Source organism: Rhodococcus sp. NPDC004095 (genome assembly GCF_053604015.1).
On record NZ_JBSGGS010000005.1, the window covers coordinates 173,015 to 286,800 of the forward strand.

The 113,786-nt window shown below is 69.8% G+C and carries 105 protein-coding genes and 3 tRNA genes (1 of these 108 cut by a window edge); 67 read left to right on the forward strand and 41 right to left on the reverse strand.

The features are described 5' to 3' along the window. From ACWEPG_RS11475 to proB, 5 genes are all read left to right on the forward strand, one after another. A protein-coding gene (locus ACWEPG_RS11475; protein ID WP_452594408.1) for a translation initiation factor IF-2 N-terminal domain-containing protein crosses the window boundary here: on the forward strand, positions 1–944 show its 3' end. It extends 2,239 nt beyond the left edge of the window; only the last 944 of its 3,183 coding nucleotides appear in the window; the start codon falls outside the window, past its left edge; the stop codon is at positions 942–944. Positions 945–1,156: 212 nt separating this feature from the next. Next, on the forward strand, positions 1,157–1,468 hold the full coding sequence (gene rplU, locus ACWEPG_RS11480; protein WP_387470023.1) for a 50S ribosomal protein L21: 312 nt from the start codon (positions 1,157–1,159) through the stop codon (positions 1,466–1,468). Between the two features lie 43 nt (positions 1,469–1,511). Further along, on the forward strand, positions 1,512–1,775 hold the full coding sequence (gene rpmA, locus ACWEPG_RS11485) for a 50S ribosomal protein L27 (RefSeq protein ID WP_345343038.1): 264 nt from the start codon (positions 1,512–1,514) through the stop codon (positions 1,773–1,775). A 103-nt stretch (positions 1,776–1,878) separates the two neighbouring features. Continuing rightward, positions 1,879–3,339: a GTPase ObgE gene (obgE, locus tag ACWEPG_RS11490; protein ID WP_450112114.1), complete on the forward strand. Its 1,461-nt coding sequence runs from the start codon at positions 1,879–1,881 to the stop codon at positions 3,337–3,339. Positions 3,340–3,344: 5 nt separating this feature from the next. After that, the gene (gene proB, locus ACWEPG_RS11495; RefSeq protein ID WP_450112115.1) at positions 3,345–4,445 is read left to right on the forward strand and encodes a glutamate 5-kinase; all 1,101 of its coding nucleotides are present in this window, start codon (positions 3,345–3,347) and stop codon (positions 4,443–4,445) included. A gap of 34 nt (positions 4,446–4,479) precedes the next feature. Here the strand turns inward: proB and ACWEPG_RS11500 are convergent, their stop codons facing one another. Beyond that, a complete protein-coding gene (locus ACWEPG_RS11500; RefSeq protein ID WP_450112116.1) occupies positions 4,480–5,316 on the reverse strand; it encodes an NAD-dependent protein deacetylase in 837 nt (278 codons plus the stop codon). 68 nt (positions 5,317–5,384) lie between these two features. Between ACWEPG_RS11500 and ACWEPG_RS11505 the strand changes: the two genes are divergently transcribed. Next, complete coding sequence (locus ACWEPG_RS11505; RefSeq protein WP_450112117.1) at positions 5,385–5,846, forward strand: VOC family protein; 462 nt, start codon at positions 5,385–5,387, stop codon at positions 5,844–5,846. 29 nt (positions 5,847–5,875) lie between these two features. Here ACWEPG_RS11505 and ACWEPG_RS11510 read toward each other — a convergent pair whose 3' ends face one another. Beyond that, a complete protein-coding gene (locus ACWEPG_RS11510; RefSeq protein ID WP_450112118.1) occupies positions 5,876–6,040 on the reverse strand; it encodes a hypothetical protein in 165 nt (54 codons plus the stop codon). A gap of 161 nt (positions 6,041–6,201) precedes the next feature. On the opposite strand from ACWEPG_RS11510, the gene ACWEPG_RS11515 reads away from it, so the two are divergent. Next, positions 6,202–6,831, forward strand: a complete 630-nt coding sequence (locus ACWEPG_RS11515; RefSeq protein ID WP_450112119.1) for a TetR/AcrR family transcriptional regulator — start codon at positions 6,202–6,204, stop codon at positions 6,829–6,831. A 60-nt stretch (positions 6,832–6,891) separates the two neighbouring features. Here the strand turns inward: ACWEPG_RS11515 and ACWEPG_RS11520 are convergent, their stop codons facing one another. The 11 genes from ACWEPG_RS11520 to ACWEPG_RS11570 all read right to left on the reverse strand — a co-directional run bounded on the left by ACWEPG_RS11520 (position 6,892) and on the right by ACWEPG_RS11570 (position 18,371). Beyond that, positions 6,892–8,271 carry an ABC transporter substrate-binding protein gene (locus tag ACWEPG_RS11520; protein WP_450112120.1) on the reverse strand — a complete coding sequence of 460 codons (1,380 nt, stop codon included), beginning with the start codon at positions 8,269–8,271 and terminating at the stop codon, positions 6,892–6,894. Between the two features lie 20 nt (positions 8,272–8,291). After that, positions 8,292–9,005, reverse strand: coding sequence for an SDR family NAD(P)-dependent oxidoreductase (locus ACWEPG_RS11525; protein ID WP_452594409.1), 714 nt, complete (start codon positions 9,003–9,005; stop codon positions 8,292–8,294). Beyond that, positions 9,002–9,811: a TauD/TfdA dioxygenase family protein gene (locus tag ACWEPG_RS11530; RefSeq protein WP_452594410.1), complete on the reverse strand. Its 810-nt coding sequence runs from the start codon at positions 9,809–9,811 to the stop codon at positions 9,002–9,004. The genes ACWEPG_RS11525 and ACWEPG_RS11530 overlap by 4 nt, the downstream gene beginning before the upstream one ends. Positions 9,812–9,827: 16 nt before the next feature. Further along, positions 9,828–10,367 carry a hypothetical protein gene (locus tag ACWEPG_RS11535; protein ID WP_450112123.1) on the reverse strand — a complete coding sequence of 180 codons (540 nt, stop codon included), beginning with the start codon at positions 10,365–10,367 and terminating at the stop codon, positions 9,828–9,830. 49 nt (positions 10,368–10,416) lie between these two features. Further along, a complete protein-coding gene (locus ACWEPG_RS11540) occupies positions 10,417–10,887 on the reverse strand; it encodes a hypothetical protein (RefSeq protein WP_450112124.1) in 471 nt (156 codons plus the stop codon). A gap of 17 nt (positions 10,888–10,904) precedes the next feature. Then, a complete protein-coding gene (locus tag ACWEPG_RS11545) occupies positions 10,905–12,293 on the reverse strand; it encodes an aromatic ring-hydroxylating oxygenase subunit alpha (RefSeq protein WP_450112125.1) in 1,389 nt (462 codons plus the stop codon). 572 nt (positions 12,294–12,865) lie between these two features. Beyond that, positions 12,866–13,789, reverse strand: coding sequence for a D-isomer specific 2-hydroxyacid dehydrogenase family protein (locus tag ACWEPG_RS11550; RefSeq protein ID WP_450112126.1), 924 nt, complete (start codon positions 13,787–13,789; stop codon positions 12,866–12,868). A gap of 16 nt (positions 13,790–13,805) precedes the next feature. Continuing rightward, positions 13,806–14,204 (reverse strand): ectoine synthase, encoded by a 399-nt coding sequence (locus tag ACWEPG_RS11555; RefSeq protein WP_450112127.1) that lies wholly within the window; start codon positions 14,202–14,204, stop codon positions 13,806–13,808. Positions 14,205–14,218: 14 nt separating this feature from the next. Then, positions 14,219–15,481: a diaminobutyrate--2-oxoglutarate transaminase gene (gene ectB / locus ACWEPG_RS11560; RefSeq protein ID WP_450112128.1), complete on the reverse strand. Its 1,263-nt coding sequence runs from the start codon at positions 15,479–15,481 to the stop codon at positions 14,219–14,221. Further along, the gene (gene ectA, locus ACWEPG_RS11565) at positions 15,481–15,996 is read right to left on the reverse strand and encodes a diaminobutyrate acetyltransferase (RefSeq protein WP_452594411.1); all 516 of its coding nucleotides are present in this window, start codon (positions 15,994–15,996) and stop codon (positions 15,481–15,483) included. The genes ectB and ectA overlap by 1 nt, the downstream gene beginning before the upstream one ends. A gap of 278 nt (positions 15,997–16,274) precedes the next feature. Beyond that, a complete protein-coding gene (locus ACWEPG_RS11570) occupies positions 16,275–18,371 on the reverse strand; it encodes a DEAD/DEAH box helicase (RefSeq protein ID WP_452594412.1) in 2,097 nt (698 codons plus the stop codon). Positions 18,372–18,466: 95 nt separating this feature from the next. Here ACWEPG_RS11570 and ACWEPG_RS11575 point away from each other — a divergent pair, with 95 nt between their 5' ends. Next, complete coding sequence (locus ACWEPG_RS11575; RefSeq protein WP_450112131.1) at positions 18,467–19,687, forward strand: amidohydrolase; 1,221 nt, start codon at positions 18,467–18,469, stop codon at positions 19,685–19,687. 35 nt (positions 19,688–19,722) lie between these two features. On the opposite strand, the gene ACWEPG_RS11580 is transcribed toward ACWEPG_RS11575, so the two are convergent. The 3 genes from ACWEPG_RS11580 to ACWEPG_RS11590 all read right to left on the reverse strand — a co-directional run bounded on the left by ACWEPG_RS11580 (position 19,723) and on the right by ACWEPG_RS11590 (position 24,044). Next, entirely contained in the window at positions 19,723–21,513 is a 1,791-nt protein-coding gene (locus ACWEPG_RS11580) for an AMP-dependent synthetase/ligase (RefSeq protein ID WP_450112132.1), read from the reverse strand. Between the two features lie 75 nt (positions 21,514–21,588). After that, positions 21,589–22,479 (reverse strand): ribokinase, encoded by an 891-nt coding sequence (locus ACWEPG_RS11585; protein WP_450112133.1) that lies wholly within the window; start codon positions 22,477–22,479, stop codon positions 21,589–21,591. Positions 22,480–22,565: 86 nt separating this feature from the next. Further along, positions 22,566–24,044 (reverse strand): MFS transporter, encoded by a 1,479-nt coding sequence (locus ACWEPG_RS11590; protein WP_450112134.1) that lies wholly within the window; start codon positions 24,042–24,044, stop codon positions 22,566–22,568. Positions 24,045–24,416: 372 nt separating this feature from the next. Here ACWEPG_RS11590 and ACWEPG_RS11595 point away from each other — a divergent pair, with 372 nt between their 5' ends. The 11 genes from ACWEPG_RS11595 (at position 24,417) to holA (ending at position 35,878) form a co-directional block, all read left to right on the forward strand. Beyond that, positions 24,417–25,691 carry a glutamate-5-semialdehyde dehydrogenase gene (locus tag ACWEPG_RS11595; protein WP_452594413.1) on the forward strand — a complete coding sequence of 425 codons (1,275 nt, stop codon included), beginning with the start codon at positions 24,417–24,419 and terminating at the stop codon, positions 25,689–25,691. Between the two features lie 23 nt (positions 25,692–25,714). Further along, positions 25,715–26,596: an AAA family ATPase gene (locus ACWEPG_RS11600; RefSeq protein ID WP_452594414.1), complete on the forward strand. Its 882-nt coding sequence runs from the start codon at positions 25,715–25,717 to the stop codon at positions 26,594–26,596. Between the two features lie 29 nt (positions 26,597–26,625). Then, on the forward strand, positions 26,626–28,074 hold the full coding sequence (locus ACWEPG_RS11605) for a vWA domain-containing protein (RefSeq protein WP_450134329.1): 1,449 nt from the start codon (positions 26,626–26,628) through the stop codon (positions 28,072–28,074). Between the two features lie 45 nt (positions 28,075–28,119). Next, positions 28,120–28,821, forward strand: coding sequence for a nicotinate-nucleotide adenylyltransferase (gene nadD / locus ACWEPG_RS11610; protein ID WP_450112247.1), 702 nt, complete (start codon positions 28,120–28,122; stop codon positions 28,819–28,821). Next, positions 28,822–29,286 carry a ribosome silencing factor gene (gene rsfS / locus ACWEPG_RS11615; protein ID WP_450112138.1) on the forward strand — a complete coding sequence of 155 codons (465 nt, stop codon included), beginning with the start codon at positions 28,822–28,824 and terminating at the stop codon, positions 29,284–29,286. Between the two features lie 101 nt (positions 29,287–29,387). Further along, entirely contained in the window at positions 29,388–29,969 is a 582-nt protein-coding gene (locus ACWEPG_RS11620) for a histidine phosphatase family protein (protein WP_450112248.1), read from the forward strand. After that, positions 29,959–30,738 carry a diglucosylglycerate octanoyltransferase gene (gene octT / locus ACWEPG_RS11625; RefSeq protein WP_452594415.1) on the forward strand — a complete coding sequence of 260 codons (780 nt, stop codon included), beginning with the start codon at positions 29,959–29,961 and terminating at the stop codon, positions 30,736–30,738. The genes ACWEPG_RS11620 and octT overlap by 11 nt, the downstream gene beginning before the upstream one ends. Positions 30,739–30,743: 5 nt before the next feature. Beyond that, positions 30,744–31,631 carry a DegV family protein gene (locus ACWEPG_RS11630; protein ID WP_452594416.1) on the forward strand — a complete coding sequence of 296 codons (888 nt, stop codon included), beginning with the start codon at positions 30,744–30,746 and terminating at the stop codon, positions 31,629–31,631. Positions 31,632–31,718: 87 nt separating this feature from the next. Next, positions 31,719–32,555: a ComEA family DNA-binding protein gene (locus tag ACWEPG_RS11635; protein WP_452594417.1), complete on the forward strand. Its 837-nt coding sequence runs from the start codon at positions 31,719–31,721 to the stop codon at positions 32,553–32,555. Positions 32,556–32,605: 50 nt separating this feature from the next. Continuing rightward, positions 32,606–34,900, forward strand: coding sequence for a ComEC/Rec2 family competence protein (locus ACWEPG_RS11640; protein ID WP_452594540.1), 2,295 nt, complete (start codon positions 32,606–32,608; stop codon positions 34,898–34,900). 9 nt (positions 34,901–34,909) lie between these two features. Then, positions 34,910–35,878, forward strand: a complete 969-nt coding sequence (gene holA, locus ACWEPG_RS11645; RefSeq protein ID WP_452594418.1) for a DNA polymerase III subunit delta — start codon at positions 34,910–34,912, stop codon at positions 35,876–35,878. 89 nt (positions 35,879–35,967) lie between these two features. On the opposite strand, the gene rpsT is transcribed toward holA, so the two are convergent. Then, positions 35,968–36,228: a 30S ribosomal protein S20 gene (rpsT, locus tag ACWEPG_RS11650; protein WP_387469975.1), complete on the reverse strand. Its 261-nt coding sequence runs from the start codon at positions 36,226–36,228 to the stop codon at positions 35,968–35,970. A 217-nt stretch (positions 36,229–36,445) separates the two neighbouring features. On the opposite strand from rpsT, the gene ACWEPG_RS11655 reads away from it, so the two are divergent. From ACWEPG_RS11655 to ACWEPG_RS11670, 4 genes are read left to right on the forward strand one after another with little or no spacing between them, the layout of a single operon-like run. Then, entirely contained in the window at positions 36,446–38,116 is a 1,671-nt protein-coding gene (locus tag ACWEPG_RS11655) for a circularly permuted type 2 ATP-grasp protein (RefSeq protein ID WP_452594419.1), read from the forward strand. Next, the gene (locus ACWEPG_RS11660; protein WP_450112144.1) at positions 38,103–39,071 is read left to right on the forward strand and encodes an alpha-E domain-containing protein; all 969 of its coding nucleotides are present in this window, start codon (positions 38,103–38,105) and stop codon (positions 39,069–39,071) included. The genes ACWEPG_RS11655 and ACWEPG_RS11660 overlap by 14 nt, the downstream gene beginning before the upstream one ends. Continuing rightward, positions 39,068–39,910: a transglutaminase family protein gene (locus tag ACWEPG_RS11665; RefSeq protein WP_452594420.1), complete on the forward strand. Its 843-nt coding sequence runs from the start codon at positions 39,068–39,070 to the stop codon at positions 39,908–39,910. The genes ACWEPG_RS11660 and ACWEPG_RS11665 overlap by 4 nt, the downstream gene beginning before the upstream one ends. A 53-nt stretch (positions 39,911–39,963) precedes the next feature. Next, the gene (locus tag ACWEPG_RS11670; RefSeq protein ID WP_450112146.1) at positions 39,964–40,737 is read left to right on the forward strand and encodes an aquaporin; all 774 of its coding nucleotides are present in this window, start codon (positions 39,964–39,966) and stop codon (positions 40,735–40,737) included. A gap of 66 nt (positions 40,738–40,803) precedes the next feature. Here the strand turns inward: ACWEPG_RS11670 and ACWEPG_RS11675 are convergent, their stop codons facing one another. Beyond that, positions 40,804–41,355 carry a type II toxin-antitoxin system PemK/MazF family toxin gene (locus ACWEPG_RS11675; protein WP_450112147.1) on the reverse strand — a complete coding sequence of 184 codons (552 nt, stop codon included), beginning with the start codon at positions 41,353–41,355 and terminating at the stop codon, positions 40,804–40,806. A 140-nt stretch (positions 41,356–41,495) separates the two neighbouring features. On the opposite strand from ACWEPG_RS11675, the gene ACWEPG_RS11680 reads away from it, so the two are divergent. The 3 genes from ACWEPG_RS11680 to ACWEPG_RS11690 all read left to right on the forward strand — a co-directional run bounded on the left by ACWEPG_RS11680 (position 41,496) and on the right by ACWEPG_RS11690 (position 46,473). Continuing rightward, positions 41,496–43,385 carry an alkyl/aryl-sulfatase gene (locus ACWEPG_RS11680; RefSeq protein WP_452594421.1) on the forward strand — a complete coding sequence of 630 codons (1,890 nt, stop codon included), beginning with the start codon at positions 41,496–41,498 and terminating at the stop codon, positions 43,383–43,385. 199 nt (positions 43,386–43,584) lie between these two features. Then, complete coding sequence (gene lepA / locus ACWEPG_RS11685) at positions 43,585–45,459, forward strand: translation elongation factor 4 (RefSeq protein WP_450134340.1); 1,875 nt, start codon at positions 43,585–43,587, stop codon at positions 45,457–45,459. Between the two features lie 84 nt (positions 45,460–45,543). Next, complete coding sequence (locus ACWEPG_RS11690) at positions 45,544–46,473, forward strand: NAD(P)H-dependent flavin oxidoreductase (RefSeq protein ID WP_452594422.1); 930 nt, start codon at positions 45,544–45,546, stop codon at positions 46,471–46,473. A 111-nt stretch (positions 46,474–46,584) separates the two neighbouring features. On the opposite strand, the gene ACWEPG_RS11695 is transcribed toward ACWEPG_RS11690, so the two are convergent. Further along, a complete protein-coding gene (locus ACWEPG_RS11695; protein WP_450112151.1) occupies positions 46,585–48,582 on the reverse strand; it encodes a glycoside hydrolase family 15 protein in 1,998 nt (665 codons plus the stop codon). Between the two features lie 64 nt (positions 48,583–48,646). Here ACWEPG_RS11695 and ACWEPG_RS11700 point away from each other — a divergent pair, with 64 nt between their 5' ends. From ACWEPG_RS11700 to ACWEPG_RS11725, 6 genes are all read left to right on the forward strand, one after another. Continuing rightward, positions 48,647–48,859, forward strand: coding sequence for a hypothetical protein (locus ACWEPG_RS11700; RefSeq protein WP_450112152.1), 213 nt, complete (start codon positions 48,647–48,649; stop codon positions 48,857–48,859). A 137-nt stretch (positions 48,860–48,996) separates the two neighbouring features. Continuing rightward, positions 48,997–49,086, forward strand: coding sequence for an Ms4533A family Cys-rich leader peptide (locus ACWEPG_RS11705; RefSeq protein WP_354003507.1), 90 nt, complete (start codon positions 48,997–48,999; stop codon positions 49,084–49,086). Positions 49,087–49,253: 167 nt separating this feature from the next. Further along, the gene (locus ACWEPG_RS11710) at positions 49,254–50,300 is read left to right on the forward strand and encodes a sulfate ABC transporter substrate-binding protein (protein WP_450112153.1); all 1,047 of its coding nucleotides are present in this window, start codon (positions 49,254–49,256) and stop codon (positions 50,298–50,300) included. Positions 50,301–50,307: 7 nt separating this feature from the next. After that, positions 50,308–51,231, forward strand: coding sequence for a sulfate ABC transporter permease subunit CysT (gene cysT, locus ACWEPG_RS11715; protein ID WP_450112154.1), 924 nt, complete (start codon positions 50,308–50,310; stop codon positions 51,229–51,231). Then, a complete protein-coding gene (gene cysW, locus ACWEPG_RS11720; RefSeq protein ID WP_450112155.1) occupies positions 51,228–52,034 on the forward strand; it encodes a sulfate ABC transporter permease subunit CysW in 807 nt (268 codons plus the stop codon). The genes cysT and cysW overlap by 4 nt, the downstream gene beginning before the upstream one ends. Further along, the gene (locus ACWEPG_RS11725; protein ID WP_452594423.1) at positions 52,031–53,023 is read left to right on the forward strand and encodes a sulfate/molybdate ABC transporter ATP-binding protein; all 993 of its coding nucleotides are present in this window, start codon (positions 52,031–52,033) and stop codon (positions 53,021–53,023) included. Before cysW ends, ACWEPG_RS11725 begins: the two co-directional genes overlap by 4 nt. Positions 53,024–53,103: 80 nt before the next feature. Here ACWEPG_RS11725 and ACWEPG_RS11730 read toward each other — a convergent pair whose 3' ends face one another. After that, positions 53,104–54,405 (reverse strand): outer membrane protein assembly factor BamB family protein, encoded by a 1,302-nt coding sequence (locus ACWEPG_RS11730; protein WP_450112157.1) that lies wholly within the window; start codon positions 54,403–54,405, stop codon positions 53,104–53,106. Positions 54,406–54,676: 271 nt separating this feature from the next. Between ACWEPG_RS11730 and ACWEPG_RS11735 the strand changes: the two genes are divergently transcribed. Next, on the forward strand, positions 54,677–54,946 hold the full coding sequence (locus ACWEPG_RS11735) for a hypothetical protein (protein ID WP_450112158.1): 270 nt from the start codon (positions 54,677–54,679) through the stop codon (positions 54,944–54,946). A gap of 17 nt (positions 54,947–54,963) precedes the next feature. Then, complete coding sequence (locus tag ACWEPG_RS11740) at positions 54,964–55,707, forward strand: acyltransferase (RefSeq protein WP_450112159.1); 744 nt, start codon at positions 54,964–54,966, stop codon at positions 55,705–55,707. A 90-nt stretch (positions 55,708–55,797) separates the two neighbouring features. Here the strand turns inward: ACWEPG_RS11740 and ACWEPG_RS11745 are convergent, their stop codons facing one another. From ACWEPG_RS11745 to ACWEPG_RS11755, 3 genes are read right to left on the reverse strand one after another with little or no spacing between them, the layout of a single operon-like run. Beyond that, entirely contained in the window at positions 55,798–57,042 is a 1,245-nt protein-coding gene (locus tag ACWEPG_RS11745; RefSeq protein ID WP_452594424.1) for a glycosyltransferase family 4 protein, read from the reverse strand. Next, positions 57,039–58,595 carry a 1,4-alpha-glucan branching protein domain-containing protein gene (locus ACWEPG_RS11750; protein WP_450112161.1) on the reverse strand — a complete coding sequence of 519 codons (1,557 nt, stop codon included), beginning with the start codon at positions 58,593–58,595 and terminating at the stop codon, positions 57,039–57,041. Before ACWEPG_RS11750 ends, ACWEPG_RS11745 begins: the two co-directional genes overlap by 4 nt. Next, a complete protein-coding gene (locus ACWEPG_RS11755) occupies positions 58,592–59,416 on the reverse strand; it encodes a methyltransferase domain-containing protein (RefSeq protein WP_450112250.1) in 825 nt (274 codons plus the stop codon). The genes ACWEPG_RS11750 and ACWEPG_RS11755 overlap by 4 nt, the downstream gene beginning before the upstream one ends. A 255-nt stretch (positions 59,417–59,671) precedes the next feature. Between ACWEPG_RS11755 and ACWEPG_RS11760 the strand changes: the two genes are divergently transcribed. The 9 genes from ACWEPG_RS11760 to ligA all read left to right on the forward strand — a co-directional run bounded on the left by ACWEPG_RS11760 (position 59,672) and on the right by ligA (position 69,477). Then, on the forward strand, positions 59,672–60,457 hold the full coding sequence (locus ACWEPG_RS11760; RefSeq protein ID WP_450112162.1) for an electron transfer flavoprotein subunit beta/FixA family protein: 786 nt from the start codon (positions 59,672–59,674) through the stop codon (positions 60,455–60,457). Positions 60,458–60,502: 45 nt separating this feature from the next. Further along, positions 60,503–61,456, forward strand: a complete 954-nt coding sequence (locus tag ACWEPG_RS11765; RefSeq protein ID WP_450112163.1) for an electron transfer flavoprotein subunit alpha/FixB family protein — start codon at positions 60,503–60,505, stop codon at positions 61,454–61,456. A 198-nt stretch (positions 61,457–61,654) separates the two neighbouring features. Beyond that, entirely contained in the window at positions 61,655–62,449 is a 795-nt protein-coding gene (locus ACWEPG_RS11770) for a GNAT family N-acetyltransferase (RefSeq protein WP_450112164.1), read from the forward strand. A 41-nt stretch (positions 62,450–62,490) separates the two neighbouring features. Further along, positions 62,491–63,297 carry a lysophospholipid acyltransferase family protein gene (locus ACWEPG_RS11775; RefSeq protein ID WP_452594425.1) on the forward strand — a complete coding sequence of 269 codons (807 nt, stop codon included), beginning with the start codon at positions 62,491–62,493 and terminating at the stop codon, positions 63,295–63,297. A gap of 171 nt (positions 63,298–63,468) precedes the next feature. Continuing rightward, positions 63,469–64,755, forward strand: coding sequence for a cysteine desulfurase family protein (locus tag ACWEPG_RS11780; protein ID WP_452594426.1), 1,287 nt, complete (start codon positions 63,469–63,471; stop codon positions 64,753–64,755). After that, the gene (gene mnmA / locus ACWEPG_RS11785) at positions 64,755–65,870 is read left to right on the forward strand and encodes a tRNA 2-thiouridine(34) synthase MnmA (RefSeq protein ID WP_452594427.1); all 1,116 of its coding nucleotides are present in this window, start codon (positions 64,755–64,757) and stop codon (positions 65,868–65,870) included. Before ACWEPG_RS11780 ends, mnmA begins: the two co-directional genes overlap by 1 nt. Further along, positions 65,867–66,892, forward strand: coding sequence for a methionine synthase (locus tag ACWEPG_RS11790; RefSeq protein ID WP_450134352.1), 1,026 nt, complete (start codon positions 65,867–65,869; stop codon positions 66,890–66,892). The genes mnmA and ACWEPG_RS11790 overlap by 4 nt, the downstream gene beginning before the upstream one ends. Before the next feature lie 9 nt (positions 66,893–66,901). Continuing rightward, on the forward strand, positions 66,902–67,345 hold the full coding sequence (locus ACWEPG_RS11795) for a DUF1801 domain-containing protein (RefSeq protein ID WP_450112169.1): 444 nt from the start codon (positions 66,902–66,904) through the stop codon (positions 67,343–67,345). Between the two features lie 41 nt (positions 67,346–67,386). After that, positions 67,387–69,477: an NAD-dependent DNA ligase LigA gene (gene ligA / locus ACWEPG_RS11800; RefSeq protein WP_450112170.1), complete on the forward strand. Its 2,091-nt coding sequence runs from the start codon at positions 67,387–67,389 to the stop codon at positions 69,475–69,477. Between the two features lie 31 nt (positions 69,478–69,508). Here the strand turns inward: ligA and soxR are convergent, their stop codons facing one another. Continuing rightward, positions 69,509–69,982: a redox-sensitive transcriptional activator SoxR gene (gene soxR / locus ACWEPG_RS11805; protein ID WP_450112171.1), complete on the reverse strand. Its 474-nt coding sequence runs from the start codon at positions 69,980–69,982 to the stop codon at positions 69,509–69,511. 299 nt (positions 69,983–70,281) lie between these two features. Between soxR and ACWEPG_RS11810 the strand changes: the two genes are divergently transcribed. Then, positions 70,282–70,770: a GNAT family N-acetyltransferase gene (locus ACWEPG_RS11810; RefSeq protein ID WP_452594428.1), complete on the forward strand. Its 489-nt coding sequence runs from the start codon at positions 70,282–70,284 to the stop codon at positions 70,768–70,770. 49 nt (positions 70,771–70,819) lie between these two features. Here ACWEPG_RS11810 and ACWEPG_RS11815 read toward each other — a convergent pair whose 3' ends face one another. Further along, positions 70,820–71,470, reverse strand: coding sequence for an amino acid-binding protein (locus ACWEPG_RS11815; RefSeq protein WP_450112173.1), 651 nt, complete (start codon positions 71,468–71,470; stop codon positions 70,820–70,822). Between the two features lie 298 nt (positions 71,471–71,768). Between ACWEPG_RS11815 and gatC the strand changes: the two genes are divergently transcribed. Together gatC and gatA are read left to right on the forward strand one after the other, a co-directional pair. Continuing rightward, on the forward strand, positions 71,769–72,068 hold the full coding sequence (gatC, locus tag ACWEPG_RS11820; RefSeq protein WP_450112174.1) for an Asp-tRNA(Asn)/Glu-tRNA(Gln) amidotransferase subunit GatC: 300 nt from the start codon (positions 71,769–71,771) through the stop codon (positions 72,066–72,068). Further along, on the forward strand, positions 72,065–73,540 hold the full coding sequence (gene gatA / locus ACWEPG_RS11825; protein WP_450112175.1) for an Asp-tRNA(Asn)/Glu-tRNA(Gln) amidotransferase subunit GatA: 1,476 nt from the start codon (positions 72,065–72,067) through the stop codon (positions 73,538–73,540). The genes gatC and gatA overlap by 4 nt, the downstream gene beginning before the upstream one ends. Positions 73,541–73,661: 121 nt before the next feature. Here gatA and ACWEPG_RS11830 read toward each other — a convergent pair whose 3' ends face one another. The 4 genes from ACWEPG_RS11830 to ACWEPG_RS11845 form a co-directional block, all read right to left on the reverse strand. Then, positions 73,662–75,821 (reverse strand): molybdopterin-dependent oxidoreductase, encoded by a 2,160-nt coding sequence (locus ACWEPG_RS11830; protein ID WP_452594429.1) that lies wholly within the window; start codon positions 75,819–75,821, stop codon positions 73,662–73,664. A 102-nt stretch (positions 75,822–75,923) separates the two neighbouring features. Next, positions 75,924–77,060 carry an NAD(P)/FAD-dependent oxidoreductase gene (locus ACWEPG_RS11835; RefSeq protein WP_452594430.1) on the reverse strand — a complete coding sequence of 379 codons (1,137 nt, stop codon included), beginning with the start codon at positions 77,058–77,060 and terminating at the stop codon, positions 75,924–75,926. Between the two features lie 55 nt (positions 77,061–77,115). Continuing rightward, complete coding sequence (locus ACWEPG_RS11840) at positions 77,116–78,456, reverse strand: alpha/beta-hydrolase family protein (protein WP_452594431.1); 1,341 nt, start codon at positions 78,454–78,456, stop codon at positions 77,116–77,118. Further along, complete coding sequence (locus ACWEPG_RS11845) at positions 78,453–79,088, reverse strand: hypothetical protein (RefSeq protein ID WP_452594432.1); 636 nt, start codon at positions 79,086–79,088, stop codon at positions 78,453–78,455. The genes ACWEPG_RS11840 and ACWEPG_RS11845 overlap by 4 nt, the downstream gene beginning before the upstream one ends. 166 nt (positions 79,089–79,254) lie before the next feature. On the opposite strand from ACWEPG_RS11845, the gene ACWEPG_RS11850 reads away from it, so the two are divergent. Both ACWEPG_RS11850 and ACWEPG_RS11855 read left to right on the forward strand, forming a co-directional pair. Further along, positions 79,255–80,490, forward strand: a complete 1,236-nt coding sequence (locus ACWEPG_RS11850) for a sensor histidine kinase (RefSeq protein ID WP_452594433.1) — start codon at positions 79,255–79,257, stop codon at positions 80,488–80,490. Positions 80,491–80,499: 9 nt separating this feature from the next. Further along, positions 80,500–81,162 (forward strand): response regulator, encoded by a 663-nt coding sequence (locus ACWEPG_RS11855; RefSeq protein ID WP_450112181.1) that lies wholly within the window; start codon positions 80,500–80,502, stop codon positions 81,160–81,162. 59 nt (positions 81,163–81,221) lie between these two features. On the opposite strand, the gene ACWEPG_RS11860 is transcribed toward ACWEPG_RS11855, so the two are convergent. Then, complete coding sequence (locus tag ACWEPG_RS11860; RefSeq protein ID WP_452594434.1) at positions 81,222–82,190, reverse strand: quinone oxidoreductase family protein; 969 nt, start codon at positions 82,188–82,190, stop codon at positions 81,222–81,224. A gap of 87 nt (positions 82,191–82,277) precedes the next feature. Between ACWEPG_RS11860 and ACWEPG_RS11865 the strand changes: the two genes are divergently transcribed. After that, the gene (locus ACWEPG_RS11865) at positions 82,278–82,853 is read left to right on the forward strand and encodes a TetR/AcrR family transcriptional regulator (RefSeq protein ID WP_450112183.1); all 576 of its coding nucleotides are present in this window, start codon (positions 82,278–82,280) and stop codon (positions 82,851–82,853) included. A 24-nt stretch (positions 82,854–82,877) separates the two neighbouring features. Here ACWEPG_RS11865 and ACWEPG_RS11870 read toward each other — a convergent pair whose 3' ends face one another. Further along, positions 82,878–83,405, reverse strand: coding sequence for a mycothiol transferase (locus ACWEPG_RS11870; protein WP_452594435.1), 528 nt, complete (start codon positions 83,403–83,405; stop codon positions 82,878–82,880). 119 nt (positions 83,406–83,524) lie between these two features. On the opposite strand from ACWEPG_RS11870, the gene ACWEPG_RS11875 reads away from it, so the two are divergent. The 3 genes from ACWEPG_RS11875 (at position 83,525) to ACWEPG_RS11885 (ending at position 87,500) form a co-directional block, all read left to right on the forward strand. Continuing rightward, positions 83,525–84,556: an ATP-dependent 6-phosphofructokinase gene (locus tag ACWEPG_RS11875; protein WP_450112185.1), complete on the forward strand. Its 1,032-nt coding sequence runs from the start codon at positions 83,525–83,527 to the stop codon at positions 84,554–84,556. A 75-nt stretch (positions 84,557–84,631) separates the two neighbouring features. Beyond that, positions 84,632–86,143, forward strand: coding sequence for an Asp-tRNA(Asn)/Glu-tRNA(Gln) amidotransferase subunit GatB (gene gatB, locus ACWEPG_RS11880; protein WP_450112186.1), 1,512 nt, complete (start codon positions 84,632–84,634; stop codon positions 86,141–86,143). 133 nt (positions 86,144–86,276) lie between these two features. Continuing rightward, a complete protein-coding gene (locus ACWEPG_RS11885; RefSeq protein ID WP_450112187.1) occupies positions 86,277–87,500 on the forward strand; it encodes a cation:proton antiporter in 1,224 nt (407 codons plus the stop codon). 56 nt (positions 87,501–87,556) lie between these two features. Here ACWEPG_RS11885 and ACWEPG_RS11890 read toward each other — a convergent pair whose 3' ends face one another. Beyond that, a complete protein-coding gene (locus ACWEPG_RS11890; RefSeq protein ID WP_450112188.1) occupies positions 87,557–88,696 on the reverse strand; it encodes a PQQ-dependent sugar dehydrogenase in 1,140 nt (379 codons plus the stop codon). A 76-nt stretch (positions 88,697–88,772) separates the two neighbouring features. Between ACWEPG_RS11890 and ACWEPG_RS11895 the strand changes: the two genes are divergently transcribed. After that, a complete protein-coding gene (locus tag ACWEPG_RS11895) occupies positions 88,773–89,594 on the forward strand; it encodes a DoxX family protein (RefSeq protein WP_450112189.1) in 822 nt (273 codons plus the stop codon). 88 nt (positions 89,595–89,682) lie between these two features. Here ACWEPG_RS11895 and ilvD read toward each other — a convergent pair whose 3' ends face one another. Further along, the gene (gene ilvD / locus ACWEPG_RS11900) at positions 89,683–91,524 is read right to left on the reverse strand and encodes a dihydroxy-acid dehydratase (RefSeq protein ID WP_450112190.1); all 1,842 of its coding nucleotides are present in this window, start codon (positions 91,522–91,524) and stop codon (positions 89,683–89,685) included. 188 nt (positions 91,525–91,712) lie between these two features. After that, positions 91,713–92,255 carry a PH domain-containing protein gene (locus tag ACWEPG_RS11905; RefSeq protein ID WP_450112191.1) on the reverse strand — a complete coding sequence of 181 codons (543 nt, stop codon included), beginning with the start codon at positions 92,253–92,255 and terminating at the stop codon, positions 91,713–91,715. Positions 92,256–92,539: 284 nt separating this feature from the next. Between ACWEPG_RS11905 and ACWEPG_RS11910 the strand changes: the two genes are divergently transcribed. The 6 genes from ACWEPG_RS11910 to ACWEPG_RS11935 all read left to right on the forward strand — a co-directional run bounded on the left by ACWEPG_RS11910 (position 92,540) and on the right by ACWEPG_RS11935 (position 100,747). Further along, complete coding sequence (locus ACWEPG_RS11910; RefSeq protein WP_450112192.1) at positions 92,540–94,483, forward strand: acetolactate synthase large subunit; 1,944 nt, start codon at positions 92,540–92,542, stop codon at positions 94,481–94,483. Continuing rightward, complete coding sequence (ilvN, locus tag ACWEPG_RS11915) at positions 94,480–94,983, forward strand: acetolactate synthase small subunit (protein ID WP_387469874.1); 504 nt, start codon at positions 94,480–94,482, stop codon at positions 94,981–94,983. Before ACWEPG_RS11910 ends, ilvN begins: the two co-directional genes overlap by 4 nt. 63 nt (positions 94,984–95,046) lie before the next feature. After that, entirely contained in the window at positions 95,047–96,048 is a 1,002-nt protein-coding gene (gene ilvC / locus ACWEPG_RS11920; RefSeq protein ID WP_450112251.1) for a ketol-acid reductoisomerase, read from the forward strand. Between the two features lie 150 nt (positions 96,049–96,198). Then, the gene (locus ACWEPG_RS11925) at positions 96,199–97,887 is read left to right on the forward strand and encodes a SulP family inorganic anion transporter (RefSeq protein WP_450112193.1); all 1,689 of its coding nucleotides are present in this window, start codon (positions 96,199–96,201) and stop codon (positions 97,885–97,887) included. 156 nt (positions 97,888–98,043) lie between these two features. Then, positions 98,044–99,636: a phosphoglycerate dehydrogenase gene (gene serA / locus ACWEPG_RS11930; protein WP_450112194.1), complete on the forward strand. Its 1,593-nt coding sequence runs from the start codon at positions 98,044–98,046 to the stop codon at positions 99,634–99,636. A 97-nt stretch (positions 99,637–99,733) separates the two neighbouring features. After that, positions 99,734–100,747, forward strand: coding sequence for a 3-isopropylmalate dehydrogenase (locus ACWEPG_RS11935; RefSeq protein WP_450112195.1), 1,014 nt, complete (start codon positions 99,734–99,736; stop codon positions 100,745–100,747). Positions 100,748–100,853: 106 nt separating this feature from the next. Here the strand turns inward: ACWEPG_RS11935 and ACWEPG_RS11940 are convergent, their stop codons facing one another. Further along, on the reverse strand, positions 100,854–102,068 hold the full coding sequence (locus ACWEPG_RS11940) for an MFS transporter (protein WP_450112196.1): 1,215 nt from the start codon (positions 102,066–102,068) through the stop codon (positions 100,854–100,856). 75 nt (positions 102,069–102,143) lie between these two features. Between ACWEPG_RS11940 and ACWEPG_RS11945 the strand changes: the two genes are divergently transcribed. From ACWEPG_RS11945 to ACWEPG_RS11965, 5 genes are all read left to right on the forward strand, one after another. Continuing rightward, entirely contained in the window at positions 102,144–102,917 is a 774-nt protein-coding gene (locus tag ACWEPG_RS11945) for a fumarylacetoacetate hydrolase family protein (RefSeq protein WP_450112197.1), read from the forward strand. Positions 102,918–103,013: 96 nt separating this feature from the next. Beyond that, the gene (gene gltX, locus ACWEPG_RS11950; protein ID WP_450112198.1) at positions 103,014–104,489 is read left to right on the forward strand and encodes a glutamate--tRNA ligase; all 1,476 of its coding nucleotides are present in this window, start codon (positions 103,014–103,016) and stop codon (positions 104,487–104,489) included. A gap of 137 nt (positions 104,490–104,626) precedes the next feature. Beyond that, positions 104,627–104,698: transfer RNA gene (locus ACWEPG_RS11955), tRNA-Gln, on the forward strand. Positions 104,699–104,782: 84 nt separating this feature from the next. Further along, positions 104,783–104,858: transfer RNA gene (locus tag ACWEPG_RS11960), tRNA-Glu, on the forward strand. 28 nt (positions 104,859–104,886) lie between these two features. Next, positions 104,887–104,959, forward strand: a tRNA-Glu gene (locus ACWEPG_RS11965). A 65-nt stretch (positions 104,960–105,024) separates the two neighbouring features. On the opposite strand, the gene ACWEPG_RS11970 is transcribed toward ACWEPG_RS11965, so the two are convergent. The 3 genes from ACWEPG_RS11970 to ACWEPG_RS11980 form a co-directional block, all read right to left on the reverse strand. Beyond that, positions 105,025–105,192 carry a DUF5302 domain-containing protein gene (locus ACWEPG_RS11970; protein ID WP_450112199.1) on the reverse strand — a complete coding sequence of 56 codons (168 nt, stop codon included), beginning with the start codon at positions 105,190–105,192 and terminating at the stop codon, positions 105,025–105,027. An 80-nt stretch (positions 105,193–105,272) separates the two neighbouring features. After that, positions 105,273–105,776: a pyridoxamine 5'-phosphate oxidase family protein gene (locus ACWEPG_RS11975; RefSeq protein WP_450112200.1), complete on the reverse strand. Its 504-nt coding sequence runs from the start codon at positions 105,774–105,776 to the stop codon at positions 105,273–105,275. A gap of 93 nt (positions 105,777–105,869) precedes the next feature. Then, complete coding sequence (locus tag ACWEPG_RS11980; protein WP_450112201.1) at positions 105,870–106,589, reverse strand: IclR family transcriptional regulator; 720 nt, start codon at positions 106,587–106,589, stop codon at positions 105,870–105,872. A gap of 158 nt (positions 106,590–106,747) precedes the next feature. On the opposite strand from ACWEPG_RS11980, the gene leuC reads away from it, so the two are divergent. The 3 genes from leuC (at position 106,748) to ACWEPG_RS11995 (ending at position 109,676) form a co-directional block, all read left to right on the forward strand. Next, positions 106,748–108,181 (forward strand): 3-isopropylmalate dehydratase large subunit, encoded by a 1,434-nt coding sequence (leuC, locus tag ACWEPG_RS11985; protein WP_450112202.1) that lies wholly within the window; start codon positions 106,748–106,750, stop codon positions 108,179–108,181. A gap of 28 nt (positions 108,182–108,209) precedes the next feature. Then, entirely contained in the window at positions 108,210–108,824 is a 615-nt protein-coding gene (gene leuD / locus ACWEPG_RS11990; RefSeq protein ID WP_450112203.1) for a 3-isopropylmalate dehydratase small subunit, read from the forward strand. Between the two features lie 153 nt (positions 108,825–108,977). Further along, complete coding sequence (locus ACWEPG_RS11995; protein ID WP_450112204.1) at positions 108,978–109,676, forward strand: HU family DNA-binding protein; 699 nt, start codon at positions 108,978–108,980, stop codon at positions 109,674–109,676. A gap of 98 nt (positions 109,677–109,774) precedes the next feature. On the opposite strand, the gene ACWEPG_RS12000 is transcribed toward ACWEPG_RS11995, so the two are convergent. The 3 genes from ACWEPG_RS12000 to cofC all read right to left on the reverse strand — a co-directional run bounded on the left by ACWEPG_RS12000 (position 109,775) and on the right by cofC (position 113,698). After that, on the reverse strand, positions 109,775–110,713 hold the full coding sequence (locus ACWEPG_RS12000; protein WP_450112205.1) for an NUDIX hydrolase: 939 nt from the start codon (positions 110,711–110,713) through the stop codon (positions 109,775–109,777). 26 nt (positions 110,714–110,739) lie between these two features. Continuing rightward, positions 110,740–112,857, reverse strand: coding sequence for an RNA degradosome polyphosphate kinase (locus ACWEPG_RS12005; protein WP_452594541.1), 2,118 nt, complete (start codon positions 112,855–112,857; stop codon positions 110,740–110,742). A 160-nt stretch (positions 112,858–113,017) separates the two neighbouring features. After that, entirely contained in the window at positions 113,018–113,698 is a 681-nt protein-coding gene (gene cofC, locus ACWEPG_RS12010) for a 2-phospho-L-lactate guanylyltransferase (RefSeq protein WP_450112206.1), read from the reverse strand. Positions 113,699–113,786 lie beyond the last annotated feature (88 nt).

Below are 113,786 nucleotides of genomic sequence, written 5' to 3' on the forward strand. Positions count from 1 at the left end.
CCGAGGCGCTCGGCCGGGACCGCACCCGCCACCAGGTCTCCGAGGTCACCTCGCTGGGCCTGGTCCAGATGACCCGCAAGAAGCTGGGCACCGGCCTCGTCGAGGCGTTCTCCACCACGTGTGAGCACTGCCACGGACGCGGCATCATCGTGCACGCCGACCCCGTCGAGGTGCGCTCCGGTGACGACGGTGGCGCGCGGACTCAGGGCAAGGGCGAGTCGGGCGGTGGCCGTCGCAAGCGGGGCCGCGACAAGTCGGCCGCGCCCGCCGAACAGCCGGTGGTGGAGAAGAACGGACACACCCCCGAAGCGGACGCGACCGCCAAGCGCGCCCACCCGGTGGCACTCGCGATGGCCGCGCACCTGCACGACGAGGAGGCACCCGCAGAGCCCGCGGAGCCTTCGGGTGAGGTGAAGGCCGGCGAACCGGAGACCACCACGCAGGCGGAGCCCGGAGTCGTCGCAGTGGTCGAGCCGGCCGCTGCTGCGGAGGCGGAGCCCGAAGCAGTCGCCGAGGCGGAGCCGGAAGCTGTCGCAGCGGCGGAGCCCGAAGTTGTCGCGGTGGTCGAGCCGGCCGCTGTCGCCGAGGCGGAGCCGGAAGCTGTCACGGTGGCGGAGCCGGAAGCTGTCACGGTGGCGGAGCCGGAAGTAGTCACCGAGGTGATCGAGGCACCCGCCGCACCTGCGCGTGGGCGTCGCCGGGCACGACGTGCGTCCCGTGCGTCGGCCGCGCCGACGGCCACCGACATCCCGGAGTCGGGCACGGTGGTCACCATCGCGGCCCCCGAGCGGGTGGAGGAGCCGACCGCGGTCGTCGTCGAGGCGCCGGTCGCGGAGCCGGCGGTGTCCGGCGGTGACGGCACCGCGCCGGAACCCGTCGTGGCGAAGCGCCGGCCCCGCAGGCGCGCGGCCGGACGTCCCGCGGGACCGCCCGCGGAGGCGTGAGCGGCCGACCGGTCGAGGTCACGGGAATGGTGACGGGTGGGGCGGTTTGACCCTGCCTCTCGCCATCCCGTAATCTTGACCGGTCGCTACTCGGTGACACAGCTCTGCTGCGCCCGACAGGGTGCCGGGGGTGTCCGGGAAGCAAGTACACCAGACCAGTCGCGTGGCTACTGCCGCGCGAGCACGTTCGAACTAGCAAGGGGTAGCCGTCGATGGCAACGTATGCGATCGTCAAGACCGGCGGAAAGCAGTACAAGGTCGCTGTTGGTGACCTCGTCAAGGTCGAGAAGATCGAGGGTGAGCCCGGCGCTGCTGTCTCGCTGACCCCGGTTCTCGTCGTCGACGGATCCGAGCTGACCACCGACGCCGACAAGCTGGCCAAGGTCACTGTCACCGGTGAGGTCGTCGAGCACACCAAGGGCCCGAAGATCCGGATCCACAAGTTCAAGAACAAGACCGGTTACCACAAGCGTCAGGGCCACCGGCAGAAGCTGACGGTCCTCAAGGTCACCGGCATCAAGTAACTCGAACTTCCGAGACTTTTTCTAGAACCCAGGAGGGTCCGTCATGGCACATAAGAAGGGTGCATCCAGCTCGCGCAACGGTCGCGATTCGAATGCCCAGCGACTCGGCGTGAAGCGTTTCGGCGGTCAGTCCGTCAGCGCAGGCGAGATCCTGGTGCGTCAGCGCGGCACGCACTTCCACCCGGGCGTCAACGTCGGCCGTGGCGGCGACGACACCCTGTTCGCCCTCGCTGCCGGTGCCGTGGAGTTCGGCACCAAGCGTGGACGCAAGACCGTGAACATCGTTCCGGTCGAAGCACAGGCCTGAGTCTGCTGCTTCGAGCAACGCTTCCAGGAGGGGCGGGCCAGGGTCACACACCCGGCCCGCCCCTCTTGCTTTTCACCGACTGAAGGAAAGGGATCCGGCAGTCATGTCACGATTCATCGACCGCGTGGTGCTGCACGTCAGCGCAGGCAAGGGCGGCAACGGTTGCGCCTCCGTGCACCGCGAGAAGTTCAAGCCGCTCGGCGGCCCCGACGGCGGCAACGGCGGCCGGGGCGGTGACGTGGTCCTCGTCGTCGACTCCAACGTGCACACGCTGCTGGACTTCCACTTCCACCCGCGCGCCAAGGCCACCAACGGCAGGCAGGGCGAGGGCGGAAACCGGGAGGGCGGCAACGGTTCCGACCTGATCCTCAAGGTTCCGGACGGCACCGTCGTGCTGGACAAGGACGGCCGGATCCTCGCCGACATGATCGGCACCGGAACGCAGTTCATCGCCGCGCAGGGCGGTCGCGGTGGCCTCGGCAACGCGGCGCTGTCGTCGAAGGCACGCAAGGCGCCCGGCTTCGCCCTCCTCGGCGAGGAGGGTGTCGAGCGCGACCTGGTGCTGGAACTGAAGTCGGTCGCCGACGTCGGCCTGGTCGGTTTCCCGTCCGCGGGTAAATCGTCGCTGGTGTCCGTCCTGTCCGCCGCCAAGCCCAAGATCGCGGACTACCCGTTCACCACGCTGCAGCCGAACCTCGGTGTCGTCTCCAGCGGCGACACCACCTTCACCGTCGCGGACGTGCCCGGCCTGATCCCCGGCGCCAGCGACGGCCGCGGTCTCGGCCTGGACTTTCTGCGTCACCTCGAGCGGTGCGCGGTGCTGGCACACGTCGTCGACTGCGCCACTCTCGAACCGGGCCGCGACCCGGTGTCCGATGTCGACGCGCTCGAGGCGGAACTGGCGGCGTACAAGCCCGCCCTGTCCGGCGACGCGAGCCTCGGCGACCTGGCGGACCGGCCGCGCATCGTGATCCTCAACAAGGCCGACGTGCCGGACGCCGCGGAACTCGCCGAGATGGTGACTCCCGAATTCGAATCGCGCGGCTGGCCCGTGTTCACGATCTCCGCGGTGAGCAGGGAAGGCCTGCGGCCCTTGACCTTCGCGCTCGCGAAGATGGTCGAGGAGTACCGCATCGCGCATCCGCCGGCTGCGCCGAAGCGTCAGGTGATCCGGCCGATCGCCGCCGACGAGACCGGGTTCAGCATCATCGCCGACCCCGAGACCCCCGGTGGATTCATCGTCCGCGGCACCCGTCCCGAGCGCTGGATCCGGCAGACCGCATTCGACAACGACGAGGCCGTTGGCTACCTCGCAGACCGGCTGGCCCGGCTCGGTGTCGAGGACCAGCTCGTCAAGATGGGTGCCGAGCCGGGTTGCTCGGTCACCATCGGTGACGTCAGCTTCGACTGGGAGCCGCAGACTCCCGCCGGCGTCGATCTCACCCGTACCGGACGCGGCACCGACGCCCGACTCGACCAGGTCGATCGCATCGGTGCCGCCGAACGCAAGCACGCGCACCGGGTTCGGCGCGGCCTCGAGGCCGCGGACCCCGAAGACCAGTGACCGGGGTGTCGAGCACTCGCACCCAGATCGCGGGCGCACGCAGCGTCGTGGTGAAGATCGGCTCGTCCGCGTTGACGAGCCTCGAATCCGGTTTGGACCGACGCAAACTCGATGCCCTCGCGGACGCGATCGAGGCGCGGATGCAGGCCGGATCCGATGTGGTCGTCGTGTCGTCGGGCGCGGTCGGTGCGGGCATCGCCCCGCTCGGGTTGTCGAGGCGTCCCCGGGACCTCGCGACCAAGCAGGCCGCGGCCAGCGTGGGCCAGCTCCGGCTCGCACACGCCTGGGGCACGTCGTTCCACCGCTACGGCCGGGTGGTCGGACAGGTGCTGCTCACCGCCGACGACATCGCCCGCCGCACCCAGTACCGCAACGCGCAGCGGACCCTCGACCGGCTGCGGTCACTGCACGCGGTCGCGGTGGTCAACGAGAACGACACCGTCGCCACGGCGGAGCTGCGGTTCGGTGACAACGACCGGCTCGCGGCGATGGTCGCGCACCTGGTCAGCGCCGACGCGCTGGTCCTGCTGTCCGACGTCGACGGCCTCTACGACGGTGATCCCCGCAAGGGCGGTGCGACGCTGATCCCGGAGGTGACCAGCCCCGAGGACCTCGACGGCGTGGTCGCCGGCTCCGGGGGAGCACTCGGCACCGGCGGCATGGCGTCGAAGCTGTCCGCGGCCCGGCTCGCCGCCGACTCCGGGGTGCCGGTGCTGCTCGCCGCCGCGACCGACGCCGCGGAGGCACTGTCGACCGCGAGCGTCGGCACCGCGTTCGCGGCCCGGCCCACCCGGCTCTCGGCGCGCAAGTTCTGGGTCCGGCACGCCGCCGACACGCAGGGCGAACTGCACCTCGACGCCGGCGCGGTCCGCGCGGTCGTGGACAAGCGCCGATCGCTGCTGCCCGCGGGCATCACCGCCACGAGCGGCCGGTTCCTCGGTGGCGACGTGGTGTCGCTCGTCGGCCCCGAGGGTGCGCCCGTGGCGCGCGGGGTGGTCGCGTACGACGAAGCCGAACTCGAGGAGATGCTCGGCCGGTCGACGATGGAGCTGCCCTCCGACATGCAGCGCCCCGTCGTCCACGCCGACGACCTGGTCCGCCTCTGACCCATCCGCGGGGGAGGGTGAAGACCGGGAAGGGTCAGGTGGTGAGGGCGGCGAGGGTTTCGGAGCAGCCGGCGTCGAGCTTGAGGGTGGCGAACTCGTCGCCGCGGGTGGTGCCGCGGTTGACGATCGCGACGGGCATGCCGAGCTTCGCGGCGCGCCGGACGAACCGCAGGCCCGACATCACCGTCAGCGACGAGCCCAGCACCAGCAGCAGATCGGCCGACTCGACCATGGCGAACGCGGCGTCGACGCGGTCGCGGGGGACGGACTCGCCGAAGTACACGATGTCCGGCTTGAGGATGCCACCGCAGCGTTCGCAGTCGACGACGCGGAAGTGTGCGGTCTCCTCGATCACCGCATCGGCATCCGGCGCGATCTCGACGCCCGTTGCGGCGGCGACGGATTCGGCGAATCCGGGGTTCGCGGCGTCGAGGCGTTCGGCGAGGGCGATGCGCGAGATCCGGTGCTCGCAGCCCATGCATCGCACCTGCGCGTAGCTGCCGTGCAGGTCGATCACCGACCTGCTGCCCGCCTTGGTGTGGAGCAGGTCGACGTTCTGGGTGAGTACGCCGCGTACCACGCCGGCCCGTTCGAGCGCGGCCAGTGCGCGATGCCCCGCGTTGGGCCGGGTGCCGTCCATGTACCGCCAGCCGAGGTGGTTCCGCGCCCAGTAGTGCCGTCGGAACTCGGCATCGCCCATGAACTGCTGGTACGTCATCGGGTTGCGGGGAGGGGAGTCGGGCCCGCGGTAGTCGGGGATGCCGGAGTCCGTGGACATGCCCGCGCCGGTCAGCGCGACCACGGTCCGGCCCCGGATCAGCGTCACCAGGTTCGCGACATCCGTCGACGGCGGTACGGACGTGGCGGTCATGGAATCCAGGCTAACCCTGTCGTGAATCTTCAAGACCCTGAGCCTGCCGGTGGCGCAGGCTGGCTGTCATGACCACCGTTGATCCCATCCCCGCCGGATACCGCACCCTGACCCCGTTCCTCGCAGTGCCCGACGGCGCCGCCGCCCTCGACTTCTACCGACGCGGCCTCGGCGCCGAGATCGTCGATCGGATGGACGCCCCCGGCGGCGGCGTGATGCACGCCGAGATCCGGGTCGGCGACTCGATGCTGCAACTGTCCGACGAGATGCCCGACTACGGTCTGCGCGCGCCCGAGCCGGGGTGGGTGCACAGTTCGCTGGTCGTGTACGTCGAGGACTGCGACGCCTTCGTCGATCGTGCCGTCGGAGAGGGTGCGACCCTCGTGACAGAGGTGCAGGACACCTTCTCCGGTGACCGGCACGGCGTCTTCATCGACCCGTTCGGTCACCGCTGGGCCGTGTGCACCAAGGTCGAGGACGTCCCCTCCGAGGAGGTCGCACGCCGCGCCCGGGAACTGTTCTACGCGTAGGTGTTTCGGTTCACACGCCGTGGGCGCCGTCAGCGGTCCCTGTGTTTGCCCTCGTCGTCGATCACCGTCGGCGGGCCGTCGGGGTGCGGTGCGCCGCCCTCGTTGAGCCAGTCGGCGATTTCGGCGGCGTCCTCGGACGTGACGGGCCGACGCTTGCTGAACAGGGATTTGACCGTGTTGCCGATCTTCGACATGAGCTGATGCTATCGGCGCGGGCGCCGCGCGCCGACGAGCCCGGCGAATCCCCAGCTACCCGGGCGTGGCATGCGACCGCCCATCGGTGGTCGGACCCGGCCGGGTCGAGGCCGGGTGTGAGAAGGTTGGCGGAGAAGCTTCCGACCAATCAGGAGATGTCGTGTCGACCACCTCGCTGCCGCTGGGGCGACCCGTGGGGTCCAAGGGGGAGGAGACGCGGGAGCGCATCATCGCGGCGGCGATGCGTTGTGTGGCCGAACTCGGATACTCGCGTGCCACCATTCGCGAGATCGCGCGGACGGCCGGAATCACCAGCGGCAGTCTCTACCACTATTTCCCCAACAAGTCCGAGCTCGTCACCGCGACATTTCTCGAGCTCGCGGAGCTCTCGATTCCTCGGTTCACGGCCGCCGCGGACCGGGCGGACGGCGTCGTCGACAAGCTCATGGCGGTGTTCGACGAGGGTGGCCGGCTGATGCGCGACTACCCCTTCGCGGTTGCATTCGATCGGGCCATCCGGGTCGAGGCGGCCGAACATCTGCATCTCGGCGAGGACAGCGATTCGATCTTCGCGGCGCTGCGCGGTGTCGTGGTCGGTATCGTCGAGCAGGCGGACGCGGACGGTGCACTCGCTTCGGGCGTGGAGGTCGACAGCGCTGTGAACGTGATCCACGCGATTCTGCGCGGGCTCAACGAGCAGGCGGCGACGGCGACACCGGAGGAGTACCACGCGACGGTGCGTGCGTTGAAGTTGCTGCTCCAGGGCAGTCTGTTCCACATGACCGGATAGACGCATCACGCACCGCGGTGGCTCCGCGGTGCGTGATGCGCTGTTGGTCACGCCGTGCTGTCAGCGAAAGTCGCTCTGGCTCAGGCCGACATCGGCGAGGGTCATCGGCTGACCGAAATCGGCCGTGTACTTGCGAGGCGGAATGTCGCAGCGGTAGATGCCGTTGTCGGGATTGAAGTCCGCGGCGGTCCATCCACTGGACGTCGCGCGCTCGACGTTGAAACAGGGTTGCGGCGGAATCGGTTCGGCCAGGTTTGCCGCGGCGTGCAATCCGCCTCCGGTCCAGGCGGTCTCCTGCTGTGCCTGGTTGAACACACACGCGCGGGTGAGGTCGTCACCGCAGTGTGACGCCGCCTTGGCGAACAGCAACCAGGACGACCACGCCCGCATGGCGGGCAGTGTGATCTTCGCGTCCGGCGCGTACTTGTCGTACAGCGACCGGAGTTCGGCAACGGTGGGGTCGTCGCTCTCCAACGGGGTCATGCCGCTGAGGTCGACGACGTTGTTCTGGAAATCTGCGGACTTGCCCAGCAATTCGATGAACTGGGGGTTGTAGGCGTTGTTGTTCGCGTCGATCCAGTCGAGCTTGTAGTCCATGGCGGTGAGGACGTCCTCGAGCTTCGCGAGTTGCTCCCAGGTTCCCATGAAGATGAGACCCTTGACGCCCTTGCTCTTGATGGCCTGGGCGTATGGCGTCCAGTCCGACACCCCCATGGCCGGGTACAGCTCGTCGTAGACGACCGTCGCACCCATGGATGCGAGCGTCTCGGCGTTCATCTGACCGAGGACCTTGGTGACGGCCGAGTCGCCGTTGATCATGCCGACGGCCGCCTTGGAGTCCGGATACGCCTCGTTCAGCGTCCACGTGCGGAACCCGGCGTAGTTGTCGTATCCCGGGATCTTCGCCGGCGATGCACTTATCTCGAGGTCGGCGCCTGCGGACCGTTCCTGGACCACCTGGGCAGGAAAGCTCGGCAACAGGCAGCTGAGCCGTTCCTTGACGCCGAGGGCATCGAGGCCCGCGCCGCCGCCGACCAGTGCGAAGTCCTCCCGGCACGCTTCGATCATCCGCTGCCGCGGCTCCATCAGCTTCGCATCGCGGGTCTCCGCGACGATCTTGCGGCCGTTGATGCCGCCGGCGTCGTTGCACCACGACGTGAACACCTTTGCGGCGTCGACGAACTCGGAGTTCTTCGTGAATCCGATGTCGGAGAACACCCCGACCTGGATTGCGTCGGCGGTGACGCCCTGGGCGGACGCACTCGAGGCGTCTCCGGGCTGACAGATGTCCGTCAGATCACCGAAATCGGCGGAGGCCGCAGCCCCCGAGGGCGACTTCGCGGGCCCCGCATCGGATTCCACGCTACCGCTGCGGCCGCTGCATCCGGCGACCAGCACGGCCGTCGCCGCCAGCGCTACCACTACCTTGTGTCGTTTCAACGATGGCTCCTTCTCTCGGCCTAGGTGTTGCGCCCGCCGTTCACGCCGAGAATCTGGCCGGTGATGTAGCCGGCTTCCTCGGACGCGAGGAACGAGCACGCGGCGGCGATGTCCTCGGGCCGGCCCGCCCGGCGGACCGGGGTGCGTGCGATGTGCTCGTCCACGGTGCCGCCCAGCTGACCGCGGGACTCGGCCCGGCGCAGCATCGGGGTGTCGACGAACCCCGGAGGGACGGCGTTGACCGTGACACCCCGCGGGCCGTACTCCAGTGCGAGCGCCTTGGTCAGGCCGTTCACCCCGGACTTCGCGGCGACATACGAGGACATGAACGGCTGGCCCGAATGGGTACTGGACGAGGAGATGTTGACGATCCGGCCCCAGCCCGCTTCGACCATGTCGGGCAGCGTGGCCTGGGTGCAGTGGAAGACGCCGTGCAGGTTGACGTCGATCGTCGCCCGCCATTGCTCGAAGGTCAGCTTGCGGAACGGTCCGAACACCTCGTTCCCCGCCCCGTTGACCAGGATCGTCACCGGCCCGAACCGCTCGCGGACCTCGGCGAGGGCCTCCTCCACCCGGTCCCGGTCGGTGACGTCCACGACGTAGCCGTGCTCGTCGTCGGCCGGCGCCAGGTCGAACACCGCGACCCGGTGTCCGTCCAGCCGCAGCCGCTGTGCGACCGACTTCCCGATGCCGGACCCGCCTCCGGTGACCACCGCGGTCCGCGCTGTGCTCACGTCCACGGCTCGTCACCGACGACGGTGCTGCGCCGCATGAGACGTTCGGACGACGCGTCGTAGGGCAGGGCACGGTGCAGCATCCCGGTGTTGTCCCACACCACCATGTCCCCGGCCTCCCACTCGTGGGTGTGGCAGAAGCGTTCCTGCGTCGCCCACTCCTGCACCTCGTCGAGCAGGGCGCGGCTCTCGACCGGGTCCATCCCGACGACGTGGTCGGCGGTAGCACCGATCACGAGCGATCGGCGGCCGTCGCGGCGTTCCCAGATCAGCGACGACTCGTGGGTGGGCAGCGTCCGCCAGCCGGCGAGCTGTTCGTCCGTCGGATCGGGGCAGGCGGTGCGCTGCGCCGCCTCGAAACTGTGTAGCACCCGAAGTCCTTCGTACCGTTTGCGTTCCGCCTCCGGCAGTGCCTCGTAGGCCGCGTAGGTGCTGGCGAACTCCGTGCCACCGCCGGTCGCTGCGGGCTGCCGGCAGGTCAGCACCGTCACCTTCGCCGGTACGTCACTGCAGGTGTCGTCGATGTGCCAGTTCAGGGTGGCGTGGAGGTACTCGGCCGACCGGCTGACCGCGGGATCGAGGGAGACGGTCATCAGTTCCATGCCCGTCCGTGGTTGCACCACCTCGCCGAATCGCCGGCTGAAGGCGAGCTGTGCCTCGTCGTCGAGGTGCAGTCCCCGCACCACCAGGACGCCGCGCCACCGCAGGGCCTCGGTGAGACGCGCGACGACGGTGTCGTCGGTGAGATCGACGTTGCCGGTCACCTCGACACCGAAGGTGGCGGTCAGGGCTTTCGTCGCCATCATCGGATTCCCCTCCGGCTCACAGGGACACGCCGGCTCGGTCGAGGCAGCGGTGTACCGCCTCCATGTACGCGGTCTGGCCGTGGAACGGCCCGCTCACTCCGATCGCGACCTCGAGGAAGGGGCTGTACTCGTCGTTGACGTGGGTCTCCCAGCGGGTGATCTCGGCGTCGTCGTTGGTCTCGACGAAACTGTACGAGTAGAAGCCCATCGAGACGCCGTCGACCGTGGTGCCCTGCCAGCGGGTCTTCATGACGAAGCCGTTCTCGGCCGGCCAGTGCTTGAAGCTCACCGGCTTCCAGTCCGGGAAGGTCAGCGAGTACGCCTTGGCCTCCAGCGTGGAGGTCCGGGCCGTGTCCTCGGCGACCTCGCTCATGAGGATCACCTGCTCGCCGGTGAAGTAGGGCGAGGTGTAGATCGCGTCGGGCGCGAACTTCCACGCACCCGGGCCGTTTTCGTCGGTGTACTCCTCGCCGTCCTGCACACCTTGACGCAGGTATGCGTTGCCGTACCCCTCGGCCATGGCGCGATGGCGTGCGATGCGTTCTTCCAATTCCACTTTCGGTCTCCTCACTCGAATGTTGTGAATGCTGGGTGCAGGCAACCGGTCATCCCGAGATCTCGACGCCCTCGTAGCTCTCGAGCATCCCGTTCTCCGGCAGTGCCATCTGCAGGTAGACGTCGATGTGGCGGATCCTGTCCGAGTCGTCGAACTCGTACACCGACACCGAGTTGACGACGCTGCTGAAATCGCCGATGGTGCTGCGTTCTTCGAGTTCGAGGAACACCGCGTCCGGCGTCTCGGTGACGCGCTTGAACGAGCAGTCCCAGTCGGAGGATGTGGCCCAGTTGGTGAGGAACTCGACGTAGCCGGTCCAGTCCATCACTTCCTTGAAGTTCCCCACACGCTCGAACTCGTCGACTGCCACCAGGCGAGCCAGCGGCGCCCAGCTGTCGGTGGTGAAGCCGGGCTTCTTCGCCTCGTCGACGAGACGTTTGGTGGTGAGGCCGTACTCGAGGACGCGGCGTGCGCGCCCGGTGTGCTCGTCGAAGACGTCTTCGATTCGCTTTTCGGTCATGGGTTTCTGCTCCCGTCTCAGGACGTCGCGGCTGCCGCGAGGTAGCGGTCGACGACGGCGTGGTAGTGCGCGATGACGACTTCCTCCTTGACCAGGGTGAGGTGGTCGAGTGCGCGATTGCGCAGACCCCGTTGCTGTCGCGGCATCTGCTCGTAGTCCTGCTGGAGGGCGAGGAAGTACTTGAAGCTCCCCGGCTCGTCGACCTCGATCGGTTCGGCGCGGTAGGCGTCACGCAACTCCTGTGGCAGCCACATGTAGCTCGTGACGTGCCAGATGCAGCGGTTCGGGTCGCCGTCCGGATCGGGCAGAGCCATGATGACGGTGGCCTCGCCGGCCCGGATCGTCATGAAGAAGTTGGGGAATAGCACCCATCCGTGGTTGTCGCTCATCTGCGCATCGGTGAGCTCGCTGACGTCCAGGCCCATCGCGGTCAGGGTGTCCCGGGTCGCTTCCTGCAGAATCGTCCGGGCGGTCACTCCGTCCGGGAAGGTCAGCGGGCTGCCCTCGGTGCGGTGCGCGTCGACGAGTTCCTCGAATCGGGGCAGGATCGCGGTGAGAGAGGGGAAGGTTTCGGGGAGTTCGCGGATTCCTTCGACCTGTTCCTCGGGGCCGGCGTCACCGACCTGCGCGACCTCGAACGGCGCGCACGAGACGATGTGCTTGTCCAGGAAGCGGTAACGGCTCATCGTCGGGTCGATCGTGATCGCCCTGAGCAACTGGGGGTGGATTCCGGAGATGTGATAACCCTCGGAGAAGGCGTCGATGACCACCTTCCAGTTGCAGTCCAGTCCCTCGCGGACGTTCATGACCGTGACCATGTCCTCGAGGTGATACGGCTCGAGCATCGCGCGGACCTCGGGGCCGAGGAAGTCGGCCAGTGGTTCCGCGTCCGGGTCGGGATTGAGGAAGACGAACCCGGCGAAGGTGTCGACCGAGACCTCGAGCAGTGAGTTCTCGTCCTTGTCGATCGGTCCGAGCACCTTCTCGTGCAGGACGCCGCGCAGTGTGCCGTCGAGATCGTAGGACCACAGGTGGTACTGGCACAGGAATCGCTTCGAGTTTCCCCGGCCGGCGCACAGCGGGTTGCCCCGGTGTCGGCAGGCGTTGACGAAGCCCCTGATCCGCTCGTCCTTGCCGCGCACGAGGATGAAGGACTGGTCCAGAATCTGGTAGACCTTCCAGTCGCCGACCGCGGGCAGCTCGTCGACGCGACCGGCGATCTGCCAGATCTTCATCCAGACCGCTTCGCGTTCCCGGTCGGCGTATTCGCGGGAGGTGTAGCGGTCGGTGGGAACGCGCATGGTGAACTCGTCGGGTCCGATGTCGGCCAGGCCGCGACCGGTGTCCACCCAGTCGCCCGGACGCGGGGGCTGTGCCGAGTCGGGTGTCGTTGATACGGACTGCATCGAAATCGCTCCTCTTGGTGGTGAGCACCCCGGTGTCGGGGGAGGGCTGTGTGTTCACCGGCACCCGTACGCCGGGTGTCGGTGAAGGAACTGTCTGTGGCGCAGATGGTTACGAGACAGGTGTGGACACGTCGAGGCATGCCCCTACGGCACGAGCGCGCGATGGCTGGTGCCGGGGACCGCTGACGGTCGTACAACTGGTGGTGAGTGGTGCCGGTTTCCGATCGAAACGGAGACCGCAGATCACGTGCGGGACTGGCTCTCTCCCCGTGCGTCGAGGGCGCGACGCCGTGGTCGAGGTGAAGCTGTCTACGGGCTGACGTGCTCACGGGCGGGGGTGGTGTGACCGCGCCGGTGTCGCCGGACTGTGCGTCGGGTTCGCGCGGTGGGCGCGGACCCCCATCCCCTAAAATCAATCGCGTGATTGATTAATTCATGATGACCACAGCGGTCCGGGGTTGTCAATGGGATTCGGCGGATTCGGCACGAGACAGCAGTGCGCCCCGGGTGGCGACCGGTGCGAGTGCAACCGGTTGCCACCCGGGGCGCGGGGGAGCGTGTCAGTTGGCCGGTCAGTAACCGGTCGACGGGTCGATCCGGGCGACCAGCGGCTCGCCGCCCGCGAAGCGGGCGACATTGGCGGCGACGTGCTCGGCGAATGCCGGGGGCCGCACCGCCGGCGGGTTCGAGCAGTGCGGGGTGATGATGGCGTTCGGCAGGGCCCACAGCGGATGCCCGTCGGGCAGCGGTTCGGGGTCGGTGACGTCGAGCCCGGCACCGCCGATCGTGCCGTCGCGCAGCGCGGTGACGAGGGCGTCGGTGTCGACGAGGGAGCCGCGCGCCACGTTGATCACCCAGGACCGGGGGCCCAGCCGCCGCAACTGCTCGGCACCGACCAGGTGCCGGGTGTCGGCGGTCGCGGGGGCCGCGATCACGACATGGTCGACCTGGCTCCACATCTCGTCGGTGCGCTCGGCGGGCAGCGTCACCTCGGCGCCGGGTACCGGTGTTCCGGACCGGTTCACCGCCACCACGGTCGCGCCGACCGCCGTCAGCATCGGGACCAGCGCGCGGCCGATGCCGCCGGCGCCGAGGATGCCGACCCGGCTGCCACGCAGCGTCCCGACCCGGCCGAAGAACTCCTGCTGCCGCCAACTTGTCGCGGTGATCTGGTCGGGGAGCGAACGCACACCCGCAAGCAGCAGAGTGAGCGCGTGCTCGGCGACGGTGGCCGCGAACGCCCCCGCCGCGGAGGTCCATTCGACTCCCGGATGGCGGGCGATGATGCCCGCGGCGAACCACTCCTCGACCCCGGCCGAGTAGAGCTGCACCCAGCGGATCGACTCCGGCAGCGTCTCGGGGAACCTCTCCGGCCCGGCGTCCCAGACCAACGCCCGTGCCCCCTCCATCGGTGACCACTGTCCGCCGGCGCGGACGATCGCGTCCATCAGGGCCGGATCGGCGTGAGGTCCGAGGGCGACGGGCACGGGCGTCATGGCGTACTCCTGAACGTCAGGCGGGCATCTCGATCAGCGGGTAGGCGCCATTCTCGTCGTGCACCTCCCGGCCGGTGACCGGGGGGTTGAACACGCACAGCATCCGCATCTGCGTGACCGGTTCGACGCGGTGCCGTTCGTGGCCGTCGAGCAGGTACATGGTGCCCGGCCGCAGTTCGTGCACCTCGCCGCTGTCCAGGTCGGTGAGGATGCCGTCGCCCTCGATCAGCCAGACGGCCTCGATGTGGTTGGCGTAGTGGAACTCGTTGACCGAGCCGGGGGCGATGGTGGTCTCGTGGAAGGAGAACCCGACGCCGTCGCCGGCGAGCACGATGCGCTTGGAACGCCAGTTGCCGTCGGCGCTCGTGATGTCGCGGTCGGTGTCGGTGATCTCATCGGTGGTGCGAACGATCATGGGAAATCTCCTCGTCAGGCGCAGACCTTGGCAGTGGCTTCGGCGAGAATGCTCAGGCCGTGGTTCAATTCGTCGCTCGTGATCGTCAGGGGCGGAAGAAGTTTCACGACCTCGTCCGACGGGCCCGAGGTCTCGGCCAACAGGCCCTCGTCGTATGCGAGGCCGCACACCTTCACCGCCTTGCCCGGATCGTCGAACACCAGGCCCTGCACCATTCCGCGACCGCGGGTGCTGACGCCGTCGAACGAATCCGCGAGGTTGGCGAAGATCTCCCCGATCCGCCGGCCCTTGGACGCGGTGGACAGCTGGAGCAGATCGTCGGACCAGTACTGCTCGAGCGCGGCGGTGGCCGTGACGAAGGCGGGGTTGTTGCCACGGAAGGTGCCGTTGTGTTCGCCGGGGGACCAGACGTCGAGTTCCGGCTTGAACAGGGTCAGGGCCATCGGAAGGCCGTAGCCGCCGATGGACTTCGAGAGGGTGACGATGTCGGGCGTGATACCGGCGATCTCGAATGAGAAGAACGGGCCGGTGCGACCGCAGCCCATCTGGACGTCGTCGACGATGAGCAGGATCCCGCGCGAGGAGCACAGGTCGGCGAGGGCGCGGAGCCACTCGGGGCGGGCGACGTTGACGCCCCCCTCGCCCTGGACGGTCTCGACGATCACGGCGGCGGGCCGGTTGAGGCCACTGCCCGCGTCGTCCAGGACGCGCTCGAACCAGTGGAAGTCGGGCATCTCGCCGTCGAAGTAGTTGTCGAACGGCATCGGCGTGGAGTGGACGAGGGGGACCCCCGCGCCCGCACGCTTCATGGAGTTGCCCGTGACAGAGAGGGACCCGAGGGTCATGCCGTGGAAGGCGTTGGTGAAGTTGACGATCGACTCGCGTCCGGTGACCTTGCGGGCGAGCTTGAGCGCCGATTCGACCGCGTTGGTGCCGGTGGGTCCGGGGAACTGGACCTTGTAGTCGAGTCGGCGCGGCGTCAGGACGAGGTCCTCGAAGGTCTCGAGAAAGCGCCGCTTGGCGACGGTGTGCATGTCGAGGCCGTGGGTGATGCCGTTGGCGTCGATGTAGTCGAGGAGGGCCCGCTTGAGGACCGGGTTGTTGTGGCCGTAGTTCAGTGCGCCTGCCCCGGCGAAGAAGTCCAGGTACTCGCGACCGTCCTCGGCGCGCAGCCAGGACCCGGACGCGGACTCGAAGACGGTCGGCCAGGACCGGCTGTAGCTGCGGACCTCGGATTCGAGGGTGGTGAAGATGCTGGTGTCGACTGCGGTGGTCATCATCGCGCTCCTTCGGTGCTCTCGTCCCCGACGACGTAGAGCTCTTCGGATTCGTGCGTATCGGGAAAGTGATTGGGGGTGAAAAGTTCTCGCTTCGTGATGGTGGTGTAGCGGTTGCGGGCCAATGCCGTGAACAGGGCGATCGACGCGGTGTTGTCCGGGCTGATCGTCGTTTCCAGGCGGGTGATCCCCTGGTGTGCAAGGTGATCGAGGAGGTCGCCGAGCATCGCGGCGGCCACTCCCTGGCCGCGTGCGCTCTCGTCGACGGCGACCTGCCAGACGAACACGGTCTGCGGGTCCTGTGGCCGGACGAATCCGGTGACGAACCCGACGACGCGACCGTCGATCTCGGCGACGGTGGAGCTGTCGTGGAAATCTCTGCACCACAACAGGTAGGAGTAGCTGGAATTGAGATCGAGCACTCGCGAGTCGCGGGCGATCTCCCACATCCTGGTTCCGTCGGCGACCGTCGGCCTGCGGCAGGCGGTCGCCCGGTGCCTCGGGTCGTCCGTCATCGTCGGCGGGTGAAGTGACAGGGTTGGGGTACTGCTCTCCGTAGCTGGCTTCATATGCAATCCGAACGTAACAACGGGAGCACGGCCGTTTCACCCCCGTGATGCGAAATTGGTTGCAACACGCCGGGTTCGATGCTGGTGAGACCATGGATGTGATGTGCGACACATTGTGTAGCGCTCGGGGTGTTTCGGGCGATTGTGGTCGTCCTCGCGGACCTCGTCGGCGCGGCACCCGACAGGCGGACGGCCACCGTCGTCAGGGGCCGTCCGCGGCTCGATCAGCTGACGCTCGCCAACGCGAACGGCAGGACGGCGTCGGCGCCCGCCGACCGGAGTTCGCGCGCCGCCATCGTCAACGTCCAGCCGGTGTCCGACAGGTCGTCGACGAGCAGGATCGGCCCGCTGACCGCGGTCAGGTCCGGTGCCGTCCACGCGCCCGCCAGCCCGGCGACGCGGTACGCGGAATTCGCCGCCGACACCGGGGGGTGGCCGGGTGTGCGGGGCAGGACGCCGAGATCGGTCAGCCGGCCCACCTGCGCCAGCCGGGCCGCAAGCGACGACACCAGCTGCGGTCGGGACTCGGACTCGAGCGCGATCACCGACGTCGGGCGCACTGCCCAGTCCCAGGACGCCAGCACCTTGATCGCGGCGTCGACCACGGCGTCCGGGACGGGACCGTCCGGGCCGTCGAACACTGCGCGCAGTCGCTGACCCCAGCCGAGGTCGGACAGCCTGCCGAGCACCCGCCCGGTCTCCGGGCCGTCGGTGATCTTCCCGGACAACGAGACTCCGAGCTTCGCCAGGCCGGTCGGCCACTGTTTGCGGGGCGCCAGGTCCACACCGGGGCGGTCCAGGCGGGCCCTCGCCCGGGCGATCGACTCCGCGTCGACGGTGGCGTCGACGGCGACGCCGGTGCAGTTGTCGCAGCGACCGCACGGCGCCGCACCGTCCGACAGCAGCGGGTCGTCGAGCTGGCGACGCAAGAACTCCATCCGGCACATCGACGTGGTTTGATAGTCGACCATCGCCTGCTGCTCGGCCGACCGGGCCCGCTCGAGCCGCTCGTAGCGCGGTGCGTCGTACACCCACGGCTGCCCGGTGCCGATCCAGCCGCCGCGCACCCGGCGGACCGCCCCGTCCACATCGAGCACCTTGAGCACCATCTCCAGCCGCGACCGGTTCAGCTCGACCAGCGGTTCGAGGGCCTGCGTGGACTGAGGACGCTCGGGGTCGAGCACCTCGAGCACGCGCCGCACCACGTGCTCGCGCGGGAAGGCAACGGAGGCAAAGTAACTCCAGATCTGCCGATCCTCGTGCCCGGGCAGCAGCACCACCTCGGCGCGGTCGGTGGAGCGGCCGGCGCGGCCGACCTGCTGGTAGTACGAGATCGGGGAGGACGGCGCCCCCAGGTGCACGACGAACCCCAGGTCGGGCTTGTCGAAGCCCATCCCGAGGGCCGACGTTGCGACCAGTGCCTTGACCCGGTTGTTCAACAGGTCCGCCTCGAGTTGCTCACGCTCGGCGGTGTCGGTTTGCCCGGTGTACGCGGCGACGGTGTGCCCCTGCTCGGCCAGCAGCGCGGCGAGGTCGCGGGCCGCGGACACCGTGAGGGTGTAGATGATGCCCGACCCGGGCAGCGAGTCGAGCCGTTGCCCGAGCCAGGCCGCCCGCTCGGTCGCCTCGTCGATACGGACCACCGACAGCGACAGCGACTCGCGTTCGAGTCCACCGCGCAGCACCAGCGTCTCGGCGCCGCCGACGCCGAGCTGGGCGGAGACGTCCGCGACCACCCGGTCGTTGGCGGTCGCGGTGGTGGCCAGCACCGGGATGCCGTCGCCCAGTTCGGCGATCAGGGTGCGGATGCGCCGGTAGTCGGGACGGAAGTCATGGCCCCAGTCGGAGACGCAGTGGGCCTCGTCGACCACGACGAGGCCGGCGTCCGCGGCCAGGGACGGCAGCACCTGGTCCCGGAAGTCGGGGTTGTTCAACCGTTCGGGGCTGACCAGCAGCACGTCCACCTCGCGGTCCGCGATGCGCTGGTGGATCTCGTCCCACTCGGTGACGTTGCCGGAGTTGATCGTCGCCGCCCGCACCCCGGCGCGTGCGGCGGAGTCGACCTGGTTGCGCATCAACGCCAGCAGCGGCGAGACGATGACGGTCGGGCCGTGCCCGCGGGCCCGCAGCAGCTTCGCGGAGATGAAGTACACCGCGGACTTGCCCCAGCCGGTGCGCTGCACGACCAGTGCGCGCCGCCGCTGGACGACCAGCGCCTCGATGGCGACCCACTGGTCCTCCCGCAGCCGTGCGTCCGGGCCTGCGAGTTCCCGTAGCAGGGCTTCGGCGTCGGCGCGTAGATCCGTGGTGGCTGAGGTCATGGCGTCCATCGTGCCCGACGACGCCGACAACGATGACCGCCTGCCGGGACCTGACGCCGAAATCCGCTACGGCGTGGTAGGCCTGATGGATGGACGTGACCGATCACACGATTCTGTCGGGTTTCGACGCGCTCGCCGCCGAGCTGGTCGACCTCTACCGAGACCTGCACGCGCATCCCGAGCTCTCGCACGCCGAACACCGCACGGCGGGAATCGTCGCCGAGCGGCTCGCCGCGTCCGGGTACGAGGTGACGGCCGGCATCGGAGGCACCGGCGTGGTCGGGGTGCTGCGGAACGGCGACGGGCCGGTGGTGCTGCTGCGGGCCGACATGGACGCGTTGCCGGTCCGCGAGGACACGGGGCTCGAGTACGCGTCCACCGCCACCGCGGTCGACGGCGCGGGCGACACAGTGCCGGTGATGCACGCGTGCGGTCACGACATGCACGTCACCTGCCTGCTCGGTGCCGCGGACCTGCTCGCCGCCGGGCGGGAGCAGTGGTCGGGCACTCTCGTCGCGCTGTTCCAGCCCGCCGAGGAGCTCGGCGACGGCGCCCGCCGGATGATCGACGACGGTCTCTACTCGAAGATCCCCGCCCCGTCGGTGGTGCTCGGCCAGCACGTCATGCCGGGCCCGGTGGGCACCGTGTTCGCCAGCCCCGGCACCGCGATGGCCGCGGCGCGCAGCGTGCAGATCCGGATGTTCGGCCGCGGCGGGCACGGGTCGATGCCCGACCACACGATCGATCCGGTCGTGATGGGCGCCTCGACCGTGATGCGGCTGCAGACCCTGGTCTCGCGTGAGGTGTCGCCGACCAACCCGGCCGTGGTCACCGTCGGCTCGTTCCAGGCAGGCACCAAGGAGAACGTCATCCCGGACGAGGCGGTGCTCAAGGTCAACACCCGAGCCTTCGACACCCACGTCGCCGAGCAGCTCGCCGAGGGCATCACCCGGATCGCCAACGCCGAGGCCGACGCGTCCGGTGCCCCGATGCAGCCGGAGATCACCGAGCTGAACAGCTTCCCGCTCACCGTGAACGACGCCGACGCCACCCGGCGCACCCTCGGGGTGCTGCGCGGCCTGCTCGGCGACGACAAGGTGTTCGAGATCGGGCCCGTCGCGGGCAGCGAGGACGTCGGCGACCTCGCCACCGAACTCGGAATCCCGCTCGCCTACTGGTTCTTCGGCGGGTTCGACATGAGCGACGGAACGCCGCTGCCGTCCAACCACTCCCCGCAGTTCGCCCCCGCGATCCGGCCCACCCTGGACACCGGGGTGGCGGCGCTGGTGACGGCCGCGCTGGAGTGGCTGGACTGACGGCGGCGCCGGGGTGGGCGCCGCCTCCCGGCGGGTCAGTCCGTGTACATCGCGTCGAACACGGCGGCGAAGTTCTCGCCGACCACCTTCCGTTTGATCTTCAGGGTCGGGGTCAGCTCGCCGGTCTCCTGGGACAGGTCCCGGTCGGCGATGGCGAACTTCTTGACCTGTTCGGGCTGAGCCAGTTTGGCGTTCGCGGCGTCCACAGCCTGCTGGACGAGATCGACGACGGTCGGGTGTGTCGACAGCGCGGCGATCGAATCCGGGAGGCCCTGGGCCTGCGCCCAGGGCAGTACCGTCTCCGGGTCGAGGGTCACCAGCACCACCGGGTAGGGGCGGCGGTCGCCGTGCATGACGGCCTGGCTGATCCAGGGTGAGCGCTTGAGATCGTTCTCCAGGTTCGCCGGTGTCAGGTTCTTGCCGCCTGAGGTGACGATGATGTCCTTCTTACGGCCGATGATCGAGACGTAGCCGTCCTCGTCGATCGACGCGAGGTCGCCGGTGTGCAACCAGCCGTCGGTGATCGCCCCGAACGACGCGTCCTCCATCTTGTAGTAGCCCTGGAAGATGTTGCCGCCCTTGAGTAGGAGCTCGCCGTCCTCGGCGACCCGGGCCTCGATGCCGGGCAGCGTCCGGCCGACGGTGCCGAACCGGTGGTTCCGGGCGGTGTTCACCGTCGCGCCCGTGGAGGTCTCGGTCATTCCGAAGCCCTCCATCAGCGGCACGCCGCAGCCGTAGAAGAACTCGAGGATCTCCTTCGAGATCGGGGCGGCTCCCGTGATCGCGAGATCGAGGTTGCCGCCGAACAGGGCCCGCACGCCCTGGAACAGTGCGGCATCGGCGGCGTCGAACTGCGTCCTCAACTCGGCGGGCACCGGTTCGCCCGCCTGCTCCATGTCCCGCACCCGGACCCCGAGTGCCGCGGCGGCGAGGATCCGGTCACGCTCCTCGGCAGGCTTGGATCCGACCGCCAGGGTGTAGACCTTCTCGAACACGCGCGGCACCGACGGCAGATGGGTGGGCCGCACCTGCATCACCTCGGCGACGATGCGGGCGGTGTCGCCGCCCCAGTAGGCGATGACCCCGCCGCGGTCGAACGCCAGCAGTTGGAAGAGCAGCGCGAATGCGTGCGCGAGCGGCAGGAACAGGTACAGCACCATGTCCTCGTCGGATTCGATGCCCTCGATCTCGTCCAGGGCGACATTCGCGGTCATGATCGCGCGGTAGTTGCCGTGGGAGAGAACGCAGCCCTTCGGCGGCCCCGTGGTGCCCGAGGTGTACATGAACACGTACGGATCCGACGGATCGACCGCGGCCGAACGTCGCCGCAGTTCCTCGGCGCCGGCCGCGCGGCCCCGTTCGCGGATCTCGTCCGCCGGCACCGCACCCGCCGCCTCACCGCCCTGGACGACGATCCACTCCAGAGCCGGGAGCTGGTCGCGGACGGCCGCGATCTTGGCGACCTGCTCGGCGTTCTCGCAGACGATGCCGCGGGCCTCCGAATTGCCCACCACCCACGCGCATTCCTCCGCGGAGTTGGTCGGGTAGACCGAGACGTGCACGCCGCCCGCCGCGACGATCGCCAGGTGTGCGATCGACCAGTCCGGGCGGGTGGCTCCGAGGACCGCGACGCGGTCGCCGGGAGACAGCCCGAGGTCGATCAGGCCGGCCCCGAAGTCGGTGACCCGGTCGGCGAGCTCCCGGTAGTTGATCTCTTCCCACTGGTCCGGTGTGCTCTGCCAGCGCGCGGCGGGACGGTTGCCGTACGCCTCGGCGGCACGGAACGCGAGATCCGCGATGGTCGTGCCCGCAACTGTCCGGTTCATCCGGTACCCCATTCGACGGGCGGCATGTGATCTGACTCACTCTGGCCGCAGTGGGGCGATGGTATGCCAGGCGAACTAGTTGCGCATCGATTTGGCGTCCGGATGTCGCGCGAGCAGATCGTCCACCTCCGCGGCGGTGGGGGAGGACGCCGCCGCGCCGGGTCGGGTGGTCGCCAGTGCCCCGGCCGCGGTCGCGCGCTGCAGCGCCGCCGTCGGACCGAGGTGCCACGACGCGGCGAGGGTGCCGGTGAACGCGTCGCCGGCGCCGGTGGTGTCGACGACCGCGACGGCGTGTGCCTCGGCGTGCGCCGAGGCACCGTCGGGTCCTCGCCAGCGGGCGCCTCGACCGCCCAGTGTCGTGATCAGGTGGGGCACCCGGTCCAGGGTGGCTTCGCCGAGCTGGCCGGCCTCCGTCTCGTTGACGACGAGCACATCCACGGCGGCGACGAGCGCATCCGGAAGCGGACCCGCCGGAGACGGATTCAGGAACACCGTGGTGCCCGCGGCGCGGGCGTGCTCGGCAGCGGCGGTGACCGTCGGGACCGGCAGTTCGAGCTGGCACAGCAGCACGTCCGCGCGTGCGACGGCGGCGAGGTCCGCCTCGGTCAGGGTGGTGACGGTGGCGTTCGCGCCGGGCACCACCACGATCGAGTTCTCGCCCGTCGCATCGACGGTGATCGCGGCGACCCCGCTCGGTCCGGGCGCCACGCGCAGCAGTGTCACGTCAACCCCCGCGTCGGCCAGGCCGGCCCGCAGTGGTGCGGCGAACGTGTCGTCGCCGACCGCGCCGAGGAAGGTGACGTCCGAGCCCGCGCGTGCCGCCGCGACCGCCTGGTTGGCGCCTTTCCCGCCCGACCCCGTATGGAATCCGTTGCCCAGCACCGTTTCTCCTGGACGCGGCATTCGGGGAGTGGTGGCCACGAGGTCCATGTTGACGCTGCCGAGGACGGTCACGGTGCCGGACATGAGCTCAGGGTACTGACCGAATGTGGGATTCGGTCACTTCACGTGATCGAATCCCACATTCGGTCGGATGGTGGGGTGGTGACTGCTCAGGCGTGATCGGCCTGCGGCCGGCGGGCGAGTTCGGTTGCGGCGTGTGCGGTTCGGGTCCGCAGGCGCCGCAGCACGGTACGGGCCTCGGATTCCGTGGCGACCGCGGGGGCGCAGCCCTCGAGCGGGCGTCGTGCGGTCTCGGGGATCAGCAGGACCGCGAAACCACCGATCAGGGCGGCGCCCATCATGTAGAAGGGTGCGACGAGGGTGCTCCCGGTCGCGTCCTCGAGTGCCGTGATCGCCAACGGGGTCGTGCCGCCGAACAGTGAGACCGCGAGGTTGTACGCGATCGCGAGCGCACCGTAGCGGACACCGGTGGGGAACAGGGCGGGCAGCACCGACGGGAAGACGCCGACGAACAGCAGCAGCAACGCACCGAGGATGGCCAGACCGACGATCACCGGGAGGTAGCCGCCCTGTCCGATCAGCAGGTACGCCGGCAGGGACAGGGCGAAGAAGCCGGCGAAACCGATGAGCAGCAGTGGCTTTCGGCCCAGCCGGTCGGAGAGTGCGCCGACCCGGGTGATCGCCGCCATCATCGCGACCATCACCACGATCATCAGGAGCAGGCCGTGCGTCTCGTCGTATCCGAGGGTGTTCGACAGGTAGGTCGGCATATAGGTGAGCAGACCGTAGTGCGCGATGTTGTAGGTCGCGACGAGGACGATGCACAGCAGCATCGGCCGCCAACTGCCCGTGACGGTCTCGCGCAGCTTCGCCAGCGCACTCACCTGGGGGGACTCCGCGGTCCCGTCGGTCTCGGTGCGGGCGTCCTCCAGCGCCCGGAAAGCCGGCGTCTCCTCCAGCCGCAGACGCAGGTACAGGCCGATCAGCCCGAGCGGGCCCGCGATCAGGAACGGGATCCGCCAGGCCCAGCCGACCAGGGCCTCGTCCGTGGTCAGCGCCTGGATCGTGGTCACGAGGGCTGCGGCGGCGACGTAGCCGGCGAGCGTGCCGAGTTCGAGGAAGCTGGCGAAGAACCCGCGGCGGCGGTCCGGGGCGTACTCGGCGACGAAGGTGCTGGCGCCGCCGTACTCGCCACCGGTTGAAAAGCCCTGCAGGAGACGGAACACCACCAGCAGGATCGGTGCGGCCACCCCGATCGACGCGTAGCTCGGAACGAGTCCGATCGCGAACGTGCTCGCGGCCATCATGACGATCGTCGTGGCCAGCACACGCTTGCGTCCGATCCGGTCGCCGAGCGGCCCGAAGAAGAGCCCGCCGAGTGGGCGCACGACGAAGGCCGCGGCGAAGATCGCGAAGGTGGACAACAGCTGTGCCACGCCGCTGGCCTCGGGGAAGAAGACCTTCCCGAGTGTGGTCGCCAGGTAGGCGTACACGCCGAAGTCGAACCATTCCATCGCGTTGCCGAGCATCGTCGCCTTCACGGCCCGCTTGACCGATGACTCGTCGACAACGGTGACGTCGGGTGACGCGGTGATGTCGGCGCTGCTGATCTGTGATTGTGGGATCATGTGTGCGCTCCTCAGCGCTGCCGTCCCGAGCTCGTGCCCGGCAGGCATGTGCCGCGCCGGCGGGGTACGTACCTGATGCACGCATCTTTTCGACGCCCGCACGGCGGCGGTGCTGGTCGGGTGTCGACGGCGCGCGGCCCTGTGGCTCTGTCCGGCCCCCACCGGATGGCTCTGGCTCGCGGCAATGCTCCGAAACCGTTCCGGTACACCGTCACGTCGACGCGGTACCCGGTCCGAAGCCACCAGCGGATAACGAAGCCACGCTAACAATCGCCCGTGTGTGTGTCGAACTTCCGTGCGCGTGTCGAACTCCGCGGTGTGACGGGCACTCCGCCCCGCACCCCTGTGCTTAGCGGTCGTTACGCTGTACTCATGACCGCGGTGAACGAGGGTGCCCAGGTGACCGACTCCGTCCGGGAGGCCGTGCACGCGGCCGCGCGCCGCGCACGCGTGGCGTCGCGGACGCTGGCGCTGCTGACCACGGCGCAGAAGGACGCGGCCCTGCACGCCGCCGCCGACGCCGTCCTCGCCGCGACCGACACCGTGCTCGCGGCGAACGCCGTCGACGTGGAGACCGCCCGCGCCGCCGGCACCGAGGAATCGCTGATCGACCGGCTGCGGCTGACCGCCGACCGGATCGACGGCATCGCCTCCGGTCTGCGGCAGGTCGCCGGCCTCGCCGACCCGATCGGCGAGGTCGTGCGTGGCACCACCCTGCCGAACGGCCTCGAGATCCGTCAGCTGCGCGTCCCGCTCGGCGTGGTCGGCATGGTCTACGAGGCCCGGCCCAACGTCACCGTCGACGCGTTCGGTCTGGCACTGAAGTCCGGCAACGCCGCCCTGCTGCGCGGCTCGTCGTCGGCCAAGACCTCCAACGCCGCCCTCGTCGAGGTGTTGCGCTCCGCGCTGACCGCACAGGGGCTGCCCGCCGACGCCGTGCAGCTGCTGCCCAGCGAGGACCGTTCCTCCGTCACCCACCTGATCCAGGCCCGCGGACTCGTCGACGTGGTCATCCCGCGTGGCGGCGCCGGACTGATCAGTGCCGTCGTCCGCGACGCCACGGTGCCGACCATCGAGACCGGTGTCGGCAACTGCCACGTCTACGTGCACTCCGCGGCCGACCTGGTCAAGGCGGAGAAGATCGTGATCAACGCCAAGACCCGCCGGCCCAGTGTGTGCAACACCGCCGAGACGATCCTGATCGACGCCGCCATCGCGGACACCGCGGTTCCCGCGCTGACGCAGGCGCTGCAGGCGCAGAGCGTCGTCATCCACGGCGACCTGGAGGGCCAGGTGCCCGCCACCGAGGCCGACTGGGCCGAGGAGTACCTGACCCTGGACGTCGCGATGAAGGTGGTCGCCGACCTGAACGCGGCGGTCGAGCACATCGACCGCTACGGCACCGGGCACACCGAGGCCATCGTCACCGACGACCTGTCCGCGGCCCGCGAGTTCACCGCCCGCGTCGACGCGGCCGCCGTCATGGTCAACGCGTCGACCGCCTTCACCGACGGGGAGCAGTTCGGGTTCGGCGCCGAGATCGGCATCTCCACCCAGAAGCTGCACGCCCGCGGCCCGATGGGCCTGCCCGAGCTCACCTCCACCAAGTGGGTGGTGTGGGGCGACGGTCACACCCGCCCCGCCTGACCTCCAGCCCGAAAGGTTCCATCGTGGATCGAGCACTTCCCCTCACCCCGCCCGTGTTCAGCAGCGTCGACGACGTCATCGCCCGGCTCGCCGAGACCGGCTACCTCGCGGACAAGGGCACCGCCACCGCGGTGTTCCTCGCCGACCGGCTCGGCAAGCCGCTGCTCATCGAGGGTCCGGCCGGTGTCGGCAAGACCGAGCTGTCGCGGGCCGTGGCGCAGACGTCCGGCGCCGAACTGGTGCGGTTGCAGTGCTACGAGGGCGTGGACGAGGCCCGCGCCCTCTACGAGTGGAACCACGCCAAGCAGATCCTGCGCATCCAGGCCAGCTCGGAGCACTCGTGGGACGAGACGAAGCAGGACGTGTTCGCCGAGGAGTTCCTGCTCTCACGCCCGCTGCTGACCGCGATCCGCCGCGAGGACCCGACCGTGCTCCTGATCGACGAGGTCGACAAGGCGGACGTCGAGATCGAGGGGCTGCTGCTCGAGGTGCTCAGTGATTTCGCGGTCACCGTGCCCGAACTCGGCACCATCACCGCCACCCGCAAGCCGTTCACGGTGCTGACCTCCAACGGCACCCGGGAGCTGTCCGAGGCGCTCAAGCGGCGCTGCCTGTTCCTGCACCTGGACTTCCCGGACGCCGACCTCGAACGCCGTATTCTCGCCAGCCGGGTTCCCGAGCTGCCCGAGGCGGTCGCCGAACAGCTCGTGCGCACCATCCGGGTGCTGCGTGGCATGCAGCTCAAGAAGCTGCCGTCGGTCGCGGAGACCATCGACTGGGGTCGCACCCTGCTCGCACTCGGGATGGACACCCTCGACGACGACGCGATCCGCACCACGATGGGCGTCGTCCTCAAGCACCAGTCCGACCAGCAGCGCGCTGCCGCCGAGCTGCGCCTCAACTAGGTCGCGGGCGAGAAGACACAGGAGGCGTCATGGCCGTCACCGCAGGCCCGTCCGGGGTTCCCGCGGCACCGTACGGGCTGCCCGGGCATCTCGTGGACTTCGTGGAGGCCCTGCGCAAGCGGGGGATCGCCGTCGGGCCGTCGGAGACAGTCGACGCCGGTCAGGTGATGTCGGTGCTCGACCTCCTCGACCGGGAGGCGCTGCGGGAGGGGCTCGCCTGCGCGCTGCTGCGCAGGCCCACCCATCGGGCCACCTACGACGCCCTGTTCGACCTGTGGTTCCCGGCCGGGGTCGGTCAGCGCGCCGACGGCACCGGGGAGATCGACGTCGACATCCCGCGGGGCGAGGACGGCGAGGTCGACTTCGAGGCGCTGCGCGAGCTGATCGCCGGACTGCTCGTGGACGGTTCCCCGGAGGCACTTGCCCGGGTCGAACAGTTGACGGCGCAACTCGTCGAGCAACTCGGCCAGTACCAGTCCTCGAAGGGGCCCTCATTCTCCGCCTACCAGGCGCTGCGGGACGTGGCGCCGGAGACGCTGCTGTCGCGGATCCTCGACGGCCTGCTCGGCAACGCCGGCCAGGCCGAGCACGAGGCCGCCGACTACGCCACCGAGATCGCCCGCCGCACGGCGGCGCAGCGGATCGCCGACTTCCGCAAGATGGTCGAGGTCGAGACCCGCCGCCGCTCCGCCGAACAACTCGGCAGGGAACGGGTCGCGAGCTACGGGGTGCCCAAGCTCGCGGAGGAGGTCGACTTCCTGCGCGCGTCCGACACCGAGATGGTGGCGTTGCGGCGCACCGTGAGCCCGCTGGCGCGCAAGCTCGCGAGCAGGCTCGCCGCCCGCCGCAGGCGGTCCCGGGCCGGGGCGATCGACCTGCGCAAGACCCTGCGCAAGTCGATGTCGACCGGCGGGGTCCCGATCGACCTGGTGCTGCGCAAGCCCCGTCCCGCCCGCCCGGAGCTGGTGGTGCTGTGCGACGTGTCGGGATCGGTGGCCGGGTTCTCGAACTTCACGCTGCTGCTCGTGCACGCGCTGCGGGAGCAGTTCTCCCGGGTGCGGGTCTTCGCGTTCATCGACACCACCGACGAGGTCACCCGGTTCTTCGACTCGGGGGCCGATCTCGGCGCGTCGATGTCGCGGATGATCCGGGAAGCGGACCTGATCGCCTACGACGGGCACTCCGACTACGGCAACGCGATCGGGGTGTTCGCGGAGCGGTTCGCGCACACGCTGACCGGGAAGACGTCGATGCTGATCCTCGGCGACGCCCGCAACAACTACCGCGACACGAACGTCGCGTCGCTCGCACACCTGGCCACCGTCGCCAAGCACACGCACTGGCTGAACCCGGAGCCGCGCGGACAGTGGGGCAGCGGCGACTCCGCCGCCAAGGTGTACGCCGACGTGGTGCAGATGCACGAGTGCCGCAACGCGCAGCAGTTGGCGGCCGTCGTCTCCGGGCTGCTGCCGATCTGACGCCGGACCGTGCCAGTAAGCTCGATCCTCGTGCGAAACGCAGAGATGGCCGGCAAGCGCCGACGGCGGCTGGGCGTGATGGGTGGCACGTTCGATCCCATCCACCACGGACACCTCGTCGCGGCCAGTGAGGTAGCCGACCGCTTCGATCTCGACGAGGTCATCTTCGTCCCGACCGGGCAGCCCTGGCAGAAGGCGGGCAAGGACGTCAGCGCCGCCGAGGACCGCTACCTGATGACGGTCATCGCGACCGCGTCGAACCCGAGCTTCTCCGTCAGCCGGGTCGACGTGGACCGCCACAAGGACACCTACACCGTCGACACCCTCCGTGACCTGCACTCCCAGCACCCCGACGCGGACCTGTTCTTCATCACCGGCGCCGACGCGCTCGAGACGATCCTGTCCTGGCAGAATTGGGAGGAGATGTTCGAGCTGGCCAAGTTCGTGGGTGTGAGCCGGCCCGGGTACGAGCTCGGCGACGACCACCTGGCCGAACATCTCGCCGACCGCCCGGACGCCCTGACCCTCGTCGAGATCCCCGCCATGGCGATCTCGTCCACGGACTGCCGGAAGCGGGCAAGTGAGAACCGGCCCGTCTGGTACCTGGTGCCGGACGGGGTGGTGCAGTACATCTCCAAGCGCAACCTGTACCGACCACGCGATGCCGAGCGCCTCGACGGGGCGGTCACGGTGTCGGGGCCGGCACCGCAGAACAACATCAGTCAACCGAACCGGGAGAACACCTAAGTGAGCGCATCCGCCGAAGCACTCGAGATGTCGCGGATCGCCGCGCTGGCCGCAGACGAGAAGCTGGCCAACGACGTGGTGGTGCTCGACGTGTCCGAGCAGTTGGTCATCACCGACTGCTTCGTCATCGCCTCCGCCTCCAACGAGCGCCAGGTCAACTCAGTCGTGGAGAACATCGAGGACAAGCTCCGCGAGGCCGGGCACAAGCCGGTCCGCAAGGAGGGCACCCGGGAGGGCCGCTGGGCGCTGCTCGACTACGTCGACCTGGTGGTCCACGTCCAGCACGACGACGAGCGCAACTTCTACGGCCTGGAGCGGCTGTGGAAGGACTGCCCGATCGTCCCGGTCGACGGCATCGAGCCGCGGTCGACCGAATGGGGTGCCGACTCCGACGGTGACGTCGTGGACGAGCAGGCCGCCGAACTGGGCGGCGCCGACCAGGGCGAGCCGGAGTCCGGGCGGTGACAGCTGCCGCGGCGTCTCCGGCGCGGCATTCGATCGCGGCCCCGCCGCGGCGACTGATCCTGCTGCGGCACGGGCAGACCGAGTACAACGCCGGTGACCGGATGCAGGGCCAGCTCGACACGGACCTGTCCGAGCTCGGGCGCGTGCAGGCCAAGTCGGCGGCCCGGGCGTTGGGCGAGCGCGGCCCGGCCGAGATCGTCAGCTCCGACCTGCGTCGGGCGCTGGACACCGCGACCGCGCTCGGTGATCATGCAGGGCTGGCCGTCGCCACCGACCAGCGACTGCGGGAAACCCACCTCGGCGAGTGGCAGGGGCTCACCCACACCCAGGTCGACGAGCGTGATCCCGGTGCCCGCGCCGCCTGGCGTGCCGACGCCACCTGGGCTCCGCCCGGCGGGGAGAGCCGAGTCGACGTCGCGAGGCGGTCGGTCCCGGTCGTGCAGGAACTGCTCGCCGCCCGCCCGGGGTGGGGCGAGGACCCGGTCGTGCTGGTCGCGCACGGCGGCCTGATCGCCGCACTGACCGCCGCGCTGCTGGATCTGCCGGTGGACCGCTGGCCGGTGTTCGGCGGTCTCGGCAACACCAGTTGGGTGCAGTTGACCGGGCACGGGGAACCCGACGCGGTGTCCTGGCGCCTGGACGTGTGGAACGCCTCCGCGAGGGTGGCCGGCGATGTCCTCTGACCTGGATACGGCTCCCGGGCGGGGCGACCGCCCGACCCTGCTGGTGATCGCCGACTCGCTCTCGTACTTCGGACCCAAGGGCGGCCTGCCCGCCAACCATCCTCGGATCTGGCCGAATCTCGTCGCCGCCGAACTCGGCTGGGACGTCGAGTTGGTCGCGCGGATCGGCTGGACCAGCCGGGACGCGTACTGGGCGCTGATCCAGGATCCGCGGGTGTGGGCGACGGTGCCCAGGGCCGCTGCGGTCGTGTTCGCGGTCGGCGGCATGGACTCGCTGCCGTCCCCGCTGCCGACCGCGCTGCGGGAACAGTTGCGGTACGTGCGGCCGCCGGCGCTGCGCCGTCAGGTCCGCAACGCCTACCAGTGGCTGCAACCCCGACTGTCCCCGCTCGGGTGGCCGGTCGCGCTGCCGCCGAAGCTGAGCGTGGAGTACCTCGAGGAGTGCCGCACGTCGCTGGCCTACATGCGGCCGGAACTGCCGGTGATCGGCTGCCTGCCGTCGGTGCACCTGAGCGACGCCTACGGCAAGGTGCACGCCGGCCGGCCGGCCGCGGTCCGTGCGCTCGAGCAGTGGAGCGCCGAAACGGGTGTTCCCCTGGTCGATCTGGCACAGGCGGTCCGCCCGGACATCTTCTCCGGCGAGGGAAACCCGGACGGCATCCACTGGGGCTGGGCCGGACACGAGGCCGTCGCCGAGGCGATGCTGTCCACGATTCGCGACGTCCTCGCCGGGGACGGCGCGCACGCGGTCGTCGACGAGGCCCGGTAGGCCCGATGTCCGTCGTCGTCGTCACCGACTCCTCGGCCTACCTCGACCCGGACCTGGCCGAGGAACTCGGCATCCGGGTGGTTCCGTTGCACGTGCTCGTCGACGGGGAGGACCTGCGGGAAGGGCTCGACCCGATGCCGGAGGATCTGTACATCGGTACCGGGGTGACCACCTCCGGCGCCTCGCCGGGCGAACTGACGGCCGTGTATGCGCAGGCGCTCGAGGACAGCGGCGGCGACGGCGTCGTCGCCGTGCACATCTCGCGGCAGTTGTCCGGGACGTGGGAGGCGGGCCGACAGGCCGCGCAGGAGCTGGGGGAGAAGGTTCGCATCGTCGACTCCCAGTCCACTGCAATGGCTTTGGGATTCGCAGTACTGGCGGCGGCTCGGGTCGCGCGCGCGGGTGGCGGACTGCGCGCCGTCTACGAGCGGGCCGTCGAGGTCGCGGACCGGGGCCGGGTCCTGATCATGGTCGACCGGCTCGACCACCTGCGTCGCGGCGGCCGTATCGGTGCCGCGGCCGCGCTGCTCGGTACCGCGCTCGCGATGAAGCCGGTGCTGCACCTCGTCGACGGCAAACTGGTGCTGCGGGAGAAGACCCGCACCGCGACCAAGGCGCTCGCCAAGCTGGTCGACGCCGCCGTCGACCAGGCCGGTCCCGGCGACGTCGCGGTCGCGGTGCACCATGTCGGCGCAGCCGAGCGGGCGGCCGAGGTGGCCGCGGCCCTGCGCCCACGACTGCCGGCCGCGAGCGAGTTCGTCGTCGCGGAGTTGGGGCCGGTCATCGCCAGCCATCTGGGGCCGGGTGCGGTCGGGCTACTGGTCGTCCCGGGGGGCGCGGGCGCAGGTCCGGAGGTCGGCGACCCCGCACCGGACACCGGCGACACCGAGTAGTCCACAGCGCCGGAATTCATCCACAGCCCAGCGGGTTTGCGCCCGTTGCGCGGAAATTCGCTCCGAGCGCCGTCCTAGCGTCGGGGCATGGGCAGCACCGACGAGGCACGCGAGCAGATCCGGCGCAGACTCGACGCCGTCACCGGACGAGGCGCAGCGGCGCCCGGGACGGGGGAGGGCGCCGACCCGTCACCTGACGACGCGCAGCCCGGCTGGCTCGACCCGGATCCCGAGCCGTCCGGTCCGCGTCTGCGCTTCGCACCCGGCCGGCGAGGGGTGGTCGCGCTGGCCCTCGTCGCACTGACCGCGGCAGGGATCGGCGCGGTCGTGGTGTGGCGGGACCGTCCGGTCGCGCAGACGGTGGCACCGCTGCCGGTCGCCGCGACGGTCCCCGCCGGCGACGAGCCGACCGACCCGCCGCGGCCCGACCCGGCGCCGTCCGGGCCGCCGGCCGAGGAGCTCGTGGTCAGCGTGGTCGGTCTCGTGCACACCTCCGGCCTGGTCCACCTGCCGGAGGGCTCACGGGTCGCCGACGCACTGGCCGCTGCGGGAGGTGCCCGCGACGGGGCGGACCTGTTGGGGCTCAACCTCGCTCAACGACTGAACGATGGAGATCAGGTGCTGGTCGGGGTCGCTCCGCCGCCCGGCGCGGCACCGGTCGCGGGCAGCGCGACCGTGGGTGCCGGGCCGGGTGCCGGGACGGCTGCGGCCGCCTCGGCCGGTCCGAACGGGCCGGTGAACCTGAACGCGGCCACCGAGCAGCAGCTCGATGCGCTGCCCGGCGTCGGTCCGGTCACCGCCGCCGCGATCGTCGCCTGGCGCACCACCAACGGCCGGTTCACCGATGTCGAGCAGCTCGGAGAGGTGGACGGCATCGGCCCGGCCCGCCTGGAGAAGCTGCGCGACCTCGTGACGGTTCGGTGACGGACCGGCAGGCCCGTCCGATCGACCTGCGGCTGCTGCCGTCCGCGGTGATGTGCTGGGCCGCAACCGCGATCGGACTCGTGGCCGGCTGGCGTGCGGCACTGTGGGTGGCGGTCGTCGCCACGTCGGGTGCGGTGGCGATCGGGCTGATCGCCCGTCGCGGCCGGTGGTCCGCGCTGGGCGGAACCGCCGTCGCGGCGTTGCTCGTCGGCGCCGGATTCGCGGGAGCCACCGCGGTGCGTGCACACGCCGTCGCGACGCATCCCCTCGCCGACCGCGGCGGGTACGTCACCCTCACCGTCGACACCCGGGGCGATCCCGAGCCGGTCCGGTCCGCGCGCGGGGGCACGGTGATGGTGCGGGCCGCGTTGCGGACGATCGGGCGGGGCACCGGCGCGGTCGAGGTGGGCGGCGCGGTCCTGGTGTTCGCCCCGTCCGACGGCTGGCAGGATCTGTTGCCCGGCCGGCGTGTGGAACTGCGTGGCGCGGTGAGCAAACCGAAGCGCGCCGACCTGACCGTCGCGGTGGTCCGCGCCACCGGCCCACCCCGCCTGCTCGGGGAGCCGTCCTGGGCGCAGCGGGCCGCCGGACACGTGCGGGACCGGTTCGCCGCGGCATCGGCGCGGTCCCTGCCGCCCGACGCCGCGGGACTGCTGCCGGGACTCGTCGTCGGCGACACCACCGCTCTGCCGGAACTGGTGGAGGACGACTTCACCGCCGCCGGGCTGAGCCACCTGACGGCGGTCTCGGGCGCCAACGTGAGCATTCTGCTCGGTGCGGTGCTGCTGCTGACCCGCGCGCTCGCGCTCGGGCCACGCACGACCGCCGTCGTCGCCGGAATCGCGTTGGTGGGCTTCGTGATTCTCGCGCGGCCGTCGCCCAGTGTGCTGCGGGCCGCCGCGATGGGGGCGGTGGTCCTGCTGGCGATGGTCGTGGGCCGGCGGCGGCAGGCGATGCCCGCGCTCGGCGCCGCGGTCATCGCGCTGCTCGCCCTGTACCCGGACCTGGCAGTCAGTTTCGGCTTCGCACTGTCCGTGGCCGCGACCGCAGCGCTGGTGCTGGTGGCGCCGCGCTGGGCGCGGTGGCTGCAGCGGCGCGGCTGGCCGCGGGTGGCGGCCGAGGCGGTCGCGGTGGCCGTGGCCGCGCACGCCGTCACGGTGCCACTCGTCGCCGCGATGGCCGGCACCGTGAGCACGGTGGCCGTCGCGGCGAACCTCGCGGTCGCGCCGGTCATCGCCCCGGTCACGGTGATCGGCGCGGTGGTCGCGGCGGCGGGCACGGCGTGGCTTCCCCTGGGTGCGCTCGCCGCCCACGTCACCGCGCCGCTGCTGTGGTGGCTGCTGTGGGTGGCGCGGACGTCGGCGGCCCTCCCCGGCGCGTCGGTCTCGGTGCCGTCCGGTGCGATCGGGTTCGCGGTCATCGCCGCCGTGGTGGTCGCCGCGGTGACGGCGATCGCCGTGCGGCGGCTGCGGGTCCTGCTCGCCGCGGTGCTGCTCGGGGTGGCCCTGGTGTGGCTGCCGGTCCGGATGCTGTGGCCGGGATGGCCGGCGCGCGGCTGGGTGCTGGTGGCGTGCGACGTCGGGCAGGGCGACGCGTTGGTGCTCGACGCCGGGAACGGGTCGGTGGTGGTCGTCGACGCGGGGCCACAACCGAGACCGGTCGACGACTGTCTGCACCGTCTCGGCGCGCGATCGGTGGCCGCCGTCGTGCTGACCCACCTGCACGCGGACCACATCGACGGACTGCCCGGGGTGCTGCGAGGGCGGTCGGTGGGCGGCGTGGTGACCGGCCCGATGCGGCTGCCGGAGGAGGGGTTCGGCCAGGTGCAGCGGCAGGCGTCGGCGGCGGGGGTGCCGGTGGTCGAGGCGCGGGCCGGGCAGACGCTGACGGCGGGGGCACTCACATTCCGGGTGCTCGGCCCGACCCTGCCCGCGCCGCGCGACCCCGGCGACGGCGACGCCGCCGCCAACGACCAGTCGCTGGTGCTGTCCGTGGACACCGTCGCCGGCCGGATCCTGCTCACCGGGGACGTCGAGGCGGACGGACAGCGGGATCTGCTGCGGGACCGGGTCCCGGTCGCCGCGGACATCCTCAAACTTCCACACCACGGCTCGCGCACCACCACACCGGAGTTCCTTCGCGCGGTCGGGGCGCGGCTGGTGATCGTCTCGGTCGGCGCCGACAACACCTTCGGCCATCCCAACCCCGGGATCCTGAGGACCCTGCAGGAGATGGGCGCCACCGTCGCGCGCACCGACCGCGGCGGCGACGTCGCGGTCAGCCGCGGCGCGGGCGGGGGTGTCGCCGTCACGCACCGCCGGCGCCGACGCGTCGGCCGGGCGTGACAGGATCGTGTGGTGACCTCCGCCGCTCCCGCACAGCTGCATCTCGTTCTCGGTGACGAGGAATTCCTCGTCGCCCGCGCCGTCTCCGCGATCGTCGCGGAGGTACGCGCGGCATCCGACAATCCCCAGGACGTGCCCGTCAGCCGGTTGCGGACCGGCGACACCAGTCCCGCCGAACTCGCGGAACTGCTCAGCCCGTCACTGTTCGCCGAGGACAAGGTCATCGTCCTCGAGGCCGCAGCCGAGGCAGGCAAGGATGCGGTCACCCTGGTGCTGGACGCCGCGGCCGCGCCACCCGACGGGTTCACGATCGTCGTGCTGCACTCCGGGGGAGGCCGGGCGAAGGCGATGGTCGGTGCGCTGCAGAAGTCGGGCGCCCAGGTGCACGAGTGCGCGAAACTCAAGCCGACGGAACGCGCCGACTTCGTGCGGTCCGAGTTCCGGGCCGCCGGGGTGAGGGTGTCCCCGGAGGTCATCGAGACGGTGCTCGACGCGGTCGGCTCCGACCTGCGCGAGCTCGCCGCGGCCTGCTCACAGCTCGCCGCGGACACCGGCGGGAAGATCGACGCCGCGGCGGTGCAGCGGTACTACTCCGGCAAGGCCGAGGTGTCCGGATTCGACGTCGCGGAACTGGCGGTCGCGGGCGACCGGTCCGGGGCACTTGAGGCCCTGCGCTGGGCGATGCTTCGGGGAGTGCCGCACGTGCTGCTCGCCGACGCCCTCGCCGACGCCGTGCACACGATCGCCCGGGTGGACTCGGCCGGCCGCGGCGACCCGTTCCGGATGGCGTCGGGCCTGGGCATGGCCCCGTGGAAGGTGAAGAAGGCACAGGCGCAGGCGCGTGGCTGGCGGCCGGAGACCCTCGGTTCGGCGCTCGAGGTGGTGGCCCAGCTCAACGCCGACGTCAAGGGTGCCGCGGCCGACGCCGACTACGCGGTGGAGTACGCCGTCCGCCGGGTCGCCGAGCTGCGCGGCTGACCGGTCTTTCGCATGTCCGGCCCGGGCCCCGGACATGCGAAAAGACCGCCCGATCGAGGACCGGGCGGTCTCCAGCGATGACGTTTAGGTCAGAGCTTGTTCGCAGCCAGCGCGAGCGCCGACTTCTTGTTGGCAGCCTGGTTGGCGTGGATGACGCCCTTGCTGGCAGCCTTGTCGAGCTTGCGGCTGGCGGAGACGAGGAGCTCGTTGGCCTTGTCCTTGTCGCCCGCGGCAGCAGCCTCGCGGAAGGAACGGATCGCGGTACGCAGCGAGGACTTCACCGACTGGTTGCGCAGTCGCTGACGCTCGTTGGTACGGATCCGCTTCACCTGGGACTTGATGTTGGCCACGCGTAAAATCCTGTCGTCTTCGCTGGTTTTCTGGTTGAGAAAGCTTCGGGTGCGTATGTGCACCGACAGGCCACGTTACCAGTGCCGAACCTGATGACCCAAACCGCGGGTCGCTCCCGGCCGTTGCCAGGTGCCGGAAACGCAGTTGTTTCAGGCTGCTCACCTGCACGTTACCGTGCGCGCTGCCGGGTGGCTGCCGCTGGCGGACCATGGGCGGATGAACGCCCGAACAGTCACGAAACCAGTCCCCGGAACCGGGGCCGGGGACGTGTTCGACGGATACACCGACATCGGCCGCTACGCCCTCGCCTACGACGAGATGTTCGATGCAGGCGGCGCCGTGCGGCCACCCTACGAGGGGATCTTCGCTGCCCTCGAGCCGTCGAACGCCGCCGATCTCGCCGCCCGCGCCGACGCGCTCGCCCGGGCGTTCGTCGATCAGGGGGTCACCTTCTCCCTCTCCGGGCAGGAGCGGCCGTTCCCGCTGGACCTGGTGCCCCGGGTGATCGCCGAACGCGAGTGGGCCACCCTCGAGCGGGGCATCACCCAGCGCGTCCGGGCGCTGGAGATGTTCCTCGCCGATGTGTACGGAGACCAGGAGATCCTGCGTGACCGGGTGGTCCCGAAACGTCTCGTCACCTCGTGTGAACACTTTCACCGCGAGGCTGCCGGGATCGTGCCTCCCAACGGCGTCCGGATCCACGTCGCAGGCATCGACGTCGTCCGCGACGCCACCGGCACCTTCCGGGTGCTCGAGGACAACCTCAGGTCCCCGTCCGGGGTGTCCTATGTGATGGAGAACCGCCGCACCATGGCGCGGGTGTTTCCCGACCTGTTCTCTTCGCACCGGGTGCGGGCCGTCGGTGACTACGCCGCACAACTGCTGCGGGCGCTGCGGGCGTCGGCCGCGGTCAACACCGCGGACCCGACGGTGGTGGTGCTGACCCCCGGCATCGCGAACTCCGCGTACTTCGAGCACTCGCTGCTGGCGCGGCAGATGGGTGTCGAACTCGTCGAGGGTCGGGACCTGTTCTGCCGCGACAACGTCGTCTACATGCGCACCACCGAGGGGGAGCGGCAGGTCGACGTCGTCTATCGCCGCATCGACGACGACTTCCTCGACCCGATGCACTTCCGGCCCGACTCCGTCCTGGGCGTCGCCGGGCTGCTCAACGCGGCCCGGGCGGGCAACGTCGTCATCTCCAGCGCCGTCGGCAACGGGGTCGGTGACGACAAACTGGTCTACACGTACGTGCCCTCGATCATCGAGTACTACCTCGGCGAGAAGCCGCTGCTGGCGAACGTCGACACCTACCGGTGCTGGCTGCCGGACGAGTGCGAGCAGGTCCTCGACCGGCTCGCCGAGCTGGTGATCAAGCCGGTCGAGGGGTCCGGTGGCTACGGCATCGTGTTCGGGCCGGACGCCTCGCGTCGGGAACTCGCCGAGGTCGCCGCGAAGATCCGCGCCGACCCGCGCGGCTGGATCGCGCAGCCGGTGGTCCAGCTGTCCACCGTGCCGACCAAGGTCGGGGACGTCCTCGCGCCGAGACACGTGGACCTGCGCCCCTTCGCCGTCAACGACGGCGAGGGCGTGTGGGTGCTGCCGGGCGGGCTGACCCGGGTGGCGCTGCCGGAGGGGTCGCTCGTCGTCAACTCCAGCCAGGGCGGCGGCAGCAAGGACACCTGGGTGCTGGCCGGCCGGGTCCCCGACACCGAACGCGAGCTCGGCGGCGGCGAACTGGTCGGGGAGCCGGTCCGGCCCGGGCACAGCGAACTCGGCCCGGAACTGTCCGCCGGACAGCAGCAGCAACAGCAGCAGCAAAACGCCAGACAACGAGCGGCGGCCGGGTCGGACGGGAAGGCGGTGGGCCCCGATGCTCGCACGTAACGCGGAGTCGATGTACTGGATCGGCAGGTACGTCGAGCGGGCCGACGACACCGCCCGGATCCTGGACGTCGCGGTCCACCAGCTGTTCGAGGACTCCACCGTCGACCCGGACCGGTCGTCACGGCTGCTGCTTCGGGTGCTCGGCATCGACACGCCGGAAGGTCCGCTCGACGTGTGGTCGCTCACCGATCTGGTCGCGTTCGGTAGGGATCGAGGGGGCTCGATCGTCGACTCGCTCTCGCGCGCACGGGAGAACGCCCGCGGTGCAAGGGAAGTGACGTCCACCGAGATGTGGGAGTGCCTGAACACCACGTATCACGGTCTCGCCGAACGGGAGAGGGCCGCGCGCAGGCTCGGTCCGCACGAGTTCTTCGCCTACGTCGAGACCCGCGCCGCCATGTTCGCCGGCCTCGCCGACTCCACCCTCAGTCGTGACGACGGCTATCGCTTCCTGCTGCTCGGCCGCTCCGTCGAGCGGGTCGACATGCTGGTGCGACTGCTGCTCTCGCGTGCCGGGGACCGCAACAGTTCCCCGGCCTGGGTGACGGTGCTGCGGTCGGCCGGAGCCCAGGACACCTACCTGCGCACCTACCGCGGGGCTCTCGACGCCCACCGCGTCGTCGAGTTCATCCTGCTCGACCGGTTGTTCCCGCGGTCGGTGTTCCACGCGATCCGGCAGGCGGAGCTGTGCCTCGACCAGCTCGACACCCACCCGCACAGCCGGGTCGGGACCCGCGACGAGGCGCAGCGCATCCTCGGGCGGGCCCGAAGCGAGCTCGAGTTCCTGCCGCCCGGGGTGGTGATGGAGGACCTGCAACTGCGCCTGCTCGCGCTGCAGAACACCTGCCGCACCCTGGGGGAGGCGATCGCGCAGCAGTACTTCCACTCCGCCCCCTGGGTGGCGTGGACCGACGCCGGGGCCGGGGTGGCCGCGGGAGTGGAGGGGGAGCGATGACCTGGCGACTGCGGGTGGTGCACACCACCGGATTCGCGTACAACGCACCGGTGACGTCGTCGTTCAACGAGGCCCGGTTGACGCCGCGCAGCGACGCGCGGCAGAACGTCATCCACAACCGGGTCGAGACGGTGCCCGCCACCCGGGCGTACCGCTACACCGACTACTGGGGCACCGCGGTCACCGCGTTCGACCTGCACGCCCCGCACACCACGCTCGCCGTCACCGGCTCGTCGGTGGTCGAGACCGAGGCCGTCACGATCCCTGCGGACACCGTCGGCTGGGATCGGCTGGGCGAGGATCACATTCGCGACCAGTACGGCGAATACCTGTGCGGCACCGCGTACGTCCCCGCCGGCAACCGGTTCGACGAGGTCGCGCAGCGTCTGCGCCGCGAGAACCGGCCCGCCGACGCCGTCGTCGCGGCCGCCGGGTGGGTGCACGAGCAGATGTCGTACGTGCCGGGAGCGACCGGCGTGCACACCTCCGCACTGGAGGCGTGGGAGGAGCGACGCGGGGTCTGTCAGGACTACGCGCACCTGACCTTGCTTCTGCTGCGTGCCATGGGAATTCCCAGTCGATATGTGTCCGGCTACCTGCATCCGAATCCGGATGCGGCACTGGGGGAGGCGGTCAGTGCCGAGTCACATGCCTGGGTTCAGGCATGGACCGGGTCGTGGTGGGGATACGACCCGACGAACGCGGTCCTGGTGAACGAGCAGCACGTGTCGGTTGCCGTCGGGCGGGACTACGCGGACGTGCCGCCGCTCAAGGGAATCTACTCGGGAGGCGGCTCGACAGACCTCGATGTCGTTGTGGAGATGGTACGTCTCGCGTAGCGTCCGACCGGAGCTATTCCCGTTCCGTCTTCGACGCAGCAAAAAGGTGGCACATGTCTCCCACAGCACAGGAAATCTCCGAGAAGGAACACTTTTCCGATGCCAAGAAGTACGTCGCTGAAGGCATCGGCACGTTCGTGCTGGTGTTCGTCTCGGTCGGCACGGCCGTCATCGCGGGCAGCAAGGTCGGCAATCTAGGTGTCGCGCTCGCCTTCGGTCTGACCCTGGCGTTCCTGGTCTACGCGATCGGCCCGGTGTCCGGCTGCCACGTCAACCCGGCGGTCACGTTCGGCCAGTTCCTGATCGGCCGCATCGAGGCCGTGAAGGCGTTGATGTACGTGGGCGCCCAGGTGCTCGGCGGTCTCGTCGCCGGTGTGGTGCTGTTCGCGGTCGCCAAGAGCCTGCCCTCCTACGATCGGGCGACCAACGGGCTCGGCGCGAACGGATGGGGCGACCACAGCCCGTCCGCGATCCAGGGGCCGCTCGGCGGCGTCCTGCAGAGCGGCTACGGGATCGGCGCGATGATCGTGATCGAGATCCTGCTCACCGCGCTGCTGGTGTTCGTGGTCCTCGCGTCCACCGACCAACTGTCCGACGTGCCGCTCGCCGGCATCGCGATCGGCTTCACCCTCGCCGTCATCCACATCATGTCGATCCCGATCGACAACACCTCGGTCAACCCGGCGCGCAGCTTCGCCGTCGCCTGGTACCAGGACGGCGCGCCGGTTCAGCTGTGGGCCTTCATCGTGTTCCCGCTGATCGGTGGTGCGCTGGGCGCGTTCGCCTACCGCTCGCTGTTCGGACGCTTCGACCGGCTCCACGACTGACAACTCGTTTCGCGACCGATGATCGGGCGCCGGCCACTGTTGGCCGGCGCCCGATCCGCGTTCGTGTCAGGACCAGCCGTGGTCTCGGCGCAACCGGGCGGCGACCTTGTCGAAACGGCCCTTGTCGAGAATCGCGCCCTCACGGCGGATCCCGGCCTCGGGGACGTCGAGGACCCGGTCGAGTCGCACCCAGCTCGGGCGGTGCTCGCCGTCCCAGGCGCCGGCACCCAGTGCCAGCCAGTTGCGCTGGCCCTCCCGGTCCGAGTTCGACGACAGCATCAGGCCGAGCAGGGTCTCGCCGTCGCGTCCGACCACGAGCACGGGCCGGTCCTTGCCCTTGCCCGCGTCCTCCTCGTACGCGACCCAGGTCCAGACGACCTCGCCGGGATCGGCGCGGCCGTCCAGGTCCGGTGCATACGCGACGGTGCGGGCGCGGTGCGCCGTCGGGGCCGAGGTCGACGACACCGGGCGCCCGGGCCGGACCGGCTTTCGTTCCGGCGCCGCGGTCTTCGCCCGGGGCAGCACCCCGGACTTCTGCAATCCCTTCAGCAGCCGCGGGCCCTCACGCAGTGCGATGTCGCCGAGTTGCCTGCCGATCCGCGTCCACTTCGAAGCCATGCCTCCAACCTAGCGACGGGTGCGGTCCGGTCGGATGGGCACCCGCCACGGCACCGATTCATCCGGTCTGGATGAGGGCACCGGATCGTCGCCGGTGACATGCTCGCATCGAGCCCCGAGGAATCACGAGGAGAGATGCCATGAGCAGCGATGCCACCGCGACTGTCCAGAACGGGAACGCGAGCGCGTCCCGAGAGCTCCCGTTCGGCGACGTTCAGGACTTCGAGGACGCCCGACGCGGCTTTGTCGCGGCGCTCGAACCCGGGGTGGTCACGAACGCGAGCGGCGAGGTGGTGTGGGACAGCGACGGATACGCGTTCCTCGACGAGGACTGCCCGCCAACGGTCCATCCGAGTCTGTGGCGGCAGTCCCAGCTGTGCGCGATGCAGGGGCTGTACGAGGTCGCCGACGGGATCTACCAGATTCGCGGGCTGGACCTGTCCAACATGACCCTGGTCGAGGGCGACACCGGGGTGATCGTGATCGACCCCCTGATCTCGGCCGAGACCGCCGCCGCCGGGCTGGCCCTGTACCGCGAGCACCGCGGTGAACGGCCGGTGACGGGAGTGATCTTCTCGCACTGCCACATCGATCACTTCGGCGGAGTCAAGGGCGTCACCACCGAGGAGGATGTGGCCGCGGGGCGCTGCCCCATCCTTGCGCCGACCGGATTCGTCGAGCACGCGGTGGCGGAGAACGTGTACGCCGGCACCGCCATGGGGCGGCGGGCGGCCTACATGTACGGCGCCGCGCTGCCGCGCGGGCCGCACGGAGCGGTCGGCGCCGGTCTCGGACCGACCACCTCGACGGGGACACCGACCCTCATCACGCCTACCGTCGACATCGGCCGGACCGGGCAGACCGAGGTGCTCGACGGCGTGCGCATCGAGTTCCAGCTCACACCCGGCACCGAGGCGCCCTCGGAGATGAACTTCCACTTCCCGGACCGGCGAGCCCTGTGCATGGCGGAGAATGCCACGCACACGCTGCACAACCTCCTGACCCTCCGTGGTGCGCTGGTCCGTGACCCGCACGTGTGGGCGAAGTACCTGACGGAGTCGATCAACAAGTACGCGGCGGAATCGGACGTCCTGTTCGCCTCGCACCACTGGCCGACCTGGGGCACCGAGCGGCTCACCGAGTTCCTGTCCCTGCAACGCGACCTGTACGGCTACCTGCACGACCAGACGCTGCGGGCGATCAACAAGGGCGTCACGGGAATCGAGTTCGCCGAGGAGATTCAGCTCCCGCCCGCGATCGAGCAGGCGTGGCACACACACGGCTACTACGGTTCGGTCAGCCACAACGTCAAGGCCATCTACCAGCGCTACATGGGCTGGTTCGACGGCAACCCCGCGACCCTGTGGCAGCACACGCCTGTCGACGCGGCGCAGCGGCACGTCGAGTTCATGGGCGGTGCGCAGGCGGTCCTGGACAAGGCCCGCGAGTCGTTCGCCGCGGGTGACTATCGCTGGGTCGCACAGGTGGTGAACTATGTGATCTTCGCCGATCCGGACAACGCCGAGGCGAAGGCGCTGCAGGCCGACACCCTCGAGCAACTCGGATTCGGGTCCGAGAACGGCACGTGGCGGAACTTCTTCCTCATGGGCGCCTACGAACTGCGCCACGGCGCGATCGGAACCCCCACCGTCACGGCATCCCAGGACATCTCCGCGGCGCTCAACGTGGAGCAGCTGTTCGACGCGATCTCGCTGCGGGTCGACGGGCCGCGCGCCTGGGCAGCGAGGATCACGATCGACTGGCATCTGACGGATCCCGCGCTCACTCACCGCACCCAGCTCCGCAACGGGGTGCTGGTGCACTTCGACGTGGACGGCGAAATGCCCGCACCCGATGTCGCGTTCACCCTGACCCGACAGAATCTGCACGACGCCCTGCTCGGCCGCCGCGGTCTCGACGCCATGATCGCGGCGCAGGAGGTGGCGGTCGACGGTGACGCCGGCAAGCTGGTCGAGCTGGTCGGCTATCTCGATGCGCCCGACCCGGACTTCGCCATCGTGACGCCCTGACCTCACGGCCCACCTTCGACCCCGGACCGCCGGACGTGCGGTCCCCGCGCAGTGAAGTCACCGGTGGTGACCCTCGATGTGTACGCGCACCTGCCGTCAAGGGATGATGGGAGGGCACGGGACGCGGCGGACGTCGTCCCGGTGCGGGACCAGTGCGGGACGGGCGACCGGACCGGGTCGGTACAGGTGCGCGAGTGAGATGAGGGAATTGGGCTTGAGCAGCAACTTCGCGGAGACGACGTTCACGGATCCGTCGCGGATCCGGAACTTCTGCATCATCGCGCACATCGACCATGGCAAGTCGACGCTGGCGGACCGGATGCTGCAGCTCACCGGGGTCGTCGAGGAGCGCGCGATGCGCGCGCAGTACCTCGACCGGATGGACATCGAGCGCGAACGCGGCATCACGATCAAGGCGCAGAACGTGCGGCTCCCGTGGACCGTCGAGAACGAGGACGGCACCACCGAACAGATCGTCCTGCACCTGATCGACACGCCGGGCCACGTCGACTTCACGTACGAGGTCTCCCGCGCGCTCGAGGCATGCGAGGGTGCGGTGCTGCTCGTCGACGCCGCGCAGGGCATCGAGGCCCAGACCCTGGCCAACCTGTACCTGGCGATGGAGAAGGACCTCACCATCATCCCGGTGCTCAACAAGATCGACCTGCCCGCGGCCGACCCGGACAGGTACGCCGCCGAGATCGCGCACATCGTCGGCTGCGAGCCGGAGGACGTGCTGCGGGTCTCCGGCAAGACCGGTGTCGGTGTGAAGGAGCTGCTCGACGAGGTCGTCAAGCAGGTGCCCGCGCCGGTCGGCGACGCGGACGGTCCGGCGCGCGCGATGATCTTCGACTCTGTCTACGACGCCTACCGCGGCGTCGTCACCTACGTGCGAGTGGTGGACGGCAAGATCCGTCCCCGCGAGAAGATCACCATGATGTCGACCGGCACCACCCACGAACTGCTCGAGGTGGGCATCATCTCGCCCGAACCCAAGGCCACCGTCGGCCTCGGCGTCGGCGAGGTCGGCTACCTCATCACCGGCGTCAAGGACGTGCGCCAGTCCCGAGTGGGCGACACCGTCACCACCTTCCGCAACGGCGCGACCGAGCCGCTGACCGGCTACCGCGACCCCAAGCCGATGGTCTACTCCGGTCTGTACCCGATGGACGGCTCCGACTACCCGGTGCTGCGCGACGCGCTGGACAAGCTGCGCCTCAACGACGCCGCGCTGGCCTACGAGCCGGAAACGTCCGTGGCGCTGGGCTTCGGCTTCCGCTGCGGCTTCCTCGGCCTGTTGCACATGGAGATCACCCGAGACCGCCTCGAGCGTGAGTTCGGCCTCGACCTCATCTCCACCGCGCCGAACGTGGTGTACCGCGTGATCATGGAGGACGGCTCCGAGCACGAGGTGACCAACCCGTCGTACTGGCCCGAGGGCAAGGTGCGCGAGGTGTACGAGCCGATGGCCAAGTGCACCGTCATCGCGCCGAGCGAATACACCGGCGCGATCATGGAACTGTGTCAGAGCCGCCGCGGCGAGCTCGGTGGCATGGACTACCTCTCGGAGACGCGTGTCGAGCTGCGTTACACGTTGCCGATGGGCGAGATCATGTTCGACTTCTTCGACGCCCTCAAGTCTCGGACCAAGGGCTACGCCAGCCTCGACTACGAGGAGGCGGGCGAGCAGCAGGCCGCGCTCGTCAAGGTCGACATCCTGCTGCAGGGCGAGGCCGTCGACGCGTTCAGCGCGATCGTGCACAAGGACGCCGCCTTCGCCTACGGCAACAAGATGACCACCAAGCTGCGCGAGCTGATCCCGCGCCAGCAGTTCGAGGTGCCGATCCAGGCCGCGATCGGCTCGAAGATCATCGCCCGCGAAAACATCCGCGCGATCCGCAAGGACGTGCTCGCCAAGTGCTACGGCGGCGACATCAGCCGTAAGCGCAAGCTGCTCGAGAAGCAGAAGGAGGGCAAGAAGCGGATGAAGACCATCGGTCGGGTCGAGGTCCCGCAGGAGGCCTTCGTGGCGGCGCTGTCGAACGAGTCGGTCGCGGACAAGCCCAAGAAGTAGGCGCTGCGCGCCCGTGAGTCCTTCTGGTCCGCCCCCGGGCCGCAAAGACTCACGGGCGGCGGAGTCGCAGCCGAGAGGGGAACGATGCTCGAGACCTGGTTGACGGAGACGTTGGGACTCGAGGTGCCGATCCTCGGCGCCCCGATGGGTGGACGCGCCGGCGGCGCGCTGGCCGGCGAGGTGTCGAAGGCCGGTGGCCTCGGCATGCTCGGCGCGGCCCGGTACACGACACCGGAGTGGATCGCGTCGGAGGCGGCGGTCGCGCGTGAGCGCGGCGGTCGGGTCGGCATCGGCCTGATGACGTGGTCGCTCGACGACGACGACACCCTCCTCGGCGCCGCGATCGACGAGAACCCGACACTGCTGACCCTGTCGTTCGGCGATCCCGCGCCGTACGTGAAGCGGGCGCACGCCGCCGGGATTCTCGTTGCCTCCCAGGTGAACACGCTCGAAGATCTGCGGGTCGTCGAGCGCGCCGGCGTGGACGTCGTCATCGCCCAGGGCGGCGAGGCCGGCGGGCACACCGGGCGCATCGGCACCCTCCCGCTGCTCCAGGAGTTGCTCGACGCCACCGAGTTGCCGGTCCTGGCGGCCGGCGGCATCGGCACCGGCCGCGGCCTGGCGGCGGTGATCGCGGCCGGTGCGCAGGGCGCACTGATCGGCACCGCCCTGCTGGCCAGTCCCGAGACCGTCGGCCCCGACTACGCGCGCACCGCGGTCGTCGACGCAGGCAGCGCCGACACCGTCTACACCGAGGTGTTCGACCGGGCGCGGCACCAGCCGTGGCCCGAGCGGTGGGGCGGCCGGGCCATCGCCAACGACTTCACCCGCGACTTCCACGGCACCGACACGCCGGTCGAGAAGTTGGAGCAGGAGTACGACGCCGCCGATCCGCGCCGCGGCGTGGTGTACGCGGGCGAGGCCGTCGGCCTGGTGCGCGACGTGCGGCCCGCGGGCGAGGTGGTGCGGCAGATCGCCGCCGACGCCGAGCGGCTCCTGTCCCGCTTCTCCTGACCCCTGGCACACCCCCGTCCATCTGACCGAATGTGGCATTCCGTCACTTGAAGTGACCGAGGGCCACATTCGGTCGAATGGGCTGGGGGGTGGCGGGGCGGGCGGGTGGGCTCACATGGGGGAGTGCGCGGGCTGGAAGGCTCCGGTGTCGCCGGCCTCCTCGGCGCGGATGACGTGCACCACCGCGTTGATCAGCGCCAGATGGGTGAACGCCTGCGGGAAGTTGCCGAGATGCCTTCCGGTGCGGGGGTCGATCTCCTCCGCGTACAGCTTGAGGGGACTCGCGAAGCCGAGGAGCCTCTCGCACAGGCGCTTCGCGCGGGCAAGCTCACCGATCTCGACGAGTGCGGACACCAGCCAGAACGAGCAGATCGTGAACGTGCCCTCCTCGCCGGACAGTCCGTCGTCGGTGGTTTCGACGCGGTAGCGAAGCACCAGGCCGTCCTCGGTGAGCTCGTCCGCGATGGTCAGCACGGTGGCGCGGACGCGGTGGTCGTCGGCGGGCAGGAAGCGCAGCAGCGGGACCAGTAGCAGCGAGGCGTCCAGCGACGGGTGCCCGTACCGCTGGGTGAACACCCCCCGCTCGTCGACGCCGTGCTCGAGGACGTCGGCCTTGATCTCGTCCGCGATCTCCGACCACTGCTGCGCGTACGACTTCTCGCCGTGCAGCGCAGCGAGTTTCGAACCCCGGTCGAGAGCCACCCAGCACATCACCTTCGACGAGGTGAAGTGCTGCGGTTCGCCGCGCACCTCCCAGATGCCGCGATCCGGTTGCCGCCAGTGCTTGATCGCCTCTTCCACCTGGCGTTTGAGCAGCGGCCACAGTGCGTCCGGCACCTGGTCACGGGAGCGGACGTGCAGGTACACCGAGTCGAGCATGGTGCCCCAGATGTCGTGCTGCTTCTGGTTGTAGGCGCCGTTGCCGATGCGGACCGGGCGGGCACCGTCGTAGCCGGACAGGTGGTCGAGTTCGGATTCCTCGAGCGTCTTCTCGCCGCCGATCCCGTACATCACCTGCAGCGAGTCGGGGTGTCCGTGGTCGGACTGCGACACGTCGGAGATGAACGCGAAGAAGTCGTTGGCCTCCCGGTCGAGTCCCAGGGTGTACAACCCCCACAACGCGAACGTGGAGTCCCGCACCCACGCGTAGCGGTAGTCCCAGTTTCGCTCCCCACCCGGCGTTTCCGGCATCGACGTGGTGGACGCGGCGAGCAGTGCGCCGGTCGGGGCGTAGGTCAGTCCCTTCAGCGCCAGGGCGCTGCGCTGCAGGTAGCCGCGCCACGGGTGGTCGGGGAAGCGGCCGATGGTGATCCACTGGCGCCAGCACTCGGCTGTCGTCCACATCTTGTCGGCGGCCTCGTCGAACGTCTGCGGCGCAGGCAGATCCGACCACGACAGCGCAACGAAGACGTTGTCGCCCTCCTTCATCCGGGTGCGGGCCCGCGCCTCGCGGCCCTCGATGCCCAGCTTCAGGTTGGACGTCAGGCGCAGCGTCGGGTGTGCGCCGATCGCGCTGCCGTCGCAGGTCGCGGTGGCCTCCTCGTAGACCTTGCCGGTGTACTCCCACTTCGCCGGTGTCCGGTGGTAGTCGAACGAGGGCTCGCAGCTCATCTCCAGCTCAACCACGCCGCTGACACATTTCACCGTGCGCAGCAGAATGTGCTCGGCGTCCCAGTCGGTCGGGGTGCGGCGGTGGCTGCGCGACCGTTGGTCGTTGTTGTGCCACGCACCCATCACCAGGGCATCGCGGACGATCAGCCACCCGGTCTCGGTCTGCCAGGTGGTCTCGACGATGAGCCCGCCCGGCAGGTACCGGCGGGCCGCCGGGACGTTCTGTCCGTACGGGCCGATCCGGAAATGACCCGCGCTGCGGTCCAGCACCGCGCCGAACACGCTCGGCGAGTCCGGCCTCGGGATGCACATCCACTCCACCGAACCGTTGCGCGCGATCAGGCACGTCGTCTCGCAGTCCGAAAGGAACGCGTAGTCGTCGATCGGGGGAAACCTGCTGCGGTGCGTCGAGGTCTCGACCGTCGCAGGCAGGTTCGCGGAGAGCGACTCGTCGGTGCCGGTGCTCAGCCCGTTCACATCGTGTTCGGTGGCCGTCATCTCCACATCATGGGCGCGGTGGGCGCCGTCGTCCACCGCAGACGCGCCCGCGTAGGGTGAGGGCGTGAATCAGATCGCCAGTTGGTGGGACGGCCTTGAATTGTGGGTCATCGGTCTGCCCTACGTTCCGCAGTTGCTGCTGGTGATGGCGGTCGCGATGCCTGCCGCATACGGTGTCGCGCGCATCTTCGACGTGGCGCTGGCGCGGGCGCTCGCCTTGCTCGGACGCGACCGGGACCAGGTCTCGGCGGAGGTCGTCGCGGCGGGTGAGCGCTGATGCCCCGGTCTCGCGTCACCCTGATGCTCATCGCGCTGCTGGTCCTCGTCCTCATCGGCTGGCTGCTGACCCGTTGACGCGCCCCCCGGCGGCCGCCGGGTTAGATCCGTCACCCGACCTCTGCTAGATTCGTCGGCGTGTCTGCCACTGCCGTACACCAGGTCCGCCATGAATTGGCGTTGATCGCTGTCGGCATGCTCGCAGTCGCCGACATCGACTGTTGTTGATCCCCTCCGCCGTTGTGCATCGCGCCGGCCGGTTCGCCCCACGCAGCGGGCACCTTCCTCACACTTCGTGTCCGTGAACGCAGCCGCCCGGCCGCGGCGTTCACGGCGGTCTCGACGACCCCCGTCCCCCCATTCGCCCCGCGCGGCGAATCGTGAAAGGCATCTCGATGAGCGTTCGTGCCCGCATCTCCCGTTTCGGCCTCCTGGCCGCCGTTGTCACCGCGGGAGCCGTCGCCCTGACCGCGTGCAGCGGCGGGTCCAGTGACGTGGCCGGGGGAGGCGAGAGCGGTTCCGGTGACGGCAGCGGCGGCACCGTCAGCCTGTACGCCTACGCCGTGCCGAAGCCCGGCTTCGACAAGGTGATCCCGGCGTTCCGGGAGACCGAAGCCGGCAAGAACGTCGATTTCCAGCAGTCCTACGGTGCGTCCGGTGACCAGTCGCGGAAGGTCAAGGACGGCGCGCAGGCCGACGTCGTCAACTTCTCGGTCGAGCCCGACATCACCCGCCTCGTCGACGCCGGCCTGGTGAGCGCCGACTGGAACAAGGACGCCTACAACGGAATTCCGTTCGGGTCGGTCGTCACCCTGGTCGTGCGCGAGGGCAACCCCAAGGGCATCAAGGACTGGGACGACCTGCTCGCGCCGGGCGTCGAGGTCGTCACCCCCAACCCCTTCAGCTCGGGCTCGGCGAAGTGGAACCTGCTCGCCCCGTACGCGGCGAAGAGCGACGGCGGCAAGAACCCGCAGGCCGGTCTGGACTACGTGAACGCGCTCGTGACCGATCACGTGAAGGTGCAGCCGAAGTCGGGCCGGGAGGCGACCGAGACCTTCCTGCAGGGCACCGGTGACGTGCTGATCAGCTACGAGAACGAGGCGATCTTCACAGAGCGCAACGGCGATCCGGTCGAGCACGTCACCCCGCCGACGACCTTCAAGATCGAGAACCCCGTCGCCGTGATCCAGAACAGCAAGGTCCTCGAGCAGGCCAACGCCTTCAAGGACTTCCTCTACACCACCGAGGGGCAGACCCTGTGGGCCGAGGCCGGCTTCCGGCCGGTGGACCCGGCGGTCGCGGAGAAGTTCGCCGCCGACTTCCCGGCTCCGGCGAAGCTGTGGACCATCGCGGACCTCGGCGGCTGGAAGGCCGTCGACGCCTCGCTGTTCGCCAAGGACACCGGGTCGATCGCCGTGATCTACGACGCCGCGAGCAAGTAGTCTCACCGTGACCAGTACCACTACGACGGGGGGATCGGTGTCCGAGATCGGCGGACCCGGCCCCGAGTCCGAAGACTCGTCCGCGACGCCGAGCGCGTCCACCCCACCCACCCGCCGCAGGCGCCGATGGTTCACCGTCACCGGCACCGTCGGGCCGCTCGGCATCGGCATCACGATGCTGTGGCTGAGCGTGATCGTGCTGCTGCCGCTGGCGGCGCTGACGGTCACCTCGTTCGAGGACGGCCTCAGCGGCTTCTGGGACGCGATCACCAGCCCCGCGGCCCTCGCGTCGCTGCGCGTCACCGTCTGGGTGTCGGTCGTGGTGGCACTGATCAATGTGGTGATGGGGACACTCATCGCGTGGGTGCTGGTGCGCGACGAGTTCCCCGGCAAGCGTTTCGTCAACGCCCTGATCGATCTGCCGTTCGCGCTGCCGACCATCGTCGCCAGCATCGTGCTGCTGTCGCTGTACGGGCCGAACAGTCCGATCGGCGTGCAGCTCAACGCCACCCAGCCCGGACTGGTCGTCGCGCTCGCGTTCGTCACCCTCCCGTTCGTGGTCCGGTCGGTGCAGCCGGTGCTGATCGAGACCGACCGTGAGGTCGAGCAGGCCGCCGCATCGCTGGGCGCGAGCAACTGGACCATCTTCCGCAAGGTGGTGCTCCCGACCCTGACCCCGGCGATCATCAGCGGTGCCGGCCTCGCGTTCGCCCGAGCCATCGGTGAGTACGGGTCCGTCGTCCTGATCGGCGGCAACATCCCTCGCGAGACCCAGATGACGTCGCAGTACATCCAGCAGCAGATCGAGATCGACCGGCCCGTCAACGCGGCCGCGGTGTCGGTGGCGCTGCTGGCGATCGCGTTCGTGACGCTGTTCGTGCTGCGCATCCTCGCGAGCCGCAGCCAGCGACGTGAGGAGCAGACGGCATGAACGTCTCGACCCCGACCCGCCTCGGTATGCGGGTGGTCGCCCTCGGCTACCTGGTGCTGCTGCTCCTCGTGCCCATCGGGGTGATCCTGTGGCGCACGTTCGAAAGGGGCATCGTCAGCTTCTTCGAGGCGATCTCCACCCCGGCGGCGATCTCGGCGCTGAACCTGTCGCTGCTGATCGTGGCGATCGTGGTGCCGATCAACGTGATCTTCGGCGTGATTACCGCCCTCGCGCTGGTCCGTGGCCGGTTCCCCGGTCGCGGACTGGTGCAGGCGGTGGTTGACCTGCCGTTCGCGGTCTCACCGGTCGTCGTGGGTGTGTCGCTGATCCTGCTGTGGGGTGTCAACGGCTGGTTCGGCGGGCTGGACTCGCTCGGGTTCCGGGTGATCTTCGGGCTTCCCGGCATGGTGCTGGCGACGATCTTCGTGACGCTGCCGTTCGTCGTTCGTGAGGTCGAACCGGTGCTGCACGAGATCGGCGACGAGCAGGAGCAGGCCGCCGCGACGCTCGGCGCCTCCAAGTGGCAGACGTTCTGGCGGATCACCCTGCCCGCGATCCGCTGGGGTCTGACGTACGGCATCGTCCTGACCGTCGCCCGCTCGCTCGGCGAGTTCGGCGCCGTGATCATGGTGTCGTCGGGCTTCCCCGGCGTCTCGCAGACACTGACCCTGCTGGTGCACTCGCGCTACATCGACGACCACAACACCTACGGCGCGTACTGCGCGGCGACGCTGCTGATGGGCATCGCCCTGGTGACGCTGCTGCTGATGACGCTGCTGGACCGCAAGAGGAGCAACGCATGATTTCGGTGATCGGCGCCCGTAAGAACTACGGCGACTTCGCCGCGCTCGACAACCTCACCCTGGACATTCCGTCGGGATCGCTGACCGCGTTGCTCGGACCGTCGGGATCCGGCAAGTCGACGCTCCTGCGGTCCATCGCCGGGCTCGAGCATCCCGATTCCGGCTCCATCACGATCGCGGGCAAGGACGTGACGGGGGTGCCGCCGCAGAAGCGCGACATCGGGTTCGTCTTCCAGCACTACGCGGCGTTCAAGCACATGACGGTGCGCGACAACGTCGCGTTCGGCCTCAAGATCCGCAAGCGTCCGAAGACGGAGATCGACAAGCGGGTCAACGAGCTGCTGGAGATCGTCGGGCTCGACGGCTTCCAGCACCGCTACCCGGCGCAGTTGTCCGGTGGACAGCGTCAGCGCATGGCCCTGGCCCGCGCGCTCGCGGTCGACCCGCAGGTGCTGCTGCTCGACGAGCCGTTCGGTGCCCTCGACGCGAAGGTCCGCGAGGACCTGCGCACCTGGCTTCGGCGTCTCCACGACGAGGTGCACGTGACGACCGTGCTCGTCACGCACGACCAGGAGGAGGCGCTCGACGTCGCCGACCGGATCGCGGTGCTCAACAAGGGCCGGATCGAACAGGTCGGCACCCCGCGCGAGCTCTACGACAGCCCGGCGAACGACTTCGTGATGTCGTTCCTCGGCCCGGTCGCCAAGCTGAACGGGCAGTTGGTGCGCCCGCACGACATCCGCGTCGGCCGCGACCCCAGCATGGCGGTTGCGCAGAAGGCGGGGACCGCGGAGTCGGCCGGCGTCACCCGTGCGACGGTCGAACGCGTCGTGCATCTCGGCTTCGAGGTGCGGGTCGAGCTCCGCAACGCGGCCACCGGTGACCTGTTCGCCGCTCAGGTCACCCGCGGTGACAGCGAGGCGCTGCAGTTGAAGGAGGGCGAGACCGTCTACGCCCGCGCCACGCTGATCCCGAACATCCCGGCCTGAATCGAACGAGAGCCGAGTCGAACAAGAGCGGGGCCCGGTGGTTCTCACCACAGGGCCCCGTTTCGCGTCTCGGGCGCCGCTCAGGGCTTCAGGACGAACAGTTCGCCGATCAGGGTGGGGGTCAGGACCTCGCCGCCGGGCCCGATGGAGGTTCCGACGGTGAAGCCCGTGCCTCCCGGCAGCGTGTCCTGGTCGACGGTCTCGCCGGTGGCGGTGTCGAAGGTGATCACGGCGAGGCCGTCCGTGCCCTCACGGACGGCCGTGTATGCGGTCCCGCCCGCGGTCTGGGCGGGGACGCCGAGGTGCAGCAGATCCTTCCGCTCCCAGATCACCTCGGCATGGTCGCCGCGGTCGCGGAGCGCGAGCAGGTGCCCGTCGCGGCCGCCCGCCGGAATGATCAGACCGTCCCCGGAGGTGGAGGGACTGCCCGCGGCGGCGTACCCGATGTCGTGGTGCCAGCGCGGCTCGCCCGTCGACGCGTCGAGCGCCCAGAGTGCGCCCTCGTTGTCGTTGACGTAGACGGTGGCGCCGTCGGCGGAGATGTCGGGGCTCGATGCGCTGCCCCCGGGCAGGACGTCGGAGGACCACTCCTCGGTCAGCGCGCCGCCCTGGTAGCGCATCGCCACCAGGTCTGCCTGTGGCCGGCCCGGCCGCCAGAGCGTCAGGTAGAAGCGACCGGTGGACAGATCTATTGCCGGGGTGTTCGCGACCGGGCACTCCGCGGATCCGAAGAAGCACTTGTCGAGTCCCTGCGCGGCGGCGGGCAACGGGACGTTCTGGGCCTGGTCCGCCGTCGGTGCCGGGATCAGCTGGTAGGACGGGACGATCTCCTTGCCGGTCTGGGGGCTGAGCACGGAGACGACACCGAAGTGGGTGACGAAGAGCAGGTTGCCGTCGCCGGTGAACTGCGCCGAGAGCGGGGTGCCGCTGACGACCGTCCGCCACCGCAACTGTCCGTGTTCGTTGAACGAGTTCATCGCGCCGTCCTCGCCGATGTACACGTTCGTTGCGGAGTCGACGAGGGGAGTGGATGCCGCGACGCCGGGGCCTAGTCGCGTGCACCAGCGTTTGCGTCCGGTTTCCATCTGAAATGAGAACAGGTTGCAGCCGTTGTCGCTTCGGGTGGTGACGAATATCTGGCCGGTGGCGGCCACGGAGGCATAGGTGGCGGTCGGGGCGCCGAGTGGGCGGGACCAGTCGAGTGAAATCGAGCGGGAGCCGGTCACCGGGCTGGTGTCGCTGTTGCGGGCGTCGGCGTGCATGGCGGGCCAGCCGCCCGGCGAGTAGTTGCCGATGACCTGCGAATCGCTGCCGCAACCGGCTGTGACCAGCGCTGTCGTCGCTGTCAGTGCCACCGCTGCCGACCGTAGGACCCGCCGCATGCATCACTCCTCGTGTGGATTTCGCTCGCTGCACACTATCCGGAGGACGGAGCGGGGTGAGCACCCGACCTGGGTGGCTCTCGGCCCCGGTTGGACACGCGATGTCCGGCCCAATTCCCCAATTACTGAATGGTAATAATTGCTTGAAATGTGACGGATGGGAACCCTGTGACCTCGTGATTGTTCTGTGATTGATTGTTGGACAATTGTCCTGAAATGTTAGTCATTCAAATTAGGAGAAATTCGGCGGCCGTGTGTGTTGAAATGACTCATGGCATCGGTCGGGGTGAACGCCGGAACGACGCGCTCGTCCGGAATCGACGGCGACGTCGACCACCTGCTCGGGTCGCCGGTCGCGGGTGTCGTGATCGTCGTCGCTCTCATCGTGGGCAGTGCCGCGCTGATCGGCGTGATGACCAGTTCGCTGCTCGCCGTCGCGGTCGTCGGGGTCGGCGCGGTCGGGGTCGCGCTGATGCTCAGTGGGCTCGATCGTGCGGGACGGCGCTCGGGACCGGGCAGTGACCGACCTCACCATCGGTGAACGTAGGCTGTCGGGTCATGACCAGCATGTGGGGCGCACCGTTGCGCACGAGGTGGCGTGGATCCCGGCGGACCGACCCGGATCAGGCCAAGTTCCTTACCCGTGACTCGCTGCGGTGGGTGATCGCGAACAAGGCGTACACGCCGTGGTACCTGGTGCGGTACTACCGGCTCGCGAAGTTCAAAATGGCCAACCCACACGTGATCCTGCGCGGGATGGTCTTCCTCGGCAAGCGGGTCGAGATCCACTCCACGCCGGGCCTGTCGCGGCTCGAGATCGGCCGGTGGGTCCACATCGGTGACGGCAACGCCATTCGCTGCCACGAGGGCTCGCTGCGGATCGGCGACAAGGTCGTCTTCGGCAAGGACAACGTCGTCAACACCTACCTCGACATCGAGATCGGCGCCTCGACCCTCGTCGCGGACTGGTGCTACATCTGCGACTTCGACCACCGCATGGACGACGTCAACACCCCGATCAAGGATCAGGGCATCGTCAAGGGTCCGGTGCGTATCGGACCCGACACGTGGATCGCCGCGAAGGTGACCGTCCTGCGCAACACCATCACCGGCCGTGGCTGTGTCCTCGGTGCACACGCAGTGGTCAAGGGCGTGGTACCGGACTACAGCATCGCGGTCGGCGCGCCGGCGAAGGTCGTCAAGAACCGCAAGGAGGCGTGGGAGGCCGGTGCGGAGGAGCGCGCGAAGTACATCGCCGCGCTCGAGGACATCGAACGCAAGAAGGCCGCGGCCGCCGGATAGGCGCGTCGCGGCCGCCGGATAGGCGCGTCGCGCCTGTGCGCCTTTCCGGTGGTTCTCGCTACCGGAAGCGCGCACAGGCGCAGTGGCCCGTCAGCGGCCGGGCAGGGGACGCTGGGGGATCTCGGGGCGGCCGAGGGGGTGCCGGACGCGACGCTTGGCGCTCAGATACACCTGTGCGGTGTCCAGCGCCACCTGGTGCCAGTCGAAGTCCTCGGTCAGCCGCTCCCGGGCGGCTCGGGCGCGGCGCTGAGCCGCCGTCGGGTCGTCGAGCACCTCCCGGACCGCGGAGGTCAGCCCGTCCACATCCCCTGGCTGGAACGACAGCCCCGTCAGCCCGTCGACGACGGCCTCGCCGAGTCCGCCCGCGGTCGAGGTGACCAGTGGGGTCCCCGCGGCCGCGGCCTCGAGCGCGATGATGCCGAACGGCTCGTACCGGCTGGGCAGGACGATCGCGTCCGCGCCGTGCAGCCAGCCGAGCAGCTCCGTGTGATCGAGTGGGCCGAGGAAGTTCACCGACCGCAGCACCCGATGCGTGCGGGCCTGTTCGCGCAGCCACTCGTACTGGGTGCCCTCCCCGGCGACCGCGAGGGTTGTGCCGGGGTGGCTGCGCCGGATTCGCGGCAGTGCGGCGATCGCGTCCTGCACGCCCTTCTCGTACTCGAGCCGGCCGACGAACAGCAGCCGCGGCGGCCCCGACCGTGGCGCGCGGTCCCGGTAGCTCCACGTGGCGACGTCGATGCCGTTGCGGATCACCGTGACCGGCGCGAGGTTCGGGCCGTAGAGTTCGCTGACCTCCTCCTCCATCGACGCCGAGCACGTGATGATCGAGTCGGACTCGTTGGCCAGCCACCACTCCACCGAGTGCACCTGACGGTTGATCGTCCCCGAGAGCCATCCGCTGTGCCGTCCTGCCTCGGTGGCGTGCAGCGTCGACACCAGCGGGACGTCGTAGTACTCGGCCAGTGCGATCGCCGGGTGCGCGACCAGCCAGTCGTGCGCGTGCACGACGTCGGGCCGCCAGCCCTCGCCGATCCCCGGGCGGGCCAGGCCGACTCCGGCCCGGACCATCGCGTGCCCCATCGCGAGGGTCCACGCCAGCATGTCCTCGCCGAAGACGAAGTGCGGCGCGTCCTCCGCGACCGCCACGACCAGCACGCCCTCGGCGATGTGCGTGACCGTCGGGTGGGTCGACGCGTCGGTGCCGGTGGGGCGCCGCGAGAGCACCACAACCTCGTGCCCGGCCTCGACCAGTTCGGTGGCCAGGTGGTGGACGTGCCTGCCGAGGCCGCCGACGACCACCGGCGGGTACTCCCACGACACGATCAGGACCTTCATCTCGTCACCCCCACCTCGACGTCGGCGGGCAGTCGCCGGGCGTCCAGCCCGGGGAACAGTCCGTCGGCGTGATTCCAGCCGTCCGCGAGCCGCCGGGCCCGGTCGGGATGTCCCGACGCGAGGGCCTCGGCGATCTCCCGGGTCGCGTGCGCGTGTTTGTGGGCGCGGTCGCGGGCGTATCCGGCGGCCGAGTCCTTGCTGACCATGAACGCCCAGTCGCTCTGCACCGTCATGATCGCCTCGCGCAGGATCTGGTCGTTGACCCGGTCGCGCAGTTCGGGTCGGCCGGGAGCACGGGTGGCGCCGCGGGCCTTGTCGACGGTGTCCAGCGCGGTCTGCACGACCTCGGCGTTCAGCTGCACCAGATCCGCGACCTGATCGCCCGCCCACACCCGCCAGTCCTTGCCGCTGCCCCACGAGGAGTCGGCGAGCTCGACCGGCTCGCCGACGTAACCTTCGGCCCGCGCCTGCGCGAGGGTGCCGACACGGACACCTGCCTCCGGCAGCGCGCGCAGCACCTTCTCCAGCCACTGCGGTCCCTCGAACCACCAGTGGCCGAACAGTTCGGTGTCGAACGCGGCGACGACGAGCGCGGGCCTGCCGGTGCGGTCGTGTTCGCTGCGGATCCGGTCGACGACGGTGCGCACGAAGTCCTCGACGTGCCGGTCCACTGCCGCGGCCGCCAGTTCGGGGTCGTAGGGCGCCTTGTCCTTCGAGTCGACGGTCTTGCCCGTCACCCGCGACGGTTTCAGCCCCGTGTCGTGGTCGTAGGTGTGGAAGTCGCGGTAGGCCGCGTGCCCCGGGTAGCCGGACTTCGGCGACCAGACCCGGTAGGAGACCTGCAGGTCGCGACCGAACGCGACGACGTCCGACTCGCGCACCGGTCGGCCGACGGAGGTGTCGCCGCGCAGCGAGGGGCCGTCCACCATGAAGTGGGTGATCCCGGCGTCGGCGTACTCGCGTTCCATGCCGGGGGTGTACCCGCATTCGGGCGCCCAGATGCCGGAAGGCTTTGTGCCCCAGCGCATCCGCGCGTCCTCCAGGCCCTCCGCGAGTTCGAAGCGACGCAGTCGCGGATGCAGCAGCGGCTGGAACGGGTGCGCGAGCGGCCCGCCGAGCAGTTCGATCGTGGAGTCGTCGATCAGCCGGCGCAGCACCGGGGACGCGCCGTGCCGCCAACGCTCCTCGAATTCGGTGAGCGCCTGGGCGGAGAGCCGGTGCTCCCTGGCGCCGAGGTCGCGGCGCGCGCGGTCCGGCATCAGGGCGGCCTCGTGGGCGCGCAGCTGCCAGTTCCCGAGCCAGTGGTGCATGCCCGCCAGGCAGTGCGGGTCGTCGAGCATGGCGGCGAGCACGGGGGTGATGCCGAGCGTCAGCAGGTTCTCGCGGCCCTCGTCGGCGAGCGTGCGGAGCACCCGCGTCACCGGCAGGTAGGTCGCCGCCCACGACTGGTAGAGCCACTCCTCGCCGACCGGCCAGCGGCCGTGGTTGGCCAGCCACGGCAGGTGCGAGTGCAGCACCAGGGCGAACATGCCCGGTTGGGTGGGGCTCGTCATTTGTCGACCTCGGGAACTCGGGGGGTGGTGCCTGCCCCCGGCTTGCGCGCGATGGCGACCAGATCGAGGCTGGCGTCGATGTCGGCCTCGGTGAGGGCGAAGTCGTCGATCGTGATCGACTCGACGTCGCGGACCAGGTCCGCCGGCCACGGCTCGCCGGCCAGGGCACGGTCGATCTGGGCGTCGATGAACGATCCGCCGTGTGCGGCATCGAGTTCGCGCAGGCGCGCGCCGTGGTGCACGCCGGTCATCGTCGTCACCTCGAAACCGGCCTCCTCGAGCAGCTCGGTCAGTTCGGCGGCGTTGAGCTCGCGGGTGTGGAACGGGTTGAGCGGGGTGTCGCGGCCGGGGGAGAAGGTGATCCGGTTCGGGGTGCTGATCAGCAGTTCGCCGCCCGGCTCCAGGACCCGGAAGCACTCGGCGAGGAACTGCGCCTGATCCCACAGGTGCTCGATCACCTGGAAGTTGACGACCGTCCCGACGGTGGCGGCGTCGAGGGGCAGCTCGGCGAGGTTGCCCTGGCGCATGTCGATCCGCGGGTACCGCGCGCGGACGTGTTCGACCGCCGAGGTGTCGTAGTCCAGGCCGATGACCTGCTCGGCGACGTCCGCGATCATGTTCGCGCCGTATCCCTCCCCGGATCCGGCCTCGAGAACGACACGCCCGGCGCAGCGGCCGAGCAGGCGCTGGTAGACCACCTCGTGGCGGCGGAACCAGTAGTTCTCCTCGGGCACGCCGGGGACGGTGCGCTCGCCGGTCAGCGGCAGGGTCGCGTGGTCGCCGGTCGTGGCGGTGGAAGGCGCACCGGCGGTGCCGGTCATCGGCGCAGATGAGTCACTCACCGGTGCCAATTTACTGCTACGTGTTCCAGTGCGGGTCGTGGTGGTTCAGATCACAGGCCCGGCAACGGGGTTCGGGGCCGTGAACGCCGGAAATTCAGCCTAAGTTACCCATCGGTAACTTAGCGTGTTGTAGTGTGACGCACGGTCATCGTGCGAAGTAGATGAATACCCGAGAGCTCGGCCACCGCAGAGCAGCTCACTGAGAAGACAGACACAGGAGGTCGACGAAGACCCATGACGAACATCGTCGTTTTGATCAAGCAGGTTCCCGATACCTGGTCCGAGCGCAAGCTCACCGACGGTGACTTCACGCTCGACCGTGAGGCCGCGGATGCCGTGCTCGACGAGATCAACGAGCGCGCCGTCGAGGAAGCCCTGCTCATCAAGGAGGCCCAGGGCGGTGAGGTGACCGTGCTGTCCGCCGGTCCCGACCGTGCCACCGACGCCATCCGCAAGGCGCTGTCCATGGGTGCCGACAAGGCCATCCACCTCAACGACCCGGCTCTGCACGGCTCCGACGCGATCCAGACCGCGTACGCGCTCGCCGCTGCACTCGGCCAGATCGAGGGCGTCGAGCTGGTCATCGCAGGCAACGAGGCGACCGACGGCCGCGCCGGTGCCGTGCCCGCGATCATCGCGGAGTACCTGGGCCTGCCGCAGCTGACCCACCTGCGCAAGCTGACCGTCGCCGACGGCAAGGCCACCGGCGAGCGCGAGACCGACGAGGGCGTCTTCTCGCTCGAGGCCCCGCTGCCCGCGATCGTCTCGGTCACCGAGAAGATCAACGAGCCGCGCTTCCCGTCCTTCAAGGGCATCATGGCCGCGAAGAAGAAGGAAGTTCAGGTCCTGACCCTCGCCGAGATCGGCCTGGACCCGTCCATCTTCGGTGTCGCGAACGCCGCCACCACGGTCACCGCGTCCACCCCGAAGCCCCCGCGTACCGCTGGCGAGCGCATCACCGACGAGGGAGAGGGCGGCAACCAGATCGCCGCCTACCTGGTCGGTCAGAAGATCATCTGATTCGCGCCCCACAACCAGCAGACTCACACGTAGGAGAAAGAAGCAATGGCTGAAGTACTCGTGCTCGTCGAGCACGCCGAGGGCGCGCTCAAGAAGGTCAGCACCGAGCTGATCACCGCCGCCCGTGTCCTGGGTGAGCCCTCCGCCGTCGTCGCGGGCCCCGCCGGCACCGCCGACAAGCTGCAGGACGCCCTGGCCGCCGCCGGTGCCGCCAAGGTGTACGCCGCCGAGTCCGACGACATCGACGGCTACCTGATCACCCCGAAGGTCGACGTCCTCGCCTCGCTGGTCGAGTCCGTCTCCCCGGCAGCGGTCCTGACCGCCGCCTCGACCGAGGGCAAGGAGGTGTCCGGTCGCCTGGCCGCGCGCATCGGTTCCGGCCTGCTGGTCGACGTCATCGAGGTCAAGGCCGACGGCGCCGTGCACTCCATCTTCGGTGGCGCGTTCACCGTCGACGCCAAGGCCAACGGCGAGGTCCCGGTCATCTCGGTCCGCCCGGGTGCCGTCGAGGCCCAGCCGCAGGCCGGTGCCGCCGAGCGCGTCGCGGTCGAGGTCCCGGCGCAGGAGGAGAACGCGGTCAAGGTCACCGCGCGTCAGCCGATCGTCGGTGGCGACCGCCCCGAGCTCACCGAGGCGTCCGTCGTCGTCTCCGGTGGCCGTGGCGTCGGTTCCGCCGAGAAGTTCTCGGTCGTCGAGGAGCTCGCCGACGCGCTCGGTGCCGCCGTCGGCGCCTCGCGTGCCGCCGTCGACTCGGGCTACTACCCGGGCCAGTTCCAGGTCGGTCAGACCGGTAAGACGGTCTCCCCGCAGCTGTACATCGCCCTCGGCATCTCCGGCGCCATCCAGCACCGCGCCGGCATGCAGACCTCGAAGACCATCGTCGCGGTCAACAAGGACGAAGAGGCCCCGATCTTCGAGATCGCGGACTACGGCATCGTCGGCGACCTGTTCAACGTCGCCCCGCAGCTCACCGAGGCCGTGAAGGCCCACAAGGGCTGACAGGCGGGCACTGCCCGCGACGGCTGACAGGCGGGCACCGCCCGCGAGGGCTGATTCACGCCGCTCGCGGCACGCGCGGCCCCGCTCCCCTCGAGGGAGCGGGGCCGTTGCCGTTTTCCGGGCATGTTCATCGACCCGCCATCGACGTGACATGCCGGCGACGCCGGGTCGCCGCCCGGCAGGTCGACGCTTCCCGGTATGAGTGCCATCGAGGTCACGGCTCCGATCCGCCCCGACGTTCTCACCTCCCGATATCGACTGCTGCTGTCCTCCGATCGCGAACACCGCGAGGCGGCACAACGCCTGCGCCACACCGTGTTCGCCGCCGAACCCGGGTTCACCGCGGCCACCGGGCCGGGTGACCGGGATGTGGACCGCTTCGACGAGTACTGCGAGCACCTGCTGGTCCGCGACGAGACGGCCGACGAGACCGTCGGCTGCTACCGCATCCTCACCCCGGAGGCCGCGCGTGCGGCCGGTGGCCTCTACACGGCAACGGAATTCGACGTCGATGCCCTCGACCCGCTGCGCGCGGACATGGTCGAGTTGGGCCGGGCGTGCGTGCATCCGGGCCACCGGACCGGTGCGGTGCTCGCCATGATGTGGGCAGGGATGCTGAACTTCCTCGACCTCTCCGGTCACCGGTGGGCGGTCGGCTGCGTGTCGGTGCCGATGCGGCTGCGAGCCGACGACGCCGAGGGTGCCAACGTCCGCGCGGTCCGCGACCGGTTGCTCGCCGACCATTCGAGCGGGGCGGATCTTCGGGTCCGCCCGCTGCGGCCGGTTCCGGGAATCGACACCCTTGTGCCCCCGGCGAGGCCAGAGCTGCCGCCCCTGTTGCGTGGCTACCTCCGTCTCGGCGCCCGGATCTGCGGAGAACCCGCCCACGACCCGGACTTCGGGGTCGCCGACTTCGTGGCGCTACTCGGCATGCACGACGTCGACCCGCGATACCTGCGGCGACTGCGGTCGGTCCCGGTGGCGATGCGATGAACCACGCCTGGATGCCGTCGAGCCCCTGCGGGGACGGATGCATGACCGACCACGGGATCCGCGCCGGAGCTGTGCGTATCGGACTGCGGGGTGCAGGGCTGGCCGTGCTGCTGTCGGGGTTGCCGATGCTGGCGGTTGGCGCGGCCCTGCCGTCGCCGTGGCGGCGCGGCATGCACCGCGGCTACGCGCGGTCGGCGCTGCGGGTGCTGGGACTGCGGCTGCGGGTCAGCGACGAGCGGGACCGGACTCCCGAGAGCGGGGGAGTGCTTGTCGTCGCGGGCCACGTCTCGTGGCTCGACGTGCTCGCGCTGACGGCCGTCGAGCCCGGCGCGTTCGTCGCCCGCTCCGACCTGCTCGACTGGCCGCTGATCGGACCGTTCGTCCGGCGCGTGCGGGTCGTGCCGATCGACAGGGCGCGGCTGCGGGCGCTGCCCGCGGTCGTCGGCGACGTGGCGACGCGCCTTCGCGGCGGAGCTCGTGTGGTCGTGTTCCCCGAGGGCACCACCTGGTGTGGGAGGGCGTACGGTCGCCTGCGCCCGGCGCTGTTCCAGGCCGCCGTCGACGCGGGCGTCGCAGTGGCCCCGATCGGGTTGCGGTACGTGGGTCCGGACGGGACGACGGCGACCGGGGCCTGTTTCGTCGGAGACCAGACCTTCGTGGCGTCGCTGCGGCGGATCGTCCGGCTGCGCGAGGTGCACATCGAGGTCCGCCTGGCCCCACTGCAGCAGCCGGGCACCGATCGCCGCGAGCTGGCCGCCCGATGTGAGCGGCTGATTCGCGACGGTCGCCGCGAGTCCGGCGCGGCACCGTCCGCGTTCCCGCGGAGCCGAGCGTCGCTCGCCGCGTGAAAGCGCCGGGCACCGCCGGCCGCGTGAAAGGGCCGCGTGCCGCCGGCCGCGTGAAAGGGCCGCGTGCCGCCGGCCGTGGGAAAGCGCCGAGCACCGCCGGTCGTGTGAACCCGCCTACCTGCGCGGTCGGCGTCCGGCCCGACACGGGGGACGGGCTATCCTGGTCGGGTCATGACTTCGCCCCGCCCCCACACCACCGGAGCCGGTGATCACGGCCGCGCCGACGCGCCGCGGCCCGCCCCGTCGCACCCCGTGTATCTGGATCACGCCGCAACCACGCCGATGCTGCCGGAATCGATCGCCGCGATGACCGACGTCCTCGCGACCGTCGGCAATGCCTCGTCCCTGCACGGCTCCGGTCGCGCGGCCCGTCGCCGGGTGGAGGAGTCGCGGGAGTCGATCGCCGCCGACCTCGGTGCGCGGCCCTCGGAGGTCGTCTTCACCTCGGGTGGCACCGAGTCCGACAACCTCGCGGTCAAGGGCATCTACTGGGCGCGCCGGGACGCCGACCCGCGCCGTCGCCGGATCGTCACCAGCACGGTCGAGCACCACGCCGTTCTCGACGCGGTCGAGTGGCTGGCGGCGCACGAGGGTGCCGAGGTGACCTGGCTGCCGGTCGACGCGGACTGCCGGGTGGACCCGGACGACCTGCGCCGCGAACTCGAGATCCATGCAGACGAGACCGCGCTGGTCACCGTGATGTGGGCGAACAACGAGGTCGGCTCGATCATGCCGATCGCCGAACTCGCCGCGGTCGCAGCGGAGTTCGGTGTGCCGATGCACAGTGACGCCGTCCAGGCCGTCGCGCAGCTGCCGGTGGACTTCGCCGCGAGTGGACTGTCCGCGCTCAGCGTCGCGGCTCACAAGTTCGGCGGTCCTCACGGGTCCGGTGCCCTGCTGCTCGGCAGGCAGGTGCCGTGTGTGCCGCTGGCTCACGGCGGCGGGCACGAACGAGACCTGCGCGCGGGCACGCTGGACACGGCCGCAACGGTGGCCACCGCGGCCGCACTGCGCAAGACGGTGTCGGACAGGGAGTTCCGTGCCGCCGAACTGACCCGGTTGCGGGATCGGCTGATCGACGGCGTGCGCGCACTGGTGCCGGACGCGGTGCTCAACGGTCCGGCCGGCGCCGACCGGCTGCCCGGCAACGCGCACTTCACCTTCCCCGGCTGTGAGGGCGACTCGCTGCTGATGCTGCTGGATGCGGCCGGCGTCGAGTGCTCCACCGGGTCGGCCTGCACGGCCGGAGTGGCCAGCGCCAGCCACGTGCTGCTCGCGATGGGGGTCGACTCCCGCATCGCGCGCGGGTCACTGCGATTCTCGCTCGGTCACACGTCCATCGACGCGGACGTCGACGCCCTGCTCGCGGCGCTGCCGCAGGTCGTCGAACGGGCCCGTGCGGCGGGGTTGGCGGGCTCGAGGTCGAGGCGCATGCAGAGCACGGGAGGAGCGCGCTGATGCGGGTACTGGCGGCAATGAGCGGCGGGGTCGACTCCGCGGTGGCGGCGGCCCGGGCGGTCGAGGCCGGGCACGAGGTGGTCGGGGTGCACCTGGCGCTGTCCACGGCCCCGGGCACCTTGCGCACCGGGTCGCGCGGCTGCTGTTCCAAGGAAGACGCCGGTGACGCGCGTCGTGCCGCGGATGTACTACGAATCCCTTTCTACGTCTGGGATTTCGCGGACCAGTTCAAGGAAGACGTGATCGACGACTTCGTCGCGGCCTATGCCGCGGGCGAGACGCCGAACCCGTGCCTGCGGTGCAACGAGAAGATCAAGTTCGCCGCCCTCGCCGACCGGGCGATCGCACTCGGCTTCGACGCCGTCGCCACCGGGCACTACGCGCGTTTGGAGGACGGGGTCCTGCGCCGGGCCGTGGACGAGGACAAGGACCAGTCCTACGTGCTCGGTGTGCTGACCGCCGAGCAGCTCGCGCGGGCGATGTTCCCGGTCGGGGACACCCCGAAGCCGCAGATCCGGGAGGAGGCCGCGGCGCGCGGACTCGCGGTCGCGGACAAGCCGGACAGCCACGACATCTGCTTCATTCCGTCCGGGGACACCCGCGCGTTCCTCGGCGCGAAGATCGGTGTCCGGCCCGGCAAGGTCGTCGACGCGGACACCGGCGCCGAACTCGCCGACCACGACGGCGTGCACGGATTCACCATCGGTCAGCGGAAGGGTCTCGGTGTCGAGGGCCCGGCCGCCGACGGCAGGCCCCGCTACGTCACCGCGATCGAACCCGACACGGGGACCGTGAAGGTCGGGTCCGCGGAACGCCTGCAGGTGTGGACGATCCGCGCCGAGAGGGCGATCTGGACCTCCGGTTCGGCGCCGGACGGGCCGATCGAGTGCACCGTCCAGGTGCGTGCCCACGGTGGCCTCGCAGACGCCGTCGTCGACGACGTCGACGGCGGACTCGTGGTGCGACTGCGCGAACCGTTGACCGGTGTCGCGCGGGGGCAGGCGGTGGTCCTCTACCGCCGTGACCCCGCCGGTGACGTCGTGCTCGGCAGCGGCACCATCGCCGGCACCGGCGGTGCCGACGAGCCCGGCGCCGCCGGCAGTGAATCACGGTGACGGACACCGTCTTTCCCGTCGGTGTCGCGACGGGCGTCGGCTCGTGGCCGGGCGTCGACGCTCGCGAGGCCGCCGCGATCGTGGTCGGCGAACTGCCGGAACTGCCGCACCTGGTGGAGCTTCCGGCGCGGGGGCTCGGCGCCGACATGATCGGCCGTGCCGCCGCCCTGCTGGTCGACCTGCCGCTCGACACCTCGACGACGGGCTACCGCGTCGCGCAGCGGCCAGGGCCGGTCACCCGTCTCGCCCGCGACCTGCTCGCCCGCGACCTCGATGCGCTCGAGGAGTCGTGGGAACTTGCCGGCCGGCGTGGTACCGACCAGCCGGTGAAGGTGCAGGCCGTCGGACCGCTCACTCTGGCCTCACAGGTGGAACTCGTCGGCGGGCACCGCGCGCTGACCGACCCCGGGGCACTGCGGGATCTGGCCGAGTCGCTGGCGGAGGGCGTCCGCGGGCACGTCGCGGAGGTTGCGCGGCGGCTGGGCTCGCCGGTGGTGCTGCAGTTCGACGAGCCGGGACTGCGATCGGTACTGGACGGATCGCTGTCCGGGGTGTCGATCCTGCAGACGCCGCGCGCCCTCCCCGAACCGGAGGCGCTGGCGGTCCTGCAGTCGGTGATCGCGGCCGTGGACGTTCCGGTCCTCGTGCACTGCTGCGCCGCGACCCCGCCGCTGGATCTGCTGCGTCGCAGCGGTGCCGCGATGGTGGGGCTGGATGTCGGCGTGCTCCGGGCCGCGGATCTGGACGGGGTCGGGGAGGTGCTCGAGTCGGGACTGTCGCTCGCCCTGGGCCTGGTGCCACCGGTCGCGCCCGAGCGGGTACCCGGCTGGCGGGACCTGGCGCGACCGGCGGTCACTCTCGTCGACCGGCTCGGTTTCCCGCGCACCGTGCTGGCCGAGCGGGTGCTGATCACCCCGGCCTGCGGGCTGGCCGGGGCGGGCGCCGAATGGTCCCGACGGGCGTTGCGCGGTGCGGCCGAGGTCGCCCGGGCGTTCGCCGACGGAGCCGAGTTCGACCAGTAGGCTGCCGCCATGGCAGATCCTCGTGGGCTGGACCCGGCGGTGCGGACCTTCCTGGACGGGGTGAGTCACCGGGTCCGCAGGCGCGACGCCGAAACCCTGCTGGCACTGATGGAGTCCGTGACGGGGGAGCGCGCCGCACTGTGGGGGCCGTCGATCGTCGCCTTCGGCAGCTACCACTACAAGTACGAGAGCGGTCGCGAGGGCGACGCGCCTGCGGCGGGTTTCTCGCCACGTAAGGCCGCGTCGGTGGTCTATCTGTCCGACGGTGTCGGTGCGCATGCCGACCTCGTCGACCGTCTCGGGCCGCACACCTCCGGGGTCGGGTGCCTCTACATCAAGGACCTCACGCAGGTGGACCTCGGTGTGCTCGAACAGCTGGTGGCGCGCTCGTACGCCGCGCTCACCGCCGGAACCCACGGGTTGCGGGCGAGGGAGGGCGGCGCGGGCTCCTGAGGCGTCGGGAGGTGTCGGCGCGCTGGGATAGCCTTTCTGGCGTGACCGAGAACGTGGCGGCGACCGCCGAGGAACGTGACGAGTGGCAGCGGCTCGCGGAGGAGGTGCGTGAGCACCAGTTCCGCTACTACGTCAAGGACGCGCCGACCATCTCGGACGGCGAGTTCGACGCGCTGCTGCGGCACCTGACCGACCTCGAGGACCGTCACCCGGACCTCCGCACCCCGGACTCGCCGACCCAGCTCGTCGGTGGCGGCTTCGCCACCGAGTTCACCGCGGTCGACCATCTCGAACGAATGCTCAGCCTGGACAACGTCTTCGACGAGGCGGAACTGCGCACCTGGATCTCCCGAGTCGAAGCCGAGACGGGCCCCGATCTGCACTACCTGTGCGAGGTGAAGATCGACGGCGTGGCGCTGAGCCTGGTCTACGAGAACGGCAAGCTGGTTCGGGGCGCCACCCGCGGCGACGGCCGCACGGGGGAGGACGTCACCCTCAACGCCCGCACCATCGACGACATCCCCCACACCCTCACGGGAACCGACGAGTACCCGGTGCCCGCGCTGCTGGAGGTGCGCGGCGAGGTGTTCTTCCGGCTCGAGGACTTCGAGGCGCTCAACGCCTCCCTCGTCGCAGAGGGCAAGGCGCCGTTCGCGAACCCCCGAAACTCCGCCGCCGGTTCGTTGCGGCAGAAGAACCCCGCGGTCACCGCGAAGCGACGGCTCGGGATGATCTGCCACGGCATCGGCCGCACCGAGGGTTTCGACCCGGTCAGTCAGCACGACGCCTACACCGCGCTGGCCGCGTGGGGGCTGCCCGTCTCGACGCACACCGCGCGGGTGCAGGGCGCCGACGCGGTCGTCGCCAAGGTCGCCTACTGGGACGAGCACCGGCACGACGTCGAGCACGAGATCGACGGCCTGGTCGTCAAGGTCGACGAGATGTCCCTGCACCGCCGCCTCGGGGCCACGTCGCGGGCGCCGCGGTGGGCAACTGCCTACAAGTACCCGCCGGAGGAGGCCACCACCAAGCTGCTCGACATCCGGGTCAGCGTTGGCCGCACCGGTCGGGTCACCCCGTTTGCGTACATGGAACCGGTCACCGTGGCCGGGTCGACGGTGGCGCTGGCGACGCTGCACAACGGGTCCGAGGTCAAGCGCAAGGGTGTGCTGATCGGCGACACGGTCGTCATCCGCAAGGCGGGCGAGGTGATTCCCGAGGTTCTCGGCCCGGTCGTGGACATGCGCGACGGCACGGAACGCGAGTTCGTGATGCCGACGCACTGCCCCGAGTGCGGAACGGAACTGGCGCCCGCGAAGGAGGGCGACGCGGACATCCGCTGCCCCAACACCAGGTCCTGCCCGGCCCAGTTGCGGGAGCGCGTCTTCCACGTCGCCGGTCGAGGCGCGTTCGACATCGAGGTGCTCGGCTACGAGGCCGCGACCGCACTGCTCGAGGCGGGGGTGATCCGTGACGAGGGGGATCTCTTCTCGCTCACCGCGGACGACCTGATGAAGACGGCGCTGTTCACCACCAAGGCGGGCGCCCTGTCCGCGAACGGGAAGCGTCTCCTCGACAACCTGGACTCATCGAAGACGCAGCCACTGTGGCGGGTGCTGGTGGCCCTGTCGATCCGGCACGTCGGCCCGACCGCGGCCCGCGCGCTGGCCTCGGCGTTCGGCAGCCTGGAGCGGATCGAGTCGGCGTCGGTGGAGGAGCTGGCCGCGGTGGACGGCGTCGGCGGCACCATCGCCGCGGCCGTTGTCGAGTGGTTCGCCGTCGACTGGCACCGCGACATCGTCGAGAAGTGGCGCGCCGCAGGCGTTTCCATGGAGGACGAACGGGACGAGTCGATCGAGCGCAACCTGGAGGGGCTCTCCATCGTGGTCACCGGGTCGCTGGTCGGATTCACCCGCGACGGCGCGAAGGAGGCCATCCTGCAGCGCGGCGGCAAGGCCGCCGGCTCGGTGTCGAAGAAGACCGCGTTCGTGGTCATCGGCGATGCACCGGGCTCGAAGGCGGACAAGGCCGAGCAGCTCGGCGTTCCCATCCTCGACGAGGACGGATTCGTCCGGCTGCTCTCGGGCGGTCCGGAGGCGGTGACCGCGGCGGTCGAGGGCGAGTCGGACTGACGACTGCGAGAGTTGCTCTGCCGCAACCGGATCAGTGGTGGTGATCTCCGCCGTCGCGGTGGAGGGCCTCGGGTAGGAAGGCGGCGCCGGGACCGTAGGTGGCGGCGGAGTCGTTCGGGTTCGAAAGCGCGCAGGTCTGGAGCGACAGGCAGCCGCAGCCGATGCAGGACTCGAGGCCGTCGCGCAGCGCCTCCAGTGCATCGATCTGCTCGTCGAGGCGGGCGCGCCAGCTACGGGACAGGCGCGCCCAGTCGGCCCGGGTCGGCGCTCGCCCGCCGGGCAGGGTGTCCATGGTCTCGGCGATCTCGTCGAGGCTGAGCCCAATGCTGCGGGCGGCCCGGATGAACGCGATCTTGCGCAGCACGCTGCGCTGGTAGCGGCGCTGGTTGCCGGACGTTCGGGTGCTCTCGATCAGCCCCTGGCTCTCGTAGTACCGCAGGGCGGATGCGGCCAGCCCACTGCGTTCGGACACCTCGCCGACCGTCAGTAGATCCGTGGTGCGCACGCGGTTCCTCCTCTGCGGGTGCCGTCAACACAGGTGAAGTCGACTTCAGCTTCCGCTCGGACGGGGCCGGCGGCAAGTGGTCGATCTCACGACGAACCGCCCGTGGTGGTGATCGTCACTCGATGCGCGCCGTGGTGGTCGCTGAACACCTTGCCGGCGATTCCGTCACAGCCGACGATTGTGCAGGTGAGCGGGCTGTCGGTGATTGCGGGACCGTCCGCCCGGGGTGCTGCTCCGGGCCCCGACCTGCCCGTTCGGGGAGGTTGAGGCGGGTACGCCGTTGCTGCGATAGTGACGCCATGATCTCCATTCGCCCCGTCGACCCCGCCGATTTCGACGCCGTCGCCGAACTGACCGTCGACTCCTATGTCGGCGGCGGATTCGTCGCCGAGGCCAGCAGCTACGTCCAGCGGCTGCGCGACACCGCCGGCCGGGCCGGTCAGGCCGAAGTGGTGGTCGCGGAATTGGACGGTGCGGTCGTCGGCTCGGTGACGATCGCGGAGCCGGGCACCCCGTACTCCGATGTCGCCCAGGCCGGCGAACTCGAGTTCCGGATGCTCGCCGTCTCCTCCGATGCTCGCGGCAAGGGTGCCGGTTCCGCGCTGGTGCGGCACGTGCTCGACGCCGCCTACGACCGAGGGCTGCAGGCCGTGGTCATCTCCACCGAACCGGAGATGGTCGACGCCCGCCGCATCTACGACCGCAACGACTTCGTACACGTCCCCGACCGGGACTGGCAGCCGGTGCCGGGGATGGAGCTGACCGTCCTGGTCCGCGAGATCGTCTGATCCGTCGGCCCCTCCGCCGGTCGGACCCGCAGACCGCCGATCGGACCGGTCAGCCCAGCACCGTGGCGACGATGCCGGCGAGGTATCCCAGCCGGGCGATCTCGGACGGCCGGAATTCCGGACCGCCGGAGCGCCCGAGCAGCAGCACCCGGCCGGAGTGGCCCAGCGGAGCCGCGGCGAGGGTGGTGTCGACGTTCCTCCACGTGTCCGGCACCCAGTCGGCCTGGTCGTCGAGGATCGTGGGCTTCTGCAACGGCATCCACGGCACGTCACCGGCGTGCGTCTCCGGTGCACCGCCGCTGCCGACGACGCGGAAGGCGCCGTGCGGCCCGATCCCGATCACGGTCGCCCAACTGACGCGCAGCACGCGGGCGGCGCCGTCGACGAGGACCTGCAGCCGATCGTCGCGCGCGGTCGCGACCTGGTCGATCAGTTCCAGCTCGCGGTGTGTGTCGAGCAGTCCGGTGTAGGGGCGGATCGAATCGACCCGAACGCCGGAGAGGTTCTCGGCGGCGGTGATGAGGGTGTCCGGCAACGATCCCTGCGCCACGTCGACCACCAGGTCGTCGACGGCGAAACCGGCGCCGCGCTCGACGACGTCGAGGGAGAGGATGTCCGCGCCCACGGAGCCGAGCGCGACGGCGAGCGAGCCCAGGCTGCCGGGTCGGTCGGGTAGCTGGACACGCAGTAGGTACGACACGGAATTCCTTTGTCACAACGGTTCGGCGGCGGTCGAGGCGGCTCGGCCGCCCGGCCGGACGGGGAGTCGTCGATGCCCCCGCGGCAACCATCCTTCCACCCCGGACCGACCGGTGAGGGCTGTGCCGGAACACCCCGTGGGAAACGCCCAGCTCGCCGCAGAATCGTCACCGCCGGGACATGCAGGCGTTCCGAGACGGAAACAGATCGCCCGAGCGAGGCGCTGGATGCAGGCCGCCGCGGCGCAGCCGATAGGCTGGTGGGCATCGTGTGTTCGCCGACCTGAAAGGGGCCCACGGGTGCCTGCCATCTCCCGCGACGAGGTCGCCCACCTCGCCCGGCTGTCCCGGCTCGCGCTGACCGACGCGGAACTCGACGAGTTCGCCGGCCAGCTCGACTCGATTCTCAGCCACGTCAAGACCGTCGCAGAGGTCGCCGCGGATGACGTGCCGCCCACCGCGAACCCGTACGCGCTGGTCAACGTGACCCGCCCCGACGTCGTCGTGCCGGGACTGTCTCCCGAGCAGGCGCTGTCCGGTGCGCCCGCCGTCGAGCAGGAACGTTTCGCCGTCCCGCAGATCCTGGGAGAAGAGCAGTGACCGCCGAGCTGACCGCACTCGACGCCTCCGTCCTCGCGTCGAAGATCCATGCCCGCGAGGTGTCCTCGGTGGAGGTCACCCAGGCGCATCTGGACCGCATCGCCGCCGTCGACGGCGAGTACAACGCCTTCCTGCACGTGTCCGGCGAGGCGGCGCTCGCCGCGGCCAAGCAGGTCGACGACGCCCTCGCGGCGGGTGAGGCGCCGGCCTCGCCGCTCGCCGGAGTCCCGTTGGCGCTGAAGGACGTTTTCACCACCACCGACGCCCCGACCACCTGCGGATCGAAGATCCTCGAGGGCTGGGTCGCGCCGTACGACGCGACGCTGACCACCCGGTTGCGCGAGGCGGGCATCCCGGTGCTCGGCAAGACCAACATGGACGAGTTCGCGATGGGCTCGTCGACGGAGAACTCCGCGTACGGCCCGACCCGGAACCCGTGGGACACCAGCCGGATTCCCGGCGGCTCCGGCGGCGGCAGCGCGGCCGCGCTGGCCTCGAACCAGGCGCCGCTCGCGATCGGCACCGACACCGGCGGCTCCATCCGGCAGCCGGCCGCTGTCACCGCCACCGTCGGCACCAAGCCCACCTACGGCACCGTCTCCCGTTTCGGCCTGGTCGCCTGCGCGTCGTCGCTGGACCAGGGTGGCCCGTGTGGCCGCACCGTCCTCGACACCGCGTTGCTGCACGAGGTGATCGCCGGGTACGACCCGCGCGACTCCACGTCGATCGACGCGCCGGTGCGTCCGGTTGTCGAGGCCGCCCGCCAGGGCGCGACCGGAGACCTGAAGGGTGTCCGGATCGGTGTGGTCAAGGAACTGCACTCCGACAGCTACCAGCCCGGCGTGATCGCCTCATTCGACGCCGCCGTCGCCCAGCTGAAGGAACTCGGCGCCGAGGTCGTCGAGGTCTCCTGCCCGAGCTTCGAGTACGCGCTCGCGTCCTACTACCTGGTGCTGCCCAGTGAGGTCTCCTCGAACCTGGCCCGATTCGACGCGATGCGGTACGGCATGCGCGTCGACGACGGCAACATGAGCGCCGACCAGGTGATGGCCGCGACCCGTGCCGCCGGTTTCGGCAAGGAAGTCAAGCGCCGCATCATGATCGGCACCTATGCGCTGTCGTCGGGTTACTACGACGCGTACTACGGCTCCGCGCTCAAGGTTCGCACCCTGATCGCCCGCGACTTCGACGCCGCGTACGAGAAGGTCGACGTCCTCGTCTCGCCGACCAGCCCCTTCACCCCGTGGAAGCTGGGGGAGAAGGTCGACGATCCGCTGGCGATGTACCTGTCCGACCTGTGCACGCTGCCGACCAATCTGGCCGGGCACTGCGCGATCTCGGTGCCGTCCGGTCTCTCGGCGGACGACGGCCTGCCGGTCGGCCTGCAGGTGATGGCCCCGGCTCTCGCCGACGAGCGGCTCTACCGGGTCGCCGCGGCCTACGAGGCCGCCCGCGGACCGATCACCCGCTGACGTAGCGGCACGGCCCGGGATCCGAATCGCCGGATCCCGGGCCGTTTTGCGTCGAGTGAACGGAGCGTTCAGTCGATCTGATCGACTGAACGCTTCCGTTCATTCGTGGGGGAGGGCTCGGTCACGAGTCGGCCGGCGCGGTCACGCACACCATGGTCGCGTTCACCGCGGCGTTCCCGGTGAACCTGTCGGTCACGGCGGGATCGTGGAGCAGGTTGACGTTCGCGCCCGGGTGCGCCGCGGCGGTCGACCAGCCGACCCCCTTCTCGCCGTGTCCCCATCCGTGTGGGATCGCGACGGTGCCGACCCGGATCTCGTCGCTGACCTCGACAGGGACCTCGATGCTGCCGACGCGTGAGCGCACCGTCACCGGCTGCCCGTCGACGAGTGCCCGGGCCGCGGCGTCGTCCGGGTGCATCAGTACGGTGCAGCGATCACGGCCCTTGACCATGGCCGGCACATTGTGCAGCCACGAGTTGTTCGATCTCAGGTGTCTGCGGCCGATCAGCCTGAGATCGAATTCGTTTTCGAGGCACTCGGTTTCGTTCGTCTCGACGAGTCGCCGGGCCTCCGCGACGAATTCCGCAGGCGCGAGTTGCACCCGCCGGTCCGGGGTCGAGATCAGCGACGCGAGGCGGGGCTCGAGAGGGCCGAGGTCGACGCCGCCGGGCGTGCGCCGGATCCGGTTCATCGTCAGCCCGCCGCGGCCGCGGCGCAGCATGCCGTGCGGGCCGGTCAGGACGCCGAGCGCACCGATCCGGAGCGGGCTGATCCTGTCGATCACTCGGCGAAGCGGTGTCGTCAGCAGCGATCGCAGCGGAACCGGCACCACCTCCAGCAGCAGCCGGGCGAGGATCTGCCAGTCCTCGAGCGCGTCCTCCGGCGGATCGAAGACGCGCGCATTGAAGCGGGCGTTGTTTCGGACCGAGAAGACCGGGAACAGGAAGTCGAACTCCTCCCGCTCGAGGTGTGACGTCGGCGGCAGTACGACGTCGGCGTGCCGCGAGGTCTCGGTGAGGTACATGTCGACCGCGACGTAGAAGTCGAGTGCGTCGAGCGCCTCGTCGAGCCGGCCGCCCTGCGGGGTGGACAGCACCGGGTTGCCCGCGTAGGTGATCAGCGCCCGGACGGGTCCAGGTGATCCGGGCCCGTCGCCGAGGATCTCGTCGGCGAGCCCGACCACGGGGAGCTCGGTGCGGAAGGCCTTGCGGTCCCCGCCGCGGTTCGTCCACCGTCCGTATCCCGACCCGAGCCGGCGCACGAATCGCGCGGCGTCGATCGGGGGCGTCGCGTACATCTGCCCGCCGGGCCGGTCCAGATTGCCGGTCACGGCGTTGAGCGTGTTGACCAGCCAGTGCGTGATGGTCCCGGTGACCTGGTGGCACACGCCGATTCGGGCGTACGCCACCGCCGAGGTCGCGTCGCGATGGTCGCGTGCGAGCCGCCGGATCGTGTCCGCGTCCACCCCGGCCCTCGGTGCCATCGCTTCGGGCGTGCACGGGCGGACCAGGTCGGCCAGCTCACGCCAGCCCGCGATCGGCATGGTGCCCTCGGGTTCGGTTGCGCCGTCGGCAACGAGGGTGTGCAGCATTCCCAGCAGCAGGTACGGGTCGCCGCCCGGCCTGATCGCGACGTGCTCGTCCGCCAGTCGCGCGGTCTCCGTGCGGCGCGGGTCGACCACCACCACCGTCCCGCCGCGGCGGCGGATCGCGCGAATACGGCCCCGGGCGTCCGGCATCGTCGTGATCGAGCCGTTCGACACGGCGGGATTGGCCCCGAGGATCAGCAGCCGGTCGGTCCGGTCCACGTCGGCGATCGGCATCAGCACGTTCGAGCCGTACATCTTCCACGCAGCGAATTCCTGGGGGAACTGGTCGATCGACGAGGCCGAGTAGAAGTGCCGGGTGAGCAGGGCGACGCGCAGCGCCATCCCGTAGACCACCGAGGAGCTGTGCGCGGCCGGGTTGCCGAGGTACATCGCGATCGCGTCGCGGCCGTGCCGACGCCGGACCGCACGCAGGTTACGACCGACCAGCGCGAGCGCCTCGTCCCAGCCGATCTCCTCGAAGCCGTCACCCACTCGGCGCAGGGGGCGCCGCAACCGCTCCGGATCGTGGTGCAGGTCGCCAAGCGCGGTCGCCTTCGGGCAGATGTACCCGTGGGACAGCACGTCGTCCGGGTCGCCCTCGACGCGGGTGACATGGTCGTTCTCGACTGTGACCAGGACGCCGCAGTGTGCCTCGCAGAGCGTGCACTGCCGGGCGATGGTACGTGTGGACATGCTCGGGCCCCTCCACGGTTGTGCCCGGAACTTAGCACCGGCGAGTCGGTCCGGTGAGCGGTTCCGCCGTGCCGGACGACAGGTGGAACCTGGCCTGCCGTCTCAGGGCCCGAACCAGCGCCGCCGACGGTCGGCTGCGAACTCGGCCTTCTCGCTGGCGAATTCGACCGACGGTCCGCGGAACGGGGCGACCGGGGTCGGACCGGACAGGAAGTCCGCCTCCACCTTCCCGACTAGACCGCCACCGAACTCGATGTGGCACGTGCCCTGGCCGAGATACCTGTCCCCGTGCGGGCTGTCGTGCAGGTGGGCGATGATGTCCACCGCGACGGTCCGCGCGGCGGTCTCGGCGAACACCCCCGCCCGGGGTACGGGGGCGTCCGCGCAGTCGCCCAGCGCGTACACCCCGGGGTACGGGGTCGCGAGGGTGGCCGCGTCGACATGGATCCAGCCGTCGGCACCGCCCTCCGTCAGTCCGGAGGCCTGCACGACGTCCGGCACCCGGTGGCGGGGGACCCCGATGAACAGGTCGTAGGCGAGATCGCCGTCGTGCGTAGACGCGGTGTGCGCGGCCGGGTCCAGTGCGTGCACTCGCGTTCCCGGCGTGTATTCGATGTCGCGGTCCGCGAGTGCACCGACGATCGCGGCGTTGGAGCTGGGGGACACGGGGATGGGGGAGTCCATCGGGGAGAGAAGCCGCATGCGGGTCGCACCGCGCAGGTCGCGACGGACGAGTTCCTCGTGGAGCAGCAGCGCGCCCTCGTACGGTGCCGGCGGGCACTTGAAGGGGACACTGAGAATCGAGAGCAGGATGGTGCCGCCGGTGAAGGCGTCGAGGCGCTCTCGCAACCGGTGGACGCCCTCGAGCGAGTAGAACTCGTGACCGTCCTCGACGAATCCGGGGTTCGCACCGCAGTCGTACTCCGCGCCGAGCGCCACGACGAGCGTGTCCGCCCTGTACTCGCCGCGGTCGGTGGTGACGTGACGCGTGGCGGGATCGATCGCGGTGACCGTCTCGCGGCGGAACTCCACGGCCGGAAGGTTGAGGCTGTCGTACGGAATCCGGACGTCGTCGATCGTGCGGCCCCGGAACAGCACGTCCATCTTGGCGAAACCGAACACGAATCCGTCGGCGCGGTCGAGGAGGGTGACCCGAACCTCGTCCGGCACGGACCGGGACAGGCTGGCGGCGAGTTCGAGCCCACCGAACCCCGCTCCCAGGATCAGCACGGTGTGCATCGTTCGAGTATCCCCCCTCACGCGTACGAAACCCAGGGGTTGACAGCCGGAACGGTCACCGTGCCGGTCGGCAGTCCGGCAGTGCGGTGCCCTGGTCGGTGCCGTACCGATGGCCGTGGCCGGGTGCGGCGCCCAGCGAGGTGACCAGATCGACCGTGGTCTGCAGGAAACTCACCACCGGCAGCCATGCCGGGGTCGGGGCATCCGGCCGCACGCCGTCCAGTCGGGGCGGCGCCACCAGCAACCGGGGCGACCAGTGCACGACCGGGTCGGACGCGTTGGCGAGCACCGTCGTGCCCGGACGGATCGGTGCGCCCCCGGGCGGCCCGGCGAGCAGGACGCCGCACTCGGCGCCAACGGCCGCGGCTCCGAGCGCGCCGAGGCTCTGCCCGTACAGATGCAGCGCGGGACGTTCGTCCGGTGACATTCGCGAGATTCTCTGCGCGAGTGCCGCATAGAGGGCGCGAGCCGACTCCGTCGCGCCGGCGCGGTCGGTGACGAAGGTGACCCAGCTCGGCGCCGCCGAGTACTGAACCGCGATCTCGGCGACGTCCCCGCCGAAGCGTCGTTCGAACCCGGCGACCGCGTTCGAGTCGATCCACCCCGATCCGGTCGGCACCGCGACCACCACGTGCGACCGCGCCAGTCCACCGGCCCGGTCCAGTTCCCTGACGGCCAGATCGACCCGGGCGTCGAGGCTCGGTGCGCTGTCCAGACCGACGTAGGTGCGCGCCGTCCCCGGGGCGGCCGGGGCCGAGACGAACCGCCGTCCGTGCGCGCCGAGCGACTCCCAGGGGACGAGCGAGTCGGCTGCTCCCGACATCGACGACGTCGCCGGACCGGCAGGGCCGCTGGCGTCCGCGGTCCGGGAGAGTGCGGCCGGCGCAGCCCAGACCGTCGCGGTGACCGCCGTGACGAGCACCGCGGCGCCGACCCGTCTCCCGTGCGGCCGCCGCGCAAGCGCGCCGAGCCCCCGCGCACCGCCGATCAGGACGGCGGCCACCACGCCGCCGAGTACCAGGACCAGTGCCCAGTGGGCGGGCCCGACCGCGGCGACACCCATCGCGGACCGCACCCCGTTCTGCCAGTGGTCGGCGATCAGCACCGCCCACCCCACCGTCACAGCGCCCGCGCCTGCGGCCACCGTCCGCGTCGTCGATCCGGATCCGGTTGTCGCCGAGCGCCGGCCGGGGCGCCGATGCCACAGCGCTGCGAGTCCCCATCCGGCCGCCACGAGCAGGCCGGTGAGGAGCGCCTGCACGAGCGCGGGGCGGGGCAGCAGTGACGGCGCGAGCGACGCCGTCGCGGCGGACGCCACGGCCACCGTCGTCGCGATCCGGGGCACGGTGATCGTGACGCCGGGCAGCGACAGCGCACGGGGGAGGGTCGCCGTCATGCCGGCACCACCGGTGCGACGGTGCCGATGCTCCCCGACCGGCGGCGGAGGGCGACGGCGCCGCCGAGCGCCGCCGTACCCAGGACGGCCGCCGACAGGCCGATCGGTTCGGGGCGCGGTGCGGCGTAGTTCTGCCGCCACGAATTCGAGTTCACCGCGGTCGCCGCGACCGTCGCGACCGCCCGGCACGAGGCCCGGGTGACATCGTCGGGGCGGGCGGCGCACGCGGCGTGTAGCCGATCGTCGAGCTGCCGGTCCAGACTCAGCCGGGCCCACGCACCGACCGGCGCCCCGGCACGGTCCGCGTAGCGGAGCAGGTCGTACCCGAGGTCGTGCCCCATGCAGGCGGTGTCGAACTCGGCGGGCAGCGGGACCGGCGACGAGCAGGTGCCGTGCGGGTTGACGAGCATCCCGTCCCGGACCAGGGGCCGGTACCCGAAGTCCTGCTCGAAGTCGGCGGGAATCCGCGCCGCGGCGGCGATCGGATCGGTGCTCGTGAGGGCCTCGATCGCGAGCGCGGCCGGAGCGTCGCGCTCGTCCGGGCCCGCGGCGCCGGCCGTGTGAGGCGCGAGGAGGGTGGAGGCGGCGATCGCGCATCCCACCGCGAGGACTGTCCAGGTCGATTTCCGCATGGTTCCGACGCTAGAAATTGCCCGTACCTGCGAACATCACTCCGCGGCTTGGTTCGCTGCCGGCACCGTGGCGTCGGGGAACCGCCCGGACTCACCCGTCGGTGCCAGGGCGATCTCACCCCACGGTATGAGGACATCTCGGGTCCCGCTTCCTAGGGTTCTTCGCGTGGGTAGGACGAAACGAGCACTCCGCAGGACCGCACAGGGAGCCGCGACGAGAGCAAGACCGAGGCTCGCGCGACTGAGCGGCGGCCAGTGGCTCGACATCGGGGTGGTGTTCGTGACCGCGGTGCTGTTCGCGATCGCGTGGCCGACACTGCAACTGACCCACCGGGTTCCCGCGGGAGTGCAGCCGGTGATCGCAGGCCTCGCCGCGCTGCCGCTGCTGTTCATTCGAGCGAATCCAGCTCTGGGCTGGGCGATCTCGGCCGCCGGGGCGCTGGTCATACCGGTCGCCTATGACCGCACCGCCGACTACGACTTCCCGTGGCAGGTCGTGCACGTGATGGTGCTGATGGCCCTGCTGCTGGCCGTCAGCCTGCGGTCCCCGCTGCCGGTGGTTGCCGTCGCGGGAGTGTCGACCGCCTTACTCTTCCTCGCGAACGCCCCCGGCCAGGACGGACGCGGGTGGGCCGTCGGGCTCACCGCCCTCGTCGCGTTCGGGTTGCTGATCCGCTGGCTGGTGCTCTCCCGTCGGCAACTCGCCCGGCAGGAGGAGGAGAACGAGGTCGAGCGGGCGCGCCGCGCGATCCTGGAGGAGCGGGCGAGGATCGCTCGCGACCTGCACGACGTCGTCGCCCACCACATGTCGCTGGTCGTCGTGCAGGCGCAGAGCGCCCCCTACCGCCTCGGCGGCCTGTCGCCCGAGGCGACAGCCGAATTCGACTCGATCGGTGCGACCGCCCGCGAGGCGTTGAACGAGATCCGCGGCATGCTCGGCGTGCTGCGCAGCGACGGTCAGGCCCCCGAGAACGCCCCGATGCCCGGACTCGACCGGATCGACGAGTTGATCGACGCCGGCCGGCGGGCCGGAATGGCGGTGGCCGTCGAGCGCGGGCCGCTGCCTGCGTTGCCCGAGACGTCCGGACTCGCGCTGTACCGGATCTTGCAGGAGTCGCTGGCGAATGCGGCGCGCCACGCACCGGGCGCGGCCGTGCGGGTGGACCTGGCCGGGGACGCGGCCGTGACCGAACTGGTGGTCGTCAACGAGGCCGCGGCGCAATCCGTGCCCGCCTCGAATTCCGGTGGCGGCCACGGCATCGTCGGGATGCGGGACCGGGCCCGGTCGGTCGGGGGAACGCTGACCGCGCATCCGGCGGTGGGCGGCGGATTCGAGGTGCGGGCCCGGATCCCGTCCACCGCGGGCGGCTCGGTGCCCGAACCGGGCGTGGGTCGGGCCTAGGCTTGCCGGGTGGCGATCACGGTCTTCATTGCAGACGATCAGGCGATGGTGCGGCAGGGGTTCGGGGCGCTGCTCGCCGCACAACCCGACATCAGCGTCGTCGGCGACGCCCCGAACGGGAAGGTCGCGGTCGACGAGGTGCTCCGGCTGCGGCCCGACGTCGTGCTGATGGACGTGCGGATGCCGGAGCTGAACGGACTGGAGGCCGCAGAGCGAATCCTGTCCGCGGCGCTGCAGCCGCCGGTGCGGGTGCTGATGCTCACCACCTTCGACATCGACGACTACGTGTACGAGGCGCTTCGGGTGGGGGCGAGCGGCTTCATGCTCAAGGACGCGCCCGCCGACGAACTGGTCCGCGCGGTCCGTGTCGTCGCGGACGGTGAGGCGCTGCTCGCGCCGTCGGTGACCCGCCGCCTGATCGCAGACGTCACCAGTCGGCGTGCTGCCCGCCGGCCGGAGCCTGCGCAACTCGCGACGCTGACGCCCCGCGAACGGGAGGTGCTCGAGCTGATCGCCCGAGGGCTGTCCAACACCGAGATCGCCGAGTCGTTGTTCGTCGCCGAACAGACCGTCAAGACCCACGTGGGGAAGGTGCTCGCGAAGCTGCACCTGCGCGATCGCGCGCAGGCGGTCGTCCTCGCCTACGAGGCCGGGGTGGTCACTCCCGGCTGACGCCGGCCGCGAGCCGATCCTGTTTCGCCGAGCGACGTACCGGACGGCCCCGCCCCGGTTCAGGGGGTGAGCACGAACATGCCGTTCGCATGCCGCATTTCGATCCGGTCGTGTGCACGCCCCGCGTCGTCGAACCCGATTACGCTGTCGATGATCGGGGTGATGGCGCCGCCCGCCGCGAGTTCGAGGACCGCCGATCGCGCGGAGGCAACCCGATCGAGCCAGGCCGGGCCACTGCAACCGGTGAGCGACAGCCCGCGGGCCAACAGGTCCGAGGACGTGATGGCGGCGGGTGCGCCACCGAGCATTCCGTAGTAGAGCATTCGCCCGCTCAGTGGAGTCATCGCGTCGAGGACGGCGAGTGAGCCGGCGCCGCCGATGGATTCGAAGGCGACGTCGATCGTGGCGCCCCGCAACGCCTCCGGGAGGCGAGCGGCCCAGTCCGGTTCGGTGTGGTCGATGACGACGTCCGCACCGAGACTGCGGGCGCGTTCCCGGTTCGCGGGGTTGCCTGCGGTCGCGACGATCCTGCCCGCGCCCCGCGAACGCGCGAGCTGGGTCAGGTAGCCGCCGACGCCGGTACCGGCGGCTTCGATCAGGACCGTGTCGTCACGCGTCAGGCGTGCGGTCTCGAGCAGGGTCATGGCGACGGATCCGCCCATCATGACCGCGGCGGCATCGACGGACGAGAGCCCGTCGGGGATCGGGACGGTGGATGTCGCAGGCGCGCACACCAACTCGGCATGAGCGCCGATCCCCATGCCCGCGACCATCACTCGGGTGCCGACGAGCTCCGTGTCGACGCCTGCGCCCACCTGGGTGACGACGCCGGCGGCCTGCGTACCGAACACCGCCGGTGGCCCCGCCGGGGCGGGAAAGACGCCGGATCTGATCTGCGTCTCGACGAACAGAATCGGGGTGGCCTCGGTGCGGATCAGCACCTCCCCGTCCGCCGGGGACGGCGCGGGGACCTCTCGGGTGACGAGAACGTCGGGGCCACCAGTGGCCGTCATCACGACTGCTTTCATTATGATCTCCCCTAATCTGACCGTCGGTCCGGTTCCTGGTGCACTCGAACGATATGGACCGCCGGTCAAGTTGTCAATGGAGGTTTTGTGTCGTCCGACGGCCAGAGAACAGAGCGAGCCGATGCCGCGCGGAACAGGCGTGCGATTCTCGATGCGGCAGGTCGGCTGCTCGCAGAACACGGCCCGGGCGAGGTGTCGATGGAGCAGATCGCGGCTGCCGCCGGCGTCGGGAAGGGGACCCTCTTCCACCGGTTCGGCAGCCGCGCCGGCCTGATGCGCGCGCTCGTGCTCGAGCGCGCCGAGGACCTGCGCCGGGCCGTGGTGAGCGGCGAGCCGCCGCTCGGCCCGGGGGCGCCGGCAGGCGAGCGGCTGCTGGCCTACTTCGACGCCATGACCGACCTCGTCGTCGCCAACATCGGGCTGATGGTGGCCTACGACACCGCCGCCGACGATCCGCACGCCGACGAGATCCACGCCTTCTGGTACCGGCACATCGCCGAACTGCTGTCGCAGGCCCGACCGGACGTCGACGCCGACATGCTGGCACGGCTCCTGCTCGGCACTCTCGGTGGCGAGCTCGTGCTGCATCTCATCCAATCGGGGCAGACCGCGCGACTCAAGGCCGGTGTCCACCAGCTCGTCGACTCCGTTCTGCGCACCTGAACCGACGGAGCGCGGACAACCCGATCACCGCGCCTGGTGCAGGCCCCGCACATACGCGGCCTGCCCCAGGTGCTGCAGGCAGTCGCCGATGACGCTGACCAGACGCACCGTGACCGTGACCGGGGGATCCCACCGCCGGTCCACGATGCGGTCGAGCTCGGTGGGGGTGAGCTCGTCGACGTACTCGAGCGTCGCGAGGTGCACGTCGCCGTGGTAATCGGCGAGCAGGGCCGCCTCCGGGTGCACGGCGGCGACTTCGGAACTGCCGTGCCCGTAACCCGTGTCGGAGGCTGGGAACGGCAGATCGAACCGCTCCCGCCAGCCTCGGGAGGTCCACGCCTGCTCCACGTCGGCGGCATCGCTGACATGATCGTCCTGCACGCGGGTCAGGTGCCAGACCAGCCAGGCGATCGAGTTCGCCTGCGGGCCGGGACGATAACCGGCCACCTCCGGTGTCAGGCCGTCGGTCACCGCGACCACCAGTTCGCGGATCCTCTCGAAATGATCCCGCAGGACTGCGCGCGCCGCGTCCGTCTCGGTGTCCCGGCTCATCCCTCCACGGTAGGAGCGCGCGGGGAAGTGCGCAGCCGATCGATCAGGATGCCGCGGGCACCCGGCGGGTGCAGTATTGGTCACGGACCCAGCCGAGGGTGCGCGGACAGGGGTGTGCGATGACGAAGGTCGGGATTCTCACCAGTGGCGGTGACTGCCCGGGACTGAACGCGGTCATCCGGGGTGCGGTGCTCAAGGGCACCACCGTGTACGGGCAGCAGTTCGTCGGGTTCCTCGACGGGTGGCGCGGCCTGGTCGAGGGCGATGTGATGGACCTCGACCGCCCGACCGTCCGAGGGTTGTCGCACGAGGGCGGAACCATCTTGGGCACCAGTCGATTCGGTCCGTACCAGGGCCCGCACGGAGGGCCGGAGAACATCGCGCGAACCATGGAACGCCTCGGTGTCGACTCGGTGATCGCGATCGGTGGTGAGGGCACCGCGGCCGCCTCGCAGCGTCTGTACGACGCGGGCATCAAGATCGTCGGGGTCCCCAAGACCATCGACAACGACGTCGACCAGACCGACTACACCTTCGGCTTCGACACCGCCGTCGAGATCGCCACCGAGGCGATCGACCGGCTGCGCACCACCGGCAACTCGCACAAACGGTGCATGGTGCTCGAGGTGATGGGGCGCGGCGCCGGCTGGATCGCGCTGCACTCGGGCACCGCGGGCGGTGCGCACGCGATCCTCATCCCCGAGCACCCGGAGAGCATCGAACAGATCTGCGCGTGGGTCACCAGCGTCCGGGATCGGGGTCGCGCGCCGATGGTCGTCGTCGCCGAGGGGTTCACCCTGCCGGACATGACCGAGGCGTACTCGACGAAGGGGCTCGACGGGTTCGACCGGCCGCGCCTCGGCGGCGTTGCCGAGGTGCTGGCGCCGATGATCGAGGAACGCACCGGGATCGAGTCACGCGCGACCGTGCTCGGGTACATCCAGCGTGGCGGCGTGCCCACGGCCTTCGACCGGGTTCTCGCGACCCGCCTCGGGATGGCGGTCACCGACCTCGTCGCGCGGCAGGAGTGGGGAAACATGGTCGCGTTGCGCGGCACCGACATCGTGCAGGTGCACTTCGACGAGGCCCTCGCCGACCACAAGAGTGTCCCGCTGGAGCGATATCAGGAGATGCGGGTCATCTTCGGCTGAGCCGGATGCGAGTCGTGCCCGGCCGAGCCGGATGCGAGTCGTCCCTCCCCGGCGGGGGCGAATAAACTCGGGACCATGACTGCCGCCATGTCCGATGCCCTGCTCGCCTACGACGAGGTGCTCGCGAAGTTCGAGCCCGTGATGGGCATGGAGGTGCACGTCGAGCTGCACACCGCCACCAAGATGTTCTGCGGCTGCCCGACCACGTTCGGAGCCGAGCCGAACACCCAGGTGTGCCCCGTGTGCCTGGGCCTTCCGGGTTCGCTGCCGGTGGTCAACCGGTCCGCGGTCGAGTCCGCGATCCGGATCGGTCTCGCGCTGAACTGTTCGATCACCCCGTGGGGACGGTTCGCGCGCAAGAACTACTTCTACCCGGACCAGCCGAAGAACTACCAGATCTCCCAGTACGACGAGCCGATCGCCACCAACGGCTACCTCGACGTGGTCCTCGACGACGGCACCACCTGGCGGGTCGACATCGAGCGGGCGCACATGGAGGAGGACACCGGCAAGTCGCTGCACGTCGGCGGCGCGACGGGACGCATCCACGGCGCCAGCCACTCGCTGCTCGACTACAACCGCGCCGGTGTGCCGCTGGTCGAGATCGTCACCAAGCCGATCACCGGTGCCGGCGAGCGGGCACCGGAGGTTGCGCGCGCCTACGTCACCGCGCTGCGGGACCTGCTCAAGGCCCTCGACGTCTCCGACGTCCGGATGGATCAGGGGTCGATGCGCTGCGACGCGAACATCTCCCTGATGCCGATCGGTGCGCAGGAGTTCGGCACCCGCACCGAGACCAAGAACGTCAACTCGCTCAAGTCCGTCGAGGTCGCGGTGCGCTACGAGATGCGCCGGCAGGCGGCGGTCCTGGTGTCCGGCGGTGAGGTGATCCAGGAGACCCGGCACTTCCAGGAGGCCGACGGCACCACGTCCGCCGGGCGCCGTAAGGAGACCGCCGAGGACTACCGCTACTTCCCCGAGCCCGATCTCGAACCGGTCGCACCGAACGCCGAATGGGTCGAGGAACTGCGTGGCACCCTGCCCGAGCTGCCGTGGCTGCGCCGCGCCCGGATCCAGGCCGAGTGGGGCGTGTCCGACGAGGTGATGCGCGACCTGGTCAACGCAGGCGCGCTCGACCTGGTCATTGCCACCACCGAGGCCGGTGCGCCCGCCGACGCGGCGCGGTCCTGGTGGGTGTCCTACCTGACGCAGCAGGCCAACACCCGCGGCGTCGAACTTGCCGATCTGCCGATCACCCCGGCTCAGGTTGCTCAGGTCGTCGCGCTGATCGACAGCGGCAAGCTCAACAACAAGGTCGCCCGTCAGGTCGTCGACCACGTGCTCGCCGGCGAGGGCGACCCGGAGCAGGTCGTCGCCGCCCACCCGGAGCTGGTCGTGGTTCGTGACGACACCCTGATCAAGTCCGCCGTCGACGAGGCTCTGGCCGCGAACCCCGATGTCGCGGAGAAGATCCGCAGCGGCAAGGTCGCCGCGGCGGGCGCCATCGTCGGCGCCGTCATGAAGGCCACCAAGGGACAGGCCGACCCGGCCCGCGTCAAGGAACTGGTCATCGAGGCCTGCTCCTGACCCACACCGGCTGACGCCGGGTGCGCGGTTGCCGTCGTCGCCTCTGACGCGATGCGACGGTATCTGCACACTCGGCGGGCCGGACCGGCGCGGGCTGACCCGAAACGAGCTGCGCGGCCACCATAATCGGGCAATGCCCTCGGTCGGAGCCTCCCTCTTCTGGATAGCCCTGTGCGCGGTGATCGCGCCGCTGCTCGCGGGTCTGGTGCCGCGCAAGCTGGTGCCCGAGGTCGTGCTGCTGTTGATCGCGGGCATCGTCATCGGCCCGCACGTCCTCGATCTCGCGGTCCAGGGGCCGGAGATCGGGCTGCTGCGTGAACTCGGGCTGGGCATGCTGTTCCTGCTCGCCGGCTACGAGATCGACACCGACGAGCTGACCGGGCGGGGCGGACGCCGCGCGTTGGTCACCTGGCTGGTGTGTCTTGCGCTCGCGTTCACCGTGATCGGACTGCTCGGGATGGCCGAGGTGATCAATGCCGAGGTCGCGATCGCGATCGCGCTGACCTCGACCGCACTCGGCACGTTGCTCCCGATCCTCAAGGACAGCGGGGTGATCGACACCCGACTCGGGAAGACGGTGCTCAACCACGGCGCGGTCGGGGAACTCGGGCCGGTCGTCGCGATGGCGGTGCTGCTCGGCTCGCGCGGCACCGTCGGTTCGCTGATCGTGCTGGCGCTGTTCGCCGCTGCGGCGGTGGGCGTCGCGTTCATTCCGGCGACGGTGCGCCGTGAGGGCTCGAAGGTGCTCTCGATCATCCGCCTCGGGTCCGAGACGACAGCCCAGACCACGGTGCGGTTGACGATCCTGCTGCTGGTCTCGCTCGGGGCGCTGGCGAGTATCTTCGACGTGGACGGCATCCTGGCCGCGTTCGCCGCCGGCTTCATCCTCCGCCGGGCGTTCCCGCGCGGAGACGAGAAGCTCGAGGCCAAGCTCGACGGGTTGGCGTTCGGACTGCTCATCCCGATCTTCTTCGTCACCTCGGGCATGTCGATCGACGTGTCCGCGGTGGCCGCCCATCCCGGCGTCCTGGTGGCCTTCTTCCTGCTGATCCTGCTGGTGCGTGGGTTGCCGGTGTTCGTCGCGGAGCGCTTCGACCGGGGCGGCGACGGGGCGCAGCAACCACCGACGGTCCGCGAGCGGGCCCGGGTGGCGCTGTACGCGGCGACGGGTCTGCCGCTGATCGTCGCGGTCACCGAGGTCGCGGTGAACGCGGGACAGATGACCACGGCGAACGCGTCGATCCTCGTCGCGGCCGGGGCGATCACCGTCCTCCTGCTGCCCACCGCCGCATCGCTTCTCGGCGGATCGAGACGGGACGCGGCCGCCGTGCCGCAACCCGCTGGCGAGACGAGCTGACCGGAGGGAGACGGCGGTCCGCGGATTCGCCGTTGCAGCGCCCGCGGGGCGCGCGGTCAGTCGAAGCCGCCGCCGCCCTGGGGTGCGGGGATCCGGACCACGCGGTCGTCGCTCGGAGCCGGGACGTCGCCACCGGACTTGTTCACCGTCGACACCCACACCTCGCTGTTCGCGCCGAGGGCGGCCCCGCCGAGTCGGCCGTACTTGTCCTGCGCGACAAGGGACGGTGCGGCCTGGGCGGCACCGGTGTGCGCGTCGAGCGGCAGCACCGCGAGGGCCTTGCCCGCCGACAGGGACACCGCGATGCCGCCGTCGACCGGGGTGCACCCGGCCACCCCGGGACGATCGGGCCAGGTCCACACCGGCATCCCGGTGGCGCCGTCGGCCGCGACCCGCTGCAGGCGGTCCTCGAGGACGGTCCGGTCGGTGATCCAGACGCCACCACGGGGGTCCGGGCAGACGTCGCCGGCGGTACCGATCCCGGACAGCACGATCTGGGGCATCGGCTGCACCGGCGCCGGTGTCAGGGCGGTCACCCGCAGGACCTTTCCGGCCAGCGATCCGGGATCGTTTGCCGCAGAGGGGTTCCCGGCATCGCCGGTGAGAACGGTCAACTCGTCGGGGGCGGTGAAGAGGAGTGCGCCCGCATTCCCGCTCGCGCCGCGCGGAATGCCGGTGAGCACGTCCTTCGGGGTGTCGCCGGGGGCGATCCGCACCACCCGGTTGTCGCCACCGGTGGTGACGTACGCGTACAGCAGGTTGTCCTCGGTGTACGTGGGGGAGAGCGCGACGTCGAGTAGTCCGCCGTCGCCGGATCCGTCGACGGCGAGCCGGGCCACCTCCTGGACGGGTGTGCCGGGCGTCACCCGCAGGATCCGTCCGGTCCGACGCTCGGTCACCAGCACCGACTGCCCGCCGGGCAGCATCGTGACCGAACCGGTGGTGTCCAGGCAGGTGGCAACCACGGCCGGGTCGGGATCGGCGCAGGGCATCGGTGTGGCGGTCGGCGCGGCCGCACCCGGTGTCGGGGTGGGCGGTGCACTGGGCTCGCGGGGTCGGACCTCCCCGGCGGAGAACGACGGTACCGGGGTGAACGGGCTGGACGCGCTGTCGTCGAAGCGTGCGCAGCCGGCGACGGCGACCGCGGCGAGGGTGGACAGCACCGCGGTGCGGTACGCCGCACGAGAGATCGCCATACCTGGCACGGTACGACAAACGTTGTCCCGCGCGCCGAACCGGTCGGTGGTCCTCACCCGTTCTACGCTGGGATTCGTGACCGACAACCCGCGACAGAACACGGACACCGAGAGTTTCGGCCGGTCCGCGTCCAGCCCGTTCGACCAGCCGACGGAACGGTTTCCGACCACCGACGACGACCTCGGGTTGATGCCGACCGAGCAGATTCCGACGTACTCCGGGGCCCGCATCCCGGACCCGGAGGACGACGTGGTGGCTCCCGCCATGCATCCGACCGAGGAACTGCGGACCGCCGACTCCTACGACCGCGAGCTGGCGGCCGCGCTGGCCGCGCCTGTCGCGGCACCCGAGGTGGTGGCACCGACGCCGGCGCCGGTCACCCCACGAGGCACGCTCGACCTCGGGCTGCTCGTGCTGCGGGTGGCGGTGGGTGCGTTGGCGCTCGCGCACGGGCTGCAGAAACTGTTCGGCCTCTGGGGCGGGCCGGGTCTCGACGGTTTCGAGATGTATCTCGTCGACTCCGGGTATCAGCAGGCGAAGCTGCTGGCCACCGCCGGGGCGATCGGTGAGGTCGTGGCCGGTGGGTTCCTGATCCTCGGCCTGTTCACCCCGCTCGCCGCCGCCGGGTTGCTCGCCGTGCTGATCAACGCGTGGTGCGTCCGGCAGGCCGCCGAACCCGGACTGCAGTGGTTCGCGCCGGACGGTCCCGAACTCGAACTGCTCCTGGTGGCGATGCTGGTCGCGATCATCCTCGCCGGCCCGGGCCGGATCTCGGTCGAGGGACGGCGCAAGTGGGCCACCCGCCCGCACGTCGGGTCGTTCCTGGCGTTGGTGCTCGGTGTCGCGGGCGGTGTGTGCCTGTGGATCTTCCTGAACGGGGCGAATCCACTGGTCTGACCGGGCCGGGCGCGAACCCGAACGGCCGGAAGCAGGCAGTCGATCGGATCGACTGCCTGCTTCCGTTGTTCTGTCTCGTGCCGTGGAGTTACGGGACCTGTCGGACCGCGCCCTTGTCCGCGGAGGTGGCCAGCGCCGCGTAGGCGCGCAGCGCGGTGGTCACGGTGCGCTGCCGGTCGACCGGCTGCCACGGGCGCTCGGACGCCTCCATCTTCGCGCGCCGCTCGGCGAGCACGCCGTCGTCGACGAGCACCTCGAGGGTGCGGGTCGCGACGTCGATCCGGATCTGGTCGCCGTTCTCGACGAGTCCGATCACGCCACCGGCCGCGGCCTCGGGGGAGATGTGGCCGATGGACAGGCCGGAGGTGCCGCCCGAGAAGCGGCCGTCGGTGATCAGCGCGCACACCTTGCCGAGACCGGCGCCCTTGAGGAATGCGGTCGGGTGCAACATCTCCTGCATGCCGGGACCGCCCTTGGGGCCCTCGTAGCGGACCACGATCACGTCGCCCGGCTTGATCTGCTTCTGCAGGATCACCGAGACCGCCTCCTCCTGCGACTCGACGACGACCGCCGGGCCCTGGAAGGAGAAGAGGTCTTCGTCGATGCCCGCCGTCTTGAGGATCGCGCCGTCGACGGCGATGTTGCCGCGCAGCACGCAGAGGCCGCCCTCGACGGTGTAGGCGTGCTCGAGGTCGCGGATGCAGCCGCCCTCGGCGTCGGTGTCGAGCGCGCTCCACCGGTTGTCGGTCGAGAACGGCTCGGTGGTGCGGACGCCACCGGGCGCGGCGTGGAACAGTTCGAGCGCCTCGTCGGACGCCTTGCCGGAGCGGATGTCCCAGGTGTCGAGCCACTCGTCGAAGCTCTTGGTGTGCACCGTGGAGACCTCGGTCTCCAGCAGGCCGGCGCGACGGAGCTCCCCGAGCAGGGCGGGGATGCCACCGGCGCGGTGCACGTCCTCCATGTGGTAGTCGGAGTTCGGGGAGACCTTCGACAGGCACGGCACCCGGCGGCTGATCTCGTCGATGGTGGACAGGTCGAAGTCGACCTCGCCCTCCTGAGCCGCGGCGAGGGTGTGCAGCACCGTGTTGGTGGAACCGCCCATCGCGACGTCGAGCGCCATTGCGTTGCGGAAGGCCTTGGGGGTGGCGATGTTACGGGGCAGGACCGACTCGTCCTCGTCGCGGTAGTAGCGCAGCGCGGCCTCGACGACGGTGGTGCCGGCCTTGCTGAACAGCGCGCGGCGGGCCTCGTGAGTGGCCAGCGTCGAACCGTTGCCCGGCAGCGCGAGGCCGAGAGCCTCGGTGAGGCAGTTCATCGAGTTCGCGGTGAACATGCCCGAGCACGAACCACACGTCGGGCACGCGCTGCGCTCGACCTCGTCGAGGCCCTCCTCGGACACGGAGTCGTTGGCGCTCGCGGAGATCGCGGTGATCAGGTCGGTGGGAGCCTGCGCGACGCCTCCGACCACGACGGCCTTGCCGGCCTCCATCGGACCGCCGGAGACGAACACCGTCGGGATGTTCAGGCGCATCGCGGCATTGAGCATGCCGGGAGTGATCTTGTCGCAGTTGGAGATGCACACCAGCGCGTCGGCGGTGTGGGCGTTGACCATGTACTCGACCGAGTCGGCGATGATCTCGCGGCTCGGCAGCGAGTACAGCATGCCTCCGTGGCCCATCGCGATGCCGTCGTCGACGGCGATCGTGTGGAATTCGCGCGGGACACCGCCGGCGGCGCGGACGGCCTCGGCGACGATCTCGCCGACGTTCTTGAGGTGCACGTGACCCGGGACGAACTGGGTGTAGGAGTTCGCGATCGCGACGATCGGCTTGCCGAAGTCGGAGTCCGTCATTCCGGTGGCACGCCACAGCGAGCGGGCTCCGGCAGCGTTGCGTCCGACAGTGGTGGTGCGTGACCTCAGCGGGGGCATGGGTGTCCTTCGCTCATCGGGGCGCGTCCGCCGGGCCGGTGGGCTGGGACCGTCGGGTGCGCCGTGAATCGTCGAACCCGACGTGCGGGGCTGTTTCGGACGGTCACAGGGGCTGTGCCCAGGAGGTCGACAGAGCCGAAGGACCGCCCGACCGACGTCGGGTGCTCGTCGTCAACGGTACGCGCGTGTTATTCGGTGTCCGGAGCCGACTCGGCCCCATGCTCCTCGGCGGCCTCGCGTTCGGCCCGCTCCTGCTCGCGCCGTTCGCGTTCGATGCGGTCGGCGACCGCGTACGGGTCGGTGACCCGGCCGCCGCTCGCCTCGGCGATCAGGGGGAGCCGACCGAAGGTGACCACCGGCAGTGTCTTCTCGGTGCCGTCGGTCAGTTCGGCGCGCGCCCAGCCGCTGCGCTTCGGGAACCGGATGCCCTTCACCTGGTCCCAGGTGATCACCTCGCTGCTGAACGGTCGGCGAACGTGCAGGCCGACGGTGTCGACGACGGTCCGGACGCGCAGCATCCAGTAGGCGACGGCGATCGGGATCAGCCACAGGACCGACACCCACGGCGGGCTGGGGAAGATCACGAAGCTCAACCCGAAGGCGAGCAGGAACACCCCGAGCAGGCCGAGGCTCGAGATCTGGATGGAATGCCGGACCGGCTCCGTCGCGGCGGCGGGCTCGGCGGCGGTGTGGGACGGCTCGCCGGTGTGGGAGGATGAGGGCGGTGGCACGGGCTGCGATGGGGACGACACAGCACCATCCTCGCATTGCGGCCGGCGCTTCTCACATTCTGGAACAGCTTGCTCAAAAAGTTGACTGTTCACCCTTGACGCGCCTACCTTCGATCGCGTGAAGCAGAATGAGTTGCTCGTAATCGGCCGGCGCGTCGTCGCCTGAGTCGATTCCACGTCAACTCGCAAAGCACGACGCGCCACCCTCGTACAGCAGACAATGCTGACGGGGGTTTTTTGTTGCCCGGAGTCAGCTCGAACCGTCAACGCCAGAGGAATCACCAGTGAGCGCACCAACCGCACGGCCGCAGCCCACGCCGCGCAAGACCGGGGCTCAGCCCGGCCCCACGGCGGCCGCACCCCAGCCCGGAACCCGACGCCAGGTCGCCCCCGAGCGGGTCACCGGCGCCCAGTCTGTCGTCCGCGCACTCGAAGAGCTCGAGGTGGACACCGTGTTCGGTATTCCCGGCGGCGCGGTCCTCCCGGTCTACGACCCGCTCTTCGATTCGCAGAAGGTTCGGCACGTCCTCGTCCGGCACGAGCAGGGCGCCGGCCACGCGGCGACCGGCTACGCGCAGGCGACCGGCAAGGTCGGTGTCTGCATGGCCACCTCCGGTCCCGGTGCCACCAACCTGGTGACCCCCCTCGCGGACGCCCAGATGGACTCGGTCCCCGTCGTCGCGATCACCGGCCAGGTCGGTCGCGGTCTGATCGGCACCGACGCATTCCAGGAAGCCGACATCTCCGGCATCACCATGCCGATCACCAAGCACAACTTCCTGATCACCGACGGCATCGACATCCCGCGCATCATGGCCGAGGCGTTCTACCTGGCGTCCTCGGGACGTCCGGGTGCCGTCCTCGTCGACATCCCGAAGGACGTGCTGCAGGCGCAGACGACGTTCTCCTGGCCGCCGGAGATGCGGCTGCCCGGCTACCGCCCGGTGTCCAAGCCGCACGGCAAGCAGGTGCGTGAGGCGGCGCGGCTGATCGCGGAGTCCAAGTCGCCCGTGTTCTACGTCGGTGGCGGCGTCATCAAGGCCGAGGCCAGTGCGGAGCTGCTCGCGCTCGCGGAACTGACCGGCATCCCGGTGGTCACCACCCTGATGGCGCGTGGCGCGTTCCCCGACAGTCACCCGCTGCACTGCGGCATGCCCGGCATGCACGGCGCGGTCGCCGCCGTGGCCGCACTGCAGAAGTCGGACCTGCTGATCACCCTCGGTGCCCGCTTCGACGACCGGGTCACCGGCCAGCTCGACTCGTTCGCACCCGACGCCAAGGTCATCCACGCGGACATCGACCCCGCGGAGATCGGCAAGAACCGCTACGCGGACGTGCCGATCGTCGGTGACTGCAAGGAGGTCATCGTCGAGCTGATCGAGGCGATCCGCGCCGACCAGGCCACCGGCACCACCCTGGACCTGACCACGTGGTGGGAGTACCTCGACGGTCTCCGCAAGACCTACCCGCTGGCGTACGGCAAGCCGTCCGACGGCGCCCTCTCGCCCGAGTTCGTCATCGAGGCCGTCGGCCGGCTCGCCGGACCCGACGCCATCTACTGCGCCGGCGTCGGCCAGCACCAGATGTGGGCCGCGCAGTTCGTCAAGTACGAGAAGCCGCGCACCTGGCTCAACTCCGGTGGCCTCGGCACCATGGGTTACGCGGTCCCCGCCGCGATGGGCGCCAAGATGGGCATGCCGGACAGGGAAGTGTGGGCCATCGACGGTGACGGCTGCTTCCAGATGACCAACCAGGAGCTCGCGACCTGCGCGGTCGAGGGCGTGCCGATCAAGGTCGCGCTGATCAACAACGGCAACCTCGGCATGGTGCGGCAGTGGCAGACCCTCTTCTACGAGGAGCGCTACTCGAACACCAACCTGGGAACGCACGGCACGGTCCGGATCCCCGACTTCGTCAAGCTCGGTGAGGCCCTGGGCTGCCATTCCATCCGCGTCGAGCGTGAGGAGGACGTGGAGGCCGCGATCCGCGAGGCGCAGTCGATCAACGACAAGCCGGTCGTCATCGACTTCATCGTCGGCGCGGACGCCCAGGTGTGGCCGATGGTCGCCGCGGGCACCAGCAACGACGAGATCCAGGCGGCGCGGGGCTTCCGTCCGCTGTTCGACGACGACGAGGCCGCCGCCGAGCCTGCCGTCATCCACGAGGCCATGGAGCGCGAGCAGCGCTCCGGCGCCGCCGCTGCCACCGAAACGGAGGACACCAAGTGAGCACCAGTCACACCCTCAGCGTTCTCGTCGAGGACAAGCCGGGCGTGCTGGCGCGAGTCGCGGCGCTGTTCTCCCGGCGTGGGTTCAACATCGAGTCCCTCGCCGTCGGTGGCACCGAGCTGCCCGACATCTCGCGCATGACGATCGTCGTCACCGTCGACGAGTTCCCGCTCGAGCAGGTCACCAAGCAGCTGAACAAGCTCGTCAACGTCATCAAGATCGTCGAGCAGGAAGGCGAGGCTTCGGTCGCGCGGGAGCTCGTGCTGATCAAGGTGCGTGCCGACGCCAGTGTGCGCACCCAGGTCATCGAGACGGTGAACCTGTTCCGCGCCAAGGTGATCGACGTCTCGCCCGAGTCGCTCACCGTCGAGGCGACCGGCACCCGGTCCAAGCTCGACGCGCTGCTGCGGATGCTCGACCCGTACGGCATCAGGGAGATCGTCCAGTCCGGTGTCGTCGCCGTCGGACGTGGCCCGAAGTCGATCACGGCCACTCGCTAGCTAAGTTCTACATATTCACGCAAGGCTCTAACCAGAGGAGAGGTAATACCAGTGGCAGTCGAGATGTTCTACGACGATGACGCCGACCTGTCGATCATCCAGGGCCGCAAGGTCGCGGTGATCGGCTACGGCAGCCAGGGCCACGCGCACTCGCTGAGCCTGCGCGACTCCGGTGTCGACGTCCGCATCGGCCTCAAGGAGGGCTCGAAGTCCCGCGCGAAGGCCGAGGAGCAGGGCCTGACCGTCGGCACCCCGGCGGAGGTCTCGGAGTGGGCCGACGTGATCATGGTGCTCGCACCCGACACCGCGCAGGCGTCGATCTTCAAGAACGACATCGAGCCGAACCTCAAGGACGGCGACGCGCTGTTCTTCGGTCACGGCCTCAACATCCACTTCGACCTGATCAAGGCTCCGGAGTTCGTCACCGTCGGCATGGTCGCCCCGAAGGGCCCCGGCCACCTGGTGCGCCGCCAGTTCGTCGACGGCAAGGGCGTTCCGGCCCTGATCGCCGTCCACCAGGACCCGAAGGGTGAGGGCCAGGCCCTGGCTCTGTCCTACGCCAAGGGCATCGGCGGCACCCGCGCCGGCGTCATCAAGACCACGTTCAAGGAAGAGACCGAGACCGACCTCTTCGGCGAGCAGGCCGTGCTCTGCGGTGGCACCGAGGAGCTCGTCAAGACCGGCTTCGAGGTCATGGTCGAGGCCGGCTACGCGCCCGAGATGGCCTACTTCGAGGTGCTGCACGAGCTCAAGCTCATCGTCGACCTCATGTACGAGGGCGGCATCGCCCGCATGAACTACTCGGTCTCCGACACCGCCGAGTTCGGTGGCTACCTCTCCGGCCCGCGCGTCATCGACGCCGGCACCAAGGAGCGCATGAAGGAGATCCTGGCGGACATCCAGTCCGGCGAGTTCACCCGCCGCCTGGTCGCCAACGTCGAGAACGGCAACACCGAGCTCGAGGGCCTGCGCAAGGCGAACGCCGAGCACCCGATCGAGGTCACCGGCAAGAAGCTGCGCGACCTGATGAGCTGGGTCGATCGCCCGATCACCGAAACCGCTTAGGCGGCTGCGCCACCCGTGCGCTGATTTCACCCTTCACGGGTGAGAGCGCGGACGGCGCGAAGCGCATTTCGGGACCCGATGTCCCTCTCCGGCAGTGCACACTGTTCGGGAGGACATCGGGTCCTCGCGTTTTTGCGAGGCGGTGGGCGCATGGCACGTGAATCGTTGTTGCGCACGTGGTTACCGGGCGTCGTGGTCGCCCGGAACTATGAGCGGTCCTGGCTGCGTTCCGACATCACCGCCGGTATCGCGCTGACCGCACTGCTGATCCCGGCCGGGATGGGCTATGCGCAGGCGGCAGGTCTTCCGCCGGAGACCGGCCTGTACGCGACCATCGTGCCGCTCGTCGTCTACGCCCTGGTCGGTCCCTCCAAGATCCTGGTGCTCGGCCCCGACTCCTCACTCGCCCCGATCATCGGCGCGGCCGTCCTCCCGCTCGCTGCAGGAAGTCCGGACCGGGCCGTCGCCCTCGCGGGACTGCTCGCGATCCTCATGGGCGCGATCCTGATCGTCGGCGGACTGCTCAGACTGGGCTTCGTCACCGACCTGCTGTCCAAACCGATCCGGCTCGGCTACCTGAACGGTATCGCGCTGGTCGTCGTCGTCAGCCAGATCCCGAAACTGCTCGGATTCTCCGTCGACGGGGTCAACCTGATCGACGAGATCCGGCAGACGGTGTCCGCGATCGTCGGAGGCGAGATCGACGGCCGAGCGGCGGCCATCGGTGTCGGCGGTATCGCGGTGATCCTGGCGTTCAAGCTGTTCCACAGTCGCATCCCCGGTGTGCTGGTCGCCGTGATCGGATCGATCGTGGTCGCATATCTGCTCGGCCTCGCCGACGAGATCCCGATGGCCGGCGCACTGCCACACGGTCTGCCCGCGCCCGCCCTCGGCGGCCTGCAGTGGTCGGACGTCGGCGAACTGATCGGGCCCGCAGCGGGAATCGCGCTCGTCGCATTCGCCGACACCGGCGTCCTGTCGCGGACGTTCGCGGCCCGCCGCGGCGAATCCGTGGACGGCAGTCACGAGATGCGGGCGATCGGGACCGCGAATGTCGCGAGCGGACTGCTCGGCGGGTTCCCGATGTCGGCGAGCTCCTCCCGAACACCGGTCGCCGAACAGAACGGTGCCCGAACGCAGCTCGCCGGTGTGGTCGGGGCGGTCCTGATCGTGGTGTTCATCCTGGTCGCGCCGCGTGTCACCGCCTACCTGCCGTCGGCTGCCCTGGCCGCCGTCGTGATCGTCGCTGCGACGTCGCTCGTCGACATCCGGAGCATTGTCGAGATGTGGCACATGAGCCGGGTCGAGACCGGCCTCGCGATCGCCGCGTTCCTCGGGGTCGCCCTCGTCGGGGTACTCGAGGGCATCCTCGTCGCGATAGCCCTGTCCTTCGTGTCGGTGGTGGTGCACGCGTGGCGTCCCTACCGGACCGAGCTGGTGGTGACGCCGGAGGTGGCCGGCTATCACGACATCAAGCGCTACCCGTCCGGTGCCCGGATCCCGGGATTGGCGATCGTGCGGTTCGACGCGCAACTGTTCTTCGCCAACGGCGCGATCTTCGACGACTACACCCGACGGGTCGTAGCCCGTGCGCCGGAGCCCGTCCAGTGGGTGGTCATCGCCGCCGAACCCATCACCGGTGTCGACACGACCGCGATGGACGAACTCGTCGAACTCGATCAGTACCTGTCCGGCAACGGGATTCAACTCGTCTTCGCCGAAATGAAGGACCCGGTCAAGGACAAGCTGCGCGCGCTCGGACTGGGGGAGCGGTTCGGGACCGACCACTTCTATCCGACCATCGACACGGCGGTGGAGGCGTTCCGGAGCCGGTCGTGAACACTTCCGTCGGCGTCCACGATGTGGTATTGCCGACCCGCGGGGTGATATCGGGCCGTCCGGGCCACTAAGCTGTTCGGGTCACGAACTCGTGGGCGCCGATGGGGCCCGGTTCGCGGACGATCCGCCCAGACACCTAGCACAGGGAGTTCACTCGTGAGCCAGAATGGCCGCCCCGTTGTCCTGATCGCCGACAAGCTCGCACAATCGACCGTCGATGCGCTCGGAGACGGTGTCGAGGTGCGTTGGGTGGACGGCCCGGACCGTCCCGCCCTGCTGGCCGCCGTGCCGGAGGCCGACGCGCTGCTGGTGCGCTCCGCGACCACCGTCGACGCCGAGGTGCTCGCCGCCGCGACCAAGCTGAAGATCGTCGGCCGCGCGGGCGTCGGCCTCGACAACGTCGACATCCCGGCCGCGACCGAGCGTGGCGTGATGGTCGTCAACGCCCCCACCTCGAACATCCACTCCGCCGCCGAGCACGCCGTGTCGCTGCTGCTGTCGACCGCCCGCCAGATCCCGGCCGCCGACCGCACCCTGCGTGAGAAGACCTGGAAGCGGTCCAGCTTCAACGGCACCGAGATCCTCGGCAAGACCGTCGGCGTCGTCGGCCTCGGTCGCATCGGCCAGCTGTTCGCCCAGCGCCTCGCCGCGTTCGAGACCAACGTCATCGCGTACGACCCCTACCTGCCCGCCGCGCGCGCCGCGCAGCTCGGCATCGAACTGGTCGACATCGACGAGCTCGTCGAGCGCGCCGACTTCATCTCCGTGCACCTGCCGAAGACCAAGGAGACCGCCGGCCTGATCAACGCCGAGCGCCTCGCCAAGGCCAAGGACGGCGTCATCATCGTCAACGCCGCCCGCGGCGGCCTGATCGACGAGGACGCGCTCTACGACGCGCTCGTCGGCGGCAAGGTCCGTGCCGCCGGCCTCGACGTGTTCAACACCGAGCCGTGCACCGATTCCAAGCTGTTCGACCTCGACAACGTCGTCGTCACCCCGCACCTCGGCGCCTCCACCTCCGAGGCGCAGGACCGCGCAGGCACCGACGTCGCGAAGAGTGTCCTGCTGGCCCTGGCCGGCGAGTTCGTGCCCGACGCCGTCAACGTCTCCGGTGGCCCGGTCGGCGAAGAGGTCGCACCGTGGCTCGAGCTGGTCCGCAAGCTCGGCCTGATCGCCGGCACGCTGTCCCCGGAAGCCGTGCAGAACGTGCAGGTCGTCGTCAGCGGTGAACTGTCCGCCGAGAACGTCGACATCCTCGGACTGGCGGCGCTGCGTGGTCTGTTCTCCGCGAGCAGCGACGAGGCCGTCACCTTCGTCAACGCCCCGCAGCTCGCCGAGCAGCGTGGGGTCGCGGTCGAGGTCGACAAGCACAGCGAGGCACTGACGCACCGCAGCGCCGTCGAGGTGCGCGCGGTCGCCGCGGACGGCACCGTCACCGCCGTTGCGGGCGCGCTGACCGGTCTCCAGCAGGTCGAGAAGATCGTCAACATCAACGGCCGCAGCTTCGACCTGCGCGCCGAGGGCCACAACATCGTGGTCCACTACGCGGATCGTCCCGGTGTGCTCGGTGTGCTCGGCACGGTGCTCGGCACCGCCGGCATCGACATCCAGGCCGCCGCGTTGAGCCAGGACGTCGAGGGCGAGGGCGCCACCGTCATCCTGCGTGTCGACCGTGTCGTCGGTGACGCCGAGGTCGCGCAGGTCGTGGAGAAGCTCGACGCCCGCGTCGCGCAGGTCGACCTGTCCTGATCCCCCCCATCTCCACCCGGTGGCCGCGATCGTCGACGACGGTCGCGGCCACCGTCGGATTCTCCCGCTGTCGGTTCTACGAGAAGAGAGTGTGTCCATGAAGCTTGCGGTCATCCCCGGTGACGGCATCGGTGTCGAGGTCACCGCAGAAGCGCTGAAGGTACTGCGGAAGCTGGTGCCCGACGTGGAGACCACCGAGTACGACCTCGGTGCCAAGCGCTACAACGAGACCGGCGAGCTGCTGCCCGAGGCGGAGCTCGCGGAGATCCGTCGGCACGACGCGATCCTGCTCGGTGCGATCGGTGACCCGCGCCTCGTCGGTCCGGGCATCCTCGAGCGGGGCCTGCTGCTGAACATGCGGTTCCTGCTCGACCACCACGTGAACCTGCGCCCGGCCCGCACCTACCCGGGCTCGAGCTCGCCGCTGGCGGCCAACCCGGACATCGACTTCGTCGTCGTCCGCGAGGGCACCGAGGGCCCGTACACCGGCAACGGCGGCTCGATCCGCGTCGGCACGCCGCAGGAAGTCGCGACCGAGGTGTCGGTCAACACCTGGTTCGGTGCCGAGCGTGTCGTCCGCTACGCCTTCGAGCTGGCGCAGACCCGGCGCAAGCACCTGACGCTGATCCACAAGACCAACGTGCTCTCGAACGCGGGCCGGATCTGGACCCGCGCCGTGGAGACCGTCGGCGCCGAGTTCCCCGACGTCGAGACGGCGTACTGCCACATCGACGCAGCCACGATCTACATGGTCACCGATCCCGCGCGCTTCGACGTGATCGTCACCGACAACCTGTTCGGCGACATCATCACCGACCTCGCAGGCGCGGTCACCGGTGGCATCGGTCTGGCCGCGAGCGGCAACATCGACGCCTCGGGCACCAACCCGTCGATGTTCGAGCCGGTTCACGGCTCCGCGCCGGACATCGCCGGTCAGGGCATCGCGGACCCGACCGCCGCGATCCTGTCCGTCGCGCTGCTGCTGCGTCACCTCGGCCGCGAGGACGACGCCGCTCGCATCGAGCGGGCCGTCGAGGCCGATCTCGCCGCGCGCGGTGACGCCCCGATCGTCACGGCACTGGTCGGAGACCGGATCGCCGCCGCGCTCTGATCCACACGAGCACACGACACCGCCCGCGCACCGATCGGTGCGCGGGCGGTCTTGTCGGTCGGGGTGCCCTGCCTGTCCGCCCGCGTGAACGGAGCGTTCGGCCGGTCTACTCGACCGAACGATCCCGTTCGGTCGAAGCATCGGAGGGGACGAGGGGTACCGCGAGGGCCGGAACCAGCGCCGCCAGGGCGAACGCGGCCGGGAACCCGATGGCGCCGACAGCGGCACCGAACACCGGACCGACTGCCGCTGCGGCGATGAACTGGCCCGTGTTCTGGACGCCAAGCGCCCGTCCACCCCAGTAGGGGCCTGCGATCTCGGCCACCGCCGTGAAGGCCAGGCCGTTGGGGGCGACGGTGGTCACCGACGCGATCACCAACAGCACGACGGCGACCGGAGAGCCGGTGGCGGCGGCGGCCGCCAGTGCGCACATGGACGCGACCACTGCCACCGCCACGAGCCGCAGGGGGCGCAGCCGGCTGCCGACCCGATCGGACCACACACCCGCCGCGACCCGGCCCGCCGCACCGAGGAACTGTGCCGCGGTGATCACGATGCCTGCGGCAGACTCGGCCCACCCCTGATCGGTGACCAGCCACACCAGCGCAAACGTCCACACCACGTATTGCGGCACCACCAGCAACACCGAGGTGGCGTGGATGCGTTGCAGGACGCTGCCCTGCCGGTACGGATTGGCGAGCAGGCCGAGCTGCGCGGCGTGACCGCGTTCGGGGCGCGGCGGATCGGCGATCCCGACGGCGCACGCCACAGCCGCGAGCGCGGCCACCGCCGCGGGGAAGGCGAGTGCCCAGCCGATCCCGTGGTCGCGGGCGAGCAGTGGGATCGTCAGGGCCGCGAGCGCGACACCGAGGGGAATCGACATCTGTCGGATTCCCATGGCGAGTCCGCGTTGGTCCGGTGGGAACCACCCGACCACGACCCGCCCGCTGGCGGCATTGGCCGCCGCGCTCGCGGCGCCTCCGAGTGCCAGCAGTACCGCCAGCGCGGCCGTGGGCGAGGTGGCGGCCGCAGCGGTGGTGGCCACGGCCGCCAGCGCCAGGCCGGCGGTCAGGACGAGGCGTTCGCCGTACCGGTCGGCGAGTGCGCCCCAGGCGACGAGGGTCAGCATCACGCCGAACACCGGTGCGGAGGCGAGGGTTCCCGCCTGGGCGAGGCTCAGCCCGTACTCGTCGTGCAGCGTCGGGATCAGGAACGCGGTTCCGTTGACCAGGACGGCCTGGGCCGCCTGGGCGAAGACGCCGAGCCCGAGGACGACCCAGCGCCGGGCGGTGTGGCCGGGGGGCGCCTGAATGCTGGTCATGCCTCCACGGTACGTAGCCCTTCTCAAAGAATGAAACGCATTTCTCATAATGTGAAACAGCGCTAGTATTCGCACATGCGCCTAGGTCGAATTGCCAGCCCGGACGGGGTCGCCTTCGTGTCGATCGAGGGGGAGGGGGACGCGCGGACCGCGAAGGAGATCGCCGAACATCCCTTCGGGACTCCGACGTTCACCGGTCGCAGCTGGCCGCTCGCCGATGTCCGGCTGCTCGCGCCGATTCTCGCGAGCAAGGTGATCTGCATCGGCAAGAACTACGCCGCTCACGCCGCCGAGATGGGCGGTGAGGCGCCGGAGGATCCGGTCATCTTCATCAAGCCAAACACCTCGATCGTCGGCCCGGGTGCGCCGATCGTGTTGCCGCCCAGCTCGAACGAGGTCCACTACGAGGGCGAGCTCGCGATCGTCATCGGCCGGCCCTGCAAGGAAGTGCCCGCGTCCAAGGCCCTCGACGTGGTGCTCGGTTACACGGTCGCCAACGACGTTTCGGCCCGCGATCACCAGCGCCAGGACGGTCAGTGGACCCGAGCGAAGGGTCACGACACCTTCTGTCCGCTCGGCCCGTGGATCGAGACGAACCTCGACGCCTCCGATGTCGAGATCCGCACCGAGGTGAACGGCGAGGTCAAGCAGCGCAGCCGGACTTCGCTACTGCTGCACGACATTCCGAAGATCATCGAGTGGATCTCGGCGGTCATGACGCTGTTGCCCGGTGACGTCATCCTGACCGGGACGCCCGAGGGTGTCGGTCCGATCGTCGCCGGGGACAGCGTGAGCATCACGGTCGAGGGCATCGGAACGTTGACCAACCCGGTGGTCGCGAAGGGCTGATCACCGCCCTCGCCGTGGCGACGGCACGCACGCGGCATTTGCGTCGGGGAGGACTAACCTGGGAGTGACCCCTGTCCTCCTCGACCCAAGTGAGCCATGACCACCAGCGAAGTGCGCGTCCGTTTCTGTCCGTCTCCCACCGGAACCCCGCACGTCGGGCTCGTCCGCACCGCCCTGTTCAACTGGGCCTATGCGCGGCACCACGGCGGCAAGTTCGTCTTCCGCATCGAGGACACCGACGCCGCCCGCGACTCGGAGGAGTCGTACCAGGCGATCCTCGACGCGTTGCGTTGGCTCGGCCTGACCTGGGACGAGGGTCCCGAGGTCGGCGGCCCGTACGAGCCGTACCGGCAGTCCCAGCGCCGCGATCTGCACCTGGACGTCGTCGCGAAATTGCTCGCGGCCGGTGAGGCGTACGAGTCGTTCTCCACGCCCGAGGAGGTCGAGGCTCGGCACATCGCCGCGCGCCGTGACCCGAAGCTCGGCTACGACAACTTCGACCGCGACCTGACGCCGGAGCAGCGGCAGGCGTACCTCGACGAGGGTCGCAAGCCCGTCGTGCGCCTTCGCATGCCCGACCACGACCTGACCTGGGTCGACCTGGTTCGGGGGGAGACCACCTTCAAGGCGGGCACGGTTCCCGACTACGCGCTCACCCGCGGCAACGGCATCCCGCTGTACACGCTCGTCAACCCGGTCGACGACGCGTTGATGAAGATCACACACGTGCTGCGCGGCGAGGACCTGCTGTCCTCGACCCCGCGGCAGCTGGCACTGTACGAGGCGCTGCAGCGCATCGGTGTGGCGGATTTCACTCCGGAGTTCGGCCACCTGCCGTTCGTGATGGGGCAGGGCAACAAGAAGCTGTCCAAGCGTGATCCCGAGTCGAATCTGTTCATCCACCGGGATCGGGGCTTCATCCCCGAGGGCCTGCTGAACTACCTGGCACTGCTCGGCTGGAGCATCGCCGACGACCGCGATGTGTTCTCCCTCGACGAGATGGTCGCGGCCTTCGACATCGGCAAGGTCAACTCGAATCCGGCGCGGTTCGACCAGAAGAAGGCCGACGCCATCAACGCCGAGCACATCCGGCTGCTCGAGGCGGCGGACTTCTCGGCCCGCCTCCGGGCGTACCTGACGTCGCACGGCCATCCTGTCGACGCGGTGACCGCCGATCAGTTCGACGTGGCCGCCGACCTCGTGCAGACGCGCATCGTGGTGCTCTCGGACGCCTGGGACCTGTTGAAGTTCCTGTTCGTCTCCGAGGGCGAGTTCGCGATCGATCCGGCGGCCGCGGCGAAGAACCTGGGTGCCGACGCCGCACCGGTGCTGGACGCGACCATCGCGGCGCTCGAGGGCCTCGCCACGTGGGCGACGGCCGACCTGGAGGAGTCGCTCAAGGTCGCACTCATCGAGGGGCTGGAGCTCAAGCCGCGCAAGGCGTTTGCCCCGGTGCGGGTCGCGGTCACCGGCTCGCACATCAGCCCGCCGCTGTACGAGTCGATGGAACTGCTCGGCCGGGAGACGACCCTGAGCCGGCTGCGCGCCGCTCGCGCGACCATCACCCAGTGACTCCGTCGGCTGGTCGGGCGGCTCAGTTAGGGCCCCTGACCAGCCGATTTGGAGGATTGCGGGTGGGCTTTGCTATTGTTCTCCTCGGTTCGAACGACGGCCGAAGCCGCGCAGCGGAGGTCGTCGGGACAAGCCATTGGGGTATGGTGTAATTGGCAACACAGCTGATTCTGGTTCAGCCATTCTAGGTTCGAGTCCTGGTACCCCAGCGGAAATCCGGTGAACGTTCACTGTGATGCTCAGGCATCGCGGCGGTCGAATATCGGGTTGCCATGCAGTACGGCACGTTCCCTGGCCCCGTCGTCTAGCGGCCTAGGACGCCGCCCTCTCAAGGCGGTAGCGCGGGTTCAAATCCCGTCGGGGCTACCACGGAGAGCGTGCCTGTTCTGCAAGTCCTGGCCCCGTCGTCTAGCGGCCTAGGACGCCGCCCTCTCAAGGCGGTAGCGCGGGTTCAAATCCCGTCGGGGCTACAAAGCGAAGGTCCCTCCGGCACACGCCGGAGGGACCTTCGTCGTTGTGGGGGTCGCCGCGTCCATCAGCCGCTCTTGCGGCGGAATTCACGCTTGTGGTCGGCGGGCCCGTGGGTGTGATGAATCTTCGAATCACCGGCGGTCGCCGTGGTCGGCGCCGCGTTCTTGTGGTTCTTCTTGTCGAGAGCCTCGCGGAACTGTTGCTTGATTTGTTCGTTCTCGGACTCGGTCACGATGCGTTCCTCCTGTTTGTCGGTCGCATCGTGACCGTACCGCCGTACGGGCGCCGCGTCGCGCCCATTTTCGACCGGAACTACTCCGGCAGGTACTGCGCGGTGCTGCCGCCGAGCGGCATTGCCGGCAGCCCGAGCTTGCGGTGGTCCCAGGAGCGCACCCGGTCCGGCTTCACCCGGACCGCAACGCGCTTGTTGAGCATCATCTCGATCGCCGGATCGACGTCCTTGGTGTACGGACCGGTGTAGCGCTCCCAGATGCTCACGCCGACCGCCCACAGCGCGGCGGGGTCGTCGACGATCTCGGCGGTGCCCTCGAAGGAGACCCCGCGGAGGGTGTCGTAGGTTTCGCCGTCCTCGATCATCACCGTGATGCGGTTGTCGCGGCGGAGATTGACGGCCTTCTGCGACTTCGCCTTTGTCTCGAACCACAATTCGCCGTCGACGATCGCGTACCACATGGCGATCAGATGCGGGGCGCCGTTCGGCCCGATGGTGGCCATCGTCGCGACCCGGCTGCGTTCGACGAATTCGGTGATCTCGGCGTCGGTCATGGTGACCTGCGCCCGCTGGTTGGTGCCCACTGCGGCGGCTCCCGTTCGGATCGAAGGAACGTGTTCTCGCAAGCACTGTGCCACGAGCGGACCGCGCAGGAAACGGTGATGGACCGGCGGATTTCAGAGTCGCTTGTGCAAGGCTTCCGCGGCCGCAAGCAGATCCGCCGCCCAGCGGGCCCCCGGGCGACGACCCATTCGGTCGATCGGCCCGGACACCGAGATCGCGGCGACGACTGCACCGGTGCGGTCCCGGACTGGAGCCGCCACGCTCGCGACGCCGGGTTCGCGCTCGGCCGCACTCTGCGCCCAGCCGCGCTTGCGGACCTCGGCGATGACCCGTTCGCTGAAGAGGGCGTCGGGCAGGACGGTTCGCTGCACCTGGGGGTCCGCCCACGCGAGCAGCACCTTGGCGCCGGAACCCGCGGTCATGGGCAGGCGGGCGCCGACGAGGACCGTGTCGCGCAGGCCGGTGGGCGGTTCCATCGCGGCGACGCACACGCGCTGCACGCCCTCGCGCCGGTAGAGCTGAACGCTCTCGCCGGTGATCTCACGCAGTCGGGGCAGCACGAGTGCGGCGGCCTCGAGGAGGTTGTCGTTCGCGGTCGGTGCCAGCTCCGCCAGTCCGGGACCCGGTCGCCACAGTCCGTCCGCGTCGCGCGCGAGCAGTCGGTGCACCTCGAGTCCGACGGCCAGACGGTGCGCGGTCGCGCGGGGGAGTCCCGTTCGTGCACACAGCTCGCCGAGATTGCAGGGCGCTTCGGCCACCGAGTGGAGAACCGACATCGCCTTGTCGAGAACCCCGATCCCGCTGACAGCCGCAGGGGCGCTATGCTTTCTCATAGATCGATACTAGCGTCTCGCATTCTGAGAATCCCAATCGAATCCGAATCGGGATCGACATCCGGTCGAGACGGTGGCAACGACACGAACCGAGAGATGATGGAGGTCGGATCCCGGCGGGCCAGCCCGTAGCCCGCGAGCCGACCGATCACGAAGAGGTGGAGAACATGGCCAGCAGAGGGCGCACTCTGGCGGAGAAGGTGTGGGATGACCACGTCGTCGTCCGCGGTGAAGGTGAAGGCGCTGCGCGTCAGCCCGACCTGATCTACATCGACCTGCACCTCGTGCACGAGGTGACCAGCCCGCAGGCGTTCGACGGGCTCCGGTTGGCGGGACGCCGGCTTCGGCGCCCGGACCTGACGATTGCGACCGAGGATCACAACGTCCCCACCGTCGACATCGACCAGCCGATCGCCGATCCCGTTTCGCGACTTCAGGTCGACACGTTGCGACGCAACTGTGAGGAATTCGGCGTCCGACTGCATCCGATGGGTGATCTGGACCAGGGCATCGTGCACGTGGTCGGTCCGCAGCTCGGTCTGACCCAGCCGGGCACGACGGTCGTCTGCGGTGACAGCCACACCTCCACGCACGGCGCGTTCGGTGCTCTCGCAATGGGAATCGGCACCAGCGAGGTCGAGCACGTGATGGCGACGCAGACGCTGTCGCTGCGTCCGTTCAAGACGATGGCCATCACCGTCGACGGTGAACTCGCCCCCGGTGTCACGAGCAAGGACCTGATCCTCGCCGTAATCGCCAAGATCGGCACCGGTGGCGGTCAGGGCTACGTGCTGGAGTACCGGGGCGAGGCCATCCGCAAGATGTCGATGGAAGCCCGAATGACGATCTGCAACATGTCGATCGAGGCGGGCGCCCGGGCCGGGATGATCGCCCCCGATCAGACGACGTACGAATTCATCAAGGGTCGCCCGCACGCCCCGAGCGGTGCCGACTGGGACGCCGCCGTCGCCGCGTGGGATCAGCTGAAGACCGACGACGACGCGGTTTTCGACGCCGAGGTGCACATCGACGGGGCGAGCCTGACACCGTTCGTCACCTGGGGTACCAACCCCGGTCAGGGTGCCCCGCTGGGCGACTCGGTGCCGAACCCCGCCGACATCGTCGACGAGAGCGACCGTGCCGCAGCCGAGAAGGCGCTCGACTACATGGGTCTCGAAGCGGGTACGCCGCTGCGCGAGGTCGCCGTCGACACCGTCTTCGTCGGCTCGTGCACCAACGGCCGGATCGAGGACCTGCGGGCGGTGGCCGGAGTCCTGAAGGGCCGCAAGGTTGCAGATGGGGTGCGGATGCTGATCGTGCCGGGCTCGATGCGGGTGCGAGCGCAGGCCGAGGACGAAGGTCTCGGTGAGATCTTCACGGCCGCCGGAGCGGAGTGGCGTCAGGCCGGGTGCTCGATGTGCCTGGGCATGAACCCGGACCAGCTGGCTCCGGGTGAGCGTTCGGCATCGACGTCCAACCGGAATTTCGAGGGACGTCAGGGCAAGGGCGGTCGGACCCACCTGGTTTCGCCGCTCGTCGCCGCGGCGACTGCGGTCCGCGGAACGCTGTCGGCGCCGGCGGACCTCGACTAGAGACTGGGAACGAGTAGGAGATATTTCGATGGAAGCCTTCACCACTCACAAGGGCATCGGCGTCCCGCTGCGACGTTCCAATGTCGACACCGACCAGATCATCCCCGCGGTCTACCTAAAGCGCGTGACCCGCAGCGGTTTCGAGGACGGCCTTTTCGCCGCCTGGCGCACCGACCCCGGATTCATCCTGAACACCGAGCCGTACGACAAGGGCACCGTTCTGGTGGCCGGTCCGGACTTCGGAACCGGGTCCTCCCGCGAGCACGCGGTGTGGGCGCTGTCGGACTACGGTTTCCGTGTCGTCATCGCCTCCCGCTTCGCGGACATCTTCCGCGGCAACGCCGGCAAGGCCGGTCTGTTGGCCGCTCAGGTCGAGCAGTCGGACGTCGAATTGCTCTGGAAAGCGCTCGAAGAGCAGCCCGGTCTGGAAATTGTCGTGGATCTCACTTCTCGGACCGTGAGCGCCGGAACTTTGGTGGTGCCCTTTGCCATTGACGACTACACGCGCTGGCGTCTGCTGGAGGGTCTCGACGACATCGGGCTGACATTGCGCCAGGTAGACGCGATTTCCGAGTTCGAAAAGTCAAGGCCGTCATGGAAACCGGTGACCCTCCCGGCCCGGGTTGAGGGCACCGACTCGTAGGGGCGCTAAGCACATCGGAAGCCGGAATTGGGTAGCCACGCCGCTGAGAGAGGCATGAGAATTGGCGTGGCACATAGACTCTTGCCCAATTCCGGTTTAACGTGTTTGCTAGTCGGTCCATCAGTGGGCCATTGGTATGCGGAGGAACATCCAATGAACAAAGCAGAGCTCATTGATCAGCTGACCGAACGGTTGGAGTCTGATCGACGCAGCGCCACCGATGCGGTCGAGCACATCGTCGACATCATCGTCCGTGCGGTCCACGCCGGCGAGAACGTCACCATCACCGGTTTCGGTGTCTTCGAGCAGCGTCGTCGCGCGGCTCGCGTCGCGCGCAACCCGCGCACCGGTGAGACCGTCAAGGTCAAGCCGACGTCGGTTCCGGCGTTCCGTCCCGGCGCTCAGTTCAAGGCCGTCATCGCGGGCAAGCAGAAGCTGCCGGCGTCCGGTCCGGCCGTGAAGCGTGGTTCGGCGGCTGCGGCTCCGGCGAAGAAGGCGGCGGCGAAGAAGACCGCGGCGGCCAAGAAGGCTGCGCCCGCGAAGAAGACGGTCGCGAAGAAGGCGGCTCCCGCGAAGAAGGTCACCGCGGCGAAGAAGACCACCGCCACCAAGGCGACCGCGGCGAAGAAGACCGCCGCGGCGAAGAAGACCACCGCCACCAAGGCGACCGCGGCGAAGAAGACCACCGCGGCCAAGAAGACCACCGCCACCAAGGCGACCGCGGCCAAGAAGACCACCGCGGCCAAGAAGGTGGCACCGGCGAAGAAGACCGTCGCCAAGAAGGCTGCGCCCGCCAAGAAGGCTCCGGCCAAGAAGGCTCCGGCCAAGAAGACCACCGCCCGCAAGCGGTGACACGGGTCTGAACCAACGAGGGTGGCGACGGAGAAATCCGTCGCCACCCTCGTTTTCGTGTGTACACGGGACGGGGCCTGCCCGCACAGGCCGGTGGTTCAGGCTTCGGGGAGTGCGCTGTCGATGTGGTTGGCATCGACGAGCCTCCCGCCCGACAGTGACAGCACCCAGGTGCTGCCCTTGCGATTGCGGGCCGCGGGCAGGGTGACGCCGTCTCGATCGGCCCACCACTGCAACAGGTCGGGAATCACCCGGCCCTGACTGCAGATCACCTGGACGCCGCCGAGTGCGGCGATCTTGCGGACCAGTGCCTGTGCCGCCGAGGGATCCTCGAGGTATGCCTCTTCGGTCAGCGCCGGTTCGAGGGTGATGCCGGTGCCGAGGTGGCGGGCGAGCGGTTCGACGGTCTGCACGCAGCGGGTCCGGTCCGCCGAGTGGATCTCCGTCGCCCCGAAGGCCTGCAGCAGTACCGACAGCGCCTCGGCCTGTGTGCGTCCGACCTTGTCCAGCGGCCGCAACGTGTCGTCCCCCTTGTATCGGCCGCGCCGGCCGGCCTTGGCGTGCCGCACCATCAGAACCGTTGTGGTATCGGCCGGAACCTTCAGGAAGCGGCGTGTCACCTTGAGGTCGACGGGGTACGACAGCGCGGCGGGCAGGTCTTCGGGCGGTAGCCACCGCAACTCGTCGACCTCGTCGTTGGGTACGAACTCGCCGCCGCGTGCCTCCGCCGCCCAGTAGTCGACGCGCTTGCGCTTGCGGTGCCCGGGCACCTCGTAGGCGACCCGGGTGACGTGCCGGCCCAACTGGACCCGCATGCCCGTCTCCTCCTCGACCTCCCGCACCGCGGCCACCACCGGGATCTCACCGGGATCGAGCTTGCCCTTGGGGAACGACCAGTCGTCGTACTTGGGGCGGTGGATCAGCGCGACCTCGATCTCGTACGGGTTGGTGGGGGACTTGCGCCACAGCACTGCCCCCGCGGCAAAGATGTTGGCCTTGATGGCGGTCGACTTGGGGCGATCCGACTTCGAGCTCACCTTCTACCTCCTGTCGCAGTCGGCGGCTACGCCGAGCCGCCCCGCCGACTGCGCATCAGTTCCTCTTGGTGCTCGCGGACGCGTTCGCCCCGTTCCGGGGACGCGGCCCAGTGTCCGTCCGACTGCAGCACCCAGCAGCGGGTCGTGGGATCGAGTGCGGAGTCGAAGATGTCGCCGAGCTGGCGGGTGAGGCGGGGATCCTTCACCTGTGCCATCACCTCGACGCGGCGATCGAGATTGCGGTGCATCATGTCCGCGCTGCCGATCCAGAACTCGTCCGCCCCCTCGAAGTGCATGATCCGAGAGTGCTCGAGGAAGCGGCCGAGAATCGAACGGACCTCGATGTTCTCGCTCAGTCCCGGAACGCCGGGACGCAGTGCGCAGATGCCTCGGACGACGACCTGGACGGGAACACCGGCCTGTGACGCCCGGTAGAGCGCGTCGATGACCTGTTCGTCGACGAGGGCGTTGGCCTTGAGTCGGATGCCCGCCGGCCTCCCGGCCAACTGGTGGTCGATCTCTCCGTGGATCCGCGCCACGATGCCGGCCCGTACGCCGTGGGGGGCGACGAGGAGATTGCGGTAGTTGGCTTTTCGGGAGTAGCCGGTCAGCGTGTTGAACAGGTCGGTCAGGTCCGCGCCGATCTCCGGGGCCGCGGTGAGCAGGCCCACGTCCTCGTACAGGCGGGCCGTCTTCGGGTTGTAGTTGCCGGTGCCGATGTGGCAGTACCGACGGATAGTCGAACCCTCGCGGCGAACGACGAGGCATGTCTTGCAATGCGTCTTGAGACCGACCAGTCCGTAGACTACGTGGACGCCGGCCTGTTCCAGCTTTCGCGCCCACTTGATGTTCGCCTGCTCGTCGAAGCGCGCCTTGATCTCCACCAGCGCCACCACCTGCTTGCCTGCCTCGGCGGCGTCGATGAGTGCGTTGACGATCGGGGAGTCGCCGGAGGTCCGATACAGGGTTTGCTTGATTGCCAGCACCTGCGGGTCCGCGGCCGCCTGCTCGATGAACCGTTGCACACTGGTGGAGAACGAGTCGTACGGGTGGTGCACCAGGACATCGCCGTCGCGCAGGGTGGAAAAGACGCTCTTGGGCGTTTCGCGCTCACCGAAGGCCGGATGGGTGGCGGGCACGAACGGGGCGTCCTTGAGCCCGGGGCGGTCGACACCGTACACCTGCCACAGGCACGACAGGTCGAGCAGGCCGGGCACCTGGATCACGTCACCGGGATCGACGTCGAGTTCACGCAGCAGCAGATCGAGCATGTGCTCGGTCATGTCGTCGGCCACCTCGAGACGGACCGGCGATCCGAAACGGCGGCGGGCCAGTTCGCGTTCGAGGGCCTGCAGCAGATCCTCGTCGCGATCCTCCTCCACCTCGAAATCCGCGTTGCGGGTTATCCGGAAGGCGTGGTGCTCGACGATCTCCATCCCGGGGAACAGCACGTGCAGGTGGGCGGCGATCAACGCCTCCATCGGCAGGAACGCCGGGATGGCCGTCGGTGCGTCGCTGCGGGTGACCCGCACGAACCGGTCCACGTTGTCGGGCACCTTCACGCGCGCGAAGTGCTCGCCGCCGGTCGACGAATCCTTCACCGTCACCGCGAGGTTCAGACTCAGTCCACTGATGTAGGGGAACGGGTGCGCCGGGTCGACGGCGAGCGGGGTCAGCACCGGGAAGACCTGGTCCTGGAAGTACTGCGACAGCCGGGCGGCCTCCTCTTCGTCGAGGTCGGACCACCGGATGATCGAGATTCCCTCGTGCGCGAGCTGCGGGAGAACGTGGTCGAGGAATGTGCGCGCGTGCAGTTCCGCGATCTCCTGGGTGCGTTCGCCTATCAGCGCCAACTGCTCTCGTGGCGTGAGCCCGTCGGCGGACCGCACCGACAGTCCGGTCTCGTCCCGGCGCTTGAGCCCGGCGACCCGCACCATGTAGAACTCGTCGAGGTTCGAGGCGAAGATGGCGAGGAACTTGGCCCGTTCGAGCAGGGGGAGTGACGGGTCCTCGGCGAGGGCGAGAACCCGGGAGTTGAAGTCGAGCCAACTCAGTTCGCGATTGAGGTAGCGGTCTGCGGGGAGCGGGACCCCCGAGCCGTCCACCGTCAGGGGAGTCGCCGCGGGCGGTACGGTCGGGATCACCGGGAGGTGTCCGCTGACCGGCGACGGCCCGCCTGCCTCGCCGTCAACCGTTGTCGTCTGTACCGTCTCGTGTCCCGCGCCCTCGCCGTTGCTCACCGGTCGATCATCCCTCAGATCGTGAGCACGCGACAATCAGACGAGCCTGGATTCGGGTGAATTCTCAACGACAGCGGGACGAATCCCACCATCCGATCGACCGTAGCGCTCGCGTCGTCTCCGGACCGGGGCCGACCGCTGCGGCCGCATCGAGGTCGGCCGGGGTGTCGACGTCGAGTCGCAGGCCCGGCCAATCGCCGCTCAAAGCCGTTGCCCCGGAGTCGATGTGCTTGCGCGCGGAATCGGAGCCGAAGCGCGGTGCCAGGTCGGCGGCCACCGCGGCGATCAGTGCGGAGGTCCCGGTGCCGTGGTGGTCGACGACGACCGCGCGCCGGTGCGTTCGTGCGGCGACGACCGCCTCCGACAGTTCGGCGGCGGACAGGCACGGCAGGTCGCCCTGCAGCGCGACGACAGGTCCCCGGTCGTGTCCGCGGGCGCGTGCGGCCGAATCGAGGATGCGGTTCAGTCGATCGGGGTCGTGGTCGCCGTCGTCCGGGAACCACGCGGCGCCGGCGGCTTCGGCCGCGGCCGCGACCACCGGGTCGGGGGTGATCACGGTGACCTCGGCGACGGCATCCGATGCCCGCGCGGCGGCGAGGGTGTCGCGCAGCATTGCCAGCACGAGCGTGGCCCGCTGGCCGCCGTCCAGTCGCGGCGCCAGCCGACTCTTCGCTCTGTCGAGGTGCTTGACCGCGATCAACACGTGGGCGCGCACCGCCGTCGGGGGTGCGGGTGCGGCGCTCATGTGACCAATCCTGCCAGTCCTGCCCGGTGTGGACTCGAGTGCTCCGTGCGCAGGACCGATTCGCCGGGCCGGTACTACTGTCGTCACT

Bases quoted from the DNA above. Each gene is read 5' to 3' on its own strand.
- rpmA (WP_345343038.1), top strand. From the start codon at position 1,512: ATGGCACATAAGAAGGGTGCATCCAGCTCGCGCAACGGTCGCGATTCG.
- cysW (WP_450112155.1), top strand. From the start codon at position 51,228: ATGAACGTCTCGACCCCGACCCGCCTCGGTATGCGGGTGGTCGCCCTC.
- ACWEPG_RS11655 (WP_452594419.1), top strand. From the start codon at position 36,446: ATGAACGCCCGAACAGTCACGAAACCAGTCCCCGGAACCGGGGCCGGG.
- ACWEPG_RS11925 (WP_450112193.1), top strand. From the start codon at position 96,199: ATGGCACGTGAATCGTTGTTGCGCACGTGGTTACCGGGCGTCGTGGTC.
- obgE (WP_450112114.1), top strand. From the start codon at position 1,879: ATGTCACGATTCATCGACCGCGTGGTGCTGCACGTCAGCGCAGGCAAG.
- ACWEPG_RS11885 (WP_450112187.1), top strand. From the start codon at position 86,277: ATGCCCTCGGTCGGAGCCTCCCTCTTCTGGATAGCCCTGTGCGCGGTG.
- ACWEPG_RS11555 (WP_450112127.1), bottom strand. From the start codon at position 14,204: ATGATCGTTCGCACCACCGATGAGATCACCGACACCGACCGCGACATC.
- ACWEPG_RS11580 (WP_450112132.1), bottom strand. From the start codon at position 21,513: ATGAACCGGACAGTTGCGGGCACGACCATCGCGGATCTCGCGTTCCGT.
- ACWEPG_RS11750 (WP_450112161.1), bottom strand. From the start codon at position 58,595: ATGACGAGCCCCACCCAACCGGGCATGTTCGCCCTGGTGCTGCACTCG.
- ectA (WP_452594411.1), bottom strand. From the start codon at position 15,996: ATGACGGACGACCCGAGGCACCGGGCGACCGCCTGCCGCAGGCCGACG.
- ACWEPG_RS11830 (WP_452594429.1), bottom strand. From the start codon at position 75,821: ATGTCCACACGTACCATCGCCCGGCAGTGCACGCTCTGCGAGGCACAC.
- ACWEPG_RS11745 (WP_452594424.1), bottom strand. From the start codon at position 57,042: ATGAAGGTCCTGATCGTGTCGTGGGAGTACCCGCCGGTGGTCGTCGGC.
- ACWEPG_RS11500 (WP_450112116.1), bottom strand. From the start codon at position 5,316: ATGACCGCCACGTCCGTACCGCCGTCGACGGATGTCGCGAACCTGGTG.
- gatB (WP_450112186.1), top strand. From the start codon at position 84,632: ATGACTGCCGCCATGTCCGATGCCCTGCTCGCCTACGACGAGGTGCTC.
- leuD (WP_450112203.1), top strand. From the start codon at position 108,210: ATGGAAGCCTTCACCACTCACAAGGGCATCGGCGTCCCGCTGCGACGT.
- ilvC (WP_450112251.1), top strand. From the start codon at position 95,047: ATGTTCTACGACGATGACGCCGACCTGTCGATCATCCAGGGCCGCAAG.
- ACWEPG_RS11840 (WP_452594431.1), bottom strand. From the start codon at position 78,456: ATGACGGCGACCCTCCCCCGTGCGCTGTCGCTGCCCGGCGTCACGATC.
- ACWEPG_RS11680 (WP_452594421.1), top strand. From the start codon at position 41,496: ATGAGCAGCGATGCCACCGCGACTGTCCAGAACGGGAACGCGAGCGCG.
- ACWEPG_RS11765 (WP_450112163.1), top strand. From the start codon at position 60,503: ATGGCTGAAGTACTCGTGCTCGTCGAGCACGCCGAGGGCGCGCTCAAG.
- ectB (WP_450112128.1), bottom strand. From the start codon at position 15,481: ATGACCACCGCAGTCGACACCAGCATCTTCACCACCCTCGAATCCGAG.
- ACWEPG_RS11770 (WP_450112164.1), top strand. From the start codon at position 61,655: ATGAGTGCCATCGAGGTCACGGCTCCGATCCGCCCCGACGTTCTCACC.
- ACWEPG_RS11530 (WP_452594410.1), bottom strand. From the start codon at position 9,811: ATGATGGCGACGAAAGCCCTGACCGCCACCTTCGGTGTCGAGGTGACC.
- ACWEPG_RS11545 (WP_450112125.1), bottom strand. From the start codon at position 12,293: ATGCAGTCCGTATCAACGACACCCGACTCGGCACAGCCCCCGCGTCCG.
- ACWEPG_RS11980 (WP_450112201.1), bottom strand. From the start codon at position 106,589: ATGAGAAAGCATAGCGCCCCTGCGGCTGTCAGCGGGATCGGGGTTCTC.
- ACWEPG_RS11710 (WP_450112153.1), top strand. From the start codon at position 49,254: ATGAGCGTTCGTGCCCGCATCTCCCGTTTCGGCCTCCTGGCCGCCGTT.
- ACWEPG_RS11570 (WP_452594412.1), bottom strand. From the start codon at position 18,371: ATGACCTCAGCCACCACGGATCTACGCGCCGACGCCGAAGCCCTGCTA.
- ACWEPG_RS11550 (WP_450112126.1), bottom strand. From the start codon at position 13,789: ATGACGCCCGTGCCCGTCGCCCTCGGACCTCACGCCGATCCGGCCCTG.
- ACWEPG_RS11760 (WP_450112162.1), top strand. From the start codon at position 59,672: ATGACGAACATCGTCGTTTTGATCAAGCAGGTTCCCGATACCTGGTCC.
- ACWEPG_RS11735 (WP_450112158.1), top strand. From the start codon at position 54,677: ATGGCATCGGTCGGGGTGAACGCCGGAACGACGCGCTCGTCCGGAATC.
- ACWEPG_RS11740 (WP_450112159.1), top strand. From the start codon at position 54,964: ATGACCAGCATGTGGGGCGCACCGTTGCGCACGAGGTGGCGTGGATCC.
- ACWEPG_RS11935 (WP_450112195.1), top strand. From the start codon at position 99,734: ATGAAGCTTGCGGTCATCCCCGGTGACGGCATCGGTGTCGAGGTCACC.
- rplU (WP_387470023.1), top strand. From the start codon at position 1,157: ATGGCAACGTATGCGATCGTCAAGACCGGCGGAAAGCAGTACAAGGTC.
- ACWEPG_RS11780 (WP_452594426.1), top strand. From the start codon at position 63,469: ATGACTTCGCCCCGCCCCCACACCACCGGAGCCGGTGATCACGGCCGC.
- ACWEPG_RS11590 (WP_450112134.1), bottom strand. From the start codon at position 24,044: ATGATCCCACAATCACAGATCAGCAGCGCCGACATCACCGCGTCACCC.
- ACWEPG_RS11995 (WP_450112204.1), top strand. From the start codon at position 108,978: ATGAACAAAGCAGAGCTCATTGATCAGCTGACCGAACGGTTGGAGTCT.
- ACWEPG_RS11605 (WP_450134329.1), top strand. From the start codon at position 26,626: ATGGCCGTCACCGCAGGCCCGTCCGGGGTTCCCGCGGCACCGTACGGG.
- nadD (WP_450112247.1), top strand. From the start codon at position 28,120: ATGGCCGGCAAGCGCCGACGGCGGCTGGGCGTGATGGGTGGCACGTTC.
- ACWEPG_RS11630 (WP_452594416.1), top strand. From the start codon at position 30,744: ATGTCCGTCGTCGTCGTCACCGACTCCTCGGCCTACCTCGACCCGGAC.
- ACWEPG_RS11870 (WP_452594435.1), bottom strand. From the start codon at position 83,405: ATGAGCCGGGACACCGAGACGGACGCGGCGCGCGCAGTCCTGCGGGAT.
- gltX (WP_450112198.1), top strand. From the start codon at position 103,014: ATGACCACCAGCGAAGTGCGCGTCCGTTTCTGTCCGTCTCCCACCGGA.
- ACWEPG_RS11810 (WP_452594428.1), top strand. From the start codon at position 70,282: ATGATCTCCATTCGCCCCGTCGACCCCGCCGATTTCGACGCCGTCGCC.
- ACWEPG_RS11835 (WP_452594430.1), bottom strand. From the start codon at position 77,060: ATGCACACCGTGCTGATCCTGGGAGCGGGGTTCGGTGGGCTCGAACTC.
- ilvD (WP_450112190.1), bottom strand. From the start codon at position 91,524: ATGCCCCCGCTGAGGTCACGCACCACCACTGTCGGACGCAACGCTGCC.
- ACWEPG_RS11635 (WP_452594417.1), top strand. From the start codon at position 31,719: ATGGGCAGCACCGACGAGGCACGCGAGCAGATCCGGCGCAGACTCGAC.
- ACWEPG_RS11660 (WP_450112144.1), top strand. From the start codon at position 38,103: ATGCTCGCACGTAACGCGGAGTCGATGTACTGGATCGGCAGGTACGTC.
- ACWEPG_RS11505 (WP_450112117.1), top strand. From the start codon at position 5,385: ATGACCACCGTTGATCCCATCCCCGCCGGATACCGCACCCTGACCCCG.
- ACWEPG_RS11675 (WP_450112147.1), bottom strand. From the start codon at position 41,355: ATGGCTTCGAAGTGGACGCGGATCGGCAGGCAACTCGGCGACATCGCA.
- ACWEPG_RS11775 (WP_452594425.1), top strand. From the start codon at position 62,491: ATGACCGACCACGGGATCCGCGCCGGAGCTGTGCGTATCGGACTGCGG.
- ACWEPG_RS11690 (WP_452594422.1), top strand. From the start codon at position 45,544: ATGCTCGAGACCTGGTTGACGGAGACGTTGGGACTCGAGGTGCCGATC.
- ACWEPG_RS11940 (WP_450112196.1), bottom strand. From the start codon at position 102,068: ATGACCAGCATTCAGGCGCCCCCCGGCCACACCGCCCGGCGCTGGGTC.
- ACWEPG_RS11640 (WP_452594540.1), top strand. From the start codon at position 32,606: ATGTGCTGGGCCGCAACCGCGATCGGACTCGTGGCCGGCTGGCGTGCG.
- ACWEPG_RS11585 (WP_450112133.1), bottom strand. From the start codon at position 22,479: ATGTCCGGCACCGTGACCGTCCTCGGCAGCGTCAACATGGACCTCGTG.
- ACWEPG_RS11945 (WP_450112197.1), top strand. From the start codon at position 102,144: ATGCGCCTAGGTCGAATTGCCAGCCCGGACGGGGTCGCCTTCGTGTCG.
- lepA (WP_450134340.1), top strand. From the start codon at position 43,585: ATGAGGGAATTGGGCTTGAGCAGCAACTTCGCGGAGACGACGTTCACG.
- ACWEPG_RS11755 (WP_450112250.1), bottom strand. From the start codon at position 59,416: ATGACCGGCACCGCCGGTGCGCCTTCCACCGCCACGACCGGCGACCAC.
- mnmA (WP_452594427.1), top strand. From the start codon at position 64,755: ATGCGGGTACTGGCGGCAATGAGCGGCGGGGTCGACTCCGCGGTGGCG.
- ACWEPG_RS11620 (WP_450112248.1), top strand. From the start codon at position 29,388: ATGCAGGGCCAGCTCGACACGGACCTGTCCGAGCTCGGGCGCGTGCAG.
- ACWEPG_RS11875 (WP_450112185.1), top strand. From the start codon at position 83,525: ATGACGAAGGTCGGGATTCTCACCAGTGGCGGTGACTGCCCGGGACTG.
- ACWEPG_RS11890 (WP_450112188.1), bottom strand. From the start codon at position 88,696: ATGGCGATCTCTCGTGCGGCGTACCGCACCGCGGTGCTGTCCACCCTC.
- cofC (WP_450112206.1), bottom strand. From the start codon at position 113,698: ATGAGCGCCGCACCCGCACCCCCGACGGCGGTGCGCGCCCACGTGTTG.
- ACWEPG_RS11730 (WP_450112157.1), bottom strand. From the start codon at position 54,405: ATGCGGCGGGTCCTACGGTCGGCAGCGGTGGCACTGACAGCGACGACA.
- ACWEPG_RS11695 (WP_450112151.1), bottom strand. From the start codon at position 48,582: ATGACGGCCACCGAACACGATGTGAACGGGCTGAGCACCGGCACCGAC.
- ACWEPG_RS11795 (WP_450112169.1), top strand. From the start codon at position 66,902: ATGGCAGATCCTCGTGGGCTGGACCCGGCGGTGCGGACCTTCCTGGAC.
- ACWEPG_RS11725 (WP_452594423.1), top strand. From the start codon at position 52,031: ATGATTTCGGTGATCGGCGCCCGTAAGAACTACGGCGACTTCGCCGCG.
- ACWEPG_RS11860 (WP_452594434.1), bottom strand. From the start codon at position 82,190: ATGAAAGCAGTCGTGATGACGGCCACTGGTGGCCCCGACGTTCTCGTC.
- ACWEPG_RS11510 (WP_450112118.1), bottom strand. From the start codon at position 6,040: ATGTCGAAGATCGGCAACACGGTCAAATCCCTGTTCAGCAAGCGTCGG.
- ACWEPG_RS11540 (WP_450112124.1), bottom strand. From the start codon at position 10,887: ATGACCGAAAAGCGAATCGAAGACGTCTTCGACGAGCACACCGGGCGC.
- ACWEPG_RS11845 (WP_452594432.1), bottom strand. From the start codon at position 79,088: ATGCGGAAATCGACCTGGACAGTCCTCGCGGTGGGATGCGCGATCGCC.
- ACWEPG_RS11665 (WP_452594420.1), top strand. From the start codon at position 39,068: ATGACCTGGCGACTGCGGGTGGTGCACACCACCGGATTCGCGTACAAC.
- ACWEPG_RS11595 (WP_452594413.1), top strand. From the start codon at position 24,417: ATGACCGCGGTGAACGAGGGTGCCCAGGTGACCGACTCCGTCCGGGAG.
- octT (WP_452594415.1), top strand. From the start codon at position 29,959: ATGTCCTCTGACCTGGATACGGCTCCCGGGCGGGGCGACCGCCCGACC.
- ACWEPG_RS11670 (WP_450112146.1), top strand. From the start codon at position 39,964: ATGTCTCCCACAGCACAGGAAATCTCCGAGAAGGAACACTTTTCCGAT.